This window comes from Marinobacter alexandrii (assembly GCA_039984955.1).
Taxonomy (GTDB): Bacteria; Bacteroidota; Bacteroidia; order Cytophagales; family Cyclobacteriaceae; genus Ekhidna.
The window spans coordinates 2,042,917-2,158,259 of the sequence record JBDWTN010000007.1; the positions used below are offsets into that span (position 1 = coordinate 2,042,917).

A 115,343-nucleotide genomic window follows, 5' to 3' on the forward strand; every position below is an offset into this window, starting at 1 on the left:
CTACAAGTAGGTACTTGATTAAGCCTGAAAACGTAGCTAAACCAGAAGTTAAAGCTCCTTCTAAGGAACCAGCTGAAGAATTGACTTTTAGTGATCGAGCGCTATCAATTGGTAAAGGGATCTTAAATCGCCTAAAAGCGCGATTAAATCTTGAGGAAGCTTCTGAAAGCTTGAAAGAAAAGAAAAATAAGATTTTAGGCAAGCCAGAAGAGGAAGAAAAAAAGGAAGAGGATGGATAGGTTTAAGAGCCGTTGGTACTTTTCAGAGAGTCTTCTATCTCCTTCCGATCAAATGGTTTTGTAAAAAACTTCTTTATGGTCTTTTGCCTAAGTGCCTGATCTATTTCATCGTTGAAAGCGTATCCACTTAAAATGAAATACGGAATGTCATTATTTTTTTCCTGTGCTTTTTGGATGAATTGAACCCCATTCATTTGTGGCATATGCATATCGCTAATGACTGCCTTTATTCTCGCACGATTCTCATCAAGTTTTCTCAATCCTTCTTCCGGGGTACTGGCTACAAGCACATCTCTTTCTCCTTCAAATGATACTCGAAAGAGAAGTAAGTTGGCTTCTTCATCGTCTATATAAAGGATCGCTGGTCTATCGTTCATTTTTATAAAGGTAAGGTTATAATAAACTTAGTTCCCTCATCAATGTTTGATTTTACGTCGATATGACCATTGTGTTCTTCAATAATGGAAAATGTAATAAATAGACCAAGTCCCGTGCCCTCTCCAGGGGCCTTCGTTGTAAAAAAAGGATCGCTAATTTTTATTAAATTTTCTTCCGGAATCCCTTCGCCATCATCCTCAATGCATATTTCTACATGTTTATTTAAGCGCTTTGTTGTGATTTGAATTGAGCCTTCTTCATCAATTGCCTGTTCTGCATTAGCGATGATGTTGATCATTGCTTGATGCAGCCTCCCTTCATTGCCTCTCAAATCAACGCCTTCCTTTGTGAAGTCTGTGATGATTCTTACTCTGTTTCTGATCTTGCTGTGAAGGATAAGTAGGCAGTTTTCAATAATCTCGTGAATATTGCAGTGCTCTACCACATCCGGAGCTGCCTTTCTGCTGAAGTGACTCAGGCTTTTTACAATATTGGTGGCTCTATCCACACCTTCATTGATGATCTTGAAATACGTTTTTAATTCTTCATCATCAATAGATTTATCCTTTTGAATTTTCTGGGCTAGTGCTTCAATTCCGTTTTTAATAAAATTGAGCGGGTTGTTAATCTCATGGCCTACACCTGCTGCTAAAACTCCCAAAGAAGCCATTTTTTCTGACGTAACTAAGAGTTTCTGTGTCTTTCTAAGCTCCTCATTGTTTTGCTGAAGCTTCTCATTTTTTTTATGATTTTTTCTCAACAAAATAATCATCACCACCAAAAGTGGGATAGTCACAATGATGATAAAAGTAAAAAGCCGATTCGCAATCTCCTGATTTTTGATTTCTACCTGTTGAGAAGCCATCGTAAACCGATCTTCTTCCTCTTTCAACTTCAGAGGAATAAAGTGTAGATTCCGAGAAACAACCTCTTGAAAAAGAGAATCTTTCAGTTTTATGTACTTGCGTAGGTATTCGTGTTCTTTTTCTTCATCTTTTTTCGCGGCATAAATGTCTGAATATAGATTGAGGTTGTCAAGTAGTTGCTGTCTCAATCGTATTTTTCGAGTCCATTCATCAGAATTATCCAAATAGTAAATTGCATTATCAATAGTGCCCTTTCTTAAGGCGTTTTTTGACATTAGAAAATACGCTTCTGCCATCCCCTTTTTGTCATCGATGGACTGACTAGTATTAAGTGACTTTTGAAAAAAGTATTGAACTGAGTCACCCACCCCTTTAAGCATGAGCGTTTCTCCAACACCTCTCATCGAAACTGAACCCCAATTAAAGTTTTTAATCTCATCAGCTAACTTCAGTCCTTCTCGGAAATATATTAAAGCAGAATCCAATTTATTTTCTTTCAAATAAGTCGTTCCAATATTATTGATAGCATAAAGCTTACTATCCAAATCTTGGATTTCTATCGCTAACTCAAATGCCTCTTCAAAATAACTTCTCGCCTCTTCATAATCCTTTACTCGATCAAACACCAACCCAATATTATTTATGACCGTGGCTAATCCATATGTTTCTCCAATTTTTTCCTTCAAGGCTTTCCCTTTTAGGAGGTATTCAAAGGCGGTTTGGTAGTCTCCAAGGTTATAGTAGAGTAAGCCAATGTTGTTATAACCATTATTGATAAGCGAAGTATCTGCTAGTGAAATAGCAATGCTTAAAGCCTTCTGATTATAATCTAAAGATTCATCATAATCCCCTTTATAGTAATAAACCCCAGCAATAAATCTTAGTGATTTAGAAATCAACAATGAATCACCCATTTCTTCTGATAGTGAAAGTGCTTCGCCACCATACTCCATTGCTCGAGCCGGGTAATTGAGCCATAGGCTTATGACAATATTATGTAAAGTCCCAACACGCTCTTCTCCTGATTGATTACCCAATGAAGTAATCAAGCTATCTGCCTGACCAAATGATTGGAAAATAAAAAACAGAAACGTAAGTGTCAGGATAGCCTTTTTCACACCATTAAACTCAGTGAAATAATAAGTTAGTAAGAAATGAGAAGAATAGAGGGGTCAGTTTTTTTCAATTCGTTCAAATGCTCCGATATCTGGACTACTGTCTCTGTCACGTCCTAAGATGTCAATATCCACTCCAATAGAAACACCATTATCCTTAGCAACGGACAGTGTGTCCAGCGAATAATCATTGGCAAACGAACTTACAAAGCCTGGAAAGTTAAGTTCCTGAGAGGTTAAGTTGTTTTCAATCTCAAGCGAGGATCGTATAATGTTGTTGGTTAAAGTCGCAGTAACTATTGCTCCTCCTCCATTGTTGATCAAAAGTTCCTCGTCAGCAGGACCCCAAATGATACAATTGGTTAATTCAAGATTTAAATCTGATGTAAGTAGCTCATTTTCTGCAATAACGATGTTATCTGAAAATTGTACAGTAGACTCATCCTGAATAAATAGTGCCGGTTCATTGGAAAAAGTACAGTGTCTATATTGATAGTTGCCTCCTGCAAATCCACCAACAATGTAGGTTCCACAATTATAAATGAGTGTGTTACTAGCTTCAACATCTGAAGTGAAGGCTAGAATACCCGCCAAACTCATATTATAGATCTCAGTATTCTTAACAATCAGGTCGGGCAAATCATCCTCGTCTGGTGTACCTATTCTTAGCCCAACTTGTCCATTGAAAATCTCAGCAAATTCTATTTCGTTTTCGGAGCTTCCTTCTAAAAAATAAATGCCATTCCACTGTCCTGGGACATCATCATAAATACCGTCGAACCTAGCATTTCTGAAAACTATATGATTGGCAGAGTCGCCTATCGCTTTTAAGGTGCCTTGAACAAACATCACAGCATCGTTTTCGAAATAAATGGTCGTTCCTTTTTCAATATCTAATAGACATCCTGTGGGAATTAAAACAGTATCAGATACGATATAAGGTCGATTGCTACTCCAAGTTTCATTGCAAATACTGACATTATTTAGCGGTGTTACATCCTGACCAAAGGAAACAAGCTTAACATGTTCATCATTTGTATTCCAGCGAAAAATCAAGGAGTCTTTTACGATGTAAGGTAGATTTTCATCTCGAGGATCAATGTTTACCTCTACTAAAATGATGATGCTATCTCCACCGAAAATCTGCTCATTCAGCACCGAATTGGTTTGCTTACCATTTATAATGACTTGATAATCAGAGTTTGTTCCTTTCCCAAGAACTATTTCATCAAATTGAATTGCTTCTTTGTTTGGATTATAAATAGTCAGTCTCCTCGTACTACTTCTCCTCTCTGACAAAAGGGTATCGAAAGCTACAGTATCGTTACTGAAAATTAAAGTCAGGTCAGGGTCAAATGAAATAGACTCCTCTGGAGCTGAACACCCAACCCAAATCAAAAAAATTGAGAAAACAAGAAATAGATTTCGCATCTGAATTAAGAACGGATTATTCTACAGCTTCTTTCATGATCTCAGCATTTTCTGCGATCCTTAGCTGCTCTACAAACTCTTCAATATCTCCATTCATAACATTAGGGAGATTAAAAACCGAAAGACCTATCCTATGATCTGTGACACGTCCTTGAGGATAATTATATGTTCTTATTTTATCTGATCTGTCCCCAGAACCGACCATGCTTTTACGTTGACTGCTTATTTCCGCATTATGTTTTTTCAGTTCAATCTCGTAAAGTCTTGATCGGAGTACTTTTAGCGCTTTATCATAGTTGGCGTGCTGCGAGCGTCCATCTTGACACTCAACAACTAAGCCTGAGGGAGCATGGGTTAGCCTCACGGCAGATTCCGTTTTATTGATATGCTGACCACCAGCTCCAGATGCTCTAAAAGTATCTTTTCTGATGTCTCCCATATTTAATTCTACATCAACTTCCTCAGCCTCCGGTAGTACCGCTACAGTCGCCGCTGATGTGTGTACTCGTCCTTGAGATTCTGTAGCAGGTACTCGCTGCACACGATGAACTCCCGATTCGAATTTAAGTTTTGCATAGACATCTTCTCCTTCAACTGAAGCTACGATCTCTTTATAGCCCCCCGAGCTTCCATTGTTAAAATCAAGCACAGAAAAATTCCATTTTTGACCTTCTGCATAAGACTTATAAAGTCTGAAAAGATCTCCTGCAAATATGGAAGCTTCATCACCGCCAGTTCCTGCACGAATTTCCAAAATCACATTTTTGCTGTCATTAGGATCTTTCGGGATCAGCATGAATTTAAGTTCCTCCTCTAGGGACTCTATCTGTGGCTGAAGTTCATCGATCTCCGCTTTAGCCATTTCACGAAATTCAGGATCTTTCTCTGTGCCTAAAACCTCTTTTGCATTGTCCAAGTTGCTTGTAGCTTCTGTAAACTCTTTATACTTAACTACAATTTTTTCCAGATCCTTATATTCTTTATTCAGCTTTCCGTACTTCTCCATATCTGTAACGATATCTGGTTGCACGATCAACTGACCTACTTCTTCAAACCGATGTTTTATTTCCTCCAGTTTATCAATCATCCTCTAAACTATTATGAAGGTAAAGTTACGTTGAATATCGATTTTACAGTTAGACTATTTTTTGACAATCTTGATTGTCTCTTTTTTGCCTTGCTTAGTAACGGTCTTCAAGAAGTATACACCCTGATTTAAAGAAGAAAGGCTAAGCCTATTGTCCACTACTTCTATAGAATAAAGCTTCTGCCCATTTATGGAGAAAATTTCTACTTGAGATACTTGGCTGCTAAAAGTGACTTCATCCGAGGTTGGATTAGGATAGACAGTAATTCGTTCATCCAATTTATTATCTATTCCTAATACGTCTTCTCCCTGATCAAATTTTCCTAAGAAAACACCTCTTCCATGGGTTGCTAACGCAATTGTTTTATCCGAAGCTCTTAACTGAAACATGTCTACCCTTACATTTGGAAGTCCGTCGTTGTATGCTTGCCATTGCTCTTCTTCATCCTCAATACTTTCCAAACCCCAAATTCCAATTTCAGTTGCAATTATCACCTTGTCACGATTCAATGGATTGAACTTAGCATCTCTAACGGGTATATCTGGTAGATTTCGTTCAATATTTTTCCAGGTTTCGCCACCATCGCTTGTGTACCACACAGAGGTTACTCCGTAATTGGAAAAGCTGACCACAAGCTCTTCATTAGTTTCCCCAATATCAATGGAAGAAATGTATCCAACAGGAAGTTGATCATTATCAATTTTTGTAGAAGACGGAGAATAGGGAAGTCCCTTTACGAAAAACACATCACCAAGTTGATTACCCAAGACCACTGTTGCGTCTAGTTCCGTATCATGTGGTGAAACCTTCACTGCGGAAAAAGAGGTTGTCGAGTTAGTTCCTAGCTTCACATATGTTAATGTATCTAGCCCTAAATCATCCTTGTTCAAAAAGGGATTCACATTAAGAATCGCTAAAGAATCCAAATACCTTCCTTTCAATCCGGTGGAAAGAGCTTCAAACCCACCATCAACAGCTAGGTTTGAATAAATTAGATTCGACCGATCATCGTAATCAGCGGGGTTAATAAATGTACCACCACCTACACCATAGAAATAGGCATCATCTCCTACGAAGAAATTATAGTTGCCTACTTGGGATGAGGTAATTCTTAAGTCAGAATCGTCAGAGTCAAAAAAGCAGTATGCTCCATCTCCTCCTCCAATCATGCTACCATAGGTAATTGCTCCTGTCTCGGATGTATGAGTACTATTATCCTGAGACCCTGCCAACACCTCACTATTACCCAAATTAGGATGTAGAGCTATCGTATAATATTGTGTGGTAGCCAGTGAGTTATTGATATGTCCAAATGTGGGATATGAATCGAGCCTTTCTCCCTCAAGCGTTACAAAGCCTTTGCTTAGATCACTTGTATATTGAACGCCTCCATCAGTAGAAGCAATCAATTCATTGGAAGATCCCGCAAAAACAAGTGAATGAACGTCCGCATGTACAAAGTGATTTTTAACACTGTCAATATCCTGCAAACCGAAAAAAGGTATCAAGTAATCTGAGAAATAATACATAGAGGACCAGTCACTTAGTCCAACCCAACTTAAAGACCCTGCTTCTCGTGCGTTCGAAAGTGCGTGTACATTCAACCCTCCAACTACAAGACGATTGTCATCATTTGGATCTACTCCCATTGCCAGAGCGTGCCAAGGGATGGAGGCCCAGCTTGAAGATGGCCCTGCTAAATCTTGCCATTCTCCTGATCCATCTTTAAGCATAATTCTTGTAAAGAATCCAAAGTCTCTTATTTGATCAAAATCATTCAGAAGTCCAGCCGTCCCTACAGCATATACCATTGATCCTGATGAGGCAAAGCGAACTCTTCCTGGAATGACATCAAGTTCTAAGTCTACGCCTTCTTGTTCAATGCTTGTGGCATACCTATCTTCAACTTCCCAGTCTGTTCCATTCGAAGAGAATAACATCATTCCTCCTCCTTTAACTTCCAGGTTTCGCATGGTTCCGACATATAGATCGCCAGTAGGGGTTAACTCGATATCACTCACAGTATAAGGCACGGAAGATCCATTAATGTTGGGAAGAACCTGTGTCCAAGAATTTCCACCATCTTCCGATCTGTAGAGCCCATCAGAAGGTGAGGATCCGAATACATTTCCTTGATACAGGCCTGAGGCAACTCCTGCATAAATAACGCTTGTTCCATCCTCATCTCTAACAACAATATCATTTACGTATTGAAATGCTGACGTAGAAGGAAGCAATGACCATGTTGCTCCTCCATCTGTTGTTTTGTAGATACCAACCCCAGATGATGTGGATTCTCTATAGATATTTACTGAGGTGAAAGATTCTCCTGTTCCAACATAGAAGATATTCGAATTGTTAGGGTCATATGTAATGCTTGAAATCGAAAGAGTTTCCCAATCATCAGAAACAGGAACCCACTTTGCATTATTTCTAAAATCAGGGTTGTACCATAATCCCCCTGTAACAGCCCCAAGCCAAAGTTTTTTTAAATCATTCGGATCTATCATGATCGCCCGCGACCTTCCTGCTATTTCGGTATTTATTTGTTCCCATTGAAAATCTCTTTCTTCAGCTATTCTTCCTCTGCGATTTCTAATCGTTTGCCTTACATTTTCAACCGGGATTTCTCCAGTTTTGGGATTCATGGTCATCAAAACATCTCTAAAAGTGGATTTTTCGGGACCATCCAGTTTTGTGATGCCTAATTCTGCAATGTTTTTTAGGTAGATCTCTTCTTGACTTTTTCCCTTGTCCAGAACAATCAAGAAAGCAATGATCGATAATGCTGTTGCTGAAATGAGAAGCTTCTTCATACTTAAATTCAATGGTGAGACACAGATTAAAGTTACTGGTTTATTTCCTGATGTCGAAAACAGTCAATGGTGTGGTCGTTTACTAAACCTATTGCTTGCATATGTGCATACATCGTCGTGGACCCAACAAATTTGAACCCTCGCTTTTTCAGATCTTTTGATAGTGCATCAGACTGATCTGTGGTTACAGGTACCTCATCCATTGATTTCCATTGATTGACTATTGGTTTTCCGTTTACAAACTTCCATACATACAAATTAAAAGACCCAAACTCCTTCTGTACCTCAATGAATCTTTTCGCATTGTTAATTGCCGCTTCAATTTTCAGCCTATTTCGGATAATGGATGAGTCCTGAAGGAGTTCTTCTACCATTCCATCACCATACTGAGCTACCGTATTTACGTCAAAGTCAGCAAAAGCATTTCTGTAACCGTCTCTTTTTTTTAAAATAGTTGCCCAACTGAGTCCTGCTTGAGCGCTTTCTAAGATTAAAAACTCAAAATGTTTTTTATCATCGTGTACAGGAACTCCCCATTCTTCATCATGATATTTCACATATTCTTCAAAAGAGTTGGCACACCAGGTACATCGTGTTTTCATATGTATATAGTTAGTTTTCAATTGTAAACATCGGTCCACCGAAGTGGGAATTCGCATCAAATATTCATCAGGCGATTGGTATAAATTTGCCCTTGGATATTTATGCTCATTTCATAGTTATACTAAATTGTGCCGAATATGAGTTGATCTATAAAATTACGTATTTAGTACTCAGATATGCGAATAGCTTTTTACTCTTCTTTGATCCTAGCTACTATCATTTTAAATGGACAAATTCCTGTTTATGAATATGTGTCCTTTAATAAATCTTTATCTGTTCCAGAAAGTATAAATAGTGAAAGAAGTGCAGTCATTTTTGATATCCCTGATAAAAATGGAGAGTTCAAACAATTAGGTGACTATAAAAAAATGCTTTCACAAGTACATAAAGGGTTTGTCACGATGGGAATAGATGCTGTGTTCTATCTAAATCATCAAGATTTGGTTGCAAGCAATAGTTCATTTAACTCTTACGTAGAACTTTTCAATCGTCGAAAAGTGAAATTTCTAATCTTCATTACCAAGAACAACACGGGTTACGCATTGGCTATGTCAGCTTTTAACGGCAACAGAAAAATGATAGAAAGTAACGCTGATGTTTTTTATTTAGAAGGAACGGATCTTTTCAGTATTCTACTAAACATGGGTAAGGAGATAAGGAGGGCTGATTATCCTTTGAACAACTTTTTAATTCCTGAAAAACCTAACTATTTGCAAGGTCTTTCAACTGTAGAAAACACATTACTTAAAAATTATCCTGGTCAGCTCAGGAGAAGCATATTGGCTGTAGAAAGATTTGCTCTATTGGATTCAACAAAAACTTTAGATTCAAAAGTTTTAGCTAAAATCAAAGCGTACAATAAGAACATCTTTAAAAAGAACATGGAACTGGAAAAAATTATGACAGCTTATCCGTATGAGTATGTCTTGATTGACCCCATGTCTGATGACGAGCTCAAGCGCAACAGGTATCAATTTTTACTTCGATCAGTTCATTCATCCGCCAGATCAGTGAGACAAATGCTTGATTATGATGTACTCCCGTCTGAGACAGGATTTGTGTCAATTATACCTATCATGCCTGACCAAACTAAAGTGAAGACTATTCCAAGTGATGCTTTGGTATACAAATTTTACGTACGTCAAAATATTTCTAAAAATGTTCATGTAGGTGAGTGGGATGCAGATGTAACTTGGCAAAGTGCGCTTAAAAATATGATTGGAAATCTGACACAAAAATTGAACATCAAAAATTGAAGAAGCTTAATTTTTTTCAAAATAAACCAAAAGCTTTAAAGATTGATGTTCATTCATATTTAAATAGAATTGGTCTAAAACGAGAAGAGCCTGCGCTTAAGTATCTAAAAAAACTTCAAAAGGCACATCTTTTAACTATTCCGTTCGAAAACTTAGATATTCATTACGGAAGTAAAATCGTACTAGATTATCAGAAAATATTCGAAAAAATCGTACTTCAAAAAAGAGGTGGGTTTTGCCATGAATTAAATGGGCTCTTTTATCATTTGCTATATCACCTTGGCTTTGATTGCTATATCATTTCTGCAAAATTTTGGAAAGAGGATAAAAACCAGTTCGGAAAACCCTTCGAACATATGGTAATCATTGTTGATATTAATGATGAAAAATGGTTAGTAGACGTTGGCTTTGGTGATGGTCCTATATCTCCTATAAAAGTAAAAAAGGGGGATATTCAGATGGATTATACACGGTATTGGAAAATTGACACTGATCCGGATGAAAACTTTATTTTAAAGGTATCCGACAATGCAACTCAATTTTTCTCACGAATACTTTTTACAACTGAAGAAAAGCAGTTAATTCAGTTTATGGAAATCTGCGAGTTTCAGCAAACATCTATCGAATCTCCCTTCACTAAAAAAAAGATTATCACTATTCTTACACCAACAGGAAGAGTGACATTGACTGATAGAAAATTGAAGATTTCAAATCTCGCAGAGATTGATGAAATAGAAATAATGCATGAAGATGAATTTTTATCAAAGCTCCAACATCATTTTGGCATTACTTACCGGCAGCTAATCCCAAAAAGAGTATAAAAAAATCCGCTTCCGCGGATTTTTCTATTTTCTTAATTTTAGTTCATGTACTTTTTCACGGCTCTCTTCAATGAAGAAGCATCTGATGTTATACTTGGATCGCTATAAATTCGTGAAGAAAGTTCAGAAATTACACTTCGCTTGAAGCCTAGCTTTTCCGCTAATTCTTCGCAGAATTTTATTTCAGAAAGGTAAACCTGACTGTCTATTTTCATAAGTTGCACTAAGTGAAATAGGTATTCAAACCTATCATCTTCAGACATAGTACTTAGCGGCGGAATAGGTTCTGGGTTTTCAACCATGGCGTTAATTTCATCCTCACCAATTCCATTGGCTTTGCCAATCATATATATCAGGTCTTTTTCCTCACCAGCAAATTCACCATCGATATTTGCTAGCTGAACCAGCACACTTAGTTTCGACTTGATGCTCATATATTTCTCTTTACTATTAAATTATTTTTTTAAATGCTTATTCGCTTCCTTCATAATAGCCTCTCTGTTACCCGTGATTGAAGGATCACCATAGATGCGGGAAGACATGCTCTTCACTACTTTTTTATCGTAACCAAGCTTTTCTGCAACCTCTTCACAATACTTGATCTCTGTAAGGAAAACTTCTCCATCAATTTTCATCAACTGAATAACATCATAGAGATAGTCAAATCGTTCTTCTGACAAAAGTCCGTCAAAGTTTACATCTGTATTTTCTTTACTGTTTAAAACTTCATCAACCAATCCATCAATTTCTTTTTCTGTTACTCTATTCGCTTTCCCGATAGTATAAACATAAGATTTTTCAGGCTGACCAAAATCACGATCTATGATCGATAATTGAATTAGGGCTCTTAAGTGATTTTTTATGTTACTTTCCATTATGCTGCATTGTTTTTCGGTCTTCTAATTTAGGAATTAATTCATTAATGTAAATAGCTTCCGGCATTGACATCAAAAGTCGCTCCCGTAGCATGGTCCGCCATTCCACTTGCGATAAAAGTAACAAGCGGTGCAATATCTTTTGGCTCTGTTAGACGCTCCAGAGCTAAATCTCCTTTCGTGTGATCTTCCCCATATTGCTGCATGAATTCCTGAGACATGTCCGTCCTTACAAAGCCGGGAGCAATAACAAAGGCTTTTACACCCTCCTTTCCATAGGATCTGGCAATTGAGCGTGTGAGCGAAACCAATCCTGCCTTTGATGCTGCGTATGAGATATATTCGGCCTCTTCACCCCTAAAAGCAGCCCTTGAAGCAATATTAATAATCCTACCTGCCGCTTTTCTGCTAACAAAGTGTTGAACCGCTTTCTTACAAATGATCGCTGCTGAATTTAAGTTCACCATCATTGTCTCATTCCATGCTACCATCCAGTCGTCATCCTTAGCATCAATACTTGCTGGTTTAGCAATTCCAGCGTTATTTATCACTATTTCGACGCTACCCATTTCTAGACTTACCCGTTCAAATAGTTTTGCTGCTTCATCCGGTTTTGAAAAGTCCGCTTGAAAAGCCTTGGATTCGTTTCCTAGGATATGTGCCAAGTTTTCTGCTTCACGTACATTTTTATTATAATGAACAGCAATAGTGGCCCCCGCTTCTGCCAGCTTAGTTGCAAGTGCTTTTCCAATTCCTCGACTCGCTCCCGTAACCAGAATGTTAAGACCTGAAAGGTTGATATACATGATTAAAATCCTTATTTCAAGCGAAAAATTAGACAAATCCTTTTTGAAGTTGACTTATCTTAATGATAAAAGATGAAGGAACTTGTTTTACAGAGTGAAAACTTTGTTAATTTAGGCCATTCCAGCTTAGAGGTCACCACTTTAAACACACACTTGAACGTAATAATTTATTCATGGGCATTATAATCCCCCTACTGCTAATCACGTTTTGTTGCATTATTATTTGGAGAGCTGGAGATGGTTTCATGACTGCCTCAGAATATATAGGTAGAAATCTTTCTGATGGAGTAAGAGGAGCAACAATCAACGCCATTGCCAGCTCAATGCCGGAAGTATTCACTTCACTCTTTTTCCTTTTTGTTCTTTCTGATGCTGAAGGATTTTCTGGAGGTATTGGAACCACTGCTGGTAGTGCAATATTTAATGGAATGGTAATTCCTGCCGTAGCTGTACTTGCAGTTATTGGAATGAAAATGACCAAAAAGGTTCATGTATCCAGAAAAGTATTACTTCGAGATGGAATTGCGCTGATCATTGCAGAGCTTATTTTCCTCATACTAATTAGCGGATCTTCTTTGCATTGGTATCATGGAATGTTATTGATGTTAGTTTATGTGGTATACATCATCTACATGTTTGCTTCAATGAAAAAGTCTCAACGTGCGGCTTTACTTGAAACCGAAGAAGAGGCTGAGGAAAATGTTTTTGAAAGTAGTGAAGAACCGCAAGGTCCATTCTTCAAAGGGCTAGTAACCTTTGATCTGGAGCGTATTTTTATAGGTAATAATAAAATCAGTGGAATGAGAGCATGGTCCTTATTGCTGTTTTCAACTCTCTCTATTGCTATGGTGTGTTATTTTCTAGTGTTAGCTTGTGAATGGATTGGTGCAGATACATATTCTGTGGCCGGGTTAGGAGAATTTAATGGATTGAATATTCCTGTAATGTTCGTTGCACTGATTCTCGCTTCTGCAGCCTCTAGTTTTCCTGATACTATTATTTCAGTAAAAGATGCCAAAAGAGGACAATATGATGATGCTATATCAAATGCATTAGGTAGCAATATTTTTGATATCTGCTTCGCTCTAGGGCTTCCTCTTTTCATATTTACCATTATTAACGGGCCTATATATATGCCCCCTGAGCTTGTAGATCTCAGTAGTGAGCTACGTTTCTTATTATGGATACTCACCATTGTGGCCGTTGTAATTTTTACAACTGGAAGTTATTTTGGAAAGAGTAAATCTTATCTTCTATTGACAATGTACGTTCTTTTCGTTCTTTATATAGTGGGTAGAGGATCAGGAAACGAAATCGCACAAAGCATTGCCGATTTCCTTGTTTCTGTTGTGAAATTTTTCAGGATAGGATAAGATTAATCAACATCAATATACACTCCGTCGTTTGACTGAATGATAGGGTAGATTTTTAGTGGATTGCATCTACTTTCTGATTCTTCCCCTGTAGTCATATTGAATCTATATGTATGAAGAGGGCAGACAATTTCATTTAAGTGGTTAATGTTTCCTTGGTTCAGAGAAGCGCCCATGTGTGTACACAAATTCTGAAAGGCAAAGAGCTGGTCATTCTTCCTTACGATACAAATTTCCATATTCTTAACAAGGACTTGTCTTGGCTTACCTTCTTCTAATACCTGTTTTGCTTTATCTTCCGATTCAAAAAGTAGAAACTTCATTTTTCAATGATACACATGAAATGTCAACGTCAAAAATTTCAGCTTCAGCGTAAGCAAGCCTACTTCAACTGCGCTTACATGTCTCCGCTTTTGAAGAAAGTAGAAAAAGCGGGAATAGAAGGAATCAAAAAGAAACGAAAACCATTTCATATTTCACCTGACGATTTTTTTCATGAAGCTGATACACTAAGATTACTCTACAGCAAGCTCATCGATAATCCCGAGCCCGATAGAACAGTAATTATTCCTTCCGTTTCTTATGGTTTGGCCAATGTTGCAAATAACCTTCCCTTCAAGGATGGAGAAATTTTAGTTTGCGATGAACAGTTTCCTAGCAACATGTATCCATGGATGAAATTAGAGGAGCGAGGCTTTGAACTGAAAGTAATTACCCCTTCGGATAGCCCAAAAAGAGGTGAGAGTTGGAATGAAAAGATACTCGGTGCAATCAATGAAAAAACACGACTTGTTTCCATTGGACATATTCATTGGTCTGACGGAACACTATTCCAGCTTGAGCTAATACGAAAAAAGCTTGACGAATACGGTGGTCTCCTAGCGGTTGATGGCACTCAGTCAATCGGCGCGCTTCCATTTAGCATTTCCAAAATCAGACCGGACGCACTGATTTGTGCAGGCTATAAATGGTTAATGGGCCCATACTCAATCGGAATGGCGTATTACGGACCTGCTTTTGATAAGGGCACTCCCATCGAAGAGAATTGGATTAATCGGTCAAATAGTGATGATTTTACTCAACTAGTGAACTATCAGCCAAATTACCGTGATCAAGCTATCAGGTATGAAGTTGGCGAGCATAGCAATTTTATCCTTGTTCCCATGCTGAAACAAGCTATAAAGCAATTGCTGAAATGGGCGCCTGAAAACATACAATCCTACACACAAGAATTGCTACAGAATGCTATTCTGGAAATGAGAGATTTAGGTTTCAGAATTGAAGAGGAGGCGTATAGAAGTCACCACTTATTTGGTATTAGACTACCCAATTCAATCAAAATGGAATCTGTCCAGTCTGCCTTAAAAGGAAATCGTGTAAGTGTCAGCTTTCGTGGTGACGCGATACGTGTTGCGCCGAATGTGTATAATGATGAAATGGATGTAAGAAAATTGCTCAAAGCAATGAAAGAGCCTATCTTAGCCGTCAATTAGATACAAAAATATCTTTTAAACTAGAGTAGCTTAATAATGGAACTTACAAACCCAGCAGTAACAGAAGGAGTTAATATTTTCGTAAATATTGTCATATTCCTTGTCGCCTTTGCTCATGCACTTGCTTTCGTAAATGCTAGAAAAGAGAAGCAGAAAAAGAACTAATTTCTTAGTCTACCTCGTGATCTCTTCCGTGCTTGCTAACCATTTTGTTAGGAAGAATCATTGGGCAAATAATTGCTAGCACAAACAGTCCGATTATTATTCCGAGCATTGCCATTTTTCTAGTTGTTTAAAGTGGAAGGCAAATATATACGGTTCTTCCATTTTCGATCAAAATCTTTGCCTTCCTTTTCGTTTTCGACGAAATCGCTACCCATTTTAGGGTATTTTGATGCTGATTTCTAGTACAACTCTTTGATTAAAAGGATGCTAGCACTAGCATTGTCCTCAAACCAACTAAACCTTATTGAAACATGATAGAAAAAAAACGTAAAGACGTGAAAGTCATTGGCAGAAGGATGAAAAAAGCCAAAGCCAAAGATTGGGTTAAGAAGTATCAAAAGGAAAATCCTGATGCCACATTTGGTTGGCTTTATGGACGCGATATTATTGAAAGCTTATGCAGCAATAAATCCCTCGAGGGGATATGGTTTTTCAAAGGCATTAATGAAGATGGCAAAGAAAGACTTGTTTTGTTTCCAGCAGATAAAGAAGGAAATATTTTAGACACTAAAATGAAGTCTTTAGGTGCTGCAGTAACTAAAGACGGAGGCCTGGATGATAATCCAGCAGATGATGGCGACACTTGTCCACCTAAATGCCCCGAAGGGTTAGGTTAATTGGAAGAGTTTTATAATTGGCTCTTAAGTCTGAACAGATTTTCAGCATTAGCTGGATGTCTTTATTTCGTATATATAATGCGATCCTGGAAAAGTATATCCGGGATCGTTTTTTATATGCTTTTGTTTTCTTTTTTGGCCGATACATTCAACTTCTTTTTTATCCGATTTATTTATCCGAATAGTTTCATCATCGGGAATACCTGGTACATACTTAACTATTTTATCACTATACTACTATTCCTCAAAATCTTAGATCAATACAAAAAAGCCATATTCACCCTATTGGCTATCTTCTTGTTTGGATGTGTTCTATCATTCCTATTCTTATTTGACTTTACAGAATCAAATGTGTTTGTTCGGCTTTTTAGTAATGTTTCTTTTATATTCTTATCGCTATTGATCTATTTCAATTTGCTTAAAAAGCCAAACCTTCAGTTACGTTTAAACCCTGTTTTCTGGATTGCTACTTCACTTTTTATATACAATAGTCTCATTCTTTTACAAGGTATTTTTAATAACTATTTAATATTTGATCTAAAGATATCAGGTGAAGCTTACACGTGGATTTCAATCATTAAGCTCTTCGCCAATTCGTGCAAGAACTTTATTCTATTTTACGTTCTCATTTTAATTAGTAAGGGATATCAAGACTCTCTAAATCCTCGACAAATATCGTGATAGAAATTATCGTAAATATTGTAGTTTATGGATCGCTTCTAATTTTGGGAGGAGTCGTCTGGTTCCTTGTTAGCTATTCAAAAGCTTACCAGTCAAAAAAATCCTGATTCCTGATTTATATTTTAATTTACCTTCTGTGGAGGGACAAGTAATCTTACTCGTAATTGTTGGGACAATAGCAGTCATGCTAATGGCTTTTTCCGTTGTATTCTTTGTTCTTCTATACCGAAGAAAAATGCTTCAAAGTCAATTGGAGATGCAAGAAATAAAAACCAAGCATCAAGAAGAAATGCTCAACGCCACTTTGAGATCGCAGGAAGCAGAACGAAACCGCTTAGGAACTGAGCTTCACGATAGTGTGGGAGCTATGCTTTCTTCAATAAAATTGAATGTTGAGGTAGCTAAAAGAAAAGAAGGCCTAATATCTCTGGATCCTGTTTTAGGTCACCTGGATGAGACCATATCTCAAGTTAGAAGTATTTCACATCAGATGATGCCAATCATTTTGAAGAAATATGGACTAAAGCATGCGATTGAAGATCTTTTCGAAAAATTATTGTCAGAAAATTTGAAGGTTTCTATTAAGCAATGGGATGATCCTTCACTGACAGAACAGGACTCTCTTATGTTATTTAGGATAGTTCAAGAACTGCTCAATAATTCTATTAAACACTCCAGTGCTTCCGAAATTGATTTTTCAGTTTCTAAATCATCAGATACAATCAAAATAGAATATCGAGACAATGGAATTGGTTTCCCTCAAGATGTTTTAGAAAACAGTGATGGTATGGGGTTATTAAATATTAAAAATCGATCTCAGGTTATCCAGGCTAAGTGCTTTTTCAGCAACGATAAAGAAGGAGGAGCTAAAGTTAATTTGGTATTACCCACTTCGATTGGTTAATTTGAAGTAGTGAGCGAGAGAAATCAACCAGAGAAGCTAAATATTTTGGTCACTGATGACCATACTCTTTTTCGTCGAGGAACAATGATGCTACTTGAATCCTTTGATGAGGTAGGGGTAGTTGATGATGCAGAAAACGGAAAACAAGCAATCGAAAAACTTAGCGAAAATAATTTTGACTTGGTTCTTTTAGACCTGGAAATGCCAATAATGGACGGGTGGGAAACATCTAAAAAGATAGTATCGAAGTTTCCCGAAGTGAAGATCGTCATGATCTCGATGCACGATTCTCTTCAGATTATTTCCGACCTCATAGAAATTGGCGTTCATAGTTACTTGTTGAAGAATGCAGATCCAGATGAAGTCCACAAAGCAATCATTTCTGTCATAAATAATGACTTCTACTACAATCAACTGGTTTCAAAGGCACTTCACAAGAAAATACAAAAAGACGGATTAGATAAGGGTGTAGCTAGAAGAGCTGATATCAGTCCTAGAGAAATTGAGATACTCCAACTCATTTGTCAAGAACTTACCATGAGAGAAATCGGCGAGAAACTTTTTGTAAGTGAGCAGACTGTTCATACTCACCGTAAGAATCTAATGAAAAAAACAAAAGCTAAAAACGCTGTTGGCCTTGTAAAATTCGCTTTTCAAAACGGAATAGCCACCATTTAAGCACTACCCTTTTTTAGGTATTCTTCTACCTTTTTTAGGGTAAAAAACATAACCAAGACTAATTTAATATGTTGAAAATCAGAGTTTTATGTTTTACTCTGTTTTGATTTATGTTTTTCCAGAAATAAGATAGAGCTCCCTTTCGTAATTTCATATTGTCATTTATTTATAACAATAGATGATATGCTCTTAGGTTGATGGTTAATCTAGAAAATACTGGGGGTCCAAGGTTTTCGCTTAATCCTTTGGTTTACCAACTATCTCACTTACATAGTGGGCTCCCCGGTGTTTTCATTTAAGAATTTTTAGTAAAATCCACCACTAATTCCTCTAAATCAAAAAGGCCCTTATGGGCCTTTTCTATTTTTTACTTGTAAAGCTCTTTTCCCGCTTCATAGTATTTATCTCCTTTAATCCAGAATGGTGACTTCTTAGCATTACCAATCATACGACATGCATACACATAACTTCTAAAGAATTTTTCGAGATAAACATAATCTAGCGTATTTGGATTATCTCCAGCTTGATGATAGTATTTAGTTATCTCATCATCGAACGCAGTAAATCCCATACTAAATGTCGGTGCTGGAATTCCTTTTGCAGCAAACCTCACATTATCAGACCTGTCAAACAACCCTTGTTCTGGTGCAGGGTCTTCAATTGCATCCAGTCCAAAAGCCTCACAAGCCTCTATGATCATTTCCTCTGCAGTGGTTCTTGTTAAACCAATAATTGTTGCTTTAGAAGTATCATTATAGCCTCCATTATCAGAGTTAAAACAATAAACGATTTTACTCAAGTCTACTGGTGAATTATCAACAAAGGCTTTGCTTCCAAGTAGTCCTTTTTCTTCTCCAGTAAATAAAACAAACATAGCAGATCTTTTTGTTGGGGTTTTCGCAAAGTTTTGAGCGGCTGATAGCACCGTAACTGTACCCACAGCATTGTCTCTCGACCCATTATAAATGCTGTCACCATTTGCATCTGCTTGTCCTATTCCTACATGGTCATAGTGAGCTGAGTACACGATAATTTCGTCTTTCAACTTATTATCTGAACCTTCTACAAACCCAACAATATTCTGCGAGTTGAATTTTTCGATATTCGACCCTGAAATTGAAATAGATGCATTTTTTTCTCCTGAAGCATTAAAATCTTCTCCAGACCTGTTCATCCACAGGTGGGTCATTGTTTTTTCATCTTCTCCTCCTTCATCTAAAACAACTTGATCTCCAGAAAAATACCTTACAAGGAAGTTCCATGGAATCTGAGGTGAATTGTATAGCTCTACCAATGCGAGACCCCCAAGCTCAGATACCTTAGCTCGTTTTTCAGCTGACTGGCCAAACCATTCTTGTGGGCTATCACTTTCTCCATCTCCACAGATAGCAACAACGATCTTTCCCTCTATTTCCGTTTTTTCTAAATCCTCATCAGAGCCATAGTTCACAAAAACAAAATCTCCTGAAATATTCGAGTTATCTCCTTCCAGCATAAAAAAATCGTCCTGAAACTTATATTCAGAATTGCCCAAAATTAAAGTACCTGTATTGGCTGGGCTTACTTTTTTCATGGCCACTGGCTGAAAATAGCTCTCCATGCCAGGAGCCATTTGGACTCCATACTCAATGAAACGACTTTCAAGATATTTTGCAGCTACTTTTAATCCGCGAGAAGGAGTATCTCTTCCTTCCAACTCATCAGAGGCTAGAAAACCAATATGACTTTTTATAATATTTTGATCAACAGATTGTTCAGCCAGATCTTTATCCGTTTGGGAAAATGATAAGAGCGTACTGAGAATAAATGTAAGTGATAGAATTTTTTTCATCGTAGGTAAATTTTGAACAAGATAACTACAAATAAAAAAAGGACGGCCTTCACTCGAAAGACCGTCCTATTCATTTATCAATTAATTATTTCTAGTTGAGGAATTCATAGATTCCAGCAACTCCTTGGCCTCCTCCAACACAGGCTGTCACCATACCATATTTTCCGTTTCTTCTTCTCATCTCGTTGAAAAGCGAAATGGAAAGTTTTGCTCCTGTACATCCAAGTGGATGACCAAGTGCTATTGCTCCTCCATTCACATTCAATTTACTCGTATCTAAATCTAGCCCGCGAATAACACCGAGCGATTGAGCCGCAAAAGCCTCATTTAATTCGATTAGGTCTAGGTCATTTTGTTTAATTCCTGCTTGCTTAAGTGCTTTTGGTACGGCTTCAACAGGACCTATGCCCATTATTCTTGGATCAACACCAGCAGCGGTATAGCTCACCATGCGTGCAATAGGCTCAAGATTATGTTCTTTCACCATTTTCTCACTCATCACCATAACAAATGCTGCTCCATCTGAAGTGGGCGAGGAGTTTCCAGCCGTCACTTGCCCTCCTTGTTTAAAAGCAGGTCGAAGTTTTGCAAGTGTATCCATATTTGTTTCTTGCCTAACACACTCATCTGTATCTACGACAAATTCCTTTTTATGACGTTTTCCATCTTCACCAACGTAAGTCTCTTCTACCGTAATAGGAACAATTTCATCTTTAAATTTCCCGTCCTTAATCGCTTTTGCCGCTTTCTGATGAGATTCCATAGCAAATTGATTAGAATCTTCTGCCGAGATATCAAAATCATTGGCAACTTCCTCAGCAGTTAAACCCATGTTCAAATAATATTCTGGATGTTTCTCTGCTATTTTCCAGTTGAGCGCGGCTTTGTATCCCATCATCGGAACAAGAGACATTGATTCGGTTCCTCCTGCGATAATACAATCTGCTGTACCAGAATGTACTCTTGCACATGCCAAGTGGATCGCTTCTAATCCTGATCCACAGTATCTGTTGATAATCATTCCCGGAACAGAAATAGGTAAAGACAATAAGGAAATGTATCGTCCCATTTGAAGTCCTTGCTCTGCTTCTGGAATGGCATTGCCAACAATTAAATCATCCACTCGTGTGGCATCAAAATCTTTAACTGATCCAACCAGATGCTTGATAACATCTGCTGCTAAATCATCTGGGCGATAGAAGCGAAAGCCTCCTTTTTTGGCTCTGCCCACAGCCGATCTATATCCTGCTACTATATATGCGTTCATGTTTTTTCAATTTTTAATTATCAATTACGGAGTGGTTTACCCTTGAAAAGTATACTTTGAATTCTTTCTAATGTTTTCGGTTCTCCGCAAAGGCTTAAAAACGCTTCACGTTCTAGGTCCAGCAAGTATTGCTCTGAAACTTTCGTTGGAGCAGATAAATCTCCTCCTGCCATAATCCAAGCTAGTTTTTGCCCAATTTTTTGATCATGTTCAGAAATGTAGCTTCCATATTTCATTCCTCCTATGCCTGCATGAAACATCGCAAGCGCTGATTTACCTTGAACTTTGATATTATCTCTTTCTACAGGTTGGGTATAGCCTGCATCCGCAAGTGCTACTACTTTATCCTTGGCATCCGTCAATAACCTTTTCCTATTTAAAGTGATTTCATCACCTCCTTTCAAAATATGCATTTTTCTAGCTTCAGCAGCGGATGTCGCAACTTTAGCCGTAGCAATATTCATGAAATATTCTTGTAATGTATTTAACTCAGGGTCTCCTGGCGTATAATCATCTGCAGCGCGGAGTGTCATTTCCTTTGTTCCTCCTCCTCCAGGAATTAAGCCCACACCAACTTCTACCAAACCTACATACGATTCTGCATGTGCTTGGATAGCGTCACAGTGTAAGGAAAGTTCACAGCCTCCTCCAAGCACAAGGCCAGAAGTAGCTGCCACTACGGGAACACTCGAAAACCGAGCTTTGGTCATGGTATTTTGGAACGTACGAATCATCAAGTCTATTTCGTCAAATTCTTGATCAACTGCATACATAAATAACATAGCAAGATTTGCTCCTGCTGAAAAATTCTGTCCTTCATTTCCGATTACCACTCCTCGAAAATCTTTTTCCGCCATGGTAATGGCAGTGTTTATTCCCTCAATCACATCGGCATCTACAGAATTCATCTTAGTATGAAACTCAAGATTCAGCACACCATCTCCAATATCGTAAATGGTAGCGCCAGGCTTGTCCCATACTTTTTTGTTTGCTTTAAATGCATCCAAAAAGATCAGCCCTTCTGTTCCCGGAATTACTTTGTATGATTTTGATGGAATATCATAATAGTGCTTTTTTCCATTTTCAAAATTGTAGAAAGACTTGTGTCCAGCATCTAGCATTTCTTGTACCCAACTTGCTGGCTCCATTCCAGCTTCTTTCATTTTGGTAACTGTTTCTTCAACTCCAAGAACATCCCAAGATTCAAACGGGCCTAGCTCCCATGCAAACCCTGCTGCCACAGCCTGATCAATTCTATACAATTCATCTGCAATCTCAGGAATTCTATTCGTGCAATATTTGAAAAGATCGTAAAAGGTTTTTCTATAAAAGTCACCTGCTTTTCCTTCATCCTTTAAAAGAATCGGTAAACGCTCCCTAACATCTTCAATATTCTTAGTTGTATCCATCACATCGAACTTGGCCTTTGATTTTGGCTCATATTCAAGTGTTTTTAGATTTAACTCCAGAATTTCAGATTTTCCATCCTTTTTAACTTTCTTATAGAAACCTTGGCCCGTTTTATCACCTAGCCATTTATTCTCCGATAGAGATTTTACGACTTTAGGAAGTTTAAACTTCTCTCTAGACTCGTCTTTTTCGAGTGCAGCATAGAGATTATTTGAAACATTTACCAATGTATCAAGACCAACAAGATCTGATGTCCGAAAGGTTGCCGATTTAGCATGTCCAATAACTGGCCCTGTAAGTTTGTCAACTTCATTCACTGTTAATCCAAGTTCATCTACAACATGAATGGTGGACATCATGCCATAGACTCCAATTCGGTTAGCAATAAACGCTGGTGTGTCTTTGCAGAGCACTGTTTCTTTTCCTAGATATAGATCTCCGTAGTGCATGAAGAAATCAATAATCTCAGGATCTGTTTTAGTGGTAGGGATGATCTCCAATAGTCGAAGATATCTTGGAGGATTGAAGAAGTGAGTTCCGCAGAAATGCTTCTGAAAATCATCGCTTCTTCCGTCTAGCATAAGATGAATAGGAATGCCTGATGTATTTGAAGTAATAAGGGTTCCAGAAATTCGATGCTGTTCTACTTTCTCGAATAGAGATTTCTTGATATCTAAATTCTCTACAACTACTTCAATGATCCAATCAACTTCTTTGATTCGCTGTAAATCATCATCAAAATTTCCTGTCTCAATCAGACTCGCCTTAGACTTATCGTAGAGCGGAGAAGGGTTTGATTTAATAGCTGTTTGCAATGCATCGTTTACCAGTTTATTCCTAGCTGAAAGATTATCTGTGTCTTTCTCGGATAAATCCCGAGGAACGATATCAAGCAATATCACCTCTACGCCAATATTGGCGAAGTGACAGGCAATACGTGATCCCATTATTCCGGATCCAAGAACTGCTGCTTTCTTAATGGTTCGTTTCATTTATCTATTTTCTTTATTAATTAGCTTATTGATTCTGTAAAAGTCCGCTACTAGCAAACTCATTTGAGATTTCTTCCGCGATCTTATTGAAGAGAGATGGTTCATCAATGATTGCATTAATCTGTTGAACAACAGTGAAGAAATCATTAAGTCTTTCTTGTGGAATAAGTGTTTGAATTTTCGTGTTAAACTCCCTCACAGCTCTTCGAGATAATTCTCGCTTTTCCTGACCTAGATCTGAAAGAAAAATTCGAACTGAGCGACCATCGGTTGGATCTTTTTCGCGATAAACCCATCCCTTTTCTTCCATCGCTTTCAACATACGGGTCAAACTTCTTGACTCCATGCCTAATAAGGGAGCTATCTTAGTAGCAGGGGTTCCATTTTCTACATCTATGTTTAATAAAACAAAGCCAGTAGAAGCAGTCACATCATATTTCGCGCCGAATTGATTGTACATGCGAGAGATGCTGTGCCATAATCCCTTAATGTTATAGTCTACCGTTTCTTCTCTTTTCATCTTATTAATGCTCTAGTATTCAAATATAGCAAAATTTGTTATGCATGCATACTATTTTTCCTTCTGCCTGCTTTTCATCTTAGCTTTGACGATATGGAAGAAAAAGGTATCCCGAAAGAGTTCCATTCGTTTGAGACAAATGCTCCTTTTGAACAGTGCATTGAATGTGAGAAATATCTGCTTGATGATGATACTGAATACATTATTGAAAAGGCTGTCAAAAATTATGAAGGATATTCTGCTAAGGATATTGTCTTTGATTATGCAATTTGTATGGATTGTGCCGAAACCATGCGTAAAGAAATATCGAAAGAGTCATGGGAAAGTATGATGAGATACTTTCAGGAGAATATTGATATTCAATCCAGATTAGAAATGCATAATCAGTCACCAGAAGAGGGTCTCAAATCCTGCATGATTAAAAAGACTCAACTCAATGATTGCGGGGAATACCAAATTTATGCTCATTGTAAAGGCAACAAAATTAATATGGAAAACCCTCCTTACATGATTTCAGGAGAGGTAATGGAAGAGCTTCTGCCCCTTCTGTCTGATAAAACCATTGATGAAATGAATGGCTTTCTGGATAAGCATTTTTCACCAGATCCTTCTTTGATGGAGCCTACTCCACCTAGATTGATTTTGGTTTGAGAGTTTTTAGTTAAAAGTGTATCAATTCACATCAAGTCTCTGTAAAAGATAAATTTTACCTTTTTCATTGACGTAAGACTCGAATTCCTTTTTCTTAAACAATCTTTGAAACGTTGATAAGCTTCTTTCCTCCTCAGGTTCTACTACTTTTAGCTTTTCAACAAAGGCTTTAAGGTTTGTATCAAAAAACACAACTTTTCCTTCATAAATTGCTACATATATTTTTTTTAAACTACTATTCAATTTGAATATATAAGTAATATATGTTCAAAACGACCATATATTTGTATATTTGTTCAACGCTAAGTTAAGCAAAAGCTTGTACTATAGGGCTTGTGCGGAAAACCTCTTAATAGGAGCAATAGAATATAGTTTACAAAAAACCGTTATTAAAGGCATGCTATACTCCAAATCACATTCATCAGAAAGCTTTAGTTTATTTACCCTATTTATAAGCCAGTATTTGAATGGACAAGCTAAATACAAAGACATAATTGACAATGTGATTGTTGAAGCTCATTCGTTAGCAATCGGAGAAAAGCAAATCTTTCAAGTCGATAGAGATAAATTAAAAATCATAGTTCATCTAAAAAACGCTGATACGAAGTTTTTTCAAAGAATTGACCCTGATCAGTTAAAAATAGATGATTACAGAAAGTTAAAGACTCTTTTAAGCCAAGAATCGATAGATGCTTAAACTTCTAGAACTGCATTTTGCACAACTAGAAAAAGCATGGAGTAAATCTAAATTCAATGTCTATTCCGATCCTAAAAAAGGAGATTACCATAACCTTCTTGAAAGACTCTTTAACAAAATAAAAGTTGAAGATTTTACTTCTTTGGATGAAGAAGAGATTAGAGAGTTAAAAGTATTAATAGACTTTTTCTTTAAGAATTTAGAATATCTTAATTCAACGACTTTAAATAATATCCCATTTGAGATTATAAAATCTTTAGAAATCGTTCTAAGGAGTTGGGTTAAAGATTCTGAAAAATATATTATTGTTACTTCGCTACTAGATCAAATGGACTTTTATTTTGATCCAACATTATACACAGTACAGTATTATTATGATGTAATTAAAGAAAGATATAGTATTGATTTTGAAAATCGCTTAATACAAATATCTCTGCCTAAACTCTTATCAAATGATTACTTAGCTGCCTCCGTCCTGTATCACGAGTTGGGGCATTTTATTGATAAACATTTCCGAATCTCTGAAACGATAGTTTTAGAAATGGATGAAAATCCCAAAATCAAAGAACGTTTAATTAGCGAAGAATATATTCCAGATTTTATAGCAGATGAAAACGACTATCTTGAAAGCCACCTAATGGAATATTTTGCGGACATATTTGCTGCAACATACCTAGGTAACTCTTGTATTAAATACTTAGAGTTTTTAGACATTGAAAGATATAATGAAGTTTCCTATACTCATCCTTCAACATTGAACAGAAGTAAAATTGTTGACTCATATTTACAAAACGATAAAAATACACTCCTGGATCTAATAAATAAGTATACTAAGCTTATTACTGAGCAGGAATTTATACCTATAATAAATAATCTGAGTATTGATTCTTTTAATCATCTAATTCCTGAAGAGATTGATTCTGAAATCAATATTCACATGGTTTATGAAAAAATATGGGGTTTATGGTCAGGCGACTGGAATGAAATTTCAGAAAAAAACAACTTTCAATTCACGGTTGATCCAGTATTTAAATATGAAATCATCAACAATCTTACCGAGAAGACGATAAGTAACTATATTATATCATCAAATTGGAAAGATGTATCTAACAAGAAGTGACGTTTTAAAAAGGTATAATAAAGATCTGTTTATTCGGCCTTTATTAGAGGAGAGTCAAATAGGAGAAATCACAACAGATTTTCGTTTAGGGTATGATTTTCATATTTCTTCACAGGGAAGAAATTCAACGTTAAATGCTTCTCTTATCAACAATGAAAATCAATCAATTGATGATTCGTTTACTCAAACAAGGAGAAGACCGGGTGAGACCTTTGTTTTATATCCCAATCAAACAGTGCTCGCAATTAGTCTAGAGTATTTAAAACTTCCAAACGATATTTCATTGTTACTAGGATTAAGAAGCTCTTATTCAAGATTAGGATTACACTCTTCATCAATGTTTCAACCAGGATATGTTGGTTGCTTGTCGATTGAAATCACGAATGTGAACAAAATACCAATAAATGTAACTGTTGGCTCAAGGCTTTTCCAAGGTCGATTTGTTTCAATGAATGAAAAATCAAATTATTTTCACAAAAAAAGAAAGTATTCGTGCCAAACTAGACCTAAAGTTTCGGCTCTTCACGAAGATTCAGATTTAATTTTTCTGAAAAAATACTTTGACTCACTTCAGTCTAGTTAAAACAGAGTTTAATCTCAAGCGGGTTAAAATTAAACCAGAGTTGACCCCAATAAAGCACTTGAATTTTCCTTTGAAGAAACTTCAATTTCTGATAATGCTTCTTCAATATCCCAAACAAGATCTTTTGGATTTTCGACACCAACAGAAATTCGCACCAAGTTGTTAGTGATTCCGTACTTCAATTTTTCTTCTGGATCTACTCCCGCATGTGTCATTGATGCAGGGTGTTGTGCCAAAGACTCAGTACTTCCCAAGCTGACTGCCAATTTGATTAATTTCAGATTATTCAAAAACTGAAAGGATTCTTTTTCTCCGCCCTCGAGAATAAATGACAGCATCGCTCCAGCTGAAGAAAATTGTCTTTTGAAAATTTCGTGCTGTTTCGTTCCCTCCTTTAGAGCTCCTAGATAATGAATGGTTTTTACTTTTGGATGGTTGATTAATGCATTGAATACGTAAGCCGCATTTTCTGCCTGACGCTCCATTCGGATTTTTAGGGTTTCAAGGCTCCTTAACAACAGCCAGCCTGTCCAAGGTCCAGCCATATTTCCAAGAAAGGTTCTCATTCCCTTTACCTGAGCAATTAGCTCTTTACTGCCGAGGCATGCGCCAGCTATCACATCACTATGACCACCAATGTATTTCGTTGCTGAATATAAAACTAAATCCGCTCCATGCTCCAAAGGGTGCTGCCAGATAGGACCCATGTAGGTATTATCAACAGCAATTATCGGACGCTTGTTTTTAGTAAATTTCTCTGCAATTGATCTACATATCTGTAGATCTACAAGGTGGTTAGTCGGGTTAGCCGGGGTTTCAACATAGATCATTTTTAATGAATGACCACTATTAATAATTATCTGCTCAATTTCTTCTTGGGTCTGACCTGGATCAAAGCCTATCACATTTATACCAAATTTTGGAAGTACATGCTTCACGAAGTGGTCTGTTCCTCCATAAATTGGATTACTATGTAGTAATAGATCCCCTGGCTCTAAGAATTGAAGTAGCGCAGTAGTGATGGCTCCCATACCGCTTTCAAAGACTGCCGCCTCTTCCGCTTGATCCCAAAGACAAAGTCGATTTTCTAAGATTTCTAAATCTGGGTTGTTAAGCCGACTATAGATCAACCCTAACTCTTCTTCATCTTCCTTTTCTCTCAGTCCATAAGCTTGTTCAAAAAAAGCCTTCCCGTCTTCCGCACTTTCAAATACGAAAGTAGAAGTTTGAAAAATGGGCGGTTTGATCGCTCCTTCCGAAAGGGATGGTTTAAAACCATAAGACATCATCAAACTTTCTGGACTTAGATTTTTCATAAGGAATTCTTTAATCCGAAAATGAATGAAAAATCTAAAAAATAAAATATGAATAGAAAATATTACCTTTATTAAATAATTAACTATATGTTTTTTCTAAAAGATTAACATCTAATAGATTGAAATAGAAAAATGGATTTAATTGATAAGAAACTGGTTTCGCTTTTACAGGCAAATGGAAAGCTTACGATGAAAGAGTTGAGCAGTGAACTAGGCCTTAGCATTACGCCAATTTATGAACGATTACGTCGATTAGAGAGAAGTGGAATCATTGAGGGTTATCATGCTTCTGTAAATCACAAAAAAGCTGGTTTCGGTTTTGAAGTGTTTTCTTCGGTTACACTTGAATCGCACAAGGCGGAGTTTTTAAGAGAATTTGAAATCGAGATTTCAAAATTTTCAGAAGTAATGGAATGTTTTCATTTAGCTGGATCTTTTGATTTTCTTCTGAAGGTTTTAGTAAAAGACATGGAAGAATATGCCGAGTTTGTCAATAAAAAGCTAGCCAGGCTCAACAATATCAGATTAGTACAAAGTATGATGGTCTTAAAGAAAATTAAGAAAACTTCCGTATTACCTTTAATTGATAAAGTCTCCTCTTAGCCTACGGAATCTTTTCCGTGCTTCTGCAGCAAACATACTTCCTGGATAGTCAATAAGGAATTGTTGATAGTAAGTCTTCGCTTGTTCTATGTCTTCTAAATGCCGTTCAAAAATTTCTGCTTTTTTAAATGCTGCATCATCTGCAAGAATGTCATAAGAATACGAAGCTAAAATTTTATTGAGATAATCAATCGCATTTTCTGCGTTACCTGCTTCGAGTTCCAATTTTGATTTTAACCAAAAAACTTCGTCTGTGATTGAGTGATGCATATAATCGGTGAGCATCTGAGAAAGTCGTGCATTCGCTTCCGTTTTCTTATTTTGAAAAATTAGAAGTTCTATATCTGCAAATTCCTTCATTACCAAATCGGTGGTATCTAAAGCTGTATTATCAGTGATGAGCATTCCTAACGAAATTGCATCATTAGAAATTTCTCTAGTTGTATTTTTTTTCAGAATATCTAAATGTCCTTTAGCAAGAGAAAAATTTCCGGTGAAATAGTGCAGCCTCGCATTTCTCAATTTCGCATCATATCCTAACGGGTGACTTTTATACGTTTTCTCAACTTGTGAATAAAGTAAGGTGGCTTCCCAAGGCTCTCCTTTTAAGAGGTAAATATCCCCAAGATCCAGTTTACTCTGAGAAATCAGTTGTATTCCTGCTCGTGGATTAGTTACCAACTGATTTAGTAGCCCTGCAGCTATATTGATTTCATCTAAATAAAAGGCATGAAGTAGCGCTTTACTTCTTAAAGCATTAAACGAGGTTTGTGATGGATACAATTCATCATGTAATGATTGATACTGACTTGCAAGCTCACGTATTTCTTCATTTTTGATAGGATATGTATTTTTTATTTTTTGCTCCTTTGATTCCATCCAGAGTCTTTTAGCATACTGATAATTTCTTGAGCCAGCGTATTGACTCGCCACATATTCAAAAATCTCTTCTGCATCTTCATATGCTTCATTTTCAAGAGCGATCCGACCAATATCCATAGAGCGATCACCTGGTTTTTCATTTCGCTTATCAATTGCACGTGCTTGAACAAAAGCTCCGTAAAAATTTTTCCTTTGCAATTCAACCCAAAGAAGAAGCTCTGCAAACTTCGTGTCTTCCGGATTTTCTTGCATTTTCCTAATCAATGTGTTTTCCAACTCATCTAGCTCCTCTTCTTCTTGTATAAAACTTTGCAATAAGTTTTTAATATAGCTCAAGCGATTTGGACTATCAGATGCATAGTTAAGATACTCTTCAATCATTGAAGGTTTGTCATCTACCATACGATAGATAGAAGCAAGTTCTAGTGCATGTACTGTTGGGTTGTCTCTAACTTTCCTTGAATCCTTGAGAAATAAGATTGCTTCACTGTATAACTGTTCGTTGGCCAGATACTGTGCCAGAATACTTAATTGGAAAGGATTAGAACCAGAAATCTTCCTTAAGTTTTTGATATAGTTATCTAATTTGTCTAGTTGATCAGACTCTTGATAAATTCCCGCCAATTGAGCTTGAAATTGCATATTGGCGGGAAAAGATCGAATCGATTTTTTAAGAAAATTTTCTGCTTGTTCATATCCTCCTATTGTTTTTAGCAGCGTGAGGTAATTACCAGCGATCAATTGAACGTTGTAAGGATTCTCCGCAAGCTCATCGTAAAGTGATTTGGCTTTTTCCGTATCACCTTGTTGATAGTATTCATTGGCTAAACGTATTTGATCTTGATTTTGGGCAAAGATCAAATTGAAAGGGAAAACGATGAATAAAAGAAATTTTTTGTACATATCAATTAGCTACTTATATACATACCTATATTATATATATATAGTTTAATTAAATACTATTCTTATTATTAGGACTGTGGATACGTGGATAAGATTATAAAAATTAATTTGGTATTTCTATTTGTTTATAAGCAAGCTATAAGATTTGTTTGAATAACAAGGTATCAACATGTAAGTACTTAGAATATAGAGTTTTAATGTTTTGTTGTGGACAAGTAAAATTATTGAATGTGAGTAATAAGAGGTGATTGGACCAATGTATTAATTGTCGATAAGTGAACACTTGTTATAAGTTATATTATGACGGGTAACTTATGTCGCAAGGTTCTGTGATAAAGTAAAAGTTTTCCACTTATGAGAACGAACTTATGCACAGAGATTAAAAGGTTATCCCCAAGGTATTTTCCCAGTTTTCTCTTATTGAATACTTTTCTTCGTATAAAAATACTTTTTCTGGTTCTTGATTTTTGAGAAGATTTCCATATGACCATTGGCCATCTTGGTTTGAGTCAATAAGTATTCGAATAGAATAAGTAGCAGGTTTTAGTGAAGTAAAATTGGTGAAAATTTGATTTGCGATTTCATATGCGACTTCTCCTTGAGCGTTTATTAGCTGTACGATAAAGTTGGTATGATCAGTTGTTAGAGAGATTTGAAGCGAACCTGATGGTTTTTTTTGTTCTTCACGTATGGAGATAGATTTGGTGTCAGTAGTATCATTATCTATCGATATGAAAGTACCTGCATCGAAGAATAATGATATAGATGAGATTTCTGGTTCTGGTTTTGATTGACTTGCAGAATCAGATTGTGCAGTATCTGTTGGTATTGATTTTACATAAGCTTCAAAAAGTGAATCACGATTAACGGTAAATTTTACATTAGCCGTAGTTTTATTATCATTCCAACCAATGCTTTTTTGGATACGATAGCTGAATAATGAATCTGCTTTAAAAAATATATTATTAGGATTAGTATGCTTGATTGGTTTATTAAAGTTGAAGGTTACTTGTGTGGTATCCTTAAGTAGTAGGTTTCTTTTATCTGATGAGTAAGAAAATGATGAAGGTTTGCGATTCGATTCTAGAAATACAAAATCGATTGTATCTATTGTGGTGTTGAGCAAACTGTCTTGTGCATATATAATGACACTTGTACTGTCTCGATAATTAATATGCTCTGGTTTATAAATTCTAATAATATCTTTATTCTCACCAACAATATTATGATCTAAGTCGGCTAATTCAATTTTGTATGAATCTATCATCTTATTGAATTTCGCTTCTACATATGGCCCAACTGGTCTAGCATTGATGAGTTTTATGGGTTTTACGTTTTGCAATACACAACGAATATGTGGAATGTATATAGGACTGTCCAGTAATAAAGTTTCTTGTATAAATCCATGAGATTCTGTCTCAGGATCGAGTATATAATTTTTGTTATCGTCGTTAAATGCCAGAATTTTGTACTCACCCTTTTTAATATATTCTAATTTAAAATCACCAGAATCATTTGCTGATGTGAAATACATCGGATTTTGAGAAAAATAATCCAATGTATCAGTGTTTGGATATAGTCCAATGACATAGGATTTTCCCGGTTCTTTAGTAAGTAATTCTTCTACTGTACCATTGACTATCATACTGTCAATGTAAGGACCCGTACTAAACGCTAATGATAGATTTACCACGGGATTCTTTTCAGTAATGTCTGTAACTCCGTTAGCAAAGTTGAAGTTATATGTAGTCGAGTCTTCTAATTTTCCTTCAAGCTTAAAGATTAGTCTGTTTCTTTTAATTATCGATTTATAGTTAATGTCAGACTTGGGAGTGATAATAAGTTGTTGTTTTAATTTATCAGCATTGATATATTCTGAGAATTCTAATGTTATCTCGTTTCCAGAAAAACGTGTTGTACCTGTAATTGGTGAGGCATAAATAAGTGTAGGTGGAATAGTGTCTTTAGGTCCTCCTGTAGGTCTACCAGGATTCGCACACTTATGGAATGAGAGATCAATTAAAACAACGAAAAGGGAAAGATATAGAAGGCGTCTCATTTCTTAAGTATGTAGATTAGACTCGAATACTCAGATGTCTTTTTTGCTTTTTGATTTGACTGATATCCTGTTTTTAAAGCTCTCAATAGACCACCATCTTTTCTGTATTTCTCACTTAGTAGAGATACATAGTAGGAGTCAAATTTCATTGGGATTATGTTTACAAGTTTAAGTTTAAACTGTATAATAAATGTTTTCATTGATTCTTGATCAAAGTGGTAAAGATGTCTAGGCACATCGTATGCGGCCCATTTTTCTTGGTAGTGGTTTGCATCGTATGATTTATTATTAGGTAATGCTATAATCAAATGACCACCATCTTTAAGTCTCTTTTTCAACAATTTAATAGTTTCTCTTAGTGATGATATATGTTCTACCACATGCCAAGCTGAAATGATGTCGAACTTATTTTTAATCTGTTCTAAATCAGTATAGATAGAATTGGTGATTTTTTTCTGTGCAACACCTCTTGCTCCATTATCTGGTTCAAAGCCAAAAGCTTGCCAACCTGAATTTTGACATGAGTTTAGGAAGTCACCAGTGCCACAGCCAAAATCTAATATTGATCCTTTTTTACTGTACTTGGAAAGCAGATTAACTTTTCTTTTAAGCGTATATAGTCTTACAATCTTGTAGAGGATGTTTAGTAGTGAATTACCATTATTAGTGTGGGAAATGTAATCTTCACTATTGTAGTAGCGAGATAGTTCACTTTCAAGTGGTCTTGGATTGGTAAATATCAGTTGACACTTTGAGCACTTGACAAGAGCAAAACTTTCCTCTGTAACAGTGTGATCATCACAAATCATGTAATTATCAAACTTGGTATTCTTACATAATGGGCAGGAATCGAGTTTCTCGTACATTATCTTCCGAGGTAGACCATTAAGACAGATACATCAGATGGGGATACTCCACTAATTCTAGATGCTTGTCCTAAAGTTTCTGGTTTGACTTTTAGCAATTTTTCTTTGGCTTCTGCAGATAGTGATGAAAGTTGATTGTAATCAAATGTTTTCTTGATTTTTAGATTCTCAAGATTGTTCATTTTTTCTGAATTGAGAAGCTCTCTTTCAATATAGGTTTGATATTTTATTTGGATTTCGGTTTGTTCTATCACTTCTGGAGAGAATAGCTCTATTGCTTTTTCTGCTTCCCCTGAGAATATTTTGAAGTCGTAAATTGATATTTCAGGACGCTTTAAGATTGTCTCTAGCGATGACCTATCCTTTATAGGAGCAGAAGAAAGTTGAGCTAATTTCTCTTCTGCTTCATTTGGTTTAAACTGTATGGTTTGGAGAAGCTTCTTTAGTTGTGCTGTTTGATCTTCTTTTTTTTCAACTTCTGATAATCGCTGATCGGATGCGAGACCTATTTTGTGACTCTTCTCAGTTAACCTTATATCAGCATTATCTTGTCTAAGCAGTAGTCTAAATTCGGCACGGGAGGTGAACATCCTATATGGCTCTTCTGTACCCTTGTTTATTAAATCGTCAATTAGCACACCAATGTATGCTTCATTTCTCTTGAGGATGAATGCTTCATTTTCATGTATTTTCTGATGAGCATTTATTCCAGCAATCATCCCTTGACAAGCAGCTTCTTCATAACCTGTGGTACCGTTGATCTGACCAGCGAAGTACAAGTTCTCAATAACATTAGTCTCCAGTGTATTTGATAGTTGAGTAGGTGGAAAAAAATCGTACTCAATTGCATAGCCAGGACGAAACATTTTAACATTTTCAAAACCTTGGATCATGCGGAGTGCCTTGTATTGCACATCTTCTGGGAGTGATGTAGAAAATCCATTTACGTATATTTCTACTGTATTCCACCCTTCTGGCTCAACGAATATTTGATGTCTATCTCTTTCGGAGAACCTATTGATTTTGTCCTCAATTGATGGACAGTATCTTGGGCCTAAGCCTTGAATCCTACCATTAAACATAGGAGATTGTTCAAAACCAGTTTGTAGGATCTCATGAACTTTGGGGTTGGTATATGTGATATGGCAACTTCTTTGATGAGTTAATGGTCTAGAAGATTCAAGGTATGAAAACTTACCTGGCATTTCATCTCCTTGTTGTTCTTCCATAAGAGAATAGTTTAGTGAACGACCATCAACTCTTGGTGGAGTTCCTGTTTTCATTCTGCCAGACTCAAAACCAAGACTAACTAATTGTTCTGTGATTCCGGTGGAAGCTCTCTCTCCAGATCGCCCTCCCCCAAATTGTTTTTCGCCAATATGAATGAGACCATTTAAAAAGGTACCGTTTGTAAGAATAACTGACTTAGCTTTAATTTCGATCCCAATGCCCGTTTTGACACCAACAACACGTCCATCTTTAACAAGTAGTTCGCTTACCATTTCTTGCCAAAAATCTAAATTAGGGATGGCTTCTAAGGCTAATCTCCATTCTTCGGCAAACCTCATTCTATCGGATTGGACTCTTGGACTCCACATTGCTGGGCCTTTTGAGCGATTGAGCATCCTGAATTGAATCATGGATTTATCTGTGACTATTCCCGAATAGCCACCTAATGCATCTATTTCACGGATGATTTGCCCTTTTGCAATACCACCCATCGCGGGGTTGCAAGACATATGAGCGATTGTGTTCATGTTCATAGTGACAAGAAGCACCTTTGAGCCCATGTTAGCAGCGGCGGCAGCAGCTTCGCATCCTGCATGTCCGGCACCCACAACTATAATATCGTAATCCTGAAGCATATATCTTAATGTTTCACGTGGAACTTGTAGTGGTTAATGACTATGTTTCACGTGGAACCTCTAAATTTTCAGCAAAGATAAGCACGTGTCTTCTTTTTCTCTCATGACTTTTTTTTCTTCATCAGTCTTGTCTTGGAATCCCAAAAGATGTAGTACGCCGTGGATGATTACCCGACTAAGTTCTTTTTGGCTATTGGTGTTTTGTTTGGTAGCATTTTCGTTTACACGATCTATACTAATAAAGATGTCGGATTCGATTACGGTTTCTTGATCAGAATTATCAAAGGTGATGATATCGGTGTAATAATCATGATTTAAATGCTTCCGGTTTATTTCAAGTAAATATCTATCTGAACAAAAAATATAATTGAGCTCGTTCAATTTGAAACCGTGGGATTGAATGATCTTGACAATCCAAGATGAAATTTCTGTTTGATGGGAGAGCTGAAAATTAATACCTTCTGAGAAGTATTGAATGTTTTTCAAGAGAGATAGAAACTTAACTCAGCGATTCTTCCGTCTTTTTTGAAGGATACTTCATCGCAAAGATTCTTCATTAGGAATATGCCACGTCCTCCAGGTTTACTTAGGTTTTCTGGTAAGGTAGGGTCAGGAAGATTACTGTAATCAAAACCTGTGCCCTCATCTTCTACAGTAAACCGGATAAGTGAATCCTCTAGTGCCAATTGCAGGTGTACGCTTTTTTTACTGTTTGATTGATTGCCGTGAACAATAGCATTGTTTACTGATTCAGTCACAGCTATCATGATGTTTCCATAGATATCATCATTAAGCTTATACTGATCTTTTGCATTATCAATGAAGCTTTCAACAATCCTGATATTTTCAGGAAGTGAGGGTATTTGTATTTGAATGTTATCAATCATTCTTTTTCTTCTGTACTTAGACGTCTAAAATAGTCGTTTACTTCTTTTTTATAAAATTGATTGAACTCTAGAGGAATTGTTTTTAATAATTCAATCTCTTTTTTTCTTAATTCTAAATATTTTTCAAAGCCGGGTGGCATTTCACGCGAGATAATAGAAGGCTTTTGAGCTTCGCGCTCTTCTTCCATTTCTTGATTTCTTTGTGCTTTTTCAGCTTCGAGCATCCTGGTCATTATCTGTTTCTGTCTGTTGATCAACTGTCGAGTGAGTCTTTTGTTTACTAGATCGACTTCATTCTGCTCCATCATATCTATAGCTTTTTTTAATTCATCACCACCTAATCCACCTCCTGGTTTTCCATCTTGAGATTCTTTGAGCATTTGCATCTGCTGTCTGATCATTTCCTGCTCAGCCGCAAGTCTTGCCAAATCTTCTGAAAGTTGACGTCCAGATTTCCCAGAACCTTTGAGTTCATTGATTTTTTCACCTAATTGGTTCTGCATTTCTTGAAGGTCAGGCATGCCTTGAGGTTTCTGCTTTTGACCACTTGAATTACCCATAGATTCTGACATGGACATTTGCATTTGTTGCATGGTGTCATCAAGCAGTAAGGCCAGGTTATTTATGGAGGTCATTGCAAATTGTTGGCTTGAAAGTGCACGACCCCTGTTTCTATCTTTGAGATAGTCTATAGCTTCGTCAATATTATCATTGATAGAGCCTACTTCACGAGTGACAAAGGAAGATATCTGAACAACCTTGGATGCTAATGATAGGAGACTGTCTTGAATCACCTTTGCATCATCTTTAAGTTTAAGTTGGTTTTGTGATAGTTCGAGGAACCTAGGGTCTGATTGATTGACTTGTCTCATTTCAAGCATTATCTCTTCTTGATTAAAAGAGAGCTTTATTAGATTATCAAGAATGTCTCTTAATTCATCCAGATTGGCTTGCATCATTTCCATTTGCATTCCTCCTTGCATTTTGGATAGCTTTTTACTCAGTTTTTTCATTTTCTGAGAAGCATTTTTCTGTTTTTGTTGTGTATTGTTGGACTTTTGATTTTTCTGAGATTTTTCTTGTTGCTCTTCTCCCTGATTTTCATCGGAATTTTCTTGACTTCCTTCGTTCTCGTCAGATTCTTCATTTTTCTTCATTTCGTCCATAATTTCTCTTAACTCTTTCGCTATCTGACGTTCCTCGAGTTCGAAATCTTCCATTGCCTCAGGACGTTTAAGATCTTGATTAAGGTCTTGTATTTCATCCATTTTTTCACGGAATTCATCAAACTCATCATTAATCTTTTCTTGAGCATCCTTATCTAACTCTTTTTCAGAGGCATTTTCTTGCTTTTGACTTAAAGTATCAAGTTCTTGCAAGTTTTGTTCTAATGCAGTTTCCATTTTAAGTCGTTTGAAAAGCTCAAGTGTACGTTCTAGATCTCTCTCTAGGTTTTGTTCGTTCTTTTTTAATTCATTCACTTGTTGACTGATTTCATCGGAAGATGAATTTTCTTTCATTAACTCCTTTAACTTTTCATAAAGTTTTCGAGTTTCTTCGTCCATCAATTGATCTATCAATTCCTGAAGCTTTTCGCTTTTGTTTTGAAGCTGACTGCTCTGCTTGTTAAATTGCTTATTTGATTTAAGAAGGTCTTCATGCTTCTTTTTAAGCTCTTCTATTTGCTTATTAAGTGCCTCGCGATCTTCAATAATATCATTCAACACTTTTTTCTCTTGCCAATCAAATTTTTGCTCAGACTTTAATCTTTCTTCAATTTCTTCTAACCTATCGGCTATTTCTTCGGCTTTTTCTTTATTCGCTCCTAATTGATCTTCAACATCACTTTCTTTTTCAGAAATGATGGCATTGATGTCCTCTAGACTTGGTGCTTTTAAAATGAAAGAATTGGCTTTTGTCTCTTTTGCCCCATGCACACCATCATTATCTTTTACACTTATATACATTTCAATGGATTGACCGGGATTGATGTTTAGTGTATCCAGACTCCAGTTTACGTAGTAGCTTTGACTCCTAACTTTTTTATTTATTTCAAGGGGAATCTTTGTGTAATTCTTCTCATTCTGTTTGCGATAATTAATAAATAAGCCAGTGAAACCATAGTCATCTGAAACTGATCCAGCTATCGAGATTGATTCATATGTTATAGAATCAGGAAAATATTGAGCAATTATGTCAGGGTATTCGTCTTTTATAACATCAATGGAATATGTTAGCTCAGATTTATTTTGACTAAATCGATTAAAAAGATCGATTTGATAGCTTCCATCGTTCATTACTCTCTCATCAATAGCAAACCAGGATTCGCTGGTTCTGCTAACATTCGCTTTTTCACCATTAATAGTGAAATGAGCACTGTCCGTTGCAAGAGTATTGAATTCCCACAAAATTTGTGAACCCTCTAAAACAGTCAAATCACCCGTGTTTTCTACCGTTCGACTTAACCCTCCTGCATATGGCGGTTCAGATATCCTGATGAGAAGTGAAACTAAATCGGGTCGATCATGTACTTCAATGTTGTATGTTTTTGATTGAAATCCAGCACCTTCAAAATAGATATCCTTTTGCGATTGAATCTTTTGAAATGTGTAAGAGAATTGAGCATTCGTAATTTTGATTTGTTTGGTGCTTTTCCCGTTGATGAAGATATTGACATATTCAGGAATCAGATCCCCCTCAATATCCACATTTAATGAGAAATCTTCTCCTCTAAAGGCTTTGAGTTTTTCATTCTTGATTTTAAAGGAAAAAGGAGCTTCAGGGATAAACTCTTTTTTAAAATTGACGATCCTATTTGAGCTATCCGTTATGAGTGATGGATTGATAAATGAAACCAGTACAAATGCAGTTGCAATCAGAAGTAACAGTAAACCATATTTTTTTGTGATTCTAAAGTCAACGGCTTGAATGAACACTAACTTTTTAAACTCAGCGGACTTTTTTTCTATAGCTGCGTTAAGCAATGCTTGATTTTCTTGTTTACTTAACTGCAGTGCATTGATGAGTTTGTCTTCTATTTCTGGGAAATGCTTTGAAATCTCTACAGCGGCCTGTTCATCACTTAATCCTTTCCTAAGTTTGGTGAACATTAAGATGGGCTGAGCTAGTAGCAAGTAAGCGGAGACAATAAGAAATAGTAAAAATCCGAAGAATAAAATGGACCTACCTACAACGCCTAACCAAAATTGATGTTCAAGTGTGCTTAGCAAGAAAAAAACTGAAGAATTGAGGATAAGAAATCCTAAGACACCAAGAATCGTTTGACGTAAATAAAAACGTCTTTTAAAGGATGCAATCTTACTTTTAATTTCTTCTAACCCACTCATTGTTCGAATGTAAACGGACAACCTGAATCAAAGGTGCACTTTACCATCCAATTTCTTCCTTGAAGTATTCTAAAATTTGAATTTTTAACAACTTTTCTTGCTCTAATAAGTCAAAACGAGGCAACTTTTTGGTTAATTTCCAATGAGGCCACCCGTCTTTGTCGTTACCTTCAAGTTCATAATACCCTGCCAAAGAAAGCACTTTGCAGATAGCAATATGCATAATGTCTTGCTTTTCTTCTTTTGAAAAGCTTTTTGTACCAGCGCCAAGTTCCTGAATGCCAATTAGAAATAAGACAGCATTCAGGTCAGAAGGTCTTTTACCAGTCACTTCCTTAAGCTTATATAGAAGTGATACCCAATCCTTTTGTAGCTCAAGATCTTTTTTGTAAACCATTATTCATGATTAATTTCATCATTATGTTAAATGATTTTATTTCGTTGATTTTCCCTCAAAACTGCATCAACTGTGAACAGTCCCTTAATTCAGCGGAAAGATATCTATGTACATCTTGTAAAATAGACCTACCGATTACAAATGATCAACAAAATCCAGAAAATGAGCTTTTTCAAAAGTTTGCTTTTGAACCAAAGATAAAGTCAGCTAGTGCTTTTCTTTATTTTAACAAAAAAAGTGTTGTACAAAAATTACTTCACGAGCTTAAGTATAAGGGTAAGAAAGACCTTGGTGTGACATTGGGAAAATGGTTTGCTCCTTCTTTGGCAGATATAAAGGCGGATTATATTATTCCGGTACCTCTTCACAAATCAAAAGAGCGAAGAAGAACATTTAATCAAAGCGAATTGATTGCTCAGGGAATTTCTGAAATATTGGAAATACCTCTCAAAACAGATCTATTGAAAAGAATCATAGCAACGAAGACACAGACGAAAAAGACCAAAGTAGAGCGCTGGCAAAATTTAGAAAATGTTTACTCCGAAGTGAAAGAGGACTTATCCGGTAAGTCCTTAATTATCGTCGATGATGTTATAACAACGGGAGCTACTGTAGGCATGCTTGCTAAAAGAATAGCAGAAGCTAAGGCCGATAATATACATGTATTGGCAGTAGCGCGTGGAAATTGATTTTATGCGGCATAAAAAAAGGCTGTTCTAGAAGAACAGCCTTAGGAAAATCTGTGAGATTAATTTTTTAGAAATTAGATCCAGCTCTAATCATAGCACATCTAAATCCAATGGTAGATGTAGCTGAATCTTCGAACAAGAATCTTCTAGTTCCTGGAGACATCCAATAAGCAACATCTTGCCAAGATCCTCCTTTATAGACTCTTACTCTTTTCGTAGGTGGATTATCAGCATTATAAGACTTTTGAAGACCAGATGTTTCAACCCAATCAGCTTCAGTATATGCGCTCTCATTTCCTATAAATGAGTAATTCCCATCATATCCCGTCTCTGAGTCTAGGATTGCATCTCTTCGTGCAGGGTTTAAATCATCCATATCTTGGAAAGATAATGGTCTATATACATCTTGAACCCACTCGTTCACATTTCCAGCCATATTATAAAGGCCAAAATCATTTGGAGGATAATCATATATGTATGTAGTGATCATTGCTCCATCATTTAATTTTCCCGCGATACCTGCATAATCACCATTACCTCTTTTGAAGTTGGCCAGAAAGTATCCCATACTTTTTCCGTAAGGATTTCTTAACGCATGACCATCCCAAGGGTATAACCTTCTATGCGTTTGATTTTCATCTTGCCATTGTGTTCCGATCAATGCTTGTGCAGCAAATTCCCATTCTGCTTCCGTAGGAAGTCTGTATCCGGGAAGTACTACTCCTGAAGTTAGCCCTGGAACAGTTCCAGCAGATGAGGATAGATCTCCACCCTCTGCACCAGCAAAAGCATCGTCACCACTCGCAACAGGATCTAAATACCCAGCATCTTCTGCAAGCTTTAGGTTAACGACTGTGGTTCTCCACTTGCAATAGTTGACAGCTTGTCTCCAGTTTACGCCCACAACAGGGAAATATCTGAATCCAGGATATCTGTAATAGTTATTTACATAAGGATCATTGAAAGCAAGATCTTTTGCCCATACAGCGGTATCCGGCATGTTATTTCTCCAATAATACTCGTCTGAATCTTGTTTGATATAATACTCATACTCTAACCAGTGAATATTTGCTACTTCTGTTTCATCCATATAGAATGAAGCAACAGTCACAGCTCTCTCCAAGTTATCGTGAGCATAAATAACATCTTCTTCAAATGATCCAAGTACAGTTCGACCACCTTCTATAAATATAAGGTTGGGGCCATCTGGTTGTCCCTGAAAATCATTTACTTGAAAACCACCTTCTTCGTTAAATTCCAGGCCGGTGGCTGAACTAGCAAAACCTGGGTTTTCAGCAGAGGGGGCTCCTCCACTACCTTTAATAAAGTTACAAGCGCTTAAAAAAGCTGCAGCAATAGCAAAGTAACCAATGCCTTTGGCTGCTCTCACATAATTTTTCATAACACCGTTTGAATTTGTCTTGAAACGTTTCAACGTACTAATAAACACAAATATTTCAAAAAAGCCATCGTAAGTTGATGGATTTTAGATTAAACCTACTGATCTAATGCTAGATAACCCTATTTATTGTATCATTTCATAAAATAATCACACTGGAGTCATAGGAGCATGCATTTGATCTATTACCTGACGAGCATTTTCTATTGAACCAATATTTTCCACACTTATGAGCAGTTTGTTTTTAACCTCTTTCATCTTACTATCATGGGGGTTGGATTTAATGAAGCTTAAAACATTACCAAATCGCTCTGATTGAAAATACTCCTGCGGCTTTTTATCTGAGACATAACATCTCATTTTATTTCCTTTTATGGTAACCTTCTCAAAACCTATGTGCATAGCTTTCCATCTTAGCCTTACAGTTTCAGTAAGATTGGTAACACCATTTGGAAGTGGACCAAACCTGTCTTTCATCATCTTAATAAAGTCTACTAATTCCTCTTCAGATTTCAAGTCGTCAAGTTTGGTGTATAACCCAAGCCTTTCAGAAATATTACGTACATAACTTTCAGGAATTAATGCCTCGAAATCAGTTTCAATATTGCAGTCTTCTGTCATCTTATCGAGTACTTCTTTGTTTTTGAGTAGATCAGATTCAAACAACTGCTTGTATTCACCGTCTTTCAGCTCCTGAACAGCTTCATCAAGAATCTTATGATACATATCAAAACCTATGTCATTGATAAAACCACTCTGTTCTGCTCCGAGTAAGTCGCCAGCTCCTCGTATGTCGAGATCTCGCATGGCAACTTTGAAACCGTCACCTAATTCTGAAAACTCCTCTAATGTGTTGAGTCTCTTCCGAGCATCACTTGTAAGAGCAGAAACCGGAGGCGTGAGCATAAAGCAGTATGCCTTTGTGTTGGATCTTCCAACTCGACCTCTCATTTGGTGTAGGTCTGAGAGACCAAACATATGTGCATTGTTAATGATGATTGTATTTGCGTTTGGAATATCAAGACCACTTTCAATGATGTTTGTAGAGACAAGTACATCATAGTCTCCTTCAATAAACTTCATCATTGCCTTTTCAAGTTGAGGCCCCTCCATCTGTCCATGTGCTATACCGATTCTAGAGTCGGGGACGAGCTTATAAATCATGTTTCCAATCTGCTCTATATCACTCACTCGATTGTGAACCATGAAAACCTGCCCACCCCTTCTTATTTCATGACTTACAGCATCTCGAATGACTTCTTCATTGAATTCATGCAACTCTGTTGTCACGGGTCTTCTATTTGGCGGAGGCGTAGAAATGATAGATAAATCTCTTGCTCCCATCAAAGAGAAATGAAGTGTTCTAGGAATTGGGGTAGCAGTAAGTGTTAATGCATCAACATTGACTCTCATTTCTTTGAGTCGCTCTTTTACTTTGACACCAAACTTTTGCTCTTCATCAATGATCATCAATCCAAGATCTTTAAACTCAATGTCTTTGTTTACAATACGATGTGTACCAATGAGAATATCGATTTTCCCTTCTTTAATCTTCTTTTTGATTTCAGTTATTTGCTTAGTGGTTTTAAACCTGTTTATATAATCGATATTGACGGGCATATTTTCCAAGCGTGAGGAAAATGTCCGATGATGCTGCATGGCAAGAATGGTTGTTGGGACTAATACTGCTGCTTGCTTACCAGAGTTAACAGCTTTAAATGCAGCACGAATTGCAATTTCTGTTTTTCCAAACCCAACATCGCCACAAACCAACCTATCCATAGGATGTTCTAGCTCCATATCAGCTTTTACATCTGATGTTGCCAGAGATTGATCTGGAGTATCCTGGTACATGAATGATGACTCTAACTCAGCTTGTAGATAATCGTCAGGAGGAAAAGCATAACCACGGGCGGACTTTCTTTTTGCATACAATTCGATTAAGTCTTTTGCTATATCCTTAACTTTCCGCTTAATCTTCTTCTTCTTGTTTTCCCAGTCAGGAGATCCGAGTTTATTAATTGAAGGGGGCTCACCTTCTTTGCCAGAATATTTAGAAATCTTGTGGAGTGAATGCAAGCTGACGTAAAGCAAATCATCATCACGGTAAACCAAACGAATAGCTTCTTGCTTATTGGAGCCCACATCCACGGTATCTAACCCGGCAAAACGCCCAACTCCGTGATCAATATGTGTGACAAAATCTCCTGGTTGAAGTGTTTTAAGCTCCTTAAGAGTTAGTGCTTTACTTTTTGTAAACTTTTCTTTGCCTTTATATCGATGAAACCGATCGAAGATTTGATGATCTGTATAAACACAAATTTCCTCATGATCATCAATAAACCCTTCTCTTAGTGAAGCCGTTAATCCATCAAACCTGATTTCGTGATCTATTTCTTCGAAAATGGTTTCTAATCTTTCTATCTGCTTGAAAGATTCAGCGGCAATGAATTTTTGATAATTGTTTTGTTGAAGCTCCCTTAGGTTATCGGCTAATAAAGCAAAGTTTTTGTGAAAAGAAGGCTGAGGTCTGGTCGCTAAGGTTAATTCTTCTTCTGGTTGGAGGTAAAAACGCTTTCCAAACTCAACTTTGGTAAAACCATCTAGTGAGCTAGTGAAAGAAGCCTGAGTTTCGAATAGCTGATCTGGGGAAGTAATAAGCGTAGAGTTCCCGCTCATTTCACGGATCATATGAAATTGCTCTTCTACCTTATGAAAAGATTTATCAATAATATCTAATGACTGCTGATAATCTTTAAGCCATATAGTGGTCTCTTTTGGAATATAATCTAGGAATGACTGGCGTTCTTCGCTTATCAATTTTGTTTGAACATTAGGAATGAGAGAAATATGATCCAAGTCTTTTGTTGAGAGCTGGCTTTCAGGATCAAATTCACGTATTGATTCTATTTCATCTCCAAACAATTCTAAACGATAGGGCCTTTCATGTGCATACGAAAACACATCTACGATACCGCCACGAACGGAGAACTGACCTGGTTCATAAACAAAATCAGTTTTTTCGAAATCGTAGGTGAGTAGCAAGTCACTAATAAATTCTACATCTAATTGTTCACCAGGCTTAGTGGTGAATGTATTTGAAACAAGCGATCGTTTGTTAATTACTTTTTCTGATAATGCTTCCGGATACGTAATTATGACAATGTTTTCTTTGTCATTGAGGTCATTTAGTACCTCTGCGCGTTGAAGAATATTGGCATTTTCTATTTCTTCGTATTGATAGGCCTTTTTGTAAGACGAAGGGAATGCCACAAACTCGTCCTCCAGAAAATTTGAAAGATCGGTCTGAAAATAGGAGGCTTCTTCATGATCATGTAAAACAATCAAGTGTATACCACCAATTGATTTTGAAATAGCGGCCACCAAAAAAGCATCATAACTTCCAGCTATTCCCTTTAAACGAAGTTGCTTTCTGTTTTCAATGCTTTCTGCTATTGCTTTAACATTCGTACTTTCCTGGTATTTGCTTATTAATTCTTTCGTATTCAACTTATTGATCCTCTTTATAAGATGGCAAAAGTAAACCCTTACTTAATACACTGATCCATGGAAATAGTTTTGACAAATTATTTACATCAACACTATATGATGTATTGATAGATCATATTGACTAGTTCATCTAAAAAATGAACTATTTCAAGATACAATTGCAACATTTAAGGGAAATCACGGGTTTATACAATCAAGAAACGGACAATAAAAAAAAGTTACTCCGTTTACTTAAAGACTTTCTTTTAGGTTAGGTTGGTGATTAGGCGTGTACCTTTTTAGGGCACGCCTTCTCTTTTTTAGCAAAAGCTTAATCTCTTTTTAACGCTAACATGTTTTTGATTCTTCTAACTTTATTGCATGAAGAAATATTCAATTATCATAATCTCACTTGTCATTGCTGTTAAATCTTTTGGATGGGGAGCTACGGGACATAGAATTGTGGGCCTTATTGCAGAAAGACATTTGACGAAAAAAGCCAAAAAGAATATTGCTTTTGTGCTGGGAAATGAAACCCTTGCTGAAGTAAGTAATTATATGGATTTTATCAAATCGGATGCTACGTATAAGCACATGTCTCCCTGGCATTATGCTACAATTCAGGATGGAAAATCTTATGAAGAGTCTGGAACGCCAGACGAAGGAGATATCATAGTGACAATTCAACGACTTATGGCTGAGTTGGAATCAAAAACGTTTACAGACGAAGATGAGGCTTTCGCCTTGAAGTGCCTTATACACCTGATAGGCGACATTCATCAACCGCTACATGTAGGGAACGGGGAAGATAGAGGGGGGAATGATATAAAACTGGAATATTTTTGGCAAAACTCTAACCTGCATCGAGTTTGGGATAGTGAGATGATTGATGGCCAGAAATATAGTTATACAGAATATGCAGACTGGATTGATCACCCGAGTAGTAATCAGCTTTCACTGTGGTCTTCACTTGAGGTGCTAGATTGGGCGAACGAATCTAAAAGCTACCGAAATCAATGTTATTTAAATATCCCTGAAGATAATAAGCTTAGCTATCGCTATAATTATGAAAAAATTGAATTGTTAAATCAACGCCTACTTCAAGCTGGGATTAGATTAGCCAATGTATTGAATGAAATTTACGGTTAGAGTATCGTCAAGCGTAGCTTATTTGCGGCATGTTCTAAGTCAACTAAAGCTTCAATGGACATAACAGCTTCGTTGGATACTCTTAAGATTTGCGCGGCGCGATAAACTTGCTCTCTTTCATCTTCTGCATATTCTCCATCAGCGCTGGACATTCTAATTGCATCATAGATCAATAGCTTATTGAAATTTGAAAACGATTTGATGTTGAATGAATTGAAAATTTCTTCTAAGGAGACTTCTTCAAAATCATATTCCTCCCAGTCGGCAATGATCTCATCATCAATACCAACTGCCTTGGCGCATTCTACGGTCAACCATTCAAGTTCTGGATCGGAGACTTCACCGTCGGATCCGGCAATTATTAAAAGAGCGTATCCGTAATCTCTCCACCCCGATGGAGGAACCATTGTTATTCCATAAAAAGTGGGTGCTATTCTGTGAAGTTCTGAGTTCATATTTTTAGGTGATTATTTATTGACCCAAATTAATTTGTTTTCTTTTGAAATTAAACAACTTCACCCTTCGATTTGATTGTATTTCGAATAATAAGCGATATGTTTAGAAAAAGCGACCAAGAATATATATCTGAAAAGGGACTTAGCCTAGAACAAGTTCAAAATCAGCTTAAAAAATTTGAAGAAGGCTTTCCTTCAATCAAACTTTCTTCACCAGCAATAATTGATGATGGTATCATTCAATTAGCAAATATTGAAAAGGATATTCAGAGGTATGAGAATTGCGATGCTTCAGTCATAAAGTTTGTTCCTGCTTCAGGAGCAGCGACCAGAATGTTCAAGGCTCTCTTCTCTTTCCTGGATACATATGATAAGACGGAAGAATCTTTTAAAGAGCTTAAATCCGAGGATAAGAAATTGGATGTGTTTTTTTCAGATTTGAAAGAGTTTGCTTTTTACAACGACTTATTAGCTGCATTTGAATCTATCCACGGATTTTCCGTGGAGGAAGCGTTAAAACGAAATGCATATGATCTAGTTGTGGAATGTTTACTTAAATCTCAAGGGTTGGACTATGGGAATCTTCCTAAGGGGTTGCTGAAATTTCATTCATACAAATCATTTGAAAGAACTCCGGTGGAAGAACATATGACCGAAGGTAAACGATATGCAACAAAAGCAGGTGTTACTAAGATTCATTTCACCGTTTCAAAAGAACACTTAAAAGGCTTTCAAAATCATGTTAATGGAGTCGCTGAGCATTCAAATGATTTGTTTGAAATTTCATTCAGCGTTCAAAAGGAGAAAACAGATACTATAGCTTCAACATTGAACTTTGAACCATTTCGGGATGAAAATGAAAAATTATTGTTTCGTCCTGCAGGACATGGAGCCTTGCTTGAAAATCTTAATGAACTAGAGGCTGATATCGTATTTGTCAAGAATATTGATAATGTGGTCTCCGATAGGTTGAAGGAAGAAACTATTGATTTTAAAAAAGCACTTGCTGGAGTTTTGATCCTATTTCAAGAAAAAATCTTTGATTTATTGGAACGTCATGATTTAGGTGAGGATATCGTGCGAGAGTCGAATGAACTGCTTAATCAAATAGGTTTAAAAGGAAATTTTTCGAGCGAAGAGGTTCCAAAACTTTTGAATCGCCCTATTAGAGTTTGTGGGATGGTAAAAAATGAAGGTGAACCAGGAGGAGGCCCTTTTTGGATTAAGAATGAGGGTTTTGAAAGTCTTCAAATCATAGAGTCTGCGCAAATCAATAAAAGCGAAAAAAGACAAATAGAAATTTTCAATAGAGGGACGCATTTTAATCCGGTAGACCTGGTTCTTGGAATTAGGAACTACAAAGGGAAAAAGTTTGATTTATTAGCATATCGAGACTCAGAAGCAGGCTTTATTTCCGAAAAATCATATAACGGGGAACAGCTTTTGGCTATGGAACTAGCTGGTTTATGGAATGGTGGAATGGCTTATTGGAATACCATATTTGTCGAAGTTCCATTGAGTACGTTCAGTCCTGTGAAGACCGTAACCGATTTGCTAAAAGAAGCTCATCGTTAAATCATTTCTTTTAGCTTCTGATCTATTTCGTTGTAGTCAAATGGCTTTTTGAATAGATGTGATATCTTATTTTCTTTTAAGGCTTCCTCAATTTGCTCATTGAAATCATAGCCGGTTAGCAGGAAGCAAGGTAAGTTTGGTAATTGCTCTTTTGCCTTTCCTATCAATTCAAGTCCATCCATTTGAGGCATTCGCAAATCGCTAATTATTGCATTGAGAGATGCTCCGTTTAAAGAAATTTTTTCTAGGGCTTCTTCACCTGACTGAGCGGTAAGGACATTATACTGTTCTTCAAACCTTCTTTCAAGTACAAAAAGGTTGATTACTTCATCATCTACAAAAAGGACTGTGTTTTTCAATTTAGATTGAATGATATGGCAAATTTAGAACCTTTACCGATTTTAGAAGAAACTTTAATTTCCCCATTATGTTCCCGAATGATTTTATAGGTAATAGAAAGGCCTAAACCAGTTCCCATTCCTACTGGCTTAGTAGTAAAGAAGGGATCACTTATTTTATTCAGGTTTTCCTTACTTATCCCTTCTCCATCATCTATTATTTCTATTCCAATTTTCTTTTTTAATTTCTTTGTTTTGATGGTGATATTACCCTTGCTATTAATTGATTGTTCAGCATTTGATATTAGATTCAAAAATGCTTGATGCAGTTTTCCTTCATTGCCTTGAATAATGAGAGACTCCTCAGCATATTCCTTAAAAACCTTGCCTTTGTACTTGATTTTAGGCTGTAACATGACTAGGCTATTTTCTAAGATTTCATGAATATCGCACTGTTCGTTCATACCCTCAGAGCTTCTGCTAAAGTGATTTAAACTATTTACAATTACTGTGGCTCTATTAAGACCTTCTTTCACCACATGGATACAAGGATCAGCGTCGAATTCCAGTTTTTTCTCTTTTTGAAGTCCTTGCTCTAACACTTCTATTCCACCCTTAATAAAATTTAGAGGATTGTTGATTTCATGTGCGACACCAGCTGAAAGCATTCCTAAGGAAGCCATTTTTTCTGACTGGATTAATTTATGAGTAGTCTCCTGTAATTGTTTCATAGAATCACCGATTTGTTGATTCTTAATGACCAGAGCATTGCGAAATAAGAAGGTATAAATAGAAACAATTGTAAAGACGAATATTGAACAAAATACACCATGAGTAATATGAAGTTCTTCTGGCAACAAGTTTTGAGTGAAACCCAATTGCGTTAATGGCCACATGACGATCATACAGATAGCTGAAAAGGCCATAAAAAAATAACGATCGCTAATTGGCCGATAGAAAAAAGCTAAAAGAGGAGGAATTAAAAATTCTACGACTCCTGATGATAGCATTCCTCCTGTGAAATAGACTTGATTAAAAAATGCTGCTAAAGCAGTGAGAATTGAAAGTCTAAAAAGTGTAACCAACCCTACGGAATAGAATGATAGAATCCCATATAGTACGAATAAAAAGAAAGCCCCAAAGGTGGGAAAATATAATTCCCTTGCCCCAGCGACCCAATAGAATATTCCGAAAATCAGTGTAGATGCGTACGCAGAAATCATCAGAAAGAGGTAAAATCCTTGCTCTTTCTTTAAATACTTTAGGCCTTTCACGATTAGCGGTAATTGTTTGTAGCCAAGATATAAATGAAAAAAAATAAAACTTTAGATAAAGCGACAAATGAAAGGTTTATCCCGATGAAAAAATAGAAACCATAAAAGGGAGGCCATAAATATGCAAAGGCATGGTTGAAATATTTTTTACAAGCATGCAGTGTGATTGGATAAAGCTGATTTCAGGATATAGGTTTAGACTAAATCGACTTGGTTGTCTTTACTATATCTTCGATTAAACTGTAAACTTCATTGATTTCTGCTGAGGGCTCTGCTTGATCCGATTTAAAATGAAATAGTGTAATTTCTTCTTTTGTGATTAATTGAATCGTAATTGATATCAAGTGTTCTTCCACAGAGTTTCTTGCTGCAGTGGTGTACTCATCAATAAATTTTGAATTTAGCTTAATAGCGGAAATCATTTTTAATGACTGATCTTCCTGGTGATATGTTCCAACAATTGCTGTAAAAGTCTTTGCATTTAAATCAAGTAGTAGTGATGATCGGTGAGTAAAGAAGATTTTTCGAATGACTATAGCGCCCACTACGGCTGCAATAAGTATTACCCCATAAATAGCACCAGCTGAAAAAACAGGAATAGAGAGAAAGAGTGTTACAAAAAGAAGGACTACCGCGCCCATATAACTATTGGTGCGCTTGATAGCGATTCTGCCATCTTTCTTTTTGAAAGAATAACCGTTTTCTTGAAGAAGGTGGATGGCCTTCTTGCTCAGGTTGGATGATTCCATGATTAGGTGGTTTTAATAAGTCCAAAGACCTATTGCTTTCACAATTAATATTAACTGAAAAAATCAAGAATGCCTCTTTTTTCAATTAATACCGGACGAAGAATCTCGCTGAGTCTAAGAGATTAATGACTTTATATAATCATGCACTTCATTCATTTCCTTCGAAGGCTTGGCATGATCCGATATCAACTTGAAGATCGGGATCAGTTTCTTATTATCCATTTCCAACCCAATGGTTATTCTATGCTCTTCGCTCGTACTTTTGAAAGCGCTGGAATACTCATCAACAAACTTGGAGTGAATGAAAATACTATCGATGAATTGAAATGATTTAGAAATAGTGGAATCATTTTCTTTGACACTTAAAGACTTATTCTTCTTGTCAATGATTAATCGAAACTTTCCTTTACTTCTTTTGACTATTGGAAGGAATATCAAGAAAGCCAATACAGCGACTCCTAAACCAACGAATAGCTGAACAGAAACTAGAAATACGACAACAGCAAATGTCAGAATAAGTACAATCATTAACCCAATCATATCAGTAGAAGAATGATTGAATGAAATTTGAGATTCATCATTTTTCATGGAGTATCCATTATACTCCAACATGTCTAGTGCTTTTTTGCTTAGCATAATCAGGGTCTCTTATCAAGACATTTAATTCCTAACTCTTGCATAAAAATAGCTAATCGTTCATAAACGGCTGCTTGGCTTATTCTTGAGGTTGATTCAACTTCAATAAAATAATTGGATTTAGTCGTTTTCATTTACCAACTCCAAATCAATCGTCCTTCTATCAATATCTGTTTTGGCAACAAGGACTTTTAGTTTATCTCCGAGGGTGATGATTCTTTTATTGTTTCTTCCGATGACTCTCATTTGCTTTTCATCAAACTCATAAAAATCGTCATCTAGATCAGCCATTCTGATCATCCCTTCACACTTAGTTTGGATGATCTCAACAAAAATTCCCCACTCTGTTACTCCAGAAACAATTCCTTCAAAATCCTGCCCGAGCATAGTTTCCATGAACTCCACCTGTTTGTATTTGATGGAAGCACGCTCTGCGTCTGCCGCGCGTTTTTCACGCTCAGAAGAATGCATACAAAGAGGTTCATGTTCTTCATCACCCACGTTTTTACCTCCCTGCAGATAATGTTCGAGGAGGCGATGGACCATCACATCCGGATATCTACGAATAGGGGAAGTAAAATGAGTGTAATGATCAAAAGCCAAACCAAAATGATGTCTTGGATCAGTAGTGTATTTCGCTTTAGCCATAGATCTGATAGCCAAAGATTCCAATACATTTTGCTCAGGCTTGCCTTCAATATTTTCTATGAGCTTGTTCAAGCCATGTGAAATATTTCCGCCAGTATCCACTTTATGACCAAAGCGTGCTGCGAATGAGGCAAACGTGCTTAGCTTCTCTGGATCCGGATTATCATGTACCCGATATACGAAGGTTTTACTTCCTTCTTCTTTGCCCTTCTCTCTCCACTTGAAAATATGAGTTGCTACTTCTTTATTCGCAAGAAGCATAAACTCTTCGATCATTTTATGCGCGTCTTTTCGCTCTTTGGGGATTACCTCCAAAGGTTTTCCATCTTCAGCAAGTTTGAACTTGACTTCTACTGTTTCAAAATTCACTGCGCCATGTTGAAAGCGTTTCTCCCTAAGCTGCTTTGCTATATTGTTAAGCGTGACAACCTCCTTGGTGAAATCGCTATCCAACCCCTCAATTCTTTCTTGCGCCTCTTCATAGGTAAAGCGTCGATCAGAATTGATAATCGTTCTTCCAAACCATTTTTTAGAAACCGATCCTTTGGCATCTATATCGAAAACAGCAGAGAAGGTGAGCTTTTCCTCTTTAGGCCTTAGAGAGCAAAGACCGTTGGACAGTCTTTCGGGAAGCATTGGGATGGTTCGATCGACTAGATAAACAGAAGTAGCTCTATCTACAGCTTCTTTATCAAGCTCACTTCCTTCCTCAACATAGTGCGATACATCTGCTATGTGAATCCCTATTTCGTACTTTCCATCTTCTAGCTCTTTTATCGATAGCGCATCATCAAAATCTTTTGCATCGTGTGGATCCACGGTAAACGTGGTAATGTCTCTGAAATCTCTTCTTTTCTTAATTTCTTCTGTTGAGATCAGGTCAGAAATAACATCTGCCGCTTTTTCGATTTTCTTAGGAAAGCGAAAAGGCAGGCCAAACTCTGCCATAATCGAATGAATTTCAGCATCATTTTCTCCAGCTTGTCCAAGAACTTCAGTTACTGTCCCTAGTGGACTTCTGTTTTTTGAGTCATGCCATTTATCAATTTTGACTAAAACTTTATCATTTGGTTTGGCTTTCCCAATTTTTTCTGGATAAACCATGATATCAAAATGGATGTTTCGACTGTCAGAAATAACAAAAGAGAACTTTTCCGATATTTCTATTTTTCCTACAAACTCATCTCGATTTCGATTGAGAATATTGACGACCTTTCCTTCGGGTCTAAAACCCTTTTTGGCAGGTCTAGTTAGCACGACACTTACCAGGTCTCCATGGATAGCAAAGTTTAGATCTAAGGTTTTCACCCAAATATCCTCTTCACCTTCTGGGGTTACTATATAGCCAAAGTTGGGATTTACGTGATCCACAATCCCCTGAATGTATTCTGATTCTTTGTTGCTTACATATCTACCATCACTAAGCCGTCTGATTTGTTCTCTACTCTCAAGGCTAAAAAGTTGATTCTTTAAATAGTCTTTTGATTTCTTATCACGCAATTGAAGCTTTCTGATAAGATCTCTATATCCGTATGATTTTCCGTCGTTTAAGGAAAAGATCGAGTGTAGTTCACTCTTGATGTTTTTTACGTGATTTGGTGTTTGGTTTTTGGATCTTGATCCTAATTTTTTTCGTTTTTTACTCATTGTTTGTTCGACCGTGCGGTCATGTTACGATGTTAATCTGATCTTGGGCGATCAGTGGTAAGTTGTTGAGGCGGAGATAAAGTTGAGCGGTTGCTACAACATCTTTTCTGCAATATTCCTCAATTCTCTTTAACCCATCATTTTCTTCATAATATGTTTTTGTCACCATTGACCCATCCAAGTCTTTTTTGCTGGAGGGGATATCAAAAATGGCGGTTAGTAAATCCAGCGAGGTAAAACTTTTCCAGTCGCCAAATTTCCATAGCTCCATAGTATCAATATGATTGACTTCCCATGGTTTTTTCCCTGTAATATTTAATGACCAGGGAATCTTAATATCGTTGATCAGCATTCTTCTGCACAAGTAAGGAAAGTCAAATTCTTTTCCATTGTGTGCACATAATTTGAGATTATCCTGATCAAATTTTGATTCTATAAAATTTTTAAATTCTGTTAATAATTCTTTTTCGTCATGCGAAGCGATTGATTTTACTCGCAAAGCTTGCTTTCCTTTAACCTCATGATAAAACCCTATTCCAATGACGATGATTTTCCCAAACTCTGCATAAATAGCTGAACGATCAAAGTACAGTTCTTCGGGTGTTTTATCATCTGGGTTTCGAATGAAACCGGCTTTTCGTTCCCAGTGCTTTTTTAATGCTGGCGATAGTTTTTCAATGTCTTCGTTTCCAGACACTGTTTCAATATCAATGATGAGAAAGTCTTGAAAGTGATTATGCAAACTTTGTTTGTTTTAATACTCTGACATTTCTGAATCTTATTGCGCTGAAAGTGATGTAAAATCAACTTTTAAGATTAGTCAGGTATTTAATCATGAAAGATACCTTTCATTTCCAACTCTTCAATGAAGATCAGGTTTTCTTCAATGATTGAGTCTGGCACAAAGATAAACTTTTTATCATATACCTGCCCATCAATAAAATAGCTCACCCAGTATTCATTATTTAAGTGAAAAACAGATTCGTCAATTGGCTCAATCAATGCATACATTCCAGATTCAATGTATGGAATCATGTGACGAAGAACAGTGGTCTGCTGTTTTTCAGTTTTTGTTTCTCCATATCCTCGGGAAGTGACCATTACGTTTTCAAGTTTAGCTTGATTTCTATTGATGATAAACACCTTCCAGGCTTCATCATTTTTGGCAATGACCACATGTACATTTTTGACTGGGGAGAAATCAATATCTTTTTTCACAAGCGGTGCTTGATTTTGTGTTTTGAAAATTCATGTAATCAATTCCTTAGTCATCGGCCGTTAGAATATTTAGCAATCTTGATCACAATTACTATTTTAGGCAAATGAATCAAAACAACCCTCAAAAGGAAAGGATTTTTCCTTTTGTATGGCCATGGAAGGGAGTTAACAATGAACTAATCTCTCTAAAAGAGGTTATTGTTCACAAGCGTTTTTCGATAGCATATCTTATTATTATTTGGTCTATCATAGGCTTCCTTGGCTTTGCTTCAACAAGAAACTGCGAAGGAACCTGGCAACTAGCTCTGCAATGCGAATATGCCTTTTGGGTAAAGAATCTTACAGAATCTCCGTTAATTTTCATCCGAAACCTTTTTACTACACTCTTTCTTCACAATGGATTAGATCATATTCTGTTTGTATCAGTTCTTGGGATTTTAATAATTGTTCAATCTCATGAAGCAATCTTTGGAGCTAAGATGACAGCCTTAATTTTCATTTCAGCATATTTTACTGTTGCGCCTTTTTATGGAATTTTTTATACAGTAGGTTTAGATTATTTTCCGGAAAGTGAGTTTTTTCAATTCGCCTTTGAAAGAAACTGGATGGGAGGATCTATCGGTATGTTTCAGGTTTATGGCGCCTTATCTACCAAAAGCCGAAAGCCCTGGTTGATGCTAAGTATTCCTGTGATTTTCGAAATGTTTAACTTATCTGTTTTAGGAATTGATTTACACATTTCTCTTATGCACTTGATGGCAACATTTCTTGGGTATGGGATTTCCAGATTAACTTCTAAGGAGCGTCGACCAAGTCCATTTCAAAAAGTGTAGCAAGCTGGATTTTTAGTTTCTCCTCTACTTCTTGGATATCAAGCTTTCTGCCCAATTCCTTTTGCAATGAAGTAACGGCTTTATCCTGAATTCCACACGGAACGATATAATTGAAATAATCGAGGTTGGTATTTACATTAAATGCAAATCCATGCATGGTTACCCATCTGCTACTCTTTACACCAAGTGCACAGATTTTGCGTGCTTTTTTGTCATCTTCCCAATCAAGCCATACACCAGTGAGTCCATTTATTCTTCCAGACTCAATGCCATACTCTTTTAACGTTAGAATGACTGCTTCCTCTAAGTAGCGTAGATATTTGTGAATATCCGTAAAAAAATGATCTAGATCGAGAATGGGATACCCTACGATCTGTCCAGGTCCATGATAGGTAATATCTCCTCCTCGGTTGATTTTATAGAAAGTTGCCTCTTTCTCTTTTAAGAATGCCTCGTTGGCGAGAAGATGATTTTCATCACCGCTTTTTCCAAGGGTAAACACGTGTGGATGTTCACAGAAAATGAGGTAGTTTTTGGTTTCTACGTTTTCTTCTTGAGTAAGCTTTCTGTTGGCAATTTTTAAATCAACAGTTTCTTTGAAAAGCTGTTCTTGATAATCCCAAGCTTCTTGATAGTCTTTTAATCCTAAGTGAATGAATTGCGTCTGTTTTGTCATGCTTTCTAGGCATCAATGTAAGTCTCTAACAATTCTAGCTTTCCTTCTGGTTCTATTGTATAGTTTTTCATGGAAGCTGGAACAAGTATTACCTCACCAAGTTTGATACTTTCACCGGCAATTTCTCCTGAACCACTAACTCCGATATAAATTTTGAAACAATCAATATTACTTCTATCGATTTTTAGATTTTTATCAGCATTTAGTTTATTGGTTGTGAAATATGGCGATGAAACGGCTGTGTTCGTTTGATTAACGGTTTCGCTATACTCGCTTTTTAGGTCATTTGGTTTTGAATAGTCCAAAGCATCTAAGGCCATATCTGTATGTAAATCTCTTTTGTTGCCTTCTTTGTCTACACGGTCAAAGTCATAAATTCTGTAAGTAATGTCTGAGGTTTGCTGTATTTCGGCTATAAAAAGCCCTTTCCCAATGGTATGAACACGGCCTGCAGGCAGATAATATACATCTCCCTTTTTCACTTTTTCAGAATGAAGAAGCTCCATTATTCTTCCTGAATGGAAGTGGTCTAAATATTCTACTTTATTAGTTTCTTTAACAAATCCATTGATAAGAGAGGCATTTTCATCAGCTTGGATGATGTACCACATTTCTGATTTCCCAGGACAATTGTGTCTTTTTTGAGCTAGTTCATCATTGGGATGCACTTGCACAGAAAGATCCTCTGCAGCATCTATGTATTTTATCAGCAGTGGGAACTCATCGCTAAACCTTTGGTAAATTTTTTCGCCAACTAATTTGTCTTTCCACTGTGAAACAAGATCGCTGAGAAGACTACCGGCCATCGATCCATTTTCTACTTCAGAAATATTTCCAGACACACCGGAAAGCTCCCAAGTTTCACCGCAATTCTCAAGCTCACCAAAATCTTTTTCAAGAATCGTTTTAATTTTCTGGCCGCCCCAAAGCTTTTCTTTAAAGATGGTTTTGAATTTAAGTGGGTATAGTTCTGACATTAACTTTCTTAATTTCGTCTAACAATGGATCGCAAAACTAAAGGTATTGAAGGTGAAGCAATAGCGAAACGCTACTATGAAAAAGAAGGTTGCGAGATTTTAGAAACCAACTATCGCTTTGGCCGAGCAGAGATTGATCTTATTGCATTACTGAGTGATAAGCTTTTGATCTTTATTGAAGTGAAAAACCGAAGCAGAACGGACTTTGGCGAGGCAGAAACGTTTGTTTCAAATTCTCAGCAAGAACGAATCAAAGAAGCTGCTGAAGACTACATCTATGGGATCAATTGGAAAAAGGATGTTCGGTTTGATATTGCCTGTGTTGATACAGCCGGTAATATCGACGTTTTTGAAGATGCGTTCTAGTTAGCTTTGCAACGTGGATAAGAAAATAAACCTAGCCATTTTTGCCTCTGGCAGTGGGAGTAATGCAGAGAATATTGCAAAATATTTCGCAAAGCATCCAAACATTCAAGTCAACGAGATTCTCTCAAATAAATTAGATGCCTTTGTTCATGAGCGAGCCAAAAAATTAGCTATCCCTTCTTTCACTTTTTCAAAAGAGGAGTTTAGAGACTCTTCCTTTCTGAAGCGACTGGAAGGCATTGATTATATCATATTGGCTGGCTTCCTCTGGTTGATTCCCGATTATTTAGTGCGTGCATTTTCTAATCGAATCATTAACATTCATCCTGCCTTGCTCCCAAAATTTGGAGGAAAAGGGATGTACGGTTCCCAAGTCCACAAGGCGGTAATTGAATCTTATGAAGCTGAGTCGGGAATTACCATTCACTTAGTTAATGAAGAATACGATAAAGGGGAAGTTTTATTTCAAGCAAAGTGCAAAGTAGAACCGAAAGATACCCCTGATTCATTAGCTCAAAAAATTCATGCTTTAGAGTATGAGCATTTTCCTCGAGTAATTGGCGAGTATATCAAAGCTCATAATTGATAAAACCATCTACGATGGTACCTTTGCAACCTTTGATATAAACCGTCCACCTAACATGTCTACAAAAAAAATTGAGTCTGCCCTTATTTCTGTATTTCACAAAGATGGCTTGGAGCCAATCGTTAGCAAGCTTGCCGAGCAAGAAATAAAGATTTACAGTACTGGAGGAACCGAAAAATTCATCAAGGAATTGGGAATTGAAGTGATTCCAGTTGAAAGTCTGACTGATTATCCTTCAATCTTTGGTGGACGTGTAAAAACCCTTCACCCGAAGGTATTTGGTGGAATTCTACATAGAAGAGATAATGAATCTGATTTAGCCGAAGCAAAGAAATTCGAAATTCCTCCAATCGACTTAGTGATTGTAGACCTATACCCATTTGAAGAGACTGTAGCAGGCGGAGCGTCAGAAGAAGACATTATTGAAAAAATTGACATTGGTGGAATTGCTCTGATCCGTGCAGGAGCGAAAAACTACAAGGACGTAGTGATGGTCAGCTCGATGGAATACTACCGAGATTTGCAGAACATTCTCGATAACCAAAATGGAGAGACTAGTGAGGAGGAGCGAAAGCTATTTGCGGCAAAAGCATTTGCCACATCCAGCCATTATGACTCAGCTATCTTCAACTGGATGAATGGAGAAGATGAAGTACCTGCATTTAGAGTAAGCGCCTCACCAGCCAGAACCTTAAGGTATGGTGAGAACCCTCACCAAAAAGGGACCTTTTACGGTGATCTTTCTGAGTACTTTGATCAACTACATGGAAAAGAGATTTCCTATAACAATCTTGTAGACATTGAGGCTGCAGTTCAGCTGATTGCTGAATTTGATGAAACAGCTTTTGGTATTTTGAAGCACAATAATGCTTGCGGTATTGCGACAGGATCAAATACGAAAGAAGCTTATCAACGAGCATTTGCTGCGGATACAGTTTCTGCTTTTGGTGGAGTGCTGATTTGCAATAAAGAAATAGATGGAGAAACAGCTGAAGAAATGAACAGCTTATTCTTTGAAATCCTAATTGCACCATCCTTTAGCGAGGAGGCATTGAAAGTGCTTAAGCAGAAGAAAAATAGAATCCTTCTGGTACAGAAAAAGTCATGGCATCAGCAGACTCAGTATAAAAGCATGCTAAACGGGATCATTGTTCAAGACTATGATTTGAAGTCTGAAAGCAAGTCAGACCTTGAGGTGAAAACGAAGAAGGCTCCATCATCTGAGGAGGTTGATGATTTAATTTTCGCTGCGAAGGTGTGTAAGCAGTCAAAGTCTAATACAATAGTGCTAGCTAAAAATGGTCAACTACTGGCAAGTGGAGTTGGACAGACATCACGAGTAGACGCACTAAATCAAGCTATTGAAAAAGCTGGAAATTTTGGATTTGACTTAAATGGTGCGGTCATGGCATCAGACGCATTTTTCCCATTTCCAGATTGTGTAGAGATTGCGCATAAAGCGGGGATTTCCGCAGTGATTCAGCCTGGTGGTTCCATTAAAGATCAATTATCAATTGACTATTGTGATGCTAATGGTTTAGCTATGGTAATGACTGGAGTGAGGCATTTTAAGCACTAATCTTAATTTATTGTAAAATTTTTACAATAAACCATTCTTTATGTTGTGCCCTCAATCATAACACTTATGAAGTGAGCTTCAGCAAAAGCTCGACAAGCTTTTCTTTCTTCATTTCGTTGAAGTGCCTTTTGCGTTCTTTTTCGGTCATATCTTGTATTTTTTTTACAAAATCTTGGCCTAAAACGTCCATTGAGTGACTTTCTGGAGCACCGAAGATTTCAATCTCATCAATGGCCGTATTCAGAATCTCTATGCCCTTCAACTTTGCAGTTTCTACTGGTTTGTAGTTGGCGTTTGAATCTCTTAAGGTCCAACTGCTGTAGTCTATCTTTAGGTTTTCAATTTGCTTAACTCTTGTGTCGGACTCTCCGAAGATTCGACTCAAAACAGTAATTGCACTGGTCTTCCATGCTTCGAGATCGAAACTTTCTTCGTCTAATTTACTGATTTGCTTTTTGAGGAGCTTGATGTATTGTGCTTTCATTAAAGCATAAGATACTAATTGCTATGGTAAGTTTTAGTTAACCGAAAAGGCTTATTGTCTTTGGTAAATCCTTCCAGAATTATTTTCATCGGGATTTGTTTTTGAGGGACAGAAAATGAGATAGACCTTTGATCGTTGGAAATGGAAGGATCCCAATGGAGTGTTGCTGACTGGTGACTTGGGTTTTGAAGAAGCTTTTCTGTGTAAAAATCTTTTTTCTCCTGAAAGCCCTTGAGTCTTTTCTGAAAGACTCGTCTGTTTGATTTTTTTTCAGTAATCTCTCTTGTATATACAAACAGAGAACCATTTTTTCCATAGAGTTTAACAAACTCAATTCGCTCAATATTTGCAGGGTTCATGTAGAGAAGCGTAATAGGTTCAGAAAAGGAATTATCGATGAATAGATCAATCTCATTTCTAAGGGGGTCGGTAACTTCTGAGTTGATTAGTTTAACATCTCTAATAATAGCACCACCTACTTCATAATAGATTATAACTTCGACAGACTGTAGACGCTGAATAGCTGTATAAGTAGTTATTCCGAATCCCGCTAGTGGTTTTTCTTTAAATGATAAGATGTCCGCACTTGTTATACTGTACTTTCTGGATTTCAGGGAGCTTCCTTCCTCGCCAAGGACAACAACCTCTTCCAATAAGGTGGCTTCAGAGGTGTTAAACGAAGTGCGTGACCTAATGTAATTTTCAAAATTAAGCTTTCTTCTTTCATTTAGAAGTTCATCAGAAAAATCAAATTTAAAAGGATACCCACTGATATATTGCCAATCGTGATCTGCTGTTAAATTAATTGATGAAACATTTTTAGCATACTTTTTATCAAACGCGAAAAAAAGACTAGTTGAATCAGTATAGGAAACATTGTCAAAAGAAAATTGTCCTTTTTCATCTACGATCTCAGAAAGTAAAGGGGTTTTTGATTTTCTATTGATAAGATAGATCGTATCGGTATGAGCTTTTTTAGCTTTCTTGAAATCAATTGATCCATTAATTTGGAAGCCAGCGATCAGTTCCTTTTGGATAGTTTCATTAGTTAACTCTATGTTTTCATTAAAATTTCTTAAACCATTTTTCAACATCAAAAAGTCAATGTTTTTTTCATTAGGTTCAAAAAATATTTGATCAGCATTTTGAATCATTCCTTTAATCTCTGGACGCAAGTAGTTCGTCACAAGAATGCTTTCAATACCCCTATCGTTAGACTTGGAGAGATCAATTATTGATAGAGAAGCTGATTTTATAGAATCTTGGCCAGCAATTGTAACCCTTGTTTGAAGGTCTTGTGATGATACATTCAAACCTAAACCCACGATAGTAGGGGGCTTATACATTACCCTCTCAAGAAGGGGATTTATGTTTTTATCAAAAATTGTAATAACGTTTACACCATCATTTAAATCTTCATTGAGAATCATCAGTTGATAGGTTTTGTATAGAAATGCATGATGTATGCTTTGTAATTTATTTTTGCAGGATGTGACTATATAAATGGAGTCGCTTATTACGACATTTGATTGAAGGTTGACCCTAAACCCATCAACTGTATTTTGAACAATAATTCCAATCTCTTTTGTGCTTGCGGAGAATTTATGAGGTGTGAGATTTAACTCGTTACCCTTAAGTGAATACCGCACATTTTCTTTTGGGATTAGCTTAAAAGATCCTTTTCCTGCCCAATCAGTTTTAGCATTAGTCAACTTCTTATTTCCTTCATAGAGGCTAAGTTCTCCATTCATTCTATTGCCTTTTGAATCTTTAATCTCGAATGCAACATTATTGACTATCCTAGCTATTAGTTCACCACCTTCAGGGAAAATGGAAATGGTACCAGAATCATTTGAATTACGAATTGTTTTTGCCTCCCAGTATCCAATCTGAATAGGCTTTTTGAAATGACTATCTGGATATTTAGCGTTTAGGTCTGTATAGCTGGCTATCATATAAGGGCCGTCTGTCAGACTATTTGGAATAGTTAAATAGCCAGAAGCTTTACCATCTTCTATGGAGATGATTGTTTGTGTGATTGAGCTATCCTTATTTATAAGTTCTACATATAATTTTCTTGATTGAACAGCGCCATTTTCTGAAGGGTTGATGTATCCCTTCAGCCATATATCTTCACCTGCATAATATACCTCCCTGTCTGTGTGTAAATAGACTTTTTCATTAAGATTATTTTCCGGAAACTTGGATCTTATTTTGTCAGCTATTGATTTCGTTTTTAATTGCTTTTTGTAATAAGGTTTGAGTTCAGCTAATGGCAGATAGTTTGCTAAACGATCGTTAGAAAAAGAGCCATATAGCTTTAAGTTGTCTAGGTTTTCAATAACTCCCTTTTCTGTAATAAATGCATCTCCATTCTGCTTTATCCAGGATTCTTCTGATTTTTCTGTTATCGGATTAGTGTATATAACTTGTAGAAATCCATCAAAATCAAATTGATTTTCACTACCTCTTTTAGTCAAAATTCTATTTCTATGGGTTACTCTTCTGTTTTCAATTAAATTCTTCTGTACTTGAATGTGGGCAATATCTGTTAGCTCATACCCAACAAAGTATGCTTCATACCCACAATGGTCTAGTGAATCATTTGCGAGACACTGGGCGAAGTGATAAACGGAACCTTCATAAGCCTTTTGGCGATTCCTATCAAACTCAATTCTTTGTTGCTCATTCGCTGAAAGATTTCGAACTTTCGTCGGGTGGCCCTTAATAAAAACTGTTGTATTAATAATTGAGAAAAAGTCAAGTCTGAAACTTATTCGATAGCCTAGAGCATCGTTTGCTATTTCGATAGGTTTGTCTGCTGTGGCTAAGAATGCTTCTTTCACTTTCGAGAAATCTATGACCCATGGGTTTAGAATTTTGCATTTCTCAGCAAAGGGGGTAGAGCCCAAAATAGCCTCCTTAAATAATTCATATTCTCTTCTCCACTTTTTGTCTACACCACTGCTTACCTCCACATCAAGCAACTTATCTTTCTTGGCTTTCAGCTTGATTAACCCCACATCACCACTATTTATTTTAACTGTTTTCAGCTCAAAGCCGACATGACTTATAACTAGCTCAGGGTTTTTAAAATCTCTTTCTGAGGTGAGGGAAAAACTTCCATCTAAATCGGAAAAGGTTCCCTTACTACTATCACTCAGAAAAACATGTGCGTATGCAATGGGCTCTTGCGATTCTGAATCTAACAGTGTTCCGTTTATAGTTTTTTGAGAAAAAGCAAAAAAGGGTAGCAAGAAAAAGCTTAAGTAAAAGTTTCGCATGTAGGTCAGATTTTAGCAAACTCTCTAAAAGAGAACTCACAGGGTTACTTCGCCTATATAACAAGCGCTTTGCAATTGACCATTAGAGATGTGATAATCTAAACTAGGTTTGGGTCTATCTTTTCAGGAAATTCTACCCCAATTCACAGCATTCTTGCTGAATGAATCAATATGTGTTTTAATCATTCGGTGTTCCTGCATTTCGAGGTTGGGATCACCTTTTAATAAATCTTGAGCTGCTATTCGTGCAGCCTTCAGGATTTCACCATCCTTTACAAGATCAGAAACAAGCAAATCCAGCGCGCCACTTTGTCGCGTACCCATTAAGTCTCCTGGTCCTCGAAGTGCTAAATCTACCTCGGCGATTTTGAAACCATCGGTTGTGTCGACCATTGTTTTAGTTCTGGTACGAGCTTCTGTGCTCAACTTTACACCAGTCATCAATATACAGTAAGATTGATCTGCACCTCTTCCTACTCTTCCCCTGAGCTGATGCAACTGAGATAGTCCAAAACGTTCAGCATTTTCAACAACCATGATGCTTGCATTAGGAACATTTACCCCCACTTCAATCACTGTAGTCGCGACCATGATTTGTGTTTCACCTTTCACGAAACGTTGCATCTCCCATTCTTTATCTTCTGCCTTCATTCTTCCATGAACCACAGATATCTGATAGTCAGGGAACCGTCTATTTATTCCCTCATATCCATCCATCAGGTCTTTATAATCTAGTGTAGCGGATTCTTCAATAAGAGGATATACAATATAGGCTTGCCTTCCCTTCTCAATCTCTTTTTCCACAAACCCAAACATCTCTAGCCGCTTTGTATCCCTGAAATGCTTGGTAATAATTGGCTTTCTTCCTGCAGGTAGCTCATCGATAACTGAAATATCCAGATCTCCATAAAGTGTCATGGCTAAGGTTCTCGGGATGGGTGTAGCTGTCATAACCAGCACATGTGGATAGATATCCGTGGTTTTCGTCCACAGCTTTGCTCTTTGTGCTACTCCAAAGCGATGCTGTTCATCAATTACTGCCAGACCCAGATTTTTGAACTTTACCTTGTCTTCTAGCAACGCATGTGTCCCTACCAAAATGGTGATTAAACCAGACATGAGTCCTTCGTGAATAATCTTACGTTCGGATTTTGGAGTAGATCCAGTAAGTCTTGCAATATGAATTCCTAAAGGTTTGGTTTGTTCTTTCAATCCATTAAAATGCTGCTCAGCTAAAATTTCAGTTGGAGCCATGAAAGCACATTGAAAGTCAGAACCGATCGCAATAAGCATAGCGAGAAAAGCGACCATGGTTTTGCCGCTTCCTACGTCTCCTTGTACCAATCGATTCATTTGATGACCTGAACGGAAGTCCGAGTAAATTTCTTTAACAACTCTTTTTTGAGCTCCTGTAAGCTCAAAAGGCATGTGTTTTTCATAAAACTCGTGAAGAAGTTCACTCTTGTTGATGATTGCACCACGGTATTTTTCTGTTCTGGCAATTTTGAGTTTGATCAATCGAAGCTGTACAAAAAAAAGCTCCTCAAACTTCATTCGATTTTGAGCTTGCTGTATGTGCTGTGCTGTCCTGGGAAAGTGCATGGCAACAACTGCCGATTTTTTATCAATAAGTCGAAACTGATGGATTAATTTATCTGGTAGTGTTTCCTGGATATAATTTACCGCCTCTACCAGGAGAATTTTCATCTCTTTTGAAAAGAACTTACTATCAAGTCCTTTTTTTTTCATTTTTTCAGTAGTGTGATATATTGGCTGGAGATATCCTCCTTTGGTGTTCTTCTCTGTCTGGATTTCAATTTCAGGATGAGCAATATTGAATTTTCCGTTGAATATGCTCGCTTTGCCAAAGGCAACATATCTTACTCCAATTGTTAAGCTTTTTTGGACCCATTGTACTCCCTTGAACCAGACCATTTCAATGGTTCCTGTTTCATCGGCAAACACACCCATCAACCTAGCTTTTCTTCCAATTCCTATAGTCTTGAAGGATTTAAATTCTCCAATGAGTTGGACATATGGCATGTCTGGTTGTAGCTCATTGATTTTGTAAAAGCGACTTCTGTCTTCGTGTCTAAACGGATAATGTTGAAGTAAGTCACCGAATGTGAAGATTTGCAGTTCTTTATTGAGTGTTTCGGCCCTTTGAGGGCCTACTCCTTTCAGATACTCAATTGAACGATCAAAGAACTGATGCATAGACTAAAATTAGTCTCTCCATTCCAAAGTAGTAAGCAGATACAAAATGTCTTGCTTAATATAGTCAATGATCGGAGCTAGAGAATCGTTTTTAGTAGCTGTTCTGAAATATAACGCTCCTCTTAAAAAATGATCCGTGCTATCAGAGACATGAAACTGAGCTTGTGTAGGTACATCACCTTCGAGTTCAGTGAAGGATGCAAATAGGCCACTTGGAAGCTCAATAATACTTTCTTCAATAGCATAAGCTTTCACGCTATGTTGAGAGGTGAGTTTATACGAGTCACTCAAGTATTCTCGAATAATGGAATCTGTTACAGGTTTATAAGTAATTTGAATAGTAGCACCCATTTCAGCATAAAATAGATTGATCCAATACTTTTCTGATATCCAGCTAGAGTCTTTTAAAATTTTAGCATGTTTGGAATATTTAAAATGGTATGGAAATGAATCAGGAAGCGATATATATTCAGATTCGGGAAGATTAATGCGGTTATATCCCCGGGGTTTAGGCAAATAATCACTTCCACAGGCAACAAAAAATAAAGCAAAAACAAGTGTGAAATATTTCATATGCCAACAAAGGTGATTCTAATCTTCAAATCCAGCAACGTTACTTTTGTCTGAATTGATATAGGCTCTAACACGTTTAATCCTTCTCTGATCAACAGCTACTACAGTAAAAACAAAATGAGAGAATCTGATTTTCTCCCCAGCACTAGGGAGTTTGGTGTTAATCTCAAGTAAAAGACCACCCAAAGATTCGCTTTCACCTTTCACAGAATCGAAAACAGAAACATCAGAATTAGTGATTTTGCAAAAATCGTTTAGCGAAGTTTTGCCTTCAAAAATGAAAGTCTGATTATCTAGCTTATTGTAAGCTACATCACTTTCATCATCGAACTCATCATTGATTTCACCAACAATTTCTTCAATCACATCCTCCATAGTAATCAAACCAGATGTACCTCCGTATTCATCAATCACTACTGCTATGTGAACTTGTTTTTCTTGAAAATCTTTGAAGAGATCATCTATTTTCTTGCTTTCAGGGACGAAGAATGCTGGACGTAGAAGCTGTTGCCATTGAAAATCTTCTTCTTCAACAATATGCGGGAGGAGATCTTTGATGTATAGGATTCCTTCTACCTTATCCACGGTTTCAGAATAAATAGGTATTCGGGAGTACCCTGTTTTGTTGATTTGATTCATCAATTCGTGGAAATCAGTCTCTATATCAATAGCGGTGATATCCATGCGCGATTTCATGACCTGTTTTACTGAAAGGGTTCCAAAGTTTACTATCCCTTTCAAAATACCCTTTTCTTCTTCGGATACCTCTTCTTTTGCAACGGAAATTTCCAGGGCCTGATTGATTTCCTCTACAGATAGGTTATATCCCTTTTTCTCCATTCTTTTCTCAATTAGCCCAGTCACACTCATTAAAAACCAAGATATTGGTTTAAAAAATCTATAGGAAATCAAAAGCATTCCAGAAGTAAGTTTTGCAAAAGCCCTTCCATTATGATTGGCGTAAACCTTAGGAATAATCTCTCCAAACAAGATGATAAGGATGGTAATAGCGGATGTCAAGATTACAATCGTTAAACCTTGCCTGCTCTCATCTCCCACTATTTGCCAGGTTGCATAGGTAGAAATAGTTACTATAAAAATGTTGACAAGATTGTTTAGGATCAGAATTGTAGCCAGAAGCCTTTTTGGATGATGAAGCAATAAACTTATCCGCTTTTCTTTCACATCACCAGATCTGTTCAGTTCCATGATTTGATTGTGAGAAAAAGAGAAAAAAGCGACTTCTGAACCAGAAATGAGGCCTGAAAGGCAGAGCAAAACGAGCACCACCAATCCATTGATTATGAAAAAGGAGACGGGCAGGTCTGCCATCATACTTAACAACACCGTGGGGAATGGATCGTCTAAAGATGTTTCCAAGTATTATTTATTTCGTTAAAAAGGAAGATCATCAGTTGCATCACCACCTCCTGAGTCTTGTACTGGAGTAGGGGCTTGTGCTGGCTGTTGATTTGAATAATCTCCACCTTGTTGATTTTGAGAAGAACCTCCGCCACCTCCAAGCATGGTCATATTATCACCCACAACCTCGGTTGTGTATCTGGTAACACCATCTTTTTCCCAAGAACGTGTTCTAAGTTTTCCTTCAACATAAATCATATCACCTTTCTTCACATACTTTTCGACCACTTCAGCCAAACCTCTCCATAGAACTACGTTATGCCATTCAGTTTGTTCCCTTCGTTCCCCTGTTTGACGGTCTTTGTATGTCTCTGATGTAGCAATAGAAAAGTTTGCAACAGTAGCTCCGTTTTCTAGATGACGAACTTCAGGGTCTTTACCAAGACGACCAACCAAGATTACTTTGTTTACTCCAGACATAAAATGATTATTATATACCTACTCGTTGTAGGTAATTTACTATTAGTTTAGGTTTTGGCAAATTTAGTATTTCCTCAACGGAATACGATTTTAAATTACCTTTTTGAGAAATTGTTTCAATGTTATCTACTTTTATTTCGTAAAAGTGAGCAGTTATCTTTTGGTGACTTAAAACATGAATCATTGGCTCACTGATTTCATTTAATACAAAATCTGAAAGTTGCAATTTCTGTCTTGCTTGCTCTAAGACTTCTTCTTCGTTTAGCGCTCCCTCGATAAGGTAAAAATCAAAAAGGCCACTCCAAACATCCTTTTCTATCCGTTCCTTAAGCATATAATTTTCACCGAACTTGAATACCAAGTAATTAAAGAATCGGTCTCTGACCTTTGTTTTACCGGTCTTTATCGGAAGGCTTTTTTCAATACCTTTTGTTTTTGCGAGGCAGTCCACTTGGAAAAGACAATCATCACACTTTGGTTTAGGAGCACATACAGTGGCACCAAACTCCATCATTGCCTGATTAAAAGATCCAGGATCTTTCTCTAGAATTTCAGTTTCTAACTTCTTTTCAAAAATTTTACGCGTTCCACTTTTTGAAATATCTTCTTCTATACCGAAATATCTTGAAGCAAAACGATAGACATTACCGTCTACTACAGGCCTAGGTTCGTCAAAACAAATAGATGCAATGGCAGCAGCAGTATAGGGTCCAACTCCTTTTAACTTTATTATTTCTGAATACGTGCTGGGAAAGCTATTGAGGTTTTCTGAAACATGTTTAGCTGTGGAGTGCAAATTTCTGGCCCTGGAATAATAGCCAAGTCCCTGCCAAAGACGGAGAACTTTTTCTTCGGGAGCGCTTGCCAGATCATGAATAGTAGGGAAAGACTCTACGAAACGCTCCCAATAGGGAAGACCCTGGTCTACTCTGGTTTGCTGGAGAATGATTTCAGATAACCAAACTGGATATGGGTCTTTTGTCCTTCGCCATGGGAGGTCACGCTTTCTCTCTGTGTACCAATTAATTAGCCTTTTGGCAAATGTTTTCTCTTCGATGACTTAATAATTTAGAAATCCTTTTTTTATGTGAAGGTGCAAATTTAATTTTGGCCACCCAATTTCAAACACCCACCTATAAATCAGACAGTTGTGACAAAGGCCGATGTGATAAATGAAATTTCCGATAAAACCGGAATAGACAAAGCAGACGTACAGGCTTCAGTAGAAGCATTCTTCACCGTGGTAAAAAATAACATGGCCAATGGAGAGAATGTTTATGTACGAGGCTTTGGAAGCTTTGTAAATAAGAAGAGAGCAAAGAAAATAGCTCGAAATATTTCAAAGAATACCGCTATAGTGATTGATGAGCATTTCATTCCATCTTTCAAGCCATCAAAAATTTTCGTAGAGAAAATTAAAAACTCAGCAAAGATCAAGTGACAAGATCACAGTTAATTCTTCTGTTAGGAGCCAGTGCGCTCGTTGTAATCTTATTTCAATTGCCGAGAAGTGTAGTAGAGAATGAGCAATTACAGGAAGTGACTGAAACGGAAAGTCACTCAATGGAAATCCCTCAAGAAGTTGAAAATCAGATCAATGAGCTAAGAAGATTGATCAATCAGGAAGAAAATGTTGATAAAAAGGCTAACTTTGCGCATTCTTTGGCAAGACGCTTTCTCGACTATGGGGCAGTGGATAGTGCAGCACGATATGCAGAGGTTATTCAGTTATGGGTTCAAAGACCGTCTGAATTAGTCGCAGACATTTACTTTATTGCTTACGAGAGGTCTTCAGGACCAGAGGAAGCAAAAGATTACGCTGTAAAAGCTAGAGAGGTTTTACAAAAACTGTTGGAAAAAGATCCAACAAACCTAGTATTGAAAAATAGATTGGCGATGACACTTGTTGTTTCTGAAAATCCCATGGCTGGGGTGAGCATGCTCAGAGAAATCTTAGCTCAAGATGAAACAAATAGACAAGCCATTCTAAACCTTGGCCTTTTGGCAATCCAAAGTGGACAATTTGAAAGAGCCAAGGAAAGATTTGAAAATCTGGTATCACTAAATTCGGCAGATCATGAAGCCAAGCTTTATTTAGCGGTATCAATGATGGAAATAGATCAACAATCACAGGCTCGTCTGTTATTGGAGGAAATTTTGGCAACTCAAGATTCTATCCCTGCTATCAAGATGATGGCAAACGATTACTTGAATAGCCTTTAAAACATTTTAGAAACTTAAACACAAAAAATTATGCCTTGCGGTAAAAAAAGAAAGAGACATAAGATCTCGACTCACAAGAGAAAGAAAAGACTTAGAAAAAATAGACACAAGAAAAAGTAATCGACACCTTTAATTAATCGCTATGAGTAATGAACTAATCATTAACTCAACTCGCGAAGGATGTCGTATTGCTTTACTAAAAGATAAAAGGCTTGTAGAATTTCATCAAGACGGAGGAGGTCAAACTTTCAACGTTGGTGATATTTATCTTGGATCAGTAAAGAAAGTAGTTCAGGGACTGAACGCTGCTTTTATTGATCTTGGATATGAGAAAGACGCCTTTTTACATTACCTGGATTTAGGACCTCAGGTCCAATCGTTAAATAAGTTTACAAAGCTTACACTGGCTAAAAAGCTGAACGGCACTAGACTGTCTGGCTTCAAAACAGAGCCAGATATTAATAAGCTTGGTAAAATGAGCCAAGTCCTTACGAAAGGACAAAAAATATTGGTACAGGTAGTGAAAGAGCCTATTTCAACAAAAGGCCCACGACTTTCATGCGAGTTGTCATTAGCCGGTAGATACCTGGTAATGGTACCGTTTTCAAATACGGTAAACGTATCTAAAAAAATCACAGATGCTAACGAACGTAAGCGTCTACAACGATTGATAAGCTCAATCAAGCCAGAAGGTTTCGGCGTGATCATACGTACAGTTGCCATTGGTAAAGATGTAAAAGAGCTTGACACAGATCTTAGAAACCTCGTTGACCGATGGGATGAGGGCATGAAAGCTCTTCAGACAGCTAAGGTTAGAGATAAGGTGATTGGTGAAATGAATCGAGCCAACTCTATTCTGAGAGATGTACTGAACGAAAGCTTTGACAGTATACAGGTCGATGACAAGGATTTATATCAAGAGATCAAAACTTTTGTAAAAGGGATAGCTCCTGATAAGGAAAAGATCCTGAAGCAATACACAGGAAAAGCTAAAATCTTTGAAGCCACGGGTGTAGAAAAGCAGATGAAGACCTCCTTTGGTCAATCTGTAAGCATGTTAAGTGGTGGTTATCTTATCATTGAACATACAGAAGCTCTTCATGTTATTGATGTAAATAGCGGGAATAAATCTAATAAAGAAGATAATCAGGAAGACACTGCTCTGAAGGTAAATTTGGATGCAGCGGATGAAATAGCTCGTCAGCTAAGGTTGCGCGATATGGGAGGTATCATCGTCATTGACTTCATTGATATGCGAAAAATAGAGAACAAGAAAAAGCTCTACGCAAGAATGAAGGATGCGATGAAAGATGATCGATCTAAGCATACAATTCTTCCATTATCAAAATTCGGATTGATGGAAATCACTCGTCAAAGAGTGCGTCCTGAACTTTCGATTACAACAAAGGAAGTCTGCCCAACATGTAGTGGGACAGGTAAGATTTCAGCATCTATTCAGGTTGCGGATCAAGTTGAGAATACAGTCAAGTACTTCTTTGAATCACAAAATGAGAAGAAGATAACGATTGCTCTCCATCCGTACTTATTTACATACTTTACTGCTGGAGTTTTTTCTAGACGAGTTAAATGGTTTTTCAAATATTTTCGTTGGGTTAATATGGTGGAGGATAGCTCAAAGGCACTTACTGAATTTGAGATACTCAACGCTCAAGGAGAACCGATTCAGATCTAACTCGACTGGAGAGATATTTTGTAAAATTCTCGCTTGTGCTTTGTCAATGCTGACTGGGAGTACTTTTTGTATAAAAAGGACAGTATACCATCGATTCGACTAAATCATTGAGATTATCACCTAAATTATGAACCTTTGGGTGAGAACGAGTGAATGAAACGATTTCTGATCATAACATTTTTAATTGGCGCGGCAGTCTACACTGCCGATGCACAATTAATTGAGGACTCTGATCGGAGGCTCAAAACCAAGAAAATAGAGAGAAAAGGGTTCTTATTTTTTAGAAATAAAAAAAAGCCAGGGAAAAGTGACGGAATACCATCTTCTGATGGACGAAGAAGCCCCCGTTATTCTAGTGCCTCATCTCCATTCAAGTTTTCTGGTTCAACTTCCCCTCGTTTTTCATCAGCCAAAGAACGGCAGAAGAGATATTCTGTGAGGCCAAGGTCTTCTGGTGGAGTAGCAAACTTCAAGTCACAAAAATCAACTCCTAGATTTTCTCGTGGTAACCCCTTTCGAGGGAGTAATTATAGAGTGACACCTCGGTATTCATTCGGAAACCCTTTTCGTGGTAGTAAATATAAATCTAGCCCTAGGTACTCAAGTGGAAATCCATTTAGAGGGAGCGATTATAAATTGACCCCAAGATATTCTCCATCGAACCCCTTCAGAGGCAAGGACTATAAGACCAACCTCCGTTATTCAAGTGGTAGTCCATTCAAAGGAAAAGATTATAAGGTAACTCCTCGTTATTCTCCTTCTAACCCATTTCGAGGTAAAAACTATAAAGTGAATATCAGGTACTCAGGCGGAAACCCATTTCGAGGTAAGGATTATAAGGTAACTCCTCGTTATTCTCCTTCTAACCCATTTCGAGGTAAAGACTATAAAGTAAATATCAGGTACTCAGGTGGAAATCCTTTCCGAGGCAAGGATTACAAAGTAACTCCTCGCTATTCCCCTTCTAATCCATTCCGAGGTAAGGATTACAAGGTTAATATTCGCTATTCTCCTTCTAATCCATTTAGAGGCAATAAGTATAAAGTAAATCCTCGTTATTCTCCAGGAATGCCATTCAGAGGAAAAGATTACAGAATTTCACCACGCTATTCACCAGCTAACCCATTTAGAGGGGTTGATTATAAAGTGAAGCCTCGTTACACAAATTCCAAGAATCGTTTTGTGGTAAGTAAGAAATGGAAGAAAATGACGAGATATTACAGTGAATCATCCACTTGGGAAGGAGATATAAAAATTCGACACAAAAAAATAGGTGATCAACACCCTAGTAGTAACTACCATTTTGCTATGAAATTCAACGATCCGAAGGTGAGAAAGATGCTGCGAAAGTGGAATATTTTCTGGACTAGAATCAACGGGAACAAGCAAAACCCAGATGGTGTTAAAGAACCTGTACAGAAGCCTAAGTTTGATAAAAAAGAGCGGGTTATCTGGAATAACTAAATAAATTAAAGTTTGTAGTAATATGCTATCAGGTCTATTTTCAAAAAAGGAGAGTGTAAGTGTCCCATGGATCCAATTGAGTGATGCTAGTCAATTGGATAAAGTCGATGAAGACTCAAAAGAAAGGCCTATTGTCATTTTCAAGCATAGTACGAGATGTTCCATCAGTGCAATGTCATTGAGTAGATTTGAAAGATCTTACAATGAAGATGCCCCTTTTGAGACATACTATTTAGACTTAATTGCTTACAGAAACATTTCTGATGAAATTACTGATAGGTACGAGGTTAGACATGAGTCGCCTCAAGTTCTTCTAATAAGCAATGGAAAATCAATTTTCAACACGTCTCATATGGGAATTAGTTTTGATGAATTGAAATCAGAGGCTTCCAAAGTTTAGGGACTTGCGCATTATTTTTGTTATGGTTTAGCAGACATGAAAAAATTTACAATTTTCCTTCTTATCATACTTCCTTTTTTAGGAACGGCTCAACTTTTTGAGGGAGAGGAATTTGAATATACTTCAGAATGGATTTGGGGAATCAATAAAAACACAAACGGTGGACTTATTGGTGGTCTAATGATTCGTCATAGTAGAAAGAAAGGAGATGATATATATCAAACATTTAGCCTGGAACTTTCTAATGTAAAGCATCCTAGTGAAGCCAGATACGTGGGAATTCAGGGAGCAGGTTTCATTTTTGGAAAATCAAATTATCTGTACGCCATTCGTACGAATTATGGCTTGGAAAAGCTGATGTTTAGAAAAGCCAATCAGCAAGGAGTTCAAATAAGTTTAGCCGCTTCTGCAGGCCCCACCTTTGGTTTAATTACCCCTTATTATGTATTGGGTACTGACCAGCAGTATGGAAAATTTACAGTTCAGGACTATGGAGCACCGCAGGCCATTGCTGGCCCTGGAAAGTTATTTCAAGGATTGGGTGAATCCGAGTTTGCTCCTGGATTAAATACCAAAGGATCTATCTTTTTTGAGTTTGGTACGTACCGAAGTAATGTAGCTGGCATTGAAGCAGGAGTAATGTTGGAAGCCTTTACTAAAGAAATTGTCCTTGTTCCTACACAGCCGAACAAATCTGTATTTACTTCTGTTTTCTTCACATTGTTTTGGGGCACCCGAAAATAGGGTAATCTATTCGCCCTGATTAGATTTGCACTTTATATCTGAATGTAGCGTTATGATTGATTTACCAGTAGTAGAAAAACCGGAGAGAAAGAAAAAGCCGAATTGGTTACGAGTTAAGCTCCCGGTTGGAGAGAACTATGCCAAAGTTCGGAAGTTGGTGGATCAGCATAAACTTCATACCATTTGTGAAAGTGGAAACTGTCCGAATATGGGGGAGTGCTGGGGTGAGGGAACTGCTACATTCATGATTCTTGGAAATGTATGTACCAGAAGCTGTACTTTCTGTGCTGTGGCTACTGGAAGACCACCTGAATATGATCAGGAAGAACCCAAGAGAGTTGCTGAAGCGATTAAGCTGATGGGTGTAAAACATGCGGTTCTTACCTCGGTAAATAGAGATGAATTGAAAGATCGTGGAGCAGAGGTATGGTATCAAACAGTCATAGAGACGAAGAAGGCCTCCCCGGAAACTACTATCGAAACATTGATTCCTGATGTGAAAGGAAACTGGGATGCGCTTTATCGAATGATTGAAGGAGGTCAAGAAGTTGTTTCACATAATATGGAGACCGTTGAAGGTCTTTACAGAAGAGTTAGACCTCAGGCAAAGTACAATAGGAGCTTGGAGCAAATTAAGCTTACTTATGATGCAGGAAAACGAACTAAATCGGGCATCATGCTTGGTTTAGGCGAAACGGATGAGGAGGTTTACAAAGCCATGGGTGATCTAGTAGAACATGGTTTACACATTCTTACGCTCGGACAATATCTACAACCCACTAAGCGTCACATTGAGGTAGCAGAATTTGTACATCCTGACAAGTTCGATCATTTCAAAGAAGAGGGATTAAAGAGAGGACTAAAATACGTGGAGTCAGGACCCTTGGTAAGGTCTTCTTATCATGCAGAAAGACATGTGAACGTCCCTATCTAATGAGTTACGGTCTATATTAATTAGAACTTACCACTCCTTAAGATTTTTCTTAGCCAGTCAAAATAGGCTGCTATGAAAAGAAGGATGGTCATTGACCAGATAATTAACACATTGAAAACTTTAGTGTCAATGTAGTTCCCTGCGATAAACTTCTCAGGGTAGTAGAAATTAGTTCTGAAGTCCAGTGCGTGATTTGGATGCTCATTCGTAGCATAAACAGGATAGATTTTCTGAACCAACTCATCCCCTGAAACTAGGATTCTTCGCTTGGTTTGAATGTTTTTTAGCATCTGACCGATTCGCTCATTCTGGTATTGTTGTTTTTCTTTCTGATACTTTTCTTCAAGTTCTTCAGTTGCTGTTTTGCTGTCAATAAGTTTATCAAGTTCATTCTTGGCATTCTTTCTGCGTGTATTGTAGACACTACGAATAGCAGAAAGGAAGTCAGCAGTTTGTTTATACACTTCTTGGGAAAGCGAAGAGTCAGTTATTTGATCTGCAACAGCAAGCTTGTCGTCTCCGAAAATGCTTAGTTGTTTCTTCACTTCATTTCTGATCAAATCGAGTTCAGCCTTTCTGCCATTGAACTCCTTGTTTTCATAGCAATAGTCTAAATGCTCTTGGAGATATTTGGCATAATAGATAGCCTTGTAGGTATTGATTGCAACCTCTCTGTCTAAATCATAAAACTCCTTGTTGAATGGGTTATCTCTGAACTGCGTTACTGCCAATGCTTCATACGCCCAACGAGATGTCATTAATTCTCCTATCAAAGGTACTTTTTGTCGGTTGGCAAAAGAGGAATTTAATTTATCAAAATCAACTACTACTCCACTTAAGATGAGTTGAGGAATGATCAAAAGAGGTATAAGTATGTAAACGGTAATGACTGAATTAAATCCAGCAGAAATATTTAGACCTAATATATTGGCAAAACAGGAAACGGAAAATAGGATAATCCAATACCACAACGTCATACCTTCAACTTCAAGTATCCAACAGCCAATAAGGACAAACAGCAATGTTTGTACAGCTGATAGGCAGAACAAAATGAGTGTTTTTGATGAGAGGTAACTGAGCTTACTTAGATGTAGGAATGCCTCTCGTTTTAAGATTTTTCTATCCTTGATAATTTCTTCGGCACTTACTGTCAATCCCATAAAAAGAGCGACGATGATGCTCATGAAAAAGAAAACCGGGATGTTCTCATTTTTGAAGAATGTATAGTTGCTTCCGACAGGCGCATATTTGGTGATGATAGCGAGAAGCAAAGCTAATGCGGGTGCTTCCAGCAGGTTTATCAGTACGTATTGACGATTACTTATTTTAGACAGGATATCTCTTTGAAGGAAGATTTTTGCCTGTTTTAATTTATTAGGTAGCTCCAGAGATTTTTCTGGGGTCACAGTAGCTTCCTCAGCAGTATCAATTTGGATATTGGATTGAAACTGCTCATACCACTGTTCTGGTGAATACTTCCGCTTATTTGTGAAGCGACCATATTCGTCGACCACTTTCATCTCTATGATATTGAAAATCTGCTCAGGATTAACATTACCACATTCAATACAGGCACTCTGATCTTTGTCGATCATTTCGACAATGTTCTTGAAGTAGGTGACTGCTTTGACCGGATTTCCATAATAAATCTGATGCCCACCAGTATCTAGGATCAGAAGCTTGTCAAACATCTTGAAGATCTCGGAAGATGGTTGATGAATAACTACGAACACCATCTTGCCTCGAAGAGAAAGCTCTTTCAACAAATCCATGATGTTTTCAGAATCTCTCGACGAGAGCCCACTGGTCGGTTCATCAACAAACAATACAGATGGTTCCCGTAACAACTCAAGTCCAATGTTTAGTCGTTTCCTTTGACCTCCACTGATTGTTTTTTGTAGGGGATTTCCCACTTTTAGGTCTTTTGCTTCTGTCAATCCTAAGGAATCGAGCGTTCGTGTTACAAGATCATGTAACTCTGATTTTTCTTTTTTATCGAAACAAAGCTTAGCAGCATAATAAAGATTTTGATAGACTGTAAGGTCTTCAATAAGAAGGTCATCTTGCGGCACGAATCCAATGATCCCTTCTACTTGCCTTGGGTTTTTATAGATATCAATCCCATTGATTCGAACAGATCCTTGATACGGTTTAGCAGTTCCATTTAATACATTAAAAAGAGTGGATTTTCCGGCACCACTTCCTCCCATAATAGCAAAAAGCTGACCTGAAGGCTCAGAAATATTGACATCTTTAAGTCCGATATTCCCTTTCTTAAACCGATAGGAAATTTTTTCTGCTACAAAAGAAACACGGGTTTCGGTTACATCGTCACGGAAAATTCCAATGATATCGCTATAATAAAGTCGCTCTGTTCTTTTGCCTTTAATGGAGCTACCCGTGGAGAATACCTTTATCTTATTGGGAGATACCATGAGGCTATTAAGACTCAGAATGTCTGATCCATAATATTTGAAAAAGCAGGTATCAATTTTTGGTAATTTGAAAAACGCAATGTGTCCTTTTAGATTTTCCAAATAAATTTGACGTGTCCTATCTGGGTCATCAATACCGGAAACCACTACAGAATAGTGTTCTGGAAAATTGTTGGGATCTCTATTTATTACAAAATGTGTGATTGCATCTACGTCCTCAGTTTCAAATTTGAAGTGTTTGCCAATAAGACTAAGAAGTTCAGTTTCTCTTTCGGTGATGATACCATCTGCAATGATCAACTCCATTAACCTTACCATCACAACGAGCTTTTGTTGCTGCGTCAGTTCATGGTTAATATTTGTTGTGATCTCTTCAATCTGACTATGATCATCCTTCCCTGTATCCACCTCTCGAACATATTCATCCAGAATTTTGAGGTAGTGTTTGGTGTCATCTCTACTCACATTTTCATAGAGAAAATCACGAACGCTTTCTTTCTCACTTTCATCAACCTCACCTTCTTCTTTAGCTACTATTACTAGAAGTCTGATGATCGCTTTAAGAAGTTCTTCACTCATGTGACAATGTGGTTAGGTAAGCTGGAGGTTAAAGTTAAACATCCAATACTGAAAAAGCCGTCAAAGCAAAGCAATGACGGCTTTTTTTAAGGACTAATATTTTAATTTACGATTGAAGCTCTGATTCTAGAAACTTCTGATGCAAGGTTATCAAGCGTGTTTGCTTTAAGAACAAAACTTCCAGTATTTTCTGAAATTTGCTTCTCTACTTCAGCAAGTTCACCATCATAAATAGCTTTCACTTTTTCAAGTTCAGCTCTCATGCTATTTACATCATCTGACTCAGGTACGTCATTCATTACCTGGAGTAAATCATTCAAAGATGTTTTCTGATCTATTACAATCTTCACAAGAGGCTCAAGAATCAAAGTTCTAGATTCTTCAGGTAAGTCTTCAGGATATGTATTTACAATTGTGGTAGAGATATAAACGCCTTCAACCCAGCTACCAGCGAGTAGCAGTGCAGCACTATTTAGCTCCTCAAGTTCGCTCAATCGCTCGCCAGATTTTTGCATTACCTCATTAATAATAGCTGCAAGAGAATCTTTGCTTTCCATATTTGCCTCAAAACGAGAAATCATCCCGTAATCTATGGCACTTGCTACACCAACTGGAGCTGCTAGTTTTTGACATTCACCCATATAGTCAAGAGCAAGCTCAGATTTTTCATATGAAGCTAGATATCCAATATCGGTAGCATATACACCAAGGTTAAGTGCTGCTTTAGTCCCATCATTTTGATATGCAGCCATCTTATCTAGTGAGTTGATTAAGGATGGATCAAACTCTGCTCCAGCATTCATTAGTAAATACGGCACCTCCGATGGAGGGGGTAGATCTTTTAATACTTTGGAAACATCAGCAGCTACCTGCTCCTTTGCAGCATCGAATTCAGATCCTGCGTCTGATGTTTTTTCTTGACTCCCACCACCGCATGATGATACAAGCACAGCAGCGGATAATGCAAGAGAGGCTAGTTTAAGTTGATTGAATTTCATAATTAGAAGTTTATTAATAGCGATTTAGGTTGCCAAGTTAGTTATTGTTGAAAATTTCTATGATGTTCTTTTTAATCTTTACACAAAGTTCATCCAATGGAAGGTCATTTATGTCACGACCAAATGGATCTTCAATTTCTTCTGAAATGAGCTCTACACTCATTAAAAAATAGAATGCCACAACAACCAGAATTACGGACCAATATCCAAATTCTCCAATAAAGGTCATTGGCAAAGTAATGCAATAAATGAAAAGGAATTTTTTGATAAACATACTGTATGAGTATGGTATCGGTGTAGACTTAATACGCTCACATGCTCCTATAATGTCTGTGAATCCCTTAATTTCTTTATCAATAATGAATAGTCTTTCTGGGGTAAGTATTCCCTGATCGTTTAGCTGCATTACACGCTCCATAATCAGTTTGTTGATAATGTTTGGACGGTGATTGCTATTAATTATTCTCTTTTTGGAGGCCTCATCATAGAAATCCATTTCTCCTACAAGGATGCTATTTCTTAAATGATGCTTCATTGCAAAAGTGATATTAGGAATCATCTTTTTGAAGAAGAGCCTATCTTCTTTGGCATCCTCTGGTAAGAATGTAGACATCTTGATAGCCAGTTGCCTTGTGTCGTTTACAAGCTGGCCCCAAAGTTTTCGCCCTTCCCACCACCTATCATAGGCAGTATTTGTTCTTAATACTAAAAACAATCCTAAGATTACCCCAAGAATGGAGTGAAATGCTTTAGTATCAACGATATTGACGCCCAACACATCGATGAAAAGAAAACATAAGAAAAAGGTGAGTACTCCAGCAAATAAGATAAGTGGAAAAAGCGCTCTTATAACGTACCTACTATATACGTCAAAGATTAGCGAAAACCACGATTTTGGGTTGTATTGGATCATGGACTGGTGAAGATAGTAAAATCAGTTTTTATTCTATCCTTAGTTATATTCTCTCAATTTATTTTTCAACGAACGATAATAGTCCTCATCGCAAAGTCCAATATCAGCTTTTAATTTCATAATTCGCGTGTATGATTGATAAACACGATCTCGAGTAATTATACCTTCATACAATAAGTCTTTGATAATGGCATGGACCGTACTGGCAGATACCATATTATAATCTTTCACATTGTTGGCAAACATTAACATATCTACTCCGGCTTCAATCGACATTTTAATAGCCTCACGTAAACCATATTCATTGTTAATTGCTCCCATTTGCATATCGTCTGATATTATTACGCCTTCGAACCCAAGAAATTCTCTAAGCATTCCCGTAACAATTCGTTTGGAAAGAGTTGCTGGGATCTTGGTACCATCAAGTGATTGATTAACTATATGTGCTGTCATTACAGCTTTTACAACTCCACTATCTATAAGCGCTGAATAAGGGTACATTTCCTCGAATTGCCAGGTCTCTGTGACATCAGTTAAACCTAAATGGGTATCGCTTCGACTGCTCCCATGTCCAGGGAAGTGCTTTAGTACAGGAACAACACCTCTTTTGTCATGCTGATTGATTACCTCATATGCTTGATCAATTACTTGTGAGTAATCCGAAGAATAGCTTCTACCCAGTTTTCCTATGACAGGGTTTTTTTGATTTAGGTTTACATCTACCACAGGAGCATAATTCATATTGATCCCAAAACGACTCAGAATGGAGGCAGTCTGATTGGCATAATACTGTGTAGAATCTATGTTATCCATGTCACCCAAATATTGAGCAGATACATTTTTAGGAAATCCATAGCGAGTTTTCATTCGGCTAACTTTTCCTCCCTCCTCATCGATACTAACAAAAAGAGGTATAGAAGCATTTTTCTGAAGTGTCTCTACTAGTAAGGCTAGCTCTGGTTTAGGACTTTCGAAGAGAATGTTTTTTTCATAAAGAACAACTCCTCCCACTTTTCCATTTTTTATTTCATTGAAAATAGATCTATCTGGATCGACGAGGTTAAAATCTCCAATACCAATCATGATCATCTGACCAATCATGATATCAATGGTATCCTTCGGAGGATCAGTACGTGAGAAACCAGAGAGGGCTACTGTAATAAAAAGCAGTGAAAATGTTTTTTGCATTCCTAATTCTTGATCATCTTTTCAATTCGTTCTCCGCTAGTTGAGAGGTAATGTCCTTGTAAATCAGCAGCCAAGCACGAATGTACAGGAATAACCCCAATCAAATCGCCAAGTTTTATATGAGCGATCTCTTGTTCTGATAATTTAACAATTCCATGCTCTTGTGAAAGTCGATCCACATGACCAATGATTGCTGTGTCCCATCCAGAATCTGACAATCGCACCGTTTTTCCGAAGCACCGTTTATCTTTTCCCATGATGTCTTTTTCAACAATCATATCTTTTGAAAGGTGAACCGCCCCTCCATAGATAACGATTTCGTTGCGTTCTTTATGGATGGCAACAACTGGGGATGCTAAACATATAGCGATCTCATCAATTCCACAAGATCCTATATTATGTTGCATCCAATCATAAAAGGCAAAATTACCAGGGCGGAGTTCATCAAAAAGGGAGAGATCTTCGATTTGGCTACATGAAGGTGTGTCTCCATAAGAAATCATCCCACCAAATTCTTCTTTCAATTCTTTCAGAATTTTTGAGGTACCATCAAAAATCCATTTAATACTATCATAACTATTGCTACCGTATGTGTGACCAGCGTGTGCTAAAAAGCCCTTGAAAACTAATGCGTCAGAAGAAAGATTCACCAGTGATTGGATCAAATCTTTATTTCTATGGTCTACTCCCGTTCGATGTGTACCAACATCTACTTTGATGAAATATCCCACAGAGGAATTGATATGGTCTAAAGCATGCTTTAAGCTTTCTTCAGATTCAATAAGAATATGAAGGTTGACTTTACTAGCTAATGTTGATATTTCTTGGGCCTCAAGGGGATTATAGGGAAACGCTATGGTTATATCTTCCCAGCCATTTTCAGCAAAATACTTTGCCATTGAGACAGAGCTTACCGTGCATTGGCTAATTCCTTTTGCCTTAAACCAACTTCCAATGGATGCAGAATGATGTGTTTTGAAATGAGGCCTTAGTATTGCGTTTGATCTTTCAGCCTTAGCCAACATCTTATCAATGTTCTTGAGGCACTTTCCTTTATCGATGAGTAGTGTAGGGGTAGTTATTTCCATAGCGAGCTGATTACAACCTGAAAAATACGAAGCAATCATGGAAAGGACTAGTAAGTGGTTTAATAACCTATTCGAACATTAAATACATCCGATAATTAAAGGCATCAAATGTGTCAAGTAGATTTTGAATAAAGTGAGGATCTTTTAGATAAAAATTGAGGAAGTTATCCTTTCGCTCTTGCAAACTTCCTCCTGGGAAGAGTATTTCTTTTACAGCATCAATTTGCTCTTTACGATCTTCATGTATTCTTTTTTCGGAACGTACTAATTTCTTTTCTGCCTTTTCTAGACGTTTAGTGAATGTGGCATAAAGTGCCTCAATATGTTGTGTGAGTGTAGGATCGACAACTTCCGTTTTTTGCTTCAGACTTGTTTCAAGGATTTTGAGTTCATCTAGCTCATGAGAATAGGAGAGCTCATGATCAGAATTGGATTTGATCCACTTGGTAAAGGCCGCTTCATTGTCAAGAAAAACATCCTGATGAGATAGTCCGATTTTTCCCCATTTAGTTGATGCTATTGAGGGAATAACCAAAGCAAAATTCCGAGGCATCAACAATGGAAAGGAGGTATCAAAATGATTAAATACTGCTTTTAACTGTAGCCAATAAACAGCTTCGGAAGGGCCTCCAATATACGCTAGGTTAGGTAGGATTGTTTCCTGATATAATGGACGCAGAATTACATTAGGACTGAATCGCTCTGGGTGATCTTTAATCAACTTTCGCATTTCGTAATCGCTAAACGTAAGATTTGTTTCAACTACCTCAAATCCGCTATCTGTTTTTTCTATTCGTTCCCGAATACCATTATCCAAGTAGAAAAAATTGATTTGACGGGCATGAACTTGTGTCTTGTATCCTTGCGATTCCAATGATGCTGAAGTTTTAGCAACCAAATCTTCTGGACTATGCACGAATAAGTCGTCTTCAATAACTGGAGAGAAGAGTGCTTTTAAATCGGTGTTATCTGCATCGACTACTACAAGTCCCTCACTCCCGAAAAGGTAGTTGACATAGCTTCTACCAGCTTTGGCCAAAGTTTTTTGAGAATAAGCATCTTTAAAGAACTCTGCCCCTTTGGGAAGCTTGCTCACAATGTCTTTTAGTGCCGAAGGATCAAAGTGGCCTACCGCACCTGTCTGATCTGTGTCCCAGACATATTTTTTACCCTCAAAAAAGAAGTGGTTGATTTCGTCATAATCATGATCCTCGCTCGCCATCCAATAGACAGGAACAAAGCTATAATCAGGATAGGCCTGCTTTAGTGTTTTGCAGGTATTGATGACCGTCACAATTTTATAGATGAAATAGAGTGGGCCTGTGAAAATGTTTAGCTGATGACCTGTGGTAATGGTGAATGTCTTCGAATCTGCTAGAGAGCTTATATTGCCTGAAACAGCATCGCTGATATCTAATTCCTCATACTGCTCTTCAAGAACCTTTACCAATACTTGGCGATGATCATCTTTGAAGCTCTTTTTTTCAATGACCTCTTTAAAATTTGTAACAGAAGGAAAAGCAGAATAAAACGGAGCTAGCTCCTGCTTTTGGTTGATATAGTCAATAAAAAACTGTGAAAAACAGTCAGTTTCGTCTAGGGGTAGGGTTTCAGTACGCACGCTTTATTAAAGTGGGTTATTGCTGAATTGGTTCACCGTACAGATCAAAGGCTGTAGCGTCGGTAATTTTTACCTGAGTAAAATCCCCTATTCGCAAGTAACTATGATCTGCCTGAATGATAACTTCATTGTCCACTTCTGGAGAATCATATTCAGTTCTCCCAATGAACGTTCCGCTCTCCATTCGATCGATCAACACTTTGTATTCTTTCCCCACTTTCTTTTCGTTTATGCTCATGGAAATTTCTTCCTGCAAATCCATTACGGCATTTGCACGTTCTTGTTTTGTTTCATCAGGAACATCATCTTCAAAATTGTATGAATGGGTATTTTCTTCATGTGAGTAGGTAAAGATCCCCAATCGCTCAAAACGATTTTTCTCTACGAAATCCATCATTTCTTCAAAATCTTGCTGTGTTTCTCCAGGATGGCCAGCAATTAATGTGGTACGAATGGCAATATCCGGCACCTTGCTTCGCATTTTATCAAGAAGAGCTTCTGTCTTATCACGAGTAGTACCTCTACGCATCATCTTCAACATGTTGGTGGAGGCATGCTGAAGAGGAATATCCAGGTAGTTGCAAATATTTGAGCGCTTTGACATGATATCCAATACATCTTCAGGGAAGCCTGTAGGAAAGGCATAGTGTAATCGAATCCAATCTAAACCTTCCACATCAGCTAGACGATCCATTAACTCAGCAAGATTCCTTTTTTTATAAAGATCCAGCCCATAATAAGTGGAATCCTGAGCGATCAGAAGTATCTCTTTCGTTCCTTGCCTCACTAAGGATTGAGCCTCAGAAATGACTTGTTCTATTGGTTTGGAAACATGTTTTCCTCGCATCAAAGGTATTGCGCAAAAACTGCATGGCCTGTCACAACCTTCAGCAATTTTCAAATATGCATAGTGCTTGCTTGTGGTTATGATTCGCTCACCGAGGAGTTCTTTTTTATAATTGGCTTTAAATTTTTTGAGTAATGCAGGTAGATCACCAGTTCCAAACCAGGCATCAACATCCGGAATTTCATCTTTTAGTTCATCCTTATACCGCTGTGACAAGCAGCCAGAAACGTAGACTTTTTCAACCAGACCTTCTTGCTTTGCATCTACATATCGAAGAATGGTATCAATGGATTCTTGCTTTGCATTGTCAATGAATCCACATGTATTTACTACTACCACGCTCGCATCGTCTTTGGAAGACTCATGTGTGGCATCAATATTGTTTCCCCTCAACTGAGTCAGCATCACTTCAGAATCCACCAGATTTTTGGAGCACCCTAGTGTGACAATGTTGACTTTCGTTTTCTTTAAACCCTTCGTTTTCATAGTCTTTCGTTCTCGTACGCAAAGCTAATGCAAAAAGGAAGGGACATGAACGGTTAAACCATACAACATTGTAATTTTGCGAAGCTGTGAAAAAAATTTGGACTATAATTTTATGGATGTTTATCCTCTCTTGTCAGGATATAGAAAATTGTGGGACCGATGATAATCTTGACTTTATAATCGTCAGATTCTTGGATAAGGAAACGAAAGATTCTAAAACAGTTGGATTTCGGTTTTCCGTGGATGGCTCTCCGTATCAATGGCGATTTCTTGCGGATACAACTATAGTTCTAGGAGATACAACAATAACCCCTGCAGATACAACAATATCAGATGGAGATACAACAATTATTGCGGCAGATACAATAATTGTATTACCAGACACAACTATCGTGTCTGACTCAACCTTTGTTTTATTCCCTTTAAACCCAGAAACAGGAACTACTACCTTCCGATTTGATTCTGATACCTCAAACCATGTTTTAGAATTAAGCTATGATGTTGAATATTCCATTTTTGACGAGAGTTGCGAACCTTCGTTGACATTTAAAAATATTGATACAGTGAGACACACTTTTGATTCATTAGCAATCCCGGGAAGAGTTACTAACCGTCAATTAGATACCAATGTGGAAATATATTTTTAGTATTGGATTACTGGTAACAAGCTTGTTTGCTTTTGGGCAAGAGCAACAAGCGGAGAAAAAAAAGGAGCCAATCGATTGGAGACCCTACGAAATAAAAATTGGTGTCAGTGCCATTAGAAGTGCTCGCACTTTTGTTGGTAATGATGACTTTACAACACATGAATTAGAAGCAGCTTTAGCGCTTCATCGGTACAATGTGGTCTTTGACTATGGTATTGAAGAGCACCAAAGAGGTGAGACATTCGATTATCTTAATAAGGGGAGCTACTTTCGAGCAGGTATTGACCGAAACTTTTCGAAGAATAAAGAAAGTGGGAATTCCCTCACGCTTGGGTTGAGGTATGCCAGAGCCTACTTTTCCGATGAATTCTCCTATACTTCAGATCAAGGTTTTGGTGAAGAAAATTACCAATTGGAAAATAGTGATTTGACTGCTCGATGGCTAGAACTGGCTTTTGGTGTGAGAGGGAGGATAATATCAAATTTTTATATGGGATTTACGATGCGTTGGCAGTTTTCTCGCAAAATCAATGGAGAGGGAAACTTGAAGACCTTTGATATCCCAGGCTTTGGGAAGACACGGAGACAAAACTCTACCGCCTTTGATTACTATTTGATGTGGAGGATTCCTTTTAAAAAGAATTCATAAAAACCTAACATCATCTACTTCTCCTGGTCCAATCTCTTTTGCTATCAAATCTAAAATCTGAGCTTTGGAGTTTTGCATTTCACTTTTCAATGGAGCGGAGGTTAATTTCACGAAAAGTGTTTTTTGGTTGAAGAACATCTTTGTAGTGCGAGAGGCTATGGTCTTCCCCATGATCTTTCCCCAATCCGCTATTACCTGCTTTTGCTTGTAGGTGTGCTCGAGGTTTTCTTCTTTGAGAAATCCTTTAAAGGCATTACGGAAACTTTTGATCGGATCTTCGTCCATTACATTTCAATACTTGTCAAATTTCAATAAAATTTATCTCTTTCTCCTCCTTGAAGAGTTCTTTGCTCCGTTTCTTTCGAGCATCCGTGATAAAAATTTGCTGAAAGCGATTACTGTCTAACAATAAAGAGATCAATAGTTGGATTCTAGAGTCATCTAGTTTATCAAAAATATCATCCAGTAGAAGCAATGGTTTTTTATCTGTTTTTTCAGTTAAAAAATCATATAGAGCAAGCTTTAAAGCTAGTATGAATGTCTTTTGCTGTCCTTGTGAGCCAAATCTTTTGATTAACTCACCATCAAGTAAAAATTCAAAATCGTCTTTGTGAGAACCTAACAGCGTTCGCTGCATAACCACGTCCTTCTGAACGTTGGATTTAAATTTTTGATCAAAGTCTTCTGTGACATGCGATTTGAAGTTTAATTCGGGAACTTCCCCTCCCTCATGAAGATCTGTATAATTTTTTTGTAGGTATGGAAGAAACACTTCTTTTAGATCATTTCTTTTCGCTGAAATTATTTTAGCCAATGGGATAAGCTGGTCGTCGTAAGTTTCTAACAACTTTGAATTGAAGCCCATTTCCTGTTGTTTTAGTAAGCTGTTTCTCTGCTTTAGTAGTTTGTTGTATTTGAGTAAAGATTGCAGGTATTCAGAGTCAAACTGTGAAAGAGCACCATCAAAAAACTTTCGCCGTTCCTCACTACCTTCTCTAATCATTAAGGTGTCGTCTGGTAGCACAAGAACCAAAGGAACTTTCCCAACTACATCACTTAGTTTATCTGGCTCTTGCCCATCTATCTTTAAAGTCTTTGTTTTCCCCTTCTCGAACTGGAGGGCAATTTTTAATTTTTCATATGTGCCAAATAGCGTAAATGCAGGTGTATCATGTGTTACTGCTAGTCTGTCTGGAGAGCCGATTGCACTTTTTGTGAAAGATAGATAGTAGATAGCATCGAGCACATTTGTCTTGCCTATTCCATTCTTTCCCAGAATGCAATTGATCCGATCGCTGAATTCAAAGAGTGATTCAGAATGATTCTTAAAATTTGTAAGCCTCAGGCTTTTTAGGATCATTGTTTTTTGCTGTAATTTCGCTATCCGTTTCGCAAAGTAAATCAAACAATTGGGTCCTATGGCGGCTAAAAAGACAACAAAAAAATCCAGTGAATTTTCTAAGGAGCAATACATGGAGTGGTTTCACTCTATGCAACTCATGAGGAGGTTTGAAGAAAAGGCAGGACAACTTTACGGTCAGCAGAAAATCAAAGGGTTTTGTCATTTATATATTGGTCAGGAAGCATGTGCTGCAGGAGCAGTTTCTGCACTAGAAAAAGATGATAAGTGGATCACTGCCTATCGAGATCATGGTCACCCGCTTGCATTAGGCACTGATCCTGGAAGGATAATGGCGGAGCTTTTTGGAAAAGCCACTGGTGTTTCTAAAGGGAAGGGTGGCTCGATGCATATGTTTGATAAAGAAGTTAACTTCATTGGAGGTCACGGTATTGTGGGGGCACAGATTCCATTGGGAGCGGGAATTGGTTTTGCGGAACAATATAAAGGCACAAAGAGTCTATGCATTTGCTACATGGGTGATGGAGCTGTTAGACAGGGAGCACTGCATGAGGCATTTAATATGGCCATGACGATGAAGATGCCAGTGATTTTTGTTGTAGAAAACAACGGCTATGCCATGGGAACATCTGTTCAGAGAACATCCAATGTTACTGAGCTGCATACGTTGGCAGAGGCTTACGATATGCCTTCAGAACCTGTAGATGCTATGAAAGTGGAGGATGTGCATCATGCTGTTGAAAAAGCTGCAGACAGAGCTAGAAAAGGAAATGGACCTACATTCTTGGAATTTAGAACTTACAGGTTTAAAGGCCACTCCATGTCTGATCCTGCTAAGTATAGAACTAAAGAAGAATTGGAAGAGTACAAATTACAAGATCCAATTGAGCAAGTGAAGCAAACTATTCTTAAGAAAAAGTGGGCAACTGAGGATGAGCTAAAGGAGATTGATAAAGCAATCAAAGAGGACGTTATTAAGGCAGTAAATTTTGCGGAAGAGTCTCCATGGCCAGAAGCTTCTGAAGCATATACGGATAATTATATTGAGAGTGATTATCCATTTGTCAACACATAATTACCTGACAACCTTATACATCTGCACAAAAAATATATCTTTGCGACCGCAAAACGCCAAATGGCGTAGAATTAATTGAGATAATCCGGCATTCTACCCTAAAATGAGTGCCTAATATTCTAAGAAATGGCAAAAGGAAAAAAGAAAGACGAGGGCATTGAGATACTAGAAGACCCAAATGCAATTGTTGAGAAAGCCAACGAGTTTTTTGATAATAAGCGCAATAAAGCAATGGTTTTCGGTATTGGCGGAATTATCGCACTACTGATTGTAGGATTTGCTGGCTATAATTATTACATCACAAATCAAGACCAAACAGCTCAAGAAGAGCTCTTTCAGGCACAATTTTATTTTGATGCTGATAGCCTAGGTCTTGCATTAAATGGAGATGGCAATAGCTATGGTTTTCTTGAAATCATTGAAGAGTTTTCTGGAACAAAAGCAGCAAACCTTTCCAACTTTTATGCAGGAGCATCTTACCTGAAGCTTGGGGATTTTGATGGAGCAATTCGATACCTGAAAGATTTCAGCAGCGATGATTACCTGTTGCAAGGAAGAGCATATTCTTTGATAGGTGATGCATATATGGAAATGGATGACTTTTCAAACGCCATCACCTATTATGAAAAAGCTGTTGATTACAAAAAAAACAAATCTTTTACGCCGATTTATTTAAAGAAATTGGCGATTGCTCAAGAGCAAATTGGAAGTTTGTCTGCTGCAGTTGGAACGTATGAAGCGATAGTTAAAGACTATCCAAATGCTTCTGAAATCCACGATGCAAAAAAGCAGAAGGCAAGACTAGAAGCGATAGCTCAATAAAAGATTAAGTTATGCTGAATTTATTTCAGCATCTATTCATGAAGGAGGTTAGATTCTGAAACAAGTTCAGAATGACTTCCTTTAATTTTATACCATGGCATCATCAGAAAAAAATCTCAGCGACGTTCGACTTAACGAGTCTCTGGATATTAGCAAGCATAAGTTTGGAATCGTAGTAGCTGAATGGAACGAGCAAGTGACAGAGTCACTCTATTCAGGAGCTTATCAAACACTAATTTCTGCGGGGGCTACTCGTCATAATATCGATCGAATGAATGTTCCGGGGACGTTTGAATTGAGTCTTGGAGGACAATGGATGGCGGAGCGAAAGGATATGGATGCTGTGATTTGTCTTGGCTGTGTGATACAAGGGGAAACTCGACATTTTGATTTCATCTGTGATGCTGTGGCGAATGGGATCACCAATGTGAATCTAAAGTATAATAAGCCAGTCATCTTCGGTGTGCTTACAACAGATAATATAAAGCAGGCACTAGATCGTGCAGGAGGAAAGCATGGGAATAAAGGCGATGAAGCTGCTGCTACCGCAATAAAGATGTTGCAGGGGAAAAATTAAATTACTTCACTGAGCGGGTTGTACTATCTCTCGAATTGTAGCCCAGCCAGTCGGGCTTTTATCATACTTTACGGAAACCACCATTGTTCTGCCTTCGTAGCTCCACTCTTCACCAGTGCTTTTAACCTTTCCAAATAACTTAAACTTGGTCTGAAGGATTGAAGTATTATCATTGATAAGACGGCTTTCAATTTCACTTTCTTCAAAGTGTACTTCATTATTGACCAATAAGTCTTCTAATCCCTTTTTAACCATAGCAAAATCTCCGGGCTCTTCATCAAAACTGAATACTTTCATCACATCAGGATGATGATAGAGCATAATGCTATCTACATTTCCATTCTTAAAAGCGGTTCGGATTGCCTTGCTCGTTTCTTCAAGTTGCTTTTTCGATTCAGCTTCCTCAAAGCTTGATGGCTGACATGAAACCATCAGTGCCAGTAAAATTAATATGATCAGACTGCTTTTCATTTATTTGAGGGATACTTTTCCATTGATCCCAAATCTGACTGTATCCTGTAGAATAACATTTTGATATCCTTGAATATCAAACGAAGTGATAACCTCATCTTTCAAGGTGACCTCTACTTCTCTATGATGTATGTAAACATATTTGTCTTCATGAATGGTAGCGGAGATAGAACTGTATTGCCCTCCTTTTTTTACAAGCAAGAGTTTTTTTAGGATACCCTTCTCGCCTTCTTTCAAAGTAAATCGCACCTCATTTCCTTTTACTTCTTTATCAAAAACACCTACATACTCGGGTTGAGAGGGGTTCATTTCTTTAAAAAAGGAAAGCTCCTCCTCCCACTGCAGCGTGTCAAATTGAAAGGATTGTATTTCTGACTTATCATCCAGCCTCACCTGCTTTCTGAGCGAGGAGGAGGATAATTTTTCAGCTTGAGATAAATAGAACGCTTTCAAGTCAGGATACTCGGGAATATTTATCTCAGTTGGTTTGAGTTTTTGGCAACCTACTAAAGCGATGAGGAGTAGTCCTACAATCTTCAAATTGTTTAATCGATACATTTTCAAATCAGAATGTCTCCTGTCATTTCTTCTGGTGCGTCAATACCCATGAATTTTAAAATTGTAGGGGCTAGATCTCCAAGTTTTCCACTTTTCAAATCCCCCTTGAAGTCTTTATCAACTACAATAAATGGAACAAGGTTCGTCGTATGTGCAGTGTTTGGCGTACCGTCTGGGTTGATCATCATATCAGAGTTGCCATGATCAGCAATGATGATAGACAGGTAATCATTTTTCAAAGCAGTATTCACAACTTGTTCTGAGCATTGATCCACCGTTTCACATGCTTTGACAGCAGCTTCAAAAACCCCCGTATGACCTACCATATCCGGGTTAGCAAAATTTAAGCAGATGAAATCGGCAGATGACTGACTTAATTCAGGAATTATCTTATCCCTGATATCATTGGCACTCATTTCTGGCTGCAAGTCATATGTTGCTACTTTGGGAGATGGACAAAGAATTCTTTTTTCACCTTCGAATGGTTCCTCTCGTCCACCAGAAAAAAAGAAAGTCACATGTGGGTACTTCTCCGTTTCAGCAATTCGAATTTGCTTCTTTTGGTTTTTTTCAAGCACCTCTCCCAATGTCATTTGTAGATTATCTTTTCCATACATGACATTGACACCTTTGAACGAGGCATCATAGTTTGTCATGGTAACATAGTGAAGGTCGAGTTTTTTCATGCTTTCTTCGGGGAAGTTCTGTTGCGTCAAAGCCTGAGTAATTTGCCGCCCTCTATCCGTACGAAAGTTGAAGCATAGCACGACATCTCCTTCTTGAATTTTAGCGTCGGTACAAACAATCGGTTGGATGAATTCATCTGTAATTCCATCTAGATATGATTCTTCCATTGACCTTAATGGATCCTGAACTTTTTTCCCCACTCCTTTTACCATAACATCGTAAGCAAGCTGTACGCGCTCCCATCTATTATCACGATCCATGGCATAATACCTTCCGGTAATAGTTGCTAATGTTCCGGTTGTCTCAGCCATATGATGTTGTAACTCTCGAAGATATTCTACCCCTCCTTTTGGATCGGTATCCCTTCCATCTGTAAATGCGTGAACAAAAACATCTTGAACATCTTGCTTATGGAATGTACTGAGGAGTCCTTTCAAGTGATCTATATGAGAATGGACACCACCATCTGAAACTAGACCGATTAAGTGAATGGGTTTTTGTTGTTCTTTCGCATAGCTAATTGCTTGTTTAAGTGTTTTGTTTTCCGCGATTGAACCGTCTTTAACAGCGTTGCTAATCTTAACAAGGTCTTGATACACGACTCTACCTGCCCCAATATTCATGTGTCCCACTTCAGAATTACCCATTTGCCCTTCAGGTAATCCTACGGCAAGTCCAGAGGCTTCTAAAGTACTATGAGGATATTCTTGGAACATTCTATCCATAAATGGGGTTTTGGCAGTATCAACTGCAGATACAGATTTATCTTTTGCTATGCCCCATCCATCAAGGATCATTAGAATGACTTTCTTATTCATAGGGCAAATATAGAAGGGTCAATTATTGAATGTAGATCATTGAATGAATAAATTGGGCATGGTTTTTACTACATTGTGTACAAAGATTTGAAAGGAACCAAATGAAGATGCTTGTATTGATATTGTCATTAATTACTTTCTCGCCTCAGGATGAGACAGTTAAAGACATTGGAACAGCAATGAAAGCTGGCAGCTCGAAAGAGCTGATTAAGTTTTGTAACCGAACCGTAGAGATCAAAATAAATGGAGAGAGCTCTAATTACAGTAAGGCACAAGCGGAGGTTATCTTAAGGGATTTTTTTAATAAAAATACTCCGAAAAACTTCACATATATACATCAAGGGGCTTCACCAGAGGGTTTGAAATATACTATTGGGAGATATACTCATTCTAATGGGGCCTTCAGAGTGGTTATGTTTATAAAAAAAATAAAAGATAAATACCTGATAGATACTTTGAATTTCAGTCAGGAGTAATTTATTTCGCCCGCTCGCCTTATTAATCCGCCAAAAATGAATTTACCGTATTTAACGACCAAGAATATAAATTCCTTTATCAAGGCCGCTTTGGCTGAAGATATTGGGGATGGAGACCATTCTTCTTTGGGCTCAATTCCAGAAGATGCTACCAGTCAAGCTCATCTTATCATAAAAGATGATGGTATGATTGCTGGTTTGGAGCTGGCTGAAAAGATTTTCAACTATGCAGATCCTGATCTTAAGCTTGAATTTATAAAAAAGGATGGTGACCTAATGGAATCTGGAGAAGTTGCATTTAATGTAACTGGTAACTCGAGATCTATACTCTCAACAGAAAGATTTGTGCTCAATTGCTTACAGAGAATGAGTGCTGTGGCCACTTATACACATCACATGAATGGGCTGATAAAAGGATCTAAAGCGAAACTGCTTGATACAAGAAAAACAACACCACTGTTTAGGTTACCTGAAAAGTGGGCAGTAGTGATTGGTGGAGGAGTAAATCACAGATTTGGACTGTATGATATGATTATGTTGAAGGATAATCACATTGATTTTGCAGGAGGAGTAAAAAACGCCATTAATCAAACAGTAGCATATTTGACAGAAAAAGACCTTAATCTGAATATCGAAGTGGAAGTAAGAAGCTTGAGGGAGTTAGAAGATGTTTTAGAAGTCGGGCAGGTACATCGAGTGATGTTGGATAATATGCTACCATCCGATATCCGCCAAGCTATTAAAATGATTGGTGGTCGATTTGAAACTGAAGCTTCAGGAGGAATTACTGAAAGAACTATTACTGAAATAGCTGAAACCGGTGTGGATTATATCTCCGTTGGAGCACTTACCCATTCGTATAGGAGCCTTGACATGAGTCTCAAAGCGTTTTAAATTCTATATTCGCGGTGTAATTGTTTATGAAGTAGAAAAGAGTGATTGAGCCATGATCGTAAGGACAAAAAAATACCAACTACCTACTAAGAAATATATTGGAATAGCTTTTAAAGCAGTGCTCAAACAGCAGTGGTGGGTACTTTTGATTTATGCTGCAATTTGTTCTGGATATTTCCTTGCACCAAGCCACTGGTGGATTACCGGAGCAACGATAGCCCTAAGTTTATATATGCTTTTCTGGTTGATTCAATTTGCAGGTATTACTCAATTGGAGCAGGGGAAGTTTATGTTTCAAAAGCTTTCTTATGAAATCTCTTCACAGCAGATTTTGATCAAAATGAATGCGAAGCAAGGAATGCCGATGAAGTGGGACCAGATTAAGAGAGCTAAGAAAGGAAAGGATGCATTTATCTTGTTCGCTAGTAAAGCGCAATTGGTACATCTTCCTTTTAAGATCTTCAATAATGATAATGAAATAAGATTTCTGGAAACAGTACTTAAACGCAAAGGATACATTGTAGAAAAGTAGATGTAATGGCCCACAAGCTTGGCATCAAAGAGGCAAAGCAAAGAGCCGGAAGGTTTTGCGCTTTTCGAGAGCGATCTCCCAATGAAATTTTTGAAAAAATTCAAAGTTGGGGGATCTCAGAAGAAGATGCTTCAAAACTGGTTGTGGAATTGTCGAAAGAAGGATTTGTAGACGAGCAGCGATTTGCGAATGCCTTCTGCAACGATAAGTTTGAGTTCAACTCATGGGGAAAGCAAAAAATCAAAGCCCATATCTATTCTCACAAACTATCACAAACGGCTGTTCAGAGTGCCTTGGATAGAATTGATTTTGTAAAATATGAAAGTAGACTTTTTGATCTGGTGAAAAAAAAGTGGGAAAAGCTGGAGAATGAGGAGACCATTAAGCGAAAGCAAAAAGTTGTTGCTTACATGGCTAACAAAGGCTTTGAACAGGATCTAATTTGGAAAGCTATTAATGCATTACAATAAGGTCTGTTCGATTACTTTTTCCTGACTTTATAAATCTGTCGCTAGAAAAATCCGTATGTTTATTTTTGCTTAAATTTTATTTATGCTTCAATCATCAGCTAAAGACCTTTTACTTCAATTAAATCAAATCATTCAATCATGCAAAGATGAAGACTTTGCAAGGCCATTGGATGAATTAAGTGGGTCTACATTTGGCCAGCACGTAAGACATACACTGGAGTTTTTCATTTGCTTATTTGATGCAAGAAATGATAGCAAAGTAAATTATGATCAACGTAAGCATGATACACTTATAGAGACTGATAGAAAACTGGCCAGAAGCGTAATAGATTCGATCATAGACTTTTTGGATAAAAATCCAAGAGATTTTGAATTGACATTTGAAGCTAACTACACTGAAATTGAGGGCGATGACCAGGTGATGGGGAGTAGTTTTTATCGTGAGCTTGCTTACAACATTGAGCATGCCATTCATCATATGGCTCTGCTAAAAGTAGCCGTTAGACAATCTCTCAGCTACATTATCCTCCCAGAACACTTTGGTGTAGCAAGTTCTACTGTTCGCTATAGAGCTAGTTCAAAAGCCAATTGATCCCTTGAGAAAATTTTTGATTCGAATTAAGAATTGGGAATACTGGCCATTCTCTGTTCTCTATTTTCCGGTCTTCTTTTATTATGGATGGCTTGCATTAAAGCATCGCTCCTTCTTTTTCTTTACAGCATCCAATCCTCATATTGATTTTGGCGGAATGTTTGGGGAGAAGAAGTCTGACATATTCGAACTTATTCCTAAGAATTTCATACCAAAAACTAAACTCATTCAAAAAAGAGATGTTGATCGAGCGTCTTTAACTGCAGAGGAAATAGGATTCCCCATTATCGCAAAGCCTGATATCGGGGAACGAGGTATATGGGTTAAAAAGATTGAAAACCAGTTGGAACTTCAAGACTACACAAAAAAATGCCCGGTTAACTTTCTTCTTCAAGAAATGGTGCTCTTTCCCATAGAATTAGGAGTGTTTTATGTCAAGTTTCCTGATGAAGGAGGTAGAGTCACATCTATTGTTCGGAAAGATTTTCTGAAGATTACCGGGGATGGTGAATCAACGGTTTTGGAATTACTGGAAAAAAACCAACGGGCTATCATGACGGCTGATTTTGAAAGTGACTACCTAGAACTCATAGGATTAGTAGTTCCAGATGCCGAACAAGAAGTACTTATTGAACCTATCGGAAATCATTGTAGGGGGACAAAATTTTTAGATGACAACCAGGAAATAGACAATTTATTGAATCAAGCTTTCAATAAGCTGGCCGATCAAATTCCCGAATTCTATTTTGGAAGGTTTGATATTAAGTGTCAATCGTATGAAGATTTAAAGCAGTTAAAAAACTTTAAGATCTTAGAACTTAATGGGGCTGGAGCAGAACCAGGACACATTTACCAACCAGGATATTCTTTAATAAGAGCGTATAAGGACATCTTTTGGCATCTAAGTGTTTTGTCGGATATTAGCTCCGAAAATCACAAAAAAGGACATTCCTACTGGAGCTTTATGGAAGGCTATAGAAAGTGGAAATCTCATCAAAAGTATAATCGACTGCTGACCAATCAATGATTTTACAGACGTTAATAGTTGCATTCGTAGTAAGCTACATTGGCTCCATCCCTCCAGGGACAATCAATGTTTCGGTAATGCAGTTAGCAATTTTAAATAAGAGAAGAGCAGCGATCTTCTTTGCATTCGCAGCTTCAGCAGTTGAATTTATATACGCTGGAGTGACTGTCCAATTTCACATCTTTTTGAACAACAATGAAGTCATAGCAGATTATTTCAGGATTATAACTTCAGTGGCATTAATTATACTCGGACTGTCCAATATTTTTTCGAGATCTACTTCCTCCTCTGTGAAAGTGAGCACAAAAGTGACAGGAAGGCATGGCTTTCTAAGAGGTCTTCTATTAGGCTTTCTCAACCCCATGACCATCCCATTTTGGCTGGCAATTACTACCTACTTGGAGAATGATGATTGGATTAATGTAGATCAGGGCTATGGGTTTTGGATGTATCTGGTAGGTCTCTCCACGGGTACATTTTGTTTGTTGTTAACCGTAAATGCTCTCGGAAAGAGATTTACTAAAATTGCTGATAACCAATTTATTGTCCACAAAGTCCCTGGGTTTTTGCTGTTAGGGCTAGGTGTATACTTCTTACTGAAGTTGGTTTTGTGAAAGTATTATCCAACCGTCTATAAATTTTCAATAGATCAGCTAAAGATTTTTCATTAGTATTAAAATTCAATTAGCGAACTCCAAGAGATTCTGTCTTGAGTCAAAAAATACTAACATGAAGAAACTCACTCTACTTTTTACTTTAGCTCCGCTTCTTATATCAGCACAATCCAAAAAAGAATTGGACCATGATGCTTACAACATCTGGAGAAATACGAATAGGGAATTGGTAAGTAATGATGGAAATCATATCGTCTACACATTGGAGCCAAACGGATATGGAAACGAATCTTTGATGTTACATCAATTTAATGGGAATCTGATTCTAGAACATGACCGGTCTTACAACCCATCCTTTACAAATAACTCTGAATACCTCATATTCAAAATTTCGCCTGATTTTGATGAGCTGAGGGATTTAAAGAGGAGGAAGACTAAGGAGAAAGATCTACCAAAAGATACTTTGGCTGTCTATTCCTTAGCTTCAAAAAATATCGAGAAAATCTCTGGGTTAAAATCTTTTAAGGTTCCTAAAAAATGGGATGATTATATCGTGTACCTCTATGAACCTGAAGCAGATACAGCTAAAAAGAAGGAAAAGAAACGAAGTAAGAAAAATGGATATGATCTGGTTATAAAGAATTTGAAAGATAAGTCGGAACATGCTTTTTCATACGTGTTGGATTATACCATTGGGGAAGAAGGTGCATCGCTTACATTGACTACTACTGGAAACGATAGTACGGTATTACCTGGAGTTTACGTCTTTGATTTTGATAACAAATCTTTCAATCCAATTTTTAGATCAAAAGGAGAATATTCACAACTAGTGTGGGATAAGAAAGGAACCCAGCTTTCATTTATCTCTGATACAGATACCACAAAAACATTAAAAAGAAATTTTCATTTACACTACTACAAGACGGAATGGGATAGTAGTAAGACAGTAGCTAACAACGAAACATTAGACAATCTAATCGTCAATAACGATTTCAAATCTTACTTCTCTGAATCAGGTAAGCGATTGTTCTTTGAGGTCAAAGAATTTCCAATACTCCAGGATACATCTTTGCTCGATGATGAGATAGTGAATGTAGAAGTGTGGAATTATAAAGATCAGAGACTTTTTACCCAGCAGGAAAATCAAAAGAAGAACGATCTTAAGTTTGGCTACCTAAGCTATTACGATGTTGAAAAAGATAGACCGATTCAACTTGGAGGAGAAGACTACTCCAGAGTGACAGTAAGTGATGAAGGTGATGGTACGGCAGCCTTAGCCTTAAGCGACTATGACTATCGCCAATTACGAACATGGGAAGGGTATACATTAAACGATTTATATAAAATCGATCTCTCAACAGGGAATAAAACAAAGATTGAAGAAGGCATTCGAGGCTTTGTATCCCTTTCACCCAAAGGGGAATATGCTTATTGGTATAATAACAGTGATTCAGCATGGTTTACATACTCATTTAAAGAGGATAAAACTCGACAAATCACGACGAATGAGAGCGTTCCTTTTTTCAATGAAATTCATGATACACCGTCTGATCCAAGGCCTTATGGCGCAATGAGCTGGACCGAGAATGATGATCGAATATTGCTTTACGATCGATATGATATTTGGGAGGTAGATCCAAGCAAGAAAGCTGCACCTAAGCGTATTACCCCGAATGGAAGAGGAGAAAAATTGACTTATCGATATGTTCGATTAGATAGCGAAGAAAGGTTTATCAAGAAGAATCAGCAACTTTTGTTGTCAGGGTTCTATGAAACAGATAAGAGTGAAGCTCTTTTTTCCTATGTATATGGTAAGAATAATCCCAAGAAACTTATTTCAGGAGATTACCAATACGGGTCATTTGAAAAAGCGAGGGACAGCAAAAACCTTATTTTCACGAAAGAGAACTTTCAGACGTTCCCGGATTTATTAGCTACTGATATCTCGTTTAGAGATATTAAAAAAATCAGCGATATCAACCCTCAGCAAAAAGACTATAAATGGGGAACCATTGAGTTAATCTATTGGAATTCGCTGGACGGTCAAAAAATGGAAGGAATGTTAGTAAAACCAGAAGGTTTTGATCCGACTAAGAAATACCCAATGATTGTTAATTTCTATGAAAAGAGTTCGAACGGACTAAATAGACATAGAGATCCATTTCCTGGAAGATCGACGATTACTTATAGTTTTTATGCCTCTAGAGGTTATCTGATTTTCAACCCAAATGTTAATTACAAGACTGGATATCCAGGAGAAGATGCATTTAACTGCGTTATTCCAGGAGTGACATCACTAATAGAAAAAGGATTTGTAGATGAAGAAAATATAGGAGTACAGGGGCATAGCTGGGGAGGTTATCAAATTGCTCATTTGATCAATGAGACTAATATTTTTAAGTGTGCAGAGTCTGGTGCTCCGGTTGTTAATATGATTTCTGCCTATGGAGGAATACGGTGGGGTTCTGGTTTGAGTAGAATGTTTCAGTATGAGCGAACGCAGAGTAGAATTGGAGGAACTCTTTGGGAGTACCCACTTAGGTATATCGAAAACTCGCCAATTTTTTATGTCGATAAAGTTAAAACGCCTGTATTGATTATGCATAATGATGAGGACGGTGCTGTGCCTTGGTATCAGGGAATTGAATACTTTGGCGCCCTACGTCGGTTGGGGAAACCAGCCTGGATGTTAAATTATAGAGGAGAGCCACATTGGCCAGTGAAAGTCCAGAATCGAATTGATTTTAATATTCGTTTAGCTCAGTTCTTTGACTACTATCTCAAAGGTCAGTCAATGCCTAAATGGATGCGGGATGGAGTTCCTGCTACCGAATTAGGAATCAATCAAGGATATGAACTAATCAAAGACTGATAATCTAAGATAATTTTTTATGAGTTTAACCAAACATGAGATCAGCTAAAATCTCATGTTTTTCTTGTTAGCTTTTTATATCCCCTCCACCAAATAGAACTAACCCCTTTATGTGGACAGTTGCTACTGGTGTTTCGCTGATTTTTTGACGTGAATCACTAAATCCACCAAATACAGCAGTTGCATTCATGTTTATTTTCCAATCTTCAGGGACTTGTATTTCTACTCCGCCAAACATGCAAAAAACTTCAATTACGGCACCATCTACTGCTTTCGAACCTCTTAAATCAATCTCCGAACCACCAAAAATATTAGTGACTTTTCCTCCTTGTAAAGCCTCAGAAACATATTTCTTTTCAGTTCCTCCAAAAACAGCAATGTCATCAAAATAATTGTCTAAGTTCTCCGAAATGTTTTTAGGGCGTGATCTTCTTCTGAGAATAATGAAAAAGCCTACGATAATTAAGATGACAGGCCAAAATGTTCGAATACTTATGATTCTGAAATAGTGTAAATAAAAAATCGTGGCTAACCCAAAGAAAATAACAGCAGCTCTACTATTCCCTGAAAGTAAGTTTACCACCCCTATGGCTACAAAAATAGCTGGCCAGGAAAATAGGTAATAGGGGAGGTCAATATCGAATCCTAGATTGTCTAACAGGAAAATGCAGCCTATTGAGACAAATATAAAACCAATAATGGCACGTTTAGGACTTGAAGAAGCCATGATACTTTCTTTAAAATGGGACAAAAGCTCACGGGAAATTAAGTCTTTTTTGCATCAATTAAACCATCCAAAAAGTAAGGAAAGACCAAAGGTAGGGCCGTCAAAATCTGAGGTGTCGAAATAGATGTTGTCAACACCAATCGTTTTTTGATAACCAACTCCGGCATTGATCTTAAACCAATAGGCAATGTTTGCTTCCCCGAATATTTGTGGATTGAAAATAAAAACGTCATCATCGTTTACTTCCCCATTAGTTGCCAGGGATTTGGTAGTTATGCTGCCCCAACCAAGCTTAGTCTCTACTCCAAAATGGAGCAAGTCGTCAGGCTTTATGTTATATCCTAGCCAAAATCCTCCATGACCAAAACTAGATGAGTAACCTGTTCCATCAATTTCAGATTCTTTGTTTCCTGTTAATCCCAGACCGTAACCTCCAATAAAGAAGGTGTTGTCAAAAAGAACAGCACCACCTCCACCAGTAAGTGTTGATAGATCACCATCTATTGGAGTAAATGAAAATAGTACTCCACCAAATCCGGAAATTTCTTCGGGATCATTTCCAATAAGCGTCTTTGGACGATTATTTTGGCTAAAAGAGGTTCCTGCGGTGACAATAAGAAGAATAAATAAAGTCCTTTTCATGATTCTATGTGTTTTTGAGTTTTGAAATTATGTGGTCAAATCATTTCAAGGACATAAAAAAAGATGGAATGTTTCCTTATAGCGATGGTCTGTGGAATTTTAATGACAGACAAAATGACATTTAGATGAAAACTAATCAGCCATTGTGGCTCGTTTATTAACTATGTGTATTTTGGAATAAGATTTGAACAATGTTGAATTATTAATAGAGACGAAATGAGAGTAGACAGAGGTGCAACAAAAAAAATTGCTCAAATAGCAAATATTGTAAACTCGATAAACGGAGGAGCAATTTTTCCAACATTTAAAACGGTTACTGAAAAAGATCACTACCGACTGGAAGTAAGTATCCCTTCAATTGAGCCAGATGACATCAAGGTTGAAGTGAATGGAAGTGACTTGATTGTTTTTCAAAATATACAAGTCAATGGATACACACTTCCCAATGTGTTGGGTTCGGTCAAGATTGCCTCAGATGTTGAGTTGGAAAATATATCTGCTGAATTTGAAGGTGAGCTTTTAATTGTCATCATGCCTTTTAGCGAAATGTCAGGAGGATTTCAAAAAGAAATAGATATCCAAAGGCATTAAAACCCTTCCATGAATTTATCAAAATCCAAGGAAGAGCAATCCAATTTGATTCAATGATCTAGCCTATTCGTCATGTAATGTGTCTGCTGGGTTTAATCGTGCTGTTTTGAATGTATGAAATGCAACCGTAACCACCGCAATAAGAATGATGGTAATAGCTGGAATAGCAAAAACCATGACACCCAATGATATTCTGTTGTCAAAACTATCTAGCCAATTTTGGAGAAGCCACCAACTTATAGGAGCGGCAATTAGAATAGAAATTGCTACTAGTTTCACAAAATCCCCGGTCAATAATACTAGCAGCTGCTGCATAGAGGCGCCTAGCACTTTTCTTACGCCAACTTCTTTCGATCGGAGACTCGTTATAAAAGAGGCCAATCCAAACAATCCAAGGCATGCTACAAGAATGGCAAGAACAGCAAAAAGACCGAATATTGATCCAAACTTCACCTCTGATTCATATTGTTCATTGTAATAATCATCCAGAAAGAAGAAATCAAAAATTTTGTTTCCGAAAGCCGCCTCCCAATCTGCCTGTATTTGATCTACTGATTCCCTCATGTTCTCAGTATTGATATTTACAGAATAGTAACCATTTGGGGTTTCCATGTATCGAAAGATCATGGCATCATATGCTTGCTTAGGAGATTCATGACGATAGTTTTTTACAACTCCAACTATATTGAACGTATCACCCCAGAAAAATATCTTTTTGTTCAGTGCTTCTTCAATTTCTCGAAAGCCGAGTTTTGCGACAGCCTCCTCATTAAAGAGTACATTTTCATGCTCCGCTCCGAAACTCTGATCGAACTTACGACCCGCAATTACTTCCAGTCCGTAAAAATCCATGAATTGATCATCAGCTCCTAACACACGATACTGATTGCTTTCAGCATCTGTTTGCGTAATTAGCCGAATACCTCCGGCGTTCCAATCGGCTGATCTGCCGGGAACAGCTGTAGATCTGGTCTGTCCTTTAATTGATGAATTGTTACTTAATCTGTTCTTGAAAATAGGATCCTTAATATTGCGCACAGAATCGCTCCTAAAATTTGGAGACCTGATTATCATATTTTGATCAATATTTACCCCAAGGTCTTGTGCCTGCAAGTAATCCATTTGCTTATAAACAGCGAAAGTGCCTGTGATTAATACAACAGAGGCTAAAAACTGAAATGTTACCAGGCTTTTTCTAAGGATGTTGCCACTAGAACTTGCTGCAAAACGACCCTTCAACACAGCAATGGGTTTAAAATTAGAAAGCACAAATGCTGGATAGAATCCTGACAAAAGGATACCCAAAAAGAATATGGCAGTTAAGCCAATCCAGAAAAACGGAGCATCAGGCCAGGAATAGGCACTACTATTTCCTACAAAGTTGTTAAATGCAGGAAAAACTAAGAAAACAATAAGCGCAGCAAGAGAGAATGCGATAAGGTTAATAAAAAAAGATTCAAACATGAATTGCCCAATGAGATGAGATCTATAGCTGCCCATAACTTTTCTAATGCCTACTTCTTTAGCTCTGCTTAGTGACCGAGCGGTGGTCAGGTTTATGTAGTTGATCCAAGCGATAAACAACACAAACATCCCTATGATGAGCAGAAAATATGTTGTCGTTTCGTCACCAGTGGGTTTAATCTCAGCGCGGTAATTGGAAATGAGGTGAATCTTTGTCAAAGGCTGAAGCACAAACTCTATCCCTGCATTAAACTGTTCCATTTCTTCCCCTACCTTCTCTTGAATCATTTGATCAAACTTGGAAGAAAACTCCTCAGGATCTGTCCCATCTTGTAGCACAACATAGTTCAAGAACCCATCCCAATTCCATTCAGTTCTGGCTTCCTCACTTGACAATGCTATGTAGGTATCAAAGGAGTACAGGAGATCGAAGTTCATGTGAGAACGTTTAGGAAAATCCTTGTAAACACCAGTAACTAAAAAATCTCTATGATCGTTTTGTAAAATCGTTTTACCAACGGGGTTTTCATCACCGAATATTTTTTTCGCTAAAGACTCACTTAAAACCACTTTGTAAAGCCCTTTAAGAACCAAACTATCTACTCCCTGTATAAGTGGAATGGAGAATACTTGAAAGAAGTTTTCTCTTGCATAATATGGAGATTCCAATTCGAAATACTTGTTTTCATAAGAAATACCCACACCGCTACCATGTAAATTGACAAAATCGACCACCTCTGGAAAATTCTCGTGAAGATGATATCCAGCTCCTGCAGCTCCTGCAGCCCATTGAGTTGTCAATTCTCCAGCATTATATCTATTGGTTTGAACACGATAGATGTTCTCTTTATTCTCATGAAAATCATCGTACGTAAGCTCATGATACACATATTGTAATATCATAAAGCCAGCCGCCATACCGATTGCTAAACCGAAAATGTTGATGGAAGCATAAAATTTATTTTTGGTGAGATTTCGGATTGTTGCAGTGAAATAGTTCTTAAACATCGCTTCAAAATTTGAGTATTTCTTTCTTTTTTTAAATCGGGATCTGAGAAATCCTAAGGACTGGAAGAGGTAGATCCATTTTGCTATTCTCTTTCCCTTTAAAGATTGGTTTTCGTAGTATCGTTCTTCCAGGTCGCCTTGGATACTTTCCAACAGATAGGGTTCGCAAAATCGCTCAAGGAATTTGTTAGCTTTCTGTACTATCCAAGGGTCTTTTCTATGCATTTCCTAATGCTACTTTTGGTATGGAGTCCCACATGTTATTTCTCATTTTCCTCATTTTAGTGATAGTAGCTTCACCGGATGAGGTCAAAGTGAAGAGGCGTTTTCTCCTGCCACCACGTTCTGGTGTAGCACCTCCATACCTAGCGCTAATGAACCCTTTATCCTCAAGTCTCCCAAGTACGGAGTGTACGGTGCTTATCGTGATTGATCGATTGCACCGTTCTTTAATTTCATTTTGAATGGCAATGCCGTATGCTTCGTCATATAGAATGCCAACAGAAAGCATAATAAGTTCTTCTAACTCTCCAAGATTTGTTCCTTTCACAACAACTTTACTTTAGTATTTATAATAGGTTATAACATTTCTTTCGATTTTGTCGAAAACGAATATAATAACAAGAAGTTTCAATTTCCAGTAATTACTTTCGATTTTGTCGAATTCGATTATACAGATGCGTTGTAAATTGCTTTCATGACTCTTCGTGAAATAAATAATCACTTTGGAGATATGGATCTTTTCTTAATGGATTTGATCTTAAAGGGATATATAAAAGAAGATGGTAAAGTGTTGGATGTTGGATGCGGTGAAGGAAGAAATGGTCTCTACTTTATTCAGCAAGGGTATGAATACCACGGATGGGATACTGACAGTTCAAAACTTAAGCTCCTCAAATACCTATCAAAAAGCATTGACGGAGCTAAGGCAGACTTTAGGATTCAGGACTTGAAATCCTCAAAAGGAGAACAGTCCTTTGATTTTATTATTTGTAGTCGTGTGCTTCATTTTGCTAAGTCGGAAACTGATTTTAGGCAGATGTGGCAAAACATCCTTTCTCTTCTAAAACCGAATGGAATTCTATATGTGAGTATGGATTCTATTGTCGACTCAACTCAAGGAAAAAAACTTAACAATGGACTAGTTGAGTTTCCAGACTCCAAGGTTCGTTTTGTACTTACTAATGATATTTATAAAGAAATAAAAAAAGGGTTCGAAGAAATCGAACCCTTAAGAACGTTAGTGCACCACAATGAGCGAACACAAAGCTTTTTTATTTTTAGGAAAACTTAAACGCAACCTTGTGCGAGCATAGCATCTGCTACTTTCACAAACCCTGCGATGTTTGCTCCTTTTACATAGTCAACGAATTCTTTGTCAACCTTTCCATGATTTACGCAATTCTCGTGAATGTCCTTCATAATTCCTTTAAGCTTTTCATCCACTTCTTCTCGTGTCCAGGAAAGTCTTAAAGAGTTTTGTGACATTTCTAACCCAGATGTAGCAACTCCTCCTGCATTAGAAGCTTTACCTGGGCTAAACATCATTTTATGTTCTCTGAATAGCTCAATAGCATCTGCGGTACACGGCATGTTTGCGCCCTCGAAAACGCCAAGACAACCATTCTTTTGAAGTGATTTAGCATCTTCTACCTGAAGCTCATTTTGAGTAGCACAAGGGTATGCCAAGTCACATTCTATATCCCATGGAGTCTTTCCTTCATGATATTCAGCATTGAACTTATCTGCGTATTCTTTAATTCTTCCACGCTTCACATTTTTGAGTTCTTTTACAAAAGCCAGTTTCTCCTCATTTATGCCTTCTTTATCATATATAGTACCTCCTGAATCCGACATACTCACAACTTTAGCACCATTTTGCAAAAGCTTTTCAACAGTGAATTGAGCAACATTACCAGAACCAGAGACGATCACTGTTTTATTTTCCAGGCTATCATTTCGAAAATTTAATACCTCTTTGCTGAAATATACGCACCCATAACCTGTTGCTTCTGGCCGAATCAAGGAACCGCCATATTCCAATCCTTTGCCAGTAAGTACTCCTGTAAACTCGCCCTGAACTCGTTTGTATTGTCCGAACATATAACCGATTTCTCTACCTCCAACACCGATATCTCCTGCAGGTACATCTGTGAACTGTCCGATGTATTTGCTCAACTCTGTCATGAAACTTTGACAAAATCGCATTACTTCATTGTCACTTTTCCCTTTTGGGTCGAAATCAGAACCACCTTTTCCACCGCCCATAGGAAGTGTTGTTAGGCTATTCTTAAATGTTTGCTCGAATGCTAAAAACTTGAGAATACTAAGATTAACTGATGGATGAAAGCGCAGACCTCCTTTGTAAGGTCCGATAGCGGAATTCATTTGCACACGATATCCACGATTGATGTTGACCTCTCCCTTATCATTCAGCCAAGGAACTCTGAACATGAAAACTCTTTCAGGCTCACACATGGTTTCCAGAATATTGGAGTCCTTGTACTTAGGCTTATCGGCAATAAACGGAATGATCGTCTCGGCGACTTCCTCTACAGCTTGTAAAAATTCTGATTCGTTTGGGTTTTTTTTCGCAATGTGATCTACAAATTGCGAAATATCGTTGGAGTGACTCGACATGTACTTAGTTGTTTTAATGAGTTGAATTTAGGGGTTTTTCGGGTATTCTACTTTGGAAGAATCGTAGAATATTACGAAAGGTTAATATTAGGATACAATGCTTTAATCGAAATACAATATTAGGCTAAAACCTGACTAACAAGTGTCACGTAAATTAGTTCGTATATAAACCACGCATGTTATGAATTATTTAAGACTGGAAACGGAAATTATCTCTTCTGTTCAAAATTTAAATGGTCATCAGAAAAATGATGTTTTAGATTATATCAAAAACATTAAACCTACGAGTCACAATACAAGACTCTACAGAAGAAAGGCCATGAAAGAAATAAGAGAGGCATTAAGAGGATTTTAATCCTCAGAAAGAACGATTACCATATCGTTTTCTGCTAGTGTAAACTCTTCAGATTTCTTAGGATTCAATACTACTCCGTATTGTTCGTCAGCATTCCTTGCTTTACCAATTACTCGGTATCCAATGGCAACCTCATTTTTTCTAGCTGCTGATTCAAGTATCGTATAGAAGTTCATCGACATTCCTACCTGTACATATTCTTTAGCAGGTTTGATGTATATCTCAGATCCATCAGCATCAAACAAGTCTTCAAATACTCGCATTAAGTCTTTATTTTCTGAAACCTGACTCATGAGAAGACTAATTAGCTTGTCACTCACAATGAAATCGTCCGCACTGGTAATATCAGCTAATTGTCTGTTTCTGATATCAAGCATTTCACTCACTATTTTGTACTTGCTACCTTTTATTTCGGTGAAATTCCTTAAATGCAGCAAAGTGATCAGGGTCTGTGCATCAGCCTCTTGGATGGGGAAATAGTTTTGATAACATAACAGTATGATATAGTCATATTGTTCAAGCTGCATAGAGTCAAGTGTTTCTCTACCTGTTGTATCTTGTACTTCAAAGTCGATGGTAATATTTTGAACAGTATTTTTAAGTCTCTCTACTGTTTTTTCTGCATCCTTAAATTTGGAAACAATTCGAACTTCTGATCCATGAGGTACATAATTATCCAATTCTCTAATAATATATCTTGCTCGATTATTCCAGCCAACGATTAAAAGCTTTTCAGCATCCTGAGGTTCAGGTTCTGTATAAACTATCTTACTTTCATGTGGATCGATATCCTTTGCCGCATTGGGCAATAGCGTATCATCATCTTCTGTGATACCTATTACTTTATCTCCTTTATTGAATTGAGTATCCATAGGAGGGTTAATTGCTACATGACCATCTGCAAACTGAATACCCATGATGGCCGAGTCTTCATAAGCAAAAAGAACATCTCGGAAATTTTTGCCTTCTAAGGATGGAGCCGATTCGAAATAAATTTCATCTCCGTCGAAATCCATTAAGTCTTGATAAACCACACTCAAACCAGACTGTCTACTTGTCTGTACCATGATCTTGGAAATAATCTCATCTGAGAGAATAAGCTCCACCTCATCTTTACCGACCATCTTCGCCACATCAAAGTTTTTCTTATCCTCCATCTCAGCAGTAACGTGGTAGGGACGTTTTTCAGAAGAACCTCTTAATAGTTCTCTTTTAGGATCGGTAACAATCGCAACAATTGTTTTGATGATTTGACTATCAGAGTTTTCGTTTTCTTTATCCAGGATGATGATAGACTTGGTCTCAAAGGGATTTGCAATTTTTAAATCGTGAACATCAATAGGGTTTCCTGTTCGACATATTACTTGTGTGGTTCCGGTATTTCCCACCTTATCCCTGATTTCATCTTCCATCAAAACTTTATCCATATCAGCGAGAATCACAATAACACCTCGTTTTTGGTTTTCGTTAGCTTCGACTATCTCAGGAATGATTGTAAAGATCTTTGATGACCATCCAAGAATAAGAACGTGATCACTTTCAATGACAAATGAACGGCCCTTTCTGAGTATTTCTAGTTTTGTAAGGATACCGTTCGAAACAAGACCAATCAGTGTGGAAATAATAACCAGACCGATAACCGTAGTAAGTAACATGAATAGACGAAAAGGCCAGTTTTCGTCATGATTACCAAGCACTCCAGGATCCAATGCATGTGTAAGATTTACCCAAAAGGACTCAAAAATGTTAAAATTGGATTCATGATCTGGATGAAGCCCTAATAACAAAAGAGATGCACCAAAAAGGATAATTACTACCACAGTAATGACTCCTAGCCCTTTGATCATTGAGATAGTACCTTGAGAAACAAAACTGTCAAAGCGGTATTTAAGCCTGTCCTTAAAGGAAATATTTTTCATGTGTCTTTTCTGGTTATTTGCGGCTCCTCCTAATTATAAGTCTCTTCTGATTTGAAATCAATGATATCTACTTATTGAAGACTTGTTTTCATTCAAAAAAAATTGATTTTCAGCATCAGGCAGCAAAATTACTCCTAAAATAATGCAAAATAAATGACTGAATGTGAATAAGGTGTAAAATGCCAAGTGTCAATAGGGAGACACAAAAAAATTAGCACTATTTTTAATGATACCGTAATATGCTCATATGAAGAAATTAATTGCTCCTCTACTAGTAATTCTGTTCCTGGTTTCCTGTAACCCCACAACGCTTACATTTTCCTACATCTACAATGATGAGGGACCGAATAGGCAAATAGCGGAAAAGATGAAAGAGCTTCTGGAGAGTGAGTTTAATGTTGAAATAATGCTTATTGAAGGGCTTAATACAAATGCTAATCTCGATAGCTTAATATCAGATAGAGTGGATATTGCATTGGTTGAAAACTATGTGAAATACCGTGAAGGTTTGAATTCTGCTTTTTCTGTCTACTCTGAGGTGCTACATATTTTTTATAAAGATGGTATTGACGGGAGTTCCTTTGAGTCTTTGGTTCATGATAATCCCATCTATATCGGGAAGGAGGAATCTCCCACATATAATCTAATGATGGATTTGTTTGATTTTTATGCACTTGATACATCTAGAATTGTGGTGGCGCAGGAGATGGGACAGGCAAGTATAGTAGTGGAATTGACCAACCTCTACACGAAAAAGGAGTTGCAGAACTATCAAGGATTCCATCTTTTTTCCTTTGATAGAATGAATAATATGGGGAATGCTTCTATAGTAGATGGTATCTCCTTGAAGTATCCTCGGTTGGCACCTTTTGTTATTCCTCAAAAATCCTATTGGAATTTCACAGAAGAACCCGTGGTGACATTGTCAGTGGATTTAGTAATGATGGTTCGCGCCTCCATGCTTGACGTTTCCGTGAATGATTTTGCGAAAACGATGCTTAGGAACAGGCAAATATTTACTTCCATAGATCCATTATTGTTCGATGGATTACGTGAAGATTTTGATCAATCTAAACTCAACATTCCTTTACATGAAGGTGCGCGAATATTTCTAGATAGAGACGAACCGAGTTTTTTAGAGCGATATGCTGAACTTGGAGGCGTAATTCTTTCAATCATCATTGCACTGTGGAGTGCCATTGTTTCTTTGACCAAGTGGCAAGCTCAAAAGAAGAAGGACAAGATTGATGAATTTTATGAAGACCTTATGAATATAAAGAACGAGATCCCAGGTATTCAAAAAGTCACTGAAGGATTGACCAAGGTAAAAAGGGTTCAAACGGCTCAAAATAAAGCCTTTGAGATGCTGATAGAAGAAAAATTGGTAGCGAATGACAGTTTCCGAATTTACATGGAACTTTCAAAAGAAACCATCAATGAGCTACGTGGAAAAATGCGAGTTTTAAAGGCTAAGCAGGAGCGTGCAACTTCTTAAGCGTGAAACTTTTATCACTAATCTGCTATGCTTTAGCTTTTATGCAAAAACGAACCTAAATTCGTGCTCAAATTTCTGACAAGCATTCATGGGTCTTTTCGATTTTTTCCAGAGCGACATAGCTATTGATTTAGGTACTGCCAATACACTTATTATCAGCAAGGATAAGGTGGTTGTAGATGAACCTTCGATTATTGCAATTGACAAAAACACGAATAAAGTGCTTGCAATTGGTAGAGATGCCATGCAGATGCACGAAAAAACACACGAGAATATAAAGACTATTCGTCCATTGAAGGATGGTGTGATCGCGGATTTTCATGCTGCTGAGCATATGATTCGAGGTATGATCAAAATGATTGATAGAGGTAGAAAAAGCTTTATGCCTGCATCACATCGAATGATTATTTGTATTCCATCTGGAATCACGGAAGTCGAAAAGAGAGCGGTAAGAGATTCGGCAGAACATGCAGGGGCAAAAGAAGTCTACATGATTCATGAGCCAATTGCTGCTGCTATAGGAATAGGCATTGATATTGATCAACCGATAGGAAGCATGGTTGTGGATATTGGAGGAGGAACTACAGAAATTGCAGTAATAGCTTTGAGTGGAATCGTATGTGATCAGTCTATCAGAGTTGCTGGGGATTCTTTTAATAAGGATATCCTCGATTACATGCGGAGGCAGCATAACCTATTAATAGGTGAGCGAACTGCTGAAAAGGTAAAGATTCAAGTAGGCTCAGCCCTTACAGAATTGGATGAGGATGCACCAGAAGATTTTGAAATTAGAGGGAGGGATTTAATGACGGGTATTCCTAAAGTGATCAAGATTTCTTATTCAGAAATCGCATTTGCGATTGATAAATCAGTTTCTAAGATAGAGGAAGCAGTTCTTAAGGCGCTTGAAATATCACCTCCCGAACTTTCTGCAGATATTTATGATAATGGAATTTATCTCACAGGAGGTGGAGCCATGCTCCGCGGCTTGGATAAACGTCTCGCTATGAAAACGAAACTTCCTATTCACATTGCAGAAGATCCATTGAGAGCCGTTGTTAGAGGGACAGGAGAGGCTCTCAAGAACATAAATAAATTTAAAGCGGTATTAATGACCTAAATAGTTAATGCAAAGGCTTTTAGATTTCCTTTACCAACAACGTGAATTAGCTGTTTTTATAGGCCTGGAAATCCTGAGTGTATGGCTTTTGATTAACTTTAATAACAGGTATAATGCTTCCTTTCTTAATTCAAGTAATGAAGCAGCAGCATCTTTAACACGAACATCCAATAATATTGATAATTACTTCAATTTAACGGAAGTAAACGAGCAACTCATGTTGGAAAATGAGCACCTTCAGCAAGAGCTGAGAATGCTGCGAACCAAGAAAGATTCATTTTTAGATACAGTAGATCAGTATCAAGTTATTGGGGCTAGGGTAATTAACAATACGTTTGATAGGAGTGTAAATTTCGTAACCATTTCTGCTGGAAGGAAAGATAGTGTACAAGTAGGCATGGGTGTAATTTCAGCATTTGGCGTTGTTGGACAAGTTAAATCTGTTACCAACAATTTCGCGACTATTTATTCGCTTCTACACCCTAAGCTTCTAATATCCTCTAAGGTGAAAAGGACTGATACAAAATGTACTGTTCAATGGGATCAAGAAATATACGATAGAGCTAGTTTAAAATATATTCCTAGGCATATTCCGCTAAAAGAAGGAGATTCAATAGTTACTTCTGGGTTTAATTCTGTTTTTCCTGAAGACGTGCTGATAGGTTTGGTAGATGAGTTGTACTTGGAAGAACATATGACTTTTTACGAAGCTAAAATTAAGCTGGCCACAGATTTTACAAGTTTGAATCAGGTCTTTGTGATCAATGACTTGATGAAAGAAGAGAAAGACTCATTACTGCTAGAATGACACGTATAAGCGTAAGAGAACAAGTACTTAATGTAATTCTGCTTTTGCTAGCTCAGTTACCACTCGTCCATCGAATTACCCTATTCGACAAGGCTTTTGGTTTTTTTTATGTAGGTTTTCTCTTACTTCTTCCGAGGACCCTGAGCAGATCTTACTTGATGATCATTGGTTTTTTTTCCGGCTTATTAGTTGATGTTTTTACGAATACTCCTGGAATACATGCATCTGCATCTGTTCTTGTTCTTTTTCTTAGAAATTTTTGGTTGAACGTCATTTATCAGGAATCTCAAGAGTTGTTCAACCTGAATGTTTCGAGCCTCAAGAAATCTGGATTTTTATACTTTATTTTTCCTCTTGTGTTCATTCATCATTTAACCATTTTCATTGTTGAAAATGGAGGCCTTCATCTTTTTGGGATGGTTTTTACAAAAGTACTTTTCAGTAGTATCTTTAGTACAACAATTATTTTTGTTGTCAATTTTGTTATTTCATCTAATAATAGAAGGATATGAGTGGTAGAAGCTTGTTTATTAGAGGACTTATTCTCTTTACTGTAATCATTTTTGCATCTCGACTATTCTATATTCAGATTTTAGAGGAAGACTATAAAGTAGCGGCTGAAAACAATGTTGTTCAAAAAATAGTACAGTATCCTTTTAGAGGATTGGTGTATGAC

At 37.3% G+C, this 115,343-nt stretch carries 110 protein-coding genes (2 of these 110 only partly in view); 50 read left to right on the forward strand and 60 right to left on the reverse strand.

The window, feature by feature from the left end; genetic code table 11:
• Window positions 1-239, forward strand: the 3' portion of a protein-coding gene (locus tag ABJQ32_15280; GenBank protein MEP5291013.1) for a hypothetical protein. It extends 88 nt beyond the left edge of the window; the window shows 239 of its 327 coding nt (coding positions 89-327); the start codon falls outside the window, past its left edge; it ends in the stop codon at window positions 237-239.
• A gap of 2 nt (window positions 240-241) precedes the next feature.
• On the opposite strand, the gene ABJQ32_15285 is transcribed toward ABJQ32_15280, so the two are convergent.
• From ABJQ32_15285 to ABJQ32_15310, 6 genes are read right to left on the reverse strand one after another with little or no spacing between them, the layout of a single operon-like run.
• A complete protein-coding gene (locus ABJQ32_15285) occupies window positions 242-616 on the reverse strand; it encodes a response regulator (GenBank protein ID MEP5291014.1) in 375 nt (124 codons plus the stop codon).
• Between the two features lie 2 nt (window positions 617-618).
• Window positions 619-2,601 carry a tetratricopeptide repeat protein gene (locus ABJQ32_15290; protein MEP5291015.1) on the reverse strand — a complete coding sequence of 661 codons (1,983 nt, stop codon included), beginning with the start codon at window positions 2,599-2,601 and terminating at the stop codon, window positions 619-621.
• Window positions 2,602-2,655: 54 nt separating this feature from the next.
• Complete coding sequence (locus tag ABJQ32_15295) at window positions 2,656-4,029, reverse strand: hypothetical protein (protein MEP5291016.1); 1,374 nt, start codon at window positions 4,027-4,029, stop codon at window positions 2,656-2,658.
• Between the two features lie 16 nt (window positions 4,030-4,045).
• Entirely contained in the window at window positions 4,046-5,116 is a 1,071-nt protein-coding gene (prfA, locus tag ABJQ32_15300) for a peptide chain release factor 1 (GenBank protein MEP5291017.1), read from the reverse strand.
• Between the two features lie 54 nt (window positions 5,117-5,170).
• Window positions 5,171-7,933 (reverse strand): T9SS type A sorting domain-containing protein, encoded by a 2,763-nt coding sequence (locus tag ABJQ32_15305; GenBank protein MEP5291018.1) that lies wholly within the window; start codon window positions 7,931-7,933, stop codon window positions 5,171-5,173.
• A gap of 32 nt (window positions 7,934-7,965) precedes the next feature.
• A complete protein-coding gene (locus ABJQ32_15310) occupies window positions 7,966-8,535 on the reverse strand; it encodes a DNA-3-methyladenine glycosylase I (protein MEP5291019.1) in 570 nt (189 codons plus the stop codon).
• Window positions 8,536-8,712: 177 nt separating this feature from the next.
• Between ABJQ32_15310 and ABJQ32_15315 the strand changes: the two genes are divergently transcribed.
• Window positions 8,713-9,792 carry a hypothetical protein gene (locus ABJQ32_15315; protein ID MEP5291020.1) on the forward strand — a complete coding sequence of 360 codons (1,080 nt, stop codon included), beginning with the start codon at window positions 8,713-8,715 and terminating at the stop codon, window positions 9,790-9,792.
• Window positions 9,789-10,613: an arylamine N-acetyltransferase gene (locus ABJQ32_15320; GenBank protein ID MEP5291021.1), complete on the forward strand. Its 825-nt coding sequence runs from the start codon at window positions 9,789-9,791 to the stop codon at window positions 10,611-10,613. Before ABJQ32_15315 ends, ABJQ32_15320 begins: the two co-directional genes overlap by 4 nt.
• A 38-nt stretch (window positions 10,614-10,651) precedes the next feature.
• On the opposite strand, the gene ABJQ32_15325 is transcribed toward ABJQ32_15320, so the two are convergent.
• Genes ABJQ32_15325 through ABJQ32_15335 form a run of 3 tightly spaced genes read right to left on the reverse strand, consistent with a single transcriptional unit; the run spans window position 10,652 to window position 12,294 of the window.
• On the reverse strand, window positions 10,652-11,047 hold the full coding sequence (locus ABJQ32_15325; GenBank protein MEP5291022.1) for a hypothetical protein: 396 nt from the start codon (window positions 11,045-11,047) through the stop codon (window positions 10,652-10,654).
• Window positions 11,048-11,068: 21 nt separating this feature from the next.
• The gene (locus tag ABJQ32_15330) at window positions 11,069-11,488 is read right to left on the reverse strand and encodes a hypothetical protein (protein MEP5291023.1); all 420 of its coding nucleotides are present in this window, start codon (window positions 11,486-11,488) and stop codon (window positions 11,069-11,071) included.
• A 44-nt stretch (window positions 11,489-11,532) separates the two neighbouring features.
• Window positions 11,533-12,294: an SDR family oxidoreductase gene (locus ABJQ32_15335; GenBank protein ID MEP5291024.1), complete on the reverse strand. Its 762-nt coding sequence runs from the start codon at window positions 12,292-12,294 to the stop codon at window positions 11,533-11,535.
• Window positions 12,295-12,467: 173 nt separating this feature from the next.
• Between ABJQ32_15335 and ABJQ32_15340 the strand changes: the two genes are divergently transcribed.
• Window positions 12,468-13,667: a hypothetical protein gene (locus ABJQ32_15340; GenBank protein MEP5291025.1), complete on the forward strand. Its 1,200-nt coding sequence runs from the start codon at window positions 12,468-12,470 to the stop codon at window positions 13,665-13,667.
• Between the two features lie 2 nt (window positions 13,668-13,669).
• Here ABJQ32_15340 and ABJQ32_15345 read toward each other — a convergent pair whose 3' ends face one another.
• On the reverse strand, window positions 13,670-13,990 hold the full coding sequence (locus ABJQ32_15345) for a Rieske 2Fe-2S domain-containing protein (GenBank protein MEP5291026.1): 321 nt from the start codon (window positions 13,988-13,990) through the stop codon (window positions 13,670-13,672).
• A gap of 15 nt (window positions 13,991-14,005) precedes the next feature.
• Here ABJQ32_15345 and ABJQ32_15350 point away from each other — a divergent pair, with 15 nt between their 5' ends.
• The 5 genes from ABJQ32_15350 (at window position 14,006) to ABJQ32_15370 (ending at window position 18,265) form a co-directional block, all read left to right on the forward strand.
• The gene (locus ABJQ32_15350; GenBank protein ID MEP5291027.1) at window positions 14,006-15,160 is read left to right on the forward strand and encodes an aminotransferase class V-fold PLP-dependent enzyme; all 1,155 of its coding nucleotides are present in this window, start codon (window positions 14,006-14,008) and stop codon (window positions 15,158-15,160) included.
• 36 nt (window positions 15,161-15,196) lie between these two features.
• Window positions 15,197-15,325 (forward strand): hypothetical protein, encoded by a 129-nt coding sequence (locus tag ABJQ32_15355; GenBank protein ID MEP5291028.1) that lies wholly within the window; start codon window positions 15,197-15,199, stop codon window positions 15,323-15,325.
• Window positions 15,326-15,636: 311 nt separating this feature from the next.
• Entirely contained in the window at window positions 15,637-16,002 is a 366-nt protein-coding gene (locus tag ABJQ32_15360) for a hypothetical protein (GenBank protein MEP5291029.1), read from the forward strand.
• Window positions 16,003-16,819: 817 nt separating this feature from the next.
• Window positions 16,820-17,587, forward strand: coding sequence for an ATP-binding protein (locus tag ABJQ32_15365; GenBank protein MEP5291030.1), 768 nt, complete (start codon window positions 16,820-16,822; stop codon window positions 17,585-17,587).
• A gap of 9 nt (window positions 17,588-17,596) precedes the next feature.
• The gene (locus ABJQ32_15370; protein MEP5291031.1) at window positions 17,597-18,265 is read left to right on the forward strand and encodes a response regulator transcription factor; all 669 of its coding nucleotides are present in this window, start codon (window positions 17,597-17,599) and stop codon (window positions 18,263-18,265) included.
• A 367-nt stretch (window positions 18,266-18,632) separates the two neighbouring features.
• Here the strand turns inward: ABJQ32_15370 and ABJQ32_15375 are convergent, their stop codons facing one another.
• From ABJQ32_15375 to ABJQ32_15390, 4 genes are all read right to left on the reverse strand, one after another.
• Window positions 18,633-20,096 (reverse strand): M28 family peptidase, encoded by a 1,464-nt coding sequence (locus tag ABJQ32_15375; GenBank protein MEP5291032.1) that lies wholly within the window; start codon window positions 20,094-20,096, stop codon window positions 18,633-18,635.
• Between the two features lie 91 nt (window positions 20,097-20,187).
• Window positions 20,188-21,363, reverse strand: a complete 1,176-nt coding sequence (locus ABJQ32_15380; protein MEP5291033.1) for an acetyl-CoA C-acyltransferase — start codon at window positions 21,361-21,363, stop codon at window positions 20,188-20,190.
• Window positions 21,364-21,383: 20 nt separating this feature from the next.
• On the reverse strand, window positions 21,384-23,765 hold the full coding sequence (locus ABJQ32_15385; GenBank protein MEP5291034.1) for a 3-hydroxyacyl-CoA dehydrogenase/enoyl-CoA hydratase family protein: 2,382 nt from the start codon (window positions 23,763-23,765) through the stop codon (window positions 21,384-21,386).
• A 25-nt stretch (window positions 23,766-23,790) separates the two neighbouring features.
• Window positions 23,791-24,285: a MarR family transcriptional regulator gene (locus ABJQ32_15390; protein MEP5291035.1), complete on the reverse strand. Its 495-nt coding sequence runs from the start codon at window positions 24,283-24,285 to the stop codon at window positions 23,791-23,793.
• Between the two features lie 93 nt (window positions 24,286-24,378).
• On the opposite strand from ABJQ32_15390, the gene ABJQ32_15395 reads away from it, so the two are divergent.
• From ABJQ32_15395 to dcd, 4 genes are all read left to right on the forward strand, one after another.
• Window positions 24,379-24,936, forward strand: a complete 558-nt coding sequence (locus ABJQ32_15395) for a hypothetical protein (protein MEP5291036.1) — start codon at window positions 24,379-24,381, stop codon at window positions 24,934-24,936.
• Window positions 24,937-25,255: 319 nt separating this feature from the next.
• Window positions 25,256-25,633 (forward strand): hypothetical protein, encoded by a 378-nt coding sequence (locus ABJQ32_15400; GenBank protein ID MEP5291037.1) that lies wholly within the window; start codon window positions 25,256-25,258, stop codon window positions 25,631-25,633.
• Entirely contained in the window at window positions 25,626-26,753 is a 1,128-nt protein-coding gene (locus ABJQ32_15405; GenBank protein ID MEP5291038.1) for a hypothetical protein, read from the forward strand. Before ABJQ32_15400 ends, ABJQ32_15405 begins: the two co-directional genes overlap by 8 nt.
• Entirely contained in the window at window positions 26,734-27,336 is a 603-nt protein-coding gene (gene dcd / locus ABJQ32_15410) for a dCTP deaminase (GenBank protein ID MEP5291039.1), read from the forward strand. The genes ABJQ32_15405 and dcd overlap by 20 nt, the downstream gene beginning before the upstream one ends.
• A 29-nt stretch (window positions 27,337-27,365) precedes the next feature.
• Here dcd and ABJQ32_15415 read toward each other — a convergent pair whose 3' ends face one another.
• The gene (locus ABJQ32_15415; GenBank protein ID MEP5291040.1) at window positions 27,366-28,652 is read right to left on the reverse strand and encodes a cystathionine gamma-synthase family protein; all 1,287 of its coding nucleotides are present in this window, start codon (window positions 28,650-28,652) and stop codon (window positions 27,366-27,368) included.
• Window positions 28,653-28,784: 132 nt separating this feature from the next.
• On the opposite strand from ABJQ32_15415, the gene ABJQ32_15420 reads away from it, so the two are divergent.
• Window positions 28,785-29,255, forward strand: a complete 471-nt coding sequence (locus tag ABJQ32_15420; GenBank protein MEP5291041.1) for an Lrp/AsnC family transcriptional regulator — start codon at window positions 28,785-28,787, stop codon at window positions 29,253-29,255.
• On the opposite strand, the gene ABJQ32_15425 is transcribed toward ABJQ32_15420, so the two are convergent.
• The 8 genes from ABJQ32_15425 to ABJQ32_15460 form a co-directional block, all read right to left on the reverse strand.
• Window positions 29,232-31,040, reverse strand: coding sequence for a tetratricopeptide repeat protein (locus ABJQ32_15425; protein ID MEP5291042.1), 1,809 nt, complete (start codon window positions 31,038-31,040; stop codon window positions 29,232-29,234). The genes ABJQ32_15420 and ABJQ32_15425 overlap by 24 nt on opposite strands.
• A gap of 379 nt (window positions 31,041-31,419) precedes the next feature.
• Complete coding sequence (locus tag ABJQ32_15430) at window positions 31,420-33,099, reverse strand: Ig-like domain-containing protein (protein MEP5291043.1); 1,680 nt, start codon at window positions 33,097-33,099, stop codon at window positions 31,420-31,422.
• A complete protein-coding gene (locus ABJQ32_15435) occupies window positions 33,096-33,965 on the reverse strand; it encodes a class I SAM-dependent methyltransferase (GenBank protein MEP5291044.1) in 870 nt (289 codons plus the stop codon). Before ABJQ32_15435 ends, ABJQ32_15430 begins: the two co-directional genes overlap by 4 nt.
• Window positions 33,965-35,830 carry a tRNA uridine-5-carboxymethylaminomethyl(34) synthesis enzyme MnmG gene (mnmG, locus tag ABJQ32_15440; GenBank protein ID MEP5291045.1) on the reverse strand — a complete coding sequence of 622 codons (1,866 nt, stop codon included), beginning with the start codon at window positions 35,828-35,830 and terminating at the stop codon, window positions 33,965-33,967. The genes ABJQ32_15435 and mnmG overlap by 1 nt, the downstream gene beginning before the upstream one ends.
• A gap of 60 nt (window positions 35,831-35,890) precedes the next feature.
• On the reverse strand, window positions 35,891-36,316 hold the full coding sequence (gene ybeY / locus ABJQ32_15445; GenBank protein ID MEP5291046.1) for an rRNA maturation RNase YbeY: 426 nt from the start codon (window positions 36,314-36,316) through the stop codon (window positions 35,891-35,893).
• Window positions 36,313-36,717: an ATP-binding protein gene (locus tag ABJQ32_15450; protein ID MEP5291047.1), complete on the reverse strand. Its 405-nt coding sequence runs from the start codon at window positions 36,715-36,717 to the stop codon at window positions 36,313-36,315. The genes ybeY and ABJQ32_15450 overlap by 4 nt, the downstream gene beginning before the upstream one ends.
• Entirely contained in the window at window positions 36,714-40,064 is a 3,351-nt protein-coding gene (locus ABJQ32_15455) for a DUF4175 family protein (protein MEP5291048.1), read from the reverse strand. The genes ABJQ32_15450 and ABJQ32_15455 overlap by 4 nt, the downstream gene beginning before the upstream one ends.
• A gap of 40 nt (window positions 40,065-40,104) precedes the next feature.
• Window positions 40,105-40,461, reverse strand: a complete 357-nt coding sequence (locus ABJQ32_15460) for a hypothetical protein (protein MEP5291049.1) — start codon at window positions 40,459-40,461, stop codon at window positions 40,105-40,107.
• Window positions 40,462-40,466: 5 nt separating this feature from the next.
• On the opposite strand from ABJQ32_15460, the gene ABJQ32_15465 reads away from it, so the two are divergent.
• Complete coding sequence (locus ABJQ32_15465; protein ID MEP5291050.1) at window positions 40,467-41,150, forward strand: phosphoribosyltransferase family protein; 684 nt, start codon at window positions 40,467-40,469, stop codon at window positions 41,148-41,150.
• A gap of 67 nt (window positions 41,151-41,217) precedes the next feature.
• Here the strand turns inward: ABJQ32_15465 and gldJ are convergent, their stop codons facing one another.
• Both gldJ and mfd read right to left on the reverse strand, forming a co-directional pair.
• Window positions 41,218-42,552: a gliding motility lipoprotein GldJ gene (gene gldJ, locus ABJQ32_15470; protein ID MEP5291051.1), complete on the reverse strand. Its 1,335-nt coding sequence runs from the start codon at window positions 42,550-42,552 to the stop codon at window positions 41,218-41,220.
• A gap of 147 nt (window positions 42,553-42,699) precedes the next feature.
• Window positions 42,700-46,059, reverse strand: a complete 3,360-nt coding sequence (mfd, locus tag ABJQ32_15475; protein ID MEP5291052.1) for a transcription-repair coupling factor — start codon at window positions 46,057-46,059, stop codon at window positions 42,700-42,702.
• A 360-nt stretch (window positions 46,060-46,419) separates the two neighbouring features.
• Between mfd and ABJQ32_15480 the strand changes: the two genes are divergently transcribed.
• Window positions 46,420-47,187 carry a S1/P1 nuclease gene (locus tag ABJQ32_15480; protein ID MEP5291053.1) on the forward strand — a complete coding sequence of 256 codons (768 nt, stop codon included), beginning with the start codon at window positions 46,420-46,422 and terminating at the stop codon, window positions 47,185-47,187.
• On the opposite strand, the gene ABJQ32_15485 is transcribed toward ABJQ32_15480, so the two are convergent.
• The gene (locus ABJQ32_15485) at window positions 47,184-47,642 is read right to left on the reverse strand and encodes a hypothetical protein (GenBank protein MEP5291054.1); all 459 of its coding nucleotides are present in this window, start codon (window positions 47,640-47,642) and stop codon (window positions 47,184-47,186) included. The genes ABJQ32_15480 and ABJQ32_15485 overlap by 4 nt on opposite strands.
• Before the next feature lie 99 nt (window positions 47,643-47,741).
• Between ABJQ32_15485 and ABJQ32_15490 the strand changes: the two genes are divergently transcribed.
• Entirely contained in the window at window positions 47,742-49,217 is a 1,476-nt protein-coding gene (locus ABJQ32_15490; GenBank protein ID MEP5291055.1) for a DUF4301 family protein, read from the forward strand.
• Here the strand turns inward: ABJQ32_15490 and ABJQ32_15495 are convergent.
• The 7 genes from ABJQ32_15495 to ABJQ32_15525 all read right to left on the reverse strand — a co-directional run bounded on the left by ABJQ32_15495 (window position 49,214) and on the right by ABJQ32_15525 (window position 55,727).
• The gene (locus tag ABJQ32_15495; GenBank protein ID MEP5291056.1) at window positions 49,214-49,576 is read right to left on the reverse strand and encodes a response regulator; all 363 of its coding nucleotides are present in this window, start codon (window positions 49,574-49,576) and stop codon (window positions 49,214-49,216) included. The two genes, ABJQ32_15490 and ABJQ32_15495, sit on opposite strands and share 4 nt — an antisense overlap.
• Window positions 49,573-50,565: an ATP-binding protein gene (locus tag ABJQ32_15500; GenBank protein ID MEP5291057.1), complete on the reverse strand. Its 993-nt coding sequence runs from the start codon at window positions 50,563-50,565 to the stop codon at window positions 49,573-49,575. Before ABJQ32_15500 ends, ABJQ32_15495 begins: the two co-directional genes overlap by 4 nt.
• 464 nt (window positions 50,566-51,029) lie before the next feature.
• Window positions 51,030-51,578, reverse strand: a complete 549-nt coding sequence (locus ABJQ32_15505; GenBank protein ID MEP5291058.1) for a hypothetical protein — start codon at window positions 51,576-51,578, stop codon at window positions 51,030-51,032.
• A 114-nt stretch (window positions 51,579-51,692) separates the two neighbouring features.
• Complete coding sequence (locus ABJQ32_15510; GenBank protein MEP5291059.1) at window positions 51,693-52,214, reverse strand: hypothetical protein; 522 nt, start codon at window positions 52,212-52,214, stop codon at window positions 51,693-51,695.
• A gap of 120 nt (window positions 52,215-52,334) precedes the next feature.
• A complete protein-coding gene (gene rnr, locus ABJQ32_15515) occupies window positions 52,335-54,509 on the reverse strand; it encodes a ribonuclease R (protein MEP5291060.1) in 2,175 nt (724 codons plus the stop codon).
• A 19-nt stretch (window positions 54,510-54,528) separates the two neighbouring features.
• Window positions 54,529-55,251, reverse strand: a complete 723-nt coding sequence (locus ABJQ32_15520) for a 3'-5' exonuclease (protein ID MEP5291061.1) — start codon at window positions 55,249-55,251, stop codon at window positions 54,529-54,531.
• An 86-nt stretch (window positions 55,252-55,337) separates the two neighbouring features.
• Window positions 55,338-55,727: a hypothetical protein gene (locus ABJQ32_15525; protein MEP5291062.1), complete on the reverse strand. Its 390-nt coding sequence runs from the start codon at window positions 55,725-55,727 to the stop codon at window positions 55,338-55,340.
• 104 nt (window positions 55,728-55,831) lie between these two features.
• Between ABJQ32_15525 and ABJQ32_15530 the strand changes: the two genes are divergently transcribed.
• Window positions 55,832-56,560 (forward strand): hypothetical protein, encoded by a 729-nt coding sequence (locus ABJQ32_15530; GenBank protein MEP5291063.1) that lies wholly within the window; start codon window positions 55,832-55,834, stop codon window positions 56,558-56,560.
• Here ABJQ32_15530 and lipB read toward each other — a convergent pair.
• Entirely contained in the window at window positions 56,523-57,236 is a 714-nt protein-coding gene (gene lipB / locus ABJQ32_15535; GenBank protein ID MEP5291064.1) for a lipoyl(octanoyl) transferase LipB, read from the reverse strand. The genes ABJQ32_15530 and lipB overlap by 38 nt on opposite strands.
• Before the next feature lie 5 nt (window positions 57,237-57,241).
• The gene (locus ABJQ32_15540) at window positions 57,242-58,213 is read right to left on the reverse strand and encodes a type I phosphomannose isomerase catalytic subunit (GenBank protein ID MEP5291065.1); all 972 of its coding nucleotides are present in this window, start codon (window positions 58,211-58,213) and stop codon (window positions 57,242-57,244) included.
• 24 nt (window positions 58,214-58,237) lie between these two features.
• Between ABJQ32_15540 and ABJQ32_15545 the strand changes: the two genes are divergently transcribed.
• From ABJQ32_15545 to purH, 3 genes are read left to right on the forward strand one after another with little or no spacing between them, the layout of a single operon-like run.
• On the forward strand, window positions 58,238-58,579 hold the full coding sequence (locus tag ABJQ32_15545; protein MEP5291066.1) for a YraN family protein: 342 nt from the start codon (window positions 58,238-58,240) through the stop codon (window positions 58,577-58,579).
• A gap of 13 nt (window positions 58,580-58,592) precedes the next feature.
• Window positions 58,593-59,165 carry a phosphoribosylglycinamide formyltransferase gene (locus tag ABJQ32_15550; protein MEP5291067.1) on the forward strand — a complete coding sequence of 191 codons (573 nt, stop codon included), beginning with the start codon at window positions 58,593-58,595 and terminating at the stop codon, window positions 59,163-59,165.
• Window positions 59,166-59,220: 55 nt separating this feature from the next.
• Window positions 59,221-60,744 (forward strand): bifunctional phosphoribosylaminoimidazolecarboxamide formyltransferase/IMP cyclohydrolase, encoded by a 1,524-nt coding sequence (gene purH / locus ABJQ32_15555; protein ID MEP5291068.1) that lies wholly within the window; start codon window positions 59,221-59,223, stop codon window positions 60,742-60,744.
• A 64-nt stretch (window positions 60,745-60,808) separates the two neighbouring features.
• On the opposite strand, the gene ABJQ32_15560 is transcribed toward purH, so the two are convergent.
• The 7 genes from ABJQ32_15560 to mutY form a co-directional block, all read right to left on the reverse strand.
• Window positions 60,809-61,228 carry a hypothetical protein gene (locus ABJQ32_15560; protein MEP5291069.1) on the reverse strand — a complete coding sequence of 140 codons (420 nt, stop codon included), beginning with the start codon at window positions 61,226-61,228 and terminating at the stop codon, window positions 60,809-60,811.
• 14 nt (window positions 61,229-61,242) lie between these two features.
• A complete protein-coding gene (locus ABJQ32_15565) occupies window positions 61,243-64,512 on the reverse strand; it encodes a carboxypeptidase-like regulatory domain-containing protein (GenBank protein MEP5291070.1) in 3,270 nt (1,089 codons plus the stop codon).
• Window positions 64,513-64,635: 123 nt separating this feature from the next.
• Window positions 64,636-66,729, reverse strand: a complete 2,094-nt coding sequence (gene recG, locus ABJQ32_15570; GenBank protein ID MEP5291071.1) for an ATP-dependent DNA helicase RecG — start codon at window positions 66,727-66,729, stop codon at window positions 64,636-64,638.
• A gap of 9 nt (window positions 66,730-66,738) precedes the next feature.
• Complete coding sequence (gene gldD, locus ABJQ32_15575; GenBank protein MEP5291072.1) at window positions 66,739-67,302, reverse strand: gliding motility lipoprotein GldD; 564 nt, start codon at window positions 67,300-67,302, stop codon at window positions 66,739-66,741.
• Window positions 67,303-67,320: 18 nt separating this feature from the next.
• A complete protein-coding gene (gene gldE / locus ABJQ32_15580; protein ID MEP5291073.1) occupies window positions 67,321-68,682 on the reverse strand; it encodes a gliding motility-associated protein GldE in 1,362 nt (453 codons plus the stop codon).
• 15 nt (window positions 68,683-68,697) lie between these two features.
• Window positions 68,698-69,144, reverse strand: a complete 447-nt coding sequence (gene ssb, locus ABJQ32_15585) for a single-stranded DNA-binding protein (protein MEP5291074.1) — start codon at window positions 69,142-69,144, stop codon at window positions 68,698-68,700.
• 10 nt (window positions 69,145-69,154) lie between these two features.
• Entirely contained in the window at window positions 69,155-70,201 is a 1,047-nt protein-coding gene (gene mutY / locus ABJQ32_15590; protein ID MEP5291075.1) for an A/G-specific adenine glycosylase, read from the reverse strand.
• Window positions 70,202-70,294: 93 nt separating this feature from the next.
• On the opposite strand from mutY, the gene ABJQ32_15595 reads away from it, so the two are divergent.
• The 8 genes from ABJQ32_15595 to lipA all read left to right on the forward strand — a co-directional run bounded on the left by ABJQ32_15595 (window position 70,295) and on the right by lipA (window position 76,602).
• Window positions 70,295-70,585, forward strand: coding sequence for an HU family DNA-binding protein (locus ABJQ32_15595; protein ID MEP5291076.1), 291 nt, complete (start codon window positions 70,295-70,297; stop codon window positions 70,583-70,585).
• Complete coding sequence (locus ABJQ32_15600) at window positions 70,582-71,367, forward strand: tetratricopeptide repeat protein (protein ID MEP5291077.1); 786 nt, start codon at window positions 70,582-70,584, stop codon at window positions 71,365-71,367. Before ABJQ32_15595 ends, ABJQ32_15600 begins: the two co-directional genes overlap by 4 nt.
• 30 nt (window positions 71,368-71,397) lie before the next feature.
• Window positions 71,398-71,487: an AURKAIP1/COX24 domain-containing protein gene (locus tag ABJQ32_15605; GenBank protein MEP5291078.1), complete on the forward strand. Its 90-nt coding sequence runs from the start codon at window positions 71,398-71,400 to the stop codon at window positions 71,485-71,487.
• A 22-nt stretch (window positions 71,488-71,509) separates the two neighbouring features.
• Window positions 71,510-73,060: an Rne/Rng family ribonuclease gene (locus ABJQ32_15610; protein ID MEP5291079.1), complete on the forward strand. Its 1,551-nt coding sequence runs from the start codon at window positions 71,510-71,512 to the stop codon at window positions 73,058-73,060.
• A 153-nt stretch (window positions 73,061-73,213) separates the two neighbouring features.
• Window positions 73,214-74,524, forward strand: coding sequence for a hypothetical protein (locus ABJQ32_15615; GenBank protein ID MEP5291080.1), 1,311 nt, complete (start codon window positions 73,214-73,216; stop codon window positions 74,522-74,524).
• A 22-nt stretch (window positions 74,525-74,546) separates the two neighbouring features.
• On the forward strand, window positions 74,547-74,924 hold the full coding sequence (ytxJ, locus tag ABJQ32_15620) for a bacillithiol system redox-active protein YtxJ (protein MEP5291081.1): 378 nt from the start codon (window positions 74,547-74,549) through the stop codon (window positions 74,922-74,924).
• Window positions 74,925-74,960: 36 nt separating this feature from the next.
• Window positions 74,961-75,668 (forward strand): hypothetical protein, encoded by a 708-nt coding sequence (locus ABJQ32_15625; protein ID MEP5291082.1) that lies wholly within the window; start codon window positions 74,961-74,963, stop codon window positions 75,666-75,668.
• Window positions 75,669-75,720: 52 nt separating this feature from the next.
• Window positions 75,721-76,602 carry a lipoyl synthase gene (lipA, locus tag ABJQ32_15630; protein ID MEP5291083.1) on the forward strand — a complete coding sequence of 294 codons (882 nt, stop codon included), beginning with the start codon at window positions 75,721-75,723 and terminating at the stop codon, window positions 76,600-76,602.
• 20 nt (window positions 76,603-76,622) lie between these two features.
• On the opposite strand, the gene ABJQ32_15635 is transcribed toward lipA, so the two are convergent.
• The 7 genes from ABJQ32_15635 to rimO all read right to left on the reverse strand — a co-directional run bounded on the left by ABJQ32_15635 (window position 76,623) and on the right by rimO (window position 86,757).
• Window positions 76,623-79,616, reverse strand: coding sequence for an ATP-binding cassette domain-containing protein (locus ABJQ32_15635; protein ID MEP5291084.1), 2,994 nt, complete (start codon window positions 79,614-79,616; stop codon window positions 76,623-76,625).
• A gap of 101 nt (window positions 79,617-79,717) precedes the next feature.
• Window positions 79,718-80,614: a hypothetical protein gene (locus ABJQ32_15640; protein ID MEP5291085.1), complete on the reverse strand. Its 897-nt coding sequence runs from the start codon at window positions 80,612-80,614 to the stop codon at window positions 79,718-79,720.
• Between the two features lie 37 nt (window positions 80,615-80,651).
• Complete coding sequence (locus ABJQ32_15645; GenBank protein ID MEP5291086.1) at window positions 80,652-81,527, reverse strand: bestrophin family ion channel; 876 nt, start codon at window positions 81,525-81,527, stop codon at window positions 80,652-80,654.
• Between the two features lie 39 nt (window positions 81,528-81,566).
• Window positions 81,567-82,715: a glycoside hydrolase family 3 N-terminal domain-containing protein gene (locus ABJQ32_15650; protein ID MEP5291087.1), complete on the reverse strand. Its 1,149-nt coding sequence runs from the start codon at window positions 82,713-82,715 to the stop codon at window positions 81,567-81,569.
• A gap of 2 nt (window positions 82,716-82,717) precedes the next feature.
• The gene (locus tag ABJQ32_15655) at window positions 82,718-83,803 is read right to left on the reverse strand and encodes an alanine racemase (protein MEP5291088.1); all 1,086 of its coding nucleotides are present in this window, start codon (window positions 83,801-83,803) and stop codon (window positions 82,718-82,720) included.
• 67 nt (window positions 83,804-83,870) lie between these two features.
• Window positions 83,871-85,424: a bacillithiol biosynthesis cysteine-adding enzyme BshC gene (gene bshC, locus ABJQ32_15660; GenBank protein ID MEP5291089.1), complete on the reverse strand. Its 1,554-nt coding sequence runs from the start codon at window positions 85,422-85,424 to the stop codon at window positions 83,871-83,873.
• A 16-nt stretch (window positions 85,425-85,440) separates the two neighbouring features.
• The gene (rimO, locus tag ABJQ32_15665; GenBank protein MEP5291090.1) at window positions 85,441-86,757 is read right to left on the reverse strand and encodes a 30S ribosomal protein S12 methylthiotransferase RimO; all 1,317 of its coding nucleotides are present in this window, start codon (window positions 86,755-86,757) and stop codon (window positions 85,441-85,443) included.
• An 86-nt stretch (window positions 86,758-86,843) separates the two neighbouring features.
• On the opposite strand from rimO, the gene ABJQ32_15670 reads away from it, so the two are divergent.
• Window positions 86,844-87,404 (forward strand): hypothetical protein, encoded by a 561-nt coding sequence (locus ABJQ32_15670; protein ID MEP5291091.1) that lies wholly within the window; start codon window positions 86,844-86,846, stop codon window positions 87,402-87,404.
• On the forward strand, window positions 87,385-88,053 hold the full coding sequence (locus ABJQ32_15675; GenBank protein ID MEP5291092.1) for a DUF6048 family protein: 669 nt from the start codon (window positions 87,385-87,387) through the stop codon (window positions 88,051-88,053). The genes ABJQ32_15670 and ABJQ32_15675 overlap by 20 nt, the downstream gene beginning before the upstream one ends.
• Here the strand turns inward: ABJQ32_15675 and ABJQ32_15680 are convergent.
• Together ABJQ32_15680 and recF are read right to left on the reverse strand one after the other, a co-directional pair.
• Window positions 88,048-88,338: a DUF721 domain-containing protein gene (locus tag ABJQ32_15680; GenBank protein MEP5291093.1), complete on the reverse strand. Its 291-nt coding sequence runs from the start codon at window positions 88,336-88,338 to the stop codon at window positions 88,048-88,050. The two genes, ABJQ32_15675 and ABJQ32_15680, sit on opposite strands and share 6 nt — an antisense overlap.
• A gap of 16 nt (window positions 88,339-88,354) precedes the next feature.
• Window positions 88,355-89,413, reverse strand: a complete 1,059-nt coding sequence (gene recF, locus ABJQ32_15685) for a DNA replication and repair protein RecF (protein ID MEP5291094.1) — start codon at window positions 89,411-89,413, stop codon at window positions 88,355-88,357.
• A gap of 58 nt (window positions 89,414-89,471) precedes the next feature.
• Between recF and pdhA the strand changes: the two genes are divergently transcribed.
• The 3 genes from pdhA (at window position 89,472) to ribH (ending at window position 91,887) form a co-directional block, all read left to right on the forward strand.
• The gene (gene pdhA, locus ABJQ32_15690) at window positions 89,472-90,488 is read left to right on the forward strand and encodes a pyruvate dehydrogenase (acetyl-transferring) E1 component subunit alpha (protein ID MEP5291095.1); all 1,017 of its coding nucleotides are present in this window, start codon (window positions 89,472-89,474) and stop codon (window positions 90,486-90,488) included.
• 126 nt (window positions 90,489-90,614) lie between these two features.
• A complete protein-coding gene (locus ABJQ32_15695) occupies window positions 90,615-91,310 on the forward strand; it encodes a tetratricopeptide repeat protein (protein MEP5291096.1) in 696 nt (231 codons plus the stop codon).
• Window positions 91,311-91,404: 94 nt separating this feature from the next.
• A complete protein-coding gene (gene ribH / locus ABJQ32_15700) occupies window positions 91,405-91,887 on the forward strand; it encodes a 6,7-dimethyl-8-ribityllumazine synthase (GenBank protein MEP5291097.1) in 483 nt (160 codons plus the stop codon).
• Between the two features lie 6 nt (window positions 91,888-91,893).
• On the opposite strand, the gene ABJQ32_15705 is transcribed toward ribH, so the two are convergent.
• The 3 genes from ABJQ32_15705 to gpmI are packed head-to-tail and all read right to left on the reverse strand — an operon-like array spanning window position 91,894 to window position 94,421.
• Window positions 91,894-92,358 carry a hypothetical protein gene (locus tag ABJQ32_15705; protein MEP5291098.1) on the reverse strand — a complete coding sequence of 155 codons (465 nt, stop codon included), beginning with the start codon at window positions 92,356-92,358 and terminating at the stop codon, window positions 91,894-91,896.
• Window positions 92,359-92,916 (reverse strand): hypothetical protein, encoded by a 558-nt coding sequence (locus ABJQ32_15710; protein MEP5291099.1) that lies wholly within the window; start codon window positions 92,914-92,916, stop codon window positions 92,359-92,361.
• 2 nt (window positions 92,917-92,918) lie between these two features.
• A complete protein-coding gene (gpmI, locus tag ABJQ32_15715; GenBank protein ID MEP5291100.1) occupies window positions 92,919-94,421 on the reverse strand; it encodes a 2,3-bisphosphoglycerate-independent phosphoglycerate mutase in 1,503 nt (500 codons plus the stop codon).
• A gap of 101 nt (window positions 94,422-94,522) precedes the next feature.
• Between gpmI and ABJQ32_15720 the strand changes: the two genes are divergently transcribed.
• The 8 genes from ABJQ32_15720 (at window position 94,523) to ABJQ32_15755 (ending at window position 101,898) form a co-directional block, all read left to right on the forward strand.
• Window positions 94,523-94,897, forward strand: coding sequence for a DUF4783 domain-containing protein (locus tag ABJQ32_15720; protein MEP5291101.1), 375 nt, complete (start codon window positions 94,523-94,525; stop codon window positions 94,895-94,897).
• A 36-nt stretch (window positions 94,898-94,933) separates the two neighbouring features.
• Window positions 94,934-95,791, forward strand: coding sequence for a carboxylating nicotinate-nucleotide diphosphorylase (gene nadC, locus ABJQ32_15725; GenBank protein ID MEP5291102.1), 858 nt, complete (start codon window positions 94,934-94,936; stop codon window positions 95,789-95,791).
• Window positions 95,792-95,843: 52 nt separating this feature from the next.
• Window positions 95,844-96,323 (forward strand): YcxB family protein, encoded by a 480-nt coding sequence (locus ABJQ32_15730; GenBank protein MEP5291103.1) that lies wholly within the window; start codon window positions 95,844-95,846, stop codon window positions 96,321-96,323.
• Between the two features lie 5 nt (window positions 96,324-96,328).
• Complete coding sequence (locus tag ABJQ32_15735) at window positions 96,329-96,793, forward strand: regulatory protein RecX (GenBank protein ID MEP5291104.1); 465 nt, start codon at window positions 96,329-96,331, stop codon at window positions 96,791-96,793.
• Window positions 96,794-96,875: 82 nt separating this feature from the next.
• The gene (locus ABJQ32_15740; GenBank protein ID MEP5291105.1) at window positions 96,876-97,385 is read left to right on the forward strand and encodes a hypothetical protein; all 510 of its coding nucleotides are present in this window, start codon (window positions 96,876-96,878) and stop codon (window positions 97,383-97,385) included.
• A gap of 4 nt (window positions 97,386-97,389) precedes the next feature.
• Window positions 97,390-98,412, forward strand: a complete 1,023-nt coding sequence (locus ABJQ32_15745; protein MEP5291106.1) for a hypothetical protein — start codon at window positions 97,390-97,392, stop codon at window positions 98,410-98,412.
• Window positions 98,409-99,026, forward strand: coding sequence for a LysE family transporter (locus ABJQ32_15750; GenBank protein MEP5291107.1), 618 nt, complete (start codon window positions 98,409-98,411; stop codon window positions 99,024-99,026). Before ABJQ32_15745 ends, ABJQ32_15750 begins: the two co-directional genes overlap by 4 nt.
• Before the next feature lie 115 nt (window positions 99,027-99,141).
• Window positions 99,142-101,898 (forward strand): prolyl oligopeptidase family serine peptidase, encoded by a 2,757-nt coding sequence (locus ABJQ32_15755; protein ID MEP5291108.1) that lies wholly within the window; start codon window positions 99,142-99,144, stop codon window positions 101,896-101,898.
• A 67-nt stretch (window positions 101,899-101,965) separates the two neighbouring features.
• Here the strand turns inward: ABJQ32_15755 and ABJQ32_15760 are convergent, their stop codons facing one another.
• Together ABJQ32_15760 and ABJQ32_15765 are read right to left on the reverse strand one after the other, a co-directional pair.
• On the reverse strand, window positions 101,966-102,625 hold the full coding sequence (locus ABJQ32_15760; GenBank protein MEP5291109.1) for a DUF5668 domain-containing protein: 660 nt from the start codon (window positions 102,623-102,625) through the stop codon (window positions 101,966-101,968).
• Window positions 102,626-102,679: 54 nt separating this feature from the next.
• Window positions 102,680-103,267 carry a hypothetical protein gene (locus ABJQ32_15765; protein MEP5291110.1) on the reverse strand — a complete coding sequence of 196 codons (588 nt, stop codon included), beginning with the start codon at window positions 103,265-103,267 and terminating at the stop codon, window positions 102,680-102,682.
• A gap of 216 nt (window positions 103,268-103,483) precedes the next feature.
• Between ABJQ32_15765 and ABJQ32_15770 the strand changes: the two genes are divergently transcribed.
• A complete protein-coding gene (locus ABJQ32_15770) occupies window positions 103,484-103,858 on the forward strand; it encodes an Hsp20/alpha crystallin family protein (protein MEP5291111.1) in 375 nt (124 codons plus the stop codon).
• Window positions 103,859-103,921: 63 nt separating this feature from the next.
• Here ABJQ32_15770 and ABJQ32_15775 read toward each other — a convergent pair whose 3' ends face one another.
• Window positions 103,922-106,555, reverse strand: a complete 2,634-nt coding sequence (locus ABJQ32_15775; protein MEP5291112.1) for an ABC transporter permease — start codon at window positions 106,553-106,555, stop codon at window positions 103,922-103,924.
• The gene (locus ABJQ32_15780) at window positions 106,548-106,880 is read right to left on the reverse strand and encodes a PadR family transcriptional regulator (protein MEP5291113.1); all 333 of its coding nucleotides are present in this window, start codon (window positions 106,878-106,880) and stop codon (window positions 106,548-106,550) included. Before ABJQ32_15780 ends, ABJQ32_15775 begins: the two co-directional genes overlap by 8 nt.
• Window positions 106,881-107,027: 147 nt before the next feature.
• Here ABJQ32_15780 and ABJQ32_15785 point away from each other — a divergent pair, with 147 nt between their 5' ends.
• Entirely contained in the window at window positions 107,028-107,624 is a 597-nt protein-coding gene (locus ABJQ32_15785; GenBank protein MEP5291114.1) for a class I SAM-dependent methyltransferase, read from the forward strand.
• Here the strand turns inward: ABJQ32_15785 and gdhA are convergent.
• On the reverse strand, window positions 107,621-108,970 hold the full coding sequence (gene gdhA / locus ABJQ32_15790) for an NADP-specific glutamate dehydrogenase (GenBank protein MEP5291115.1): 1,350 nt from the start codon (window positions 108,968-108,970) through the stop codon (window positions 107,621-107,623). The genes ABJQ32_15785 and gdhA overlap by 4 nt on opposite strands.
• Before the next feature lie 181 nt (window positions 108,971-109,151).
• Between gdhA and ABJQ32_15795 the strand changes: the two genes are divergently transcribed.
• Window positions 109,152-109,325, forward strand: a complete 174-nt coding sequence (locus ABJQ32_15795) for a hypothetical protein (protein MEP5291116.1) — start codon at window positions 109,152-109,154, stop codon at window positions 109,323-109,325.
• Here ABJQ32_15795 and ABJQ32_15800 read toward each other — a convergent pair.
• Window positions 109,322-111,244, reverse strand: a complete 1,923-nt coding sequence (locus ABJQ32_15800; GenBank protein MEP5291117.1) for a hypothetical protein — start codon at window positions 111,242-111,244, stop codon at window positions 109,322-109,324. The two genes, ABJQ32_15795 and ABJQ32_15800, sit on opposite strands and share 4 nt — an antisense overlap.
• A gap of 247 nt (window positions 111,245-111,491) precedes the next feature.
• On the opposite strand from ABJQ32_15800, the gene ABJQ32_15805 reads away from it, so the two are divergent.
• The 5 genes from ABJQ32_15805 to ABJQ32_15825 form a co-directional block, all read left to right on the forward strand.
• Complete coding sequence (locus ABJQ32_15805) at window positions 111,492-112,739, forward strand: TAXI family TRAP transporter solute-binding subunit (GenBank protein ID MEP5291118.1); 1,248 nt, start codon at window positions 111,492-111,494, stop codon at window positions 112,737-112,739.
• 88 nt (window positions 112,740-112,827) lie between these two features.
• Window positions 112,828-113,859: a rod shape-determining protein gene (locus ABJQ32_15810; GenBank protein ID MEP5291119.1), complete on the forward strand. Its 1,032-nt coding sequence runs from the start codon at window positions 112,828-112,830 to the stop codon at window positions 113,857-113,859.
• A gap of 7 nt (window positions 113,860-113,866) precedes the next feature.
• Window positions 113,867-114,667 carry a rod shape-determining protein MreC gene (mreC, locus tag ABJQ32_15815; protein MEP5291120.1) on the forward strand — a complete coding sequence of 267 codons (801 nt, stop codon included), beginning with the start codon at window positions 113,867-113,869 and terminating at the stop codon, window positions 114,665-114,667.
• Window positions 114,664-115,179, forward strand: coding sequence for a hypothetical protein (locus ABJQ32_15820; GenBank protein MEP5291121.1), 516 nt, complete (start codon window positions 114,664-114,666; stop codon window positions 115,177-115,179). Before mreC ends, ABJQ32_15820 begins: the two co-directional genes overlap by 4 nt.
• On the forward strand, window positions 115,176-115,343 hold the start of the coding sequence (locus ABJQ32_15825) for a penicillin-binding transpeptidase domain-containing protein (protein ID MEP5291122.1). 1,656 nt of this gene lie beyond the right edge of the window; only the first 168 of its 1,824 coding nucleotides appear in the window; it begins with the start codon at window positions 115,176-115,178; its stop codon lies off the right edge, out of view. The genes ABJQ32_15820 and ABJQ32_15825 overlap by 4 nt, the downstream gene beginning before the upstream one ends.

Coding starts and splice junctions, on each gene's coding strand:
- ABJQ32_15285 (MEP5291014.1), bottom strand. CDS start 616: ATGAACGATAGACCAGCGATCCTTTATATAGACGATGAAGAAGCCAAC.
- ABJQ32_15295 (MEP5291016.1), bottom strand. CDS start 4,029: ATGCGAAATCTATTTCTTGTTTTCTCAATTTTTTTGATTTGGGTTGGG.
- prfA (MEP5291017.1), bottom strand. CDS start 5,116: ATGATTGATAAACTGGAGGAAATAAAACATCGGTTTGAAGAAGTAGGT.
- ABJQ32_15305 (MEP5291018.1), bottom strand. CDS start 7,933: ATGAAGAAGCTTCTCATTTCAGCAACAGCATTATCGATCATTGCTTTC.
- ABJQ32_15310 (MEP5291019.1), bottom strand. CDS start 8,535: ATGAAAACACGATGTACCTGGTGTGCCAACTCTTTTGAAGAATATGTG.
- ABJQ32_15315 (MEP5291020.1), top strand. CDS start 8,713: ATGCGAATAGCTTTTTACTCTTCTTTGATCCTAGCTACTATCATTTTA.
- ABJQ32_15325 (MEP5291022.1), bottom strand. CDS start 11,047: ATGAGCATCAAGTCGAAACTAAGTGTGCTGGTTCAGCTAGCAAATATC.
- ABJQ32_15330 (MEP5291023.1), bottom strand. CDS start 11,488: ATGGAAAGTAACATAAAAAATCACTTAAGAGCCCTAATTCAATTATCG.
- ABJQ32_15335 (MEP5291024.1), bottom strand. CDS start 12,294: ATGTATATCAACCTTTCAGGTCTTAACATTCTGGTTACGGGAGCGAGT.
- ABJQ32_15340 (MEP5291025.1), top strand. CDS start 12,468: ATGGGCATTATAATCCCCCTACTGCTAATCACGTTTTGTTGCATTATT.
- ABJQ32_15345 (MEP5291026.1), bottom strand. CDS start 13,990: ATGAAGTTTCTACTTTTTGAATCGGAAGATAAAGCAAAACAGGTATTA.
- ABJQ32_15350 (MEP5291027.1), top strand. CDS start 14,006: ATGAAATGTCAACGTCAAAAATTTCAGCTTCAGCGTAAGCAAGCCTAC.
- ABJQ32_15355 (MEP5291028.1), top strand. CDS start 15,197: ATGGAACTTACAAACCCAGCAGTAACAGAAGGAGTTAATATTTTCGTA.
- ABJQ32_15360 (MEP5291029.1), top strand. CDS start 15,637: ATGATAGAAAAAAAACGTAAAGACGTGAAAGTCATTGGCAGAAGGATG.
- ABJQ32_15375 (MEP5291032.1), bottom strand. CDS start 20,096: ATGAAAAAAATTCTATCACTTACATTTATTCTCAGTACGCTCTTATCA.
- ABJQ32_15380 (MEP5291033.1), bottom strand. CDS start 21,363: ATGAACGCATATATAGTAGCAGGATATAGATCGGCTGTGGGCAGAGCC.
- ABJQ32_15385 (MEP5291034.1), bottom strand. CDS start 23,765: ATGAAACGAACCATTAAGAAAGCAGCAGTTCTTGGATCCGGAATAATG.
- ABJQ32_15390 (MEP5291035.1), bottom strand. CDS start 24,285: ATGAAAAGAGAAGAAACGGTAGACTATAACATTAAGGGATTATGGCAC.
- ABJQ32_15395 (MEP5291036.1), top strand. CDS start 24,379: ATGGAAGAAAAAGGTATCCCGAAAGAGTTCCATTCGTTTGAGACAAAT.
- ABJQ32_15405 (MEP5291038.1), top strand. CDS start 25,626: ATGCTTAAACTTCTAGAACTGCATTTTGCACAACTAGAAAAAGCATGG.
- dcd (MEP5291039.1), top strand. CDS start 26,734: ATGTATCTAACAAGAAGTGACGTTTTAAAAAGGTATAATAAAGATCTG.
- ABJQ32_15415 (MEP5291040.1), bottom strand. CDS start 28,652: ATGAAAAATCTAAGTCCAGAAAGTTTGATGATGTCTTATGGTTTTAAA.
- ABJQ32_15420 (MEP5291041.1), top strand. CDS start 28,785: ATGGATTTAATTGATAAGAAACTGGTTTCGCTTTTACAGGCAAATGGA.
- ABJQ32_15425 (MEP5291042.1), bottom strand. CDS start 31,040: ATGTACAAAAAATTTCTTTTATTCATCGTTTTCCCTTTCAATTTGATC.
- ABJQ32_15430 (MEP5291043.1), bottom strand. CDS start 33,099: ATGAGACGCCTTCTATATCTTTCCCTTTTCGTTGTTTTAATTGATCTC.
- ABJQ32_15435 (MEP5291044.1), bottom strand. CDS start 33,965: ATGTACGAGAAACTCGATTCCTGCCCATTATGTAAGAATACCAAGTTT.
- mnmG (MEP5291045.1), bottom strand. CDS start 35,830: ATGCTTCAGGATTACGATATTATAGTTGTGGGTGCCGGACATGCAGGA.
- ABJQ32_15450 (MEP5291047.1), bottom strand. CDS start 36,717: ATGATTGATAACATTCAAATACAAATACCCTCACTTCCTGAAAATATC.
- ABJQ32_15455 (MEP5291048.1), bottom strand. CDS start 40,064: ATGAGTGGGTTAGAAGAAATTAAAAGTAAGATTGCATCCTTTAAAAGA.
- ABJQ32_15460 (MEP5291049.1), bottom strand. CDS start 40,461: ATGGTTTACAAAAAAGATCTTGAGCTACAAAAGGATTGGGTATCACTT.
- ABJQ32_15465 (MEP5291050.1), top strand. CDS start 40,467: ATGATTAATTTCATCATTATGTTAAATGATTTTATTTCGTTGATTTTC.
- gldJ (MEP5291051.1), bottom strand. CDS start 42,552: ATGAAAAATTATGTGAGAGCAGCCAAAGGCATTGGTTACTTTGCTATT.
- ABJQ32_15480 (MEP5291053.1), top strand. CDS start 46,420: ATGAAGAAATATTCAATTATCATAATCTCACTTGTCATTGCTGTTAAA.
- ABJQ32_15485 (MEP5291054.1), bottom strand. CDS start 47,642: ATGAACTCAGAACTTCACAGAATAGCACCCACTTTTTATGGAATAACA.
- ABJQ32_15490 (MEP5291055.1), top strand. CDS start 47,742: ATGTTTAGAAAAAGCGACCAAGAATATATATCTGAAAAGGGACTTAGC.
- ABJQ32_15500 (MEP5291057.1), bottom strand. CDS start 50,565: ATGCTATCATCAGGAGTCGTAGAATTTTTAATTCCTCCTCTTTTAGCT.
- ABJQ32_15505 (MEP5291058.1), bottom strand. CDS start 51,578: ATGGAATCATCCAACCTGAGCAAGAAGGCCATCCACCTTCTTCAAGAA.
- ABJQ32_15510 (MEP5291059.1), bottom strand. CDS start 52,214: ATGCTAAGCAAAAAAGCACTAGACATGTTGGAGTATAATGGATACTCC.
- rnr (MEP5291060.1), bottom strand. CDS start 54,509: ATGAGTAAAAAACGAAAAAAATTAGGATCAAGATCCAAAAACCAAACA.
- ABJQ32_15530 (MEP5291063.1), top strand. CDS start 55,832: ATGAATCAAAACAACCCTCAAAAGGAAAGGATTTTTCCTTTTGTATGG.
- lipB (MEP5291064.1), bottom strand. CDS start 57,236: ATGACAAAACAGACGCAATTCATTCACTTAGGATTAAAAGACTATCAA.
- ABJQ32_15540 (MEP5291065.1), bottom strand. CDS start 58,213: ATGTCAGAACTATACCCACTTAAATTCAAAACCATCTTTAAAGAAAAG.
- ABJQ32_15545 (MEP5291066.1), top strand. CDS start 58,238: ATGGATCGCAAAACTAAAGGTATTGAAGGTGAAGCAATAGCGAAACGC.
- purH (MEP5291068.1), top strand. CDS start 59,221: ATGTCTACAAAAAAAATTGAGTCTGCCCTTATTTCTGTATTTCACAAA.
- ABJQ32_15560 (MEP5291069.1), bottom strand. CDS start 61,228: ATGAAAGCACAATACATCAAGCTCCTCAAAAAGCAAATCAGTAAATTA.
- ABJQ32_15565 (MEP5291070.1), bottom strand. CDS start 64,512: ATGCGAAACTTTTACTTAAGCTTTTTCTTGCTACCCTTTTTTGCTTTT.
- recG (MEP5291071.1), bottom strand. CDS start 66,729: ATGCATCAGTTCTTTGATCGTTCAATTGAGTATCTGAAAGGAGTAGGC.
- gldD (MEP5291072.1), bottom strand. CDS start 67,302: ATGAAATATTTCACACTTGTTTTTGCTTTATTTTTTGTTGCCTGTGGA.
- ssb (MEP5291074.1), bottom strand. CDS start 69,144: ATGTCTGGAGTAAACAAAGTAATCTTGGTTGGTCGTCTTGGTAAAGAC.
- ABJQ32_15605 (MEP5291078.1), top strand. CDS start 71,398: ATGCCTTGCGGTAAAAAAAGAAAGAGACATAAGATCTCGACTCACAAG.
- ABJQ32_15610 (MEP5291079.1), top strand. CDS start 71,510: ATGAGTAATGAACTAATCATTAACTCAACTCGCGAAGGATGTCGTATT.
- ABJQ32_15615 (MEP5291080.1), top strand. CDS start 73,214: ATGAAACGATTTCTGATCATAACATTTTTAATTGGCGCGGCAGTCTAC.
- ytxJ (MEP5291081.1), top strand. CDS start 74,547: ATGCTATCAGGTCTATTTTCAAAAAAGGAGAGTGTAAGTGTCCCATGG.
- ABJQ32_15625 (MEP5291082.1), top strand. CDS start 74,961: ATGAAAAAATTTACAATTTTCCTTCTTATCATACTTCCTTTTTTAGGA.
- lipA (MEP5291083.1), top strand. CDS start 75,721: ATGATTGATTTACCAGTAGTAGAAAAACCGGAGAGAAAGAAAAAGCCG.
- ABJQ32_15635 (MEP5291084.1), bottom strand. CDS start 79,616: ATGAGTGAAGAACTTCTTAAAGCGATCATCAGACTTCTAGTAATAGTA.
- ABJQ32_15640 (MEP5291085.1), bottom strand. CDS start 80,614: ATGAAATTCAATCAACTTAAACTAGCCTCTCTTGCATTATCCGCTGCT.
- ABJQ32_15645 (MEP5291086.1), bottom strand. CDS start 81,527: ATGATCCAATACAACCCAAAATCGTGGTTTTCGCTAATCTTTGACGTA.
- ABJQ32_15650 (MEP5291087.1), bottom strand. CDS start 82,715: ATGCAAAAAACATTTTCACTGCTTTTTATTACAGTAGCCCTCTCTGGT.
- ABJQ32_15655 (MEP5291088.1), bottom strand. CDS start 83,803: ATGGAAATAACTACCCCTACACTACTCATCGATAAAGGAAAGTGCCTC.
- rimO (MEP5291090.1), bottom strand. CDS start 86,757: ATGAAAACGAAGGGTTTAAAGAAAACGAAAGTCAACATTGTCACACTA.
- ABJQ32_15675 (MEP5291092.1), top strand. CDS start 87,385: ATGTGGAAATATATTTTTAGTATTGGATTACTGGTAACAAGCTTGTTT.
- ABJQ32_15680 (MEP5291093.1), bottom strand. CDS start 88,338: ATGGACGAAGATCCGATCAAAAGTTTCCGTAATGCCTTTAAAGGATTT.
- recF (MEP5291094.1), bottom strand. CDS start 89,413: ATGATCCTAAAAAGCCTGAGGCTTACAAATTTTAAGAATCATTCTGAA.
- pdhA (MEP5291095.1), top strand. CDS start 89,472: ATGGCGGCTAAAAAGACAACAAAAAAATCCAGTGAATTTTCTAAGGAG.
- ABJQ32_15695 (MEP5291096.1), top strand. CDS start 90,615: ATGGCAAAAGGAAAAAAGAAAGACGAGGGCATTGAGATACTAGAAGAC.
- ribH (MEP5291097.1), top strand. CDS start 91,405: ATGGCATCATCAGAAAAAAATCTCAGCGACGTTCGACTTAACGAGTCT.
- ABJQ32_15705 (MEP5291098.1), bottom strand. CDS start 92,358: ATGAAAAGCAGTCTGATCATATTAATTTTACTGGCACTGATGGTTTCA.
- ABJQ32_15710 (MEP5291099.1), bottom strand. CDS start 92,916: ATGTATCGATTAAACAATTTGAAGATTGTAGGACTACTCCTCATCGCT.
- gpmI (MEP5291100.1), bottom strand. CDS start 94,421: ATGAATAAGAAAGTCATTCTAATGATCCTTGATGGATGGGGCATAGCA.
- ABJQ32_15720 (MEP5291101.1), top strand. CDS start 94,523: ATGAAGATGCTTGTATTGATATTGTCATTAATTACTTTCTCGCCTCAG.
- nadC (MEP5291102.1), top strand. CDS start 94,934: ATGAATTTACCGTATTTAACGACCAAGAATATAAATTCCTTTATCAAG.
- ABJQ32_15730 (MEP5291103.1), top strand. CDS start 95,844: ATGATCGTAAGGACAAAAAAATACCAACTACCTACTAAGAAATATATT.
- ABJQ32_15735 (MEP5291104.1), top strand. CDS start 96,329: ATGGCCCACAAGCTTGGCATCAAAGAGGCAAAGCAAAGAGCCGGAAGG.
- ABJQ32_15740 (MEP5291105.1), top strand. CDS start 96,876: ATGCTTCAATCATCAGCTAAAGACCTTTTACTTCAATTAAATCAAATC.
- ABJQ32_15750 (MEP5291107.1), top strand. CDS start 98,409: ATGATTTTACAGACGTTAATAGTTGCATTCGTAGTAAGCTACATTGGC.
- ABJQ32_15755 (MEP5291108.1), top strand. CDS start 99,142: ATGAAGAAACTCACTCTACTTTTTACTTTAGCTCCGCTTCTTATATCA.
- ABJQ32_15760 (MEP5291109.1), bottom strand. CDS start 102,625: ATGGCTTCTTCAAGTCCTAAACGTGCCATTATTGGTTTTATATTTGTC.
- ABJQ32_15765 (MEP5291110.1), bottom strand. CDS start 103,267: ATGAAAAGGACTTTATTTATTCTTCTTATTGTCACCGCAGGAACCTCT.
- ABJQ32_15770 (MEP5291111.1), top strand. CDS start 103,484: ATGAGAGTAGACAGAGGTGCAACAAAAAAAATTGCTCAAATAGCAAAT.
- ABJQ32_15775 (MEP5291112.1), bottom strand. CDS start 106,555: ATGCATAGAAAAGACCCTTGGATAGTACAGAAAGCTAACAAATTCCTT.
- ABJQ32_15785 (MEP5291114.1), top strand. CDS start 107,028: ATGACTCTTCGTGAAATAAATAATCACTTTGGAGATATGGATCTTTTC.
- gdhA (MEP5291115.1), bottom strand. CDS start 108,970: ATGTCGAGTCACTCCAACGATATTTCGCAATTTGTAGATCACATTGCG.
- ABJQ32_15795 (MEP5291116.1), top strand. CDS start 109,152: ATGAATTATTTAAGACTGGAAACGGAAATTATCTCTTCTGTTCAAAAT.
- ABJQ32_15800 (MEP5291117.1), bottom strand. CDS start 111,244: ATGAAAAATATTTCCTTTAAGGACAGGCTTAAATACCGCTTTGACAGT.
- ABJQ32_15805 (MEP5291118.1), top strand. CDS start 111,492: ATGAAGAAATTAATTGCTCCTCTACTAGTAATTCTGTTCCTGGTTTCC.
- ABJQ32_15810 (MEP5291119.1), top strand. CDS start 112,828: ATGGGTCTTTTCGATTTTTTCCAGAGCGACATAGCTATTGATTTAGGT.
- mreC (MEP5291120.1), top strand. CDS start 113,867: ATGCAAAGGCTTTTAGATTTCCTTTACCAACAACGTGAATTAGCTGTT.
- ABJQ32_15820 (MEP5291121.1), top strand. CDS start 114,664: ATGACACGTATAAGCGTAAGAGAACAAGTACTTAATGTAATTCTGCTT.